Here is a 115,343-nt window from a genome sequence, read left to right as displayed (position 1 = left end):
GCGTACCCACATCGCGTCATCGGCGCCCAGGGCCGCGCGGAAGGCCGGGCGGGTTGGGGCGGGCAGCAGGTTCCAGGCAGGGATCAGGTCACAGGCCGGATCGCCGATGCCCATGCAGCCGAAGTCGATGACCGCGCTCAGCCGGCCCTGCTCGACCAGCAGGTTGCCGGGCATCAGATCGGCATGGGACCAGATGGGCGGCCCTGACCAGTCCGGGGCCTTCAGGGTGGCGTTCCAGACGCGCGTCGCCGCCTGCGTGTCGATGAATCCGTGCAGCTCGTCGATCGCGGCCCGGGTCTCGGTGTCGAGCGCCGCCAACGGACCGCCTCGGTAGGCGGGCGGGGCCCCTGCGGGATCGATCCGGCGCAGCGCGATGATGAAGGCGGCCAGGTCCTTGGCCAGCAGGTCGGGGTGGGGCAGCGCGTTGACGACGGGATTGTCGCCGGCCAGCCAGGGGCAGACGGTCCAGTTCCAGGGGTAGCCCTCGGCGGGTTCCCCGGTTTCCAGGACTGTTGGAATGGTCACGGGCAGGAGCGGCGCGAGCCTGGGCAGCCACTGGCGTTCGCTCACCGCGTCCTTGACGCCTGCCTTCACGCGGGGCAGGCGGACGGACAGGTCGTCGCCGAGCCGGTAGACCGCGTTGACCGTGCCCGAGGAGGGGAACGGCTCGATGGGCAGCTCGGCCCATTGGGGGAACTGGCCGGCGAGCAGCCGGCGGACGAGGTGGGTGTCGATGTCGGGCTCGTTCGCGTGCATCTTGCCAGTGGTCATGGGCGCCTTCCGCGGGTGTTCGAGGGTCAATACGAACGTCCGCCGACGGTGCGCGTCAACCCCGTTTGCGGCTGCCTACGGCAGAACCGCAGATATGCCCATCAGGGTCGCCTGCAGAATGATGATGCCAATGGCAGTGCGGAGCACCACCAGCTTCCAGTCCAGTGCTTGTGTTAAACGCTGCGCAGCCAATCGTTCAGGGGTTTCACGTTCGTCAAGGATTGGACTGAGGAAAGATGCCCCGGTGCTCGGTCGCCGCCAGAGTCCCGCAACCAACAGGACCGCGGCGCCTACCGCGCAAGCCTGCGAGACCAGGCTCGTCAGAGTCGACAGGAGGCTTCCTGTTGCCGTCTGGCGACTTGCCAGAAATAATGCCCCAGTTCCAATGAGCAAGATCGCGGAAACCAAATCCGCCCACAAAATCCAACGACGATTACGAGCAGCAACCGAATTTGACAGGATCGACTCCGTCACACTTGGGACCGTAGCATGCGGCCCAGACTTTGACATCGGCCCCTTTTCAGCTCTTTCCGCTCATCGCGCGTCGCGTGCCCCTTGAGCGCCAGGCGGTCACCACGGACTGGGTGAGCGTGGTGGAGACCCCGTCACTGGTATCCACCTCGTAGTCGTAGGGGCCGAACGTGTGTATGCCGTCGGTCTCTACGTGGGAGCGGCCCTCTCCGATGCGGCGGTCTCCGCGCTCGCGTTCTCTTCGGTCGATCTCCGCGAGGTCGCAATGCACTCCGACGAGGAACACGTCGAAGTCCGCCAACAGGCGAGAAAGAGATTCCCGCCAGGTCCGGAATTCGATGACGTGCTCCACGATCAGGTCGTTGCCGGCACCGGCCAGGGCGGGCAGGCATCGATGAAAGCCCTTGAAGAAGCGTGGCCGCATCTCGTTCCACCAAGAGAAAGGGCCTTCGTCGTCGCGCCGCTCGATGCTCCGTTGAGGATGATGACGCGTCCCGGACCTTTGTTCAGCGGGGTGGGTTCCATTCCCACACGATGTCAGCAGGTCGAGTTGGTCTGGGTGAGCAGGGCCAGCCTCCAGGGCAGCGAGTTGTAGTCTCCGCCGGCGTTCGGGTCCAGGCCCTGGTACAGGTAGCGGAGTTGGCACGGGCTGATGGTCAGGGTCTGGTCGTAGCCGTCGCGGATCATCTCACCGTGGCTGATGTCCCTGGTCCAGGCGGTGGAGTCGAAGGTGACGTTCGTACTGCGGGCGAACGGGTTGCTCTCGGAGGCGGCGAGTTGGCTCCACGGGCCGGTGATGGCGGTCGAGGTCCAGGAGCGGAAGTAGCGCCGGCCGTCGCTGCCGATGGCCTCCACCAGCAGCAGGTACTGGTTCGTGCCCGTGATCTTGTAGACGTTGGAGGCTTCGAAGAGGTTGTTCCTGTTGCTGTCCTGCATGGCGATGACGGTGTTGGTGAAGCCGTTGGGGAAGTTCGCCACGGTGGTCTGGGAGCGGTACAGGTGGCCGTTGTCGTCGGAGGAGAACAGGTAGCAGTTGACCGTGTCGCAGATGACCCACATGTCGACCCAGTAGCCGCTGCCGATGTTCTGGCGGATGATGTCCGGCATGCTCGAGTAGAAGTTCTGCGGCGCGCTCCACGATCTCGGGTTGCTGATGTCGGTGGTGGTCGAGTACGACGCGTTGCCGGTCTGGTAGACCAGGTACCACTTGTTCTGCGGCGCGAAGTAGAACACCTGGGGCGCCGCTCGGTAGCCGGTGCCGATCGCGCTCTGGTCGAGATACGTGTGCGTGGCGGCGCCCGCCTGTGCCCAGTCGGTGAAGTTCAGGTAGACCATGTTGTAGCCGCTCGCGTTCGCGGTGCTGGCGAAGACGTGCCAGCGGCCGTTGTAGTAGACGACCGACGGGTCCTTGACGGCGGCGATGTTGTGGCTCGCATCCGGTTTGGGGGCGATCAGCGCGGAGCCGGAGCGCCAGCGGAAGCTGCTGGGCAACGTGCCGGTGCCACCGGTGGGTGTGACTGTCGGGGTGGGTGTCGGGCTCGGGGTCGGGGTGCTGCCGGTGCAGGTGGTGCCGTTGAGTGCGAAGTCGGTCGGCGCCGGGTTGGCGGTGTTGTTCCAGGAGGCGTTGAAGCCGAACGACGTACTGGCGCCGGTGGCCAGAGAGCCGTTGTAGGCGGCGTTGGTGACGGTGACCTGGGCGGCGGACTGGGTGTAGGTGCCGTTCCAGAGCTGGCTGATGGTCTGGCCGGCGGTGAACGACCAGGTCAGCTTCCAACTGGTGAGCGGGTCGCCAAGGTTGGTAACGCTAACACTGGCGCCATAACCGTTCTGCCATTGGCTGGTCACCGTATAGGTGACGCGGCAGCCGGGGGCGGCCTGGGCGGTGGGCGTGATGAGCGCGGCGACGATCGCGGCCAAGGCCGCCGCGATGGCCCAGAACCGGGTGCGGTTGAGGTGCACTGCGTCCTCCGTGGGGGCGAGGCCGACGATGGCTGAGCGTCTCAGAAAGGTTTCAGCCCATCAAGCGAAACTTTCGAGACGCAGCCATTCCCGCACGGTAGAGCCGTTGCGACGCTGAAACTTTCACCTCGGGGTCAGGTGTCCCGTTTCGTGGAGAGTGAGGCAGATTCAAAGATCTGCGGCATGATCGTTCATACCCGACTGCCCTGGAGAAGTCGTCATGACCACGCCTGAGCACAGCGCAACCTGGCACGACGCTCGCTACGACATGCCCGTCAGTCAGCAACTGGAGCGCTACAACGACCTGGCCGCCAAGAACGCATCGGCTCGCGCCCGGATCGAGCTGGTAACCCGAGGGATCTATGACCCCGCCCGGCATGGAGCCGAGGACCGGCCTTCCCTCACCGTGGCCGAACACATCGAATTACTGGCACTGGCGGAGAGCATCGCGCGCACCGTGCGCCATCCCTCCAACATCCACCACGCGCTGCTGGCTGGGGTCACCTGGGCCGATATCGCCCACATCACCAACTCCGACGAGCTCACCGTCCGGCGGGACTACCAGCAGTGGGCTGATGACCAGTACGACCTCAACCAGCGCTTCCCCGACCGCGGCATGACCGCCGACGAGCACGCCGCCGCGACTGCCAAAGCCGCGGAAGGCGTCTAAGACACCTCGAGACGTTCGTCCGGCGGCTGGCCTAGGCCGGCTGGGCCACAGTGCGCCAGCCGAAGGTGAGGGCCCCGGTCAGGAGCACCACGCCGGACAGCACACCGCTGATGAGCGGTACCCAGGCCACGGCGGCCGTCGACGCCAGAACGAGCCCGGCGGCGCCGAGCAGGGTGAGAACCACCCCGGGTACGGCGATCCCCCAGTCCTTCCAGACCGGCGCCAACGCGATGAAGTGCACACCGACCACGAACGCCACCCAGGCCACGTTGGTCTGTTCAGGACGTTCCCAGGCGGCCAGCACCCGGATCCCGCCGAAGAGCAGGATCGCCTCGGCGGCCACGACGATCAGATAACCGCGGCCGAACATGTTCCGTCGCGGGCCCGCGACGGACCGCTCCTTCCTGGCGGTGATGATCCACATGGCGACAACACTCGCGGCCGCCAGGCAGGCGGCCACCCGCAAGAGGTTCGCGGTCACGGTGTTCAGCGGGCTCTGCGCGTTGACGACGACGAAGACCGCGCCGAAGACCGCGCCAACCAGCAATCCAGTCATTCGCTGCATGACACCATTGAAATGCGTACCGGAGTCCGTCCGCATGGGGGCTGGGGCGAGGACGAGGTAGACCTGGCCCTACTTCGCCGCGCCGCGCAGATACGCCAGCACCGCCAGCACCCGCCGGTTGTCGTCCTCCGACGCGGGTAGCTCGAGCTTGGCGAACACGCTGGCCACGTGCTTGCCGATGGCCGCCTCGCTGATCGACAGAGCGCGGGCGACGGCGCTGTTGGTACGCCCCGCGGCGATCAGAGTGAGCACCTCACGCTCGCGCGGGGTCAGCCGGAGCGCCGGCTCAGTGACCTCCCTGGCCCTGGTCCAGGTCTGCTCGAACAGGTCGATGAGGGTGGTGATCAGGCTCTGCTGCCTGATGACCAGGGCGCCCGGCGAGTAGGCGACGGGGGTGATGCGGACGAACGCCACCGTGCGGTCGAAGATGAGCAACTGCTGGATCGGCTCGTCGACGACCCGGTGGAGGTCACCGGCGGCGTGCAACTCCCTGATCCGGGCCGCCTTGCGCGGGTCGTCCAACACGCTCGTGTGGATGATCGTCCGCATCGTCATGCCGTGTTGCAGGGCGTCGAGCACGTCGCGCCTGCTCTTCTGCTCCTCGCGGCCCTTCTCCGACGAGCCCACCGGGTGCATGGCGCGCAGCTCGCCGGCCGTGCGGGCGGCCTGCGCGATCTGCTGCCGGACGAGCTCGTTGTCCTCCAGCCGCTCGACGTCGACGGGGATGCCGCGTAGCTCGCCCACCACCTCCTCCAGCCGATGGGCAAGCTGGATCAACGACACGCTCTCGTTCACACGCCTCCTTCGCCGCCCTCACACACCGCGGCGGACTCGCATCATCCGCGCCTTTCGCAGGCGGAACTCACTGAGAAAACCTTAGCCGCGCGGCCTCGCAGCGTGGGGGCGTGCCGAAAGTCTCGCGGCACGGAGCCGGCCAACGTCCGCGACGCCGTCTGCGTGGCGAGAGTTACTCGCCACGCAGACGGCGTCGGGGAGCAGCCAAGAGAACCGGGGTCAGTCACAGAGCGCGGTGTCGAGGACGGACTCGAAGCGCTTGTACGCCTCCAGCGAGGTAGGCAGCGCGGTGACGGCGATGGTGGCCGCCCTCCCGTCCTCGGTGACGGCGTTGGCGGTGGCGTAGCCGGGGGCGGAGCCGCCGTGGGACCAGGCGAAGCCGCCGCAGCTGAGCTTGACCCTGGCGATGCCGAGCCCGTACCGGGCCCCGCCCGCAGGGGTGAACTCGGGGGCGTCGACGGTGGTCTTCATCTGCCTGAGCTGCTCGGGCTTGAGCAGCTTGCCGTCCAGGAGCGCGACCATGAAGCGGTTGAGGTCGCTCGGGCTGGAGATCAGCTGTCCGGCCGCCCAAGCCATGGAGGGGTCCATCGTGGTGACGTCCGCGTACGGGTCGCCGGGCTTGGTCGCGAAGTAGCCCTTGGGGTGCGGCCCGCGGATGGACTGGTCGCCGAGCGCCGGCCAGTACGTCTTCCGCAGCCCGAGCGGCTCGATGATCCGCTTGGTGATCTCCTCGCTGATCGGCCGCCCGGTGACCTTCTGCACGATGAGCCCGGCCACCACGTAGTTGGTGTTGCTGTAGCTCCAGCCGCGCGCGGGGGAGTTCGCGCTCGTCAGCGCCGCGTCGAGCAGTTCGCGCGGCTCGTAGTAGGTGTGCTGGACCGACAGGTAGTCCTTCGCCAGGACGTCGTCGTAGTCGGCCAGGCCGCTGGTGTGCTGCAGCAGCTCGCGTACTGTGATCTCGCGCCCGTCCACGCCCTTGCCGCGGACCAGCTTGGGCACGTACTTCTCAATGGGGCGGTCCAGCTTGATCTTGCCCTCGCCGACCAGTTGCAGCACGACCGTGGCGGTGAACATCTTGGTGTTGCTGGCGATCCGCACCCGGCCGTCGACCGGCACCTCGTCCCGCGTCTTCAGGTCACCCACACCCGCGGTGTAGTCGCGGGTACGGCCGTCAGTGTCCCGCACGGCGGCCAGCGTGCCGGGGAACCCGCCCTTACCGACCAGACCGTCCAGGGCCTGCTGCACCTTGTCGGCGGAGGCGGAGGCGGAGGCGGCGGTCGCCGGCGCGGCGTTCAGGCTGAGGCCGCTCAGCGCGGCGATGGCCACCGCCGCCAGGGCCAGCCGGCCGCGACGCTTGGTGGAGGGGGACTTGACGGTGAAGTACGACATCGGGGGGCTCCCTGCTCGGTGGCTCGTTTGCGATGTCACCGGCGGGACCCCTCCATGATCGATCCCACTCACTGGAGTCCGGAGGTACAGCCAGCGCTACCGAGAACGCGGTGATCAGAGGATGGTGAGCGAGTCGCCGGCGCGTTCGCGCAGGGCGGCGATGACGCTCGCGAGCGGGCCGCCGCGAGCCGCCGCGCTCGCCGGCCAGGCGACGCCGAGCCGGAAGTGCAGGTCCGGGTCGTCCAGCGGCACGAGGACGAGCCCGGTCTCGGCGAGGATGCGGCCCGCGATCGTGCTGAGCGTGGTCAGCGACAGGGCGCGCGAGTGGGTGACGTGCGCGGCGATCTGTACGACGTCGCTGTGCGGCATCTCCCGGATCTGGGTGACCCCGCCCTCGCGCAGGTGATCGCGCAGCCCCTTCATCACCAACGGGTGCACTTTGAACGAGGTGAGCAGCAGTTGCCGGTCGGCCAGGTCGCCGAGCGTGAGCCGGGCATGGCCGGCGAGCGGATCGTCGGCGCGCATGACGATGGCGAAGCGGTATTCGGCGAGGGCCAGGCTGTCGAGGCCGGGGGTGTCCACGGGCAGGTGGACGACGGCGATGTCCAGCTTGTGCGTCGCCAGCAGGGCGAGCAGCCCGGCCGACGGCTCCAGGCTCACCGGCAGCTCGATCCCGGGGCTCACCTGCTCGAACGTCTCCAGCACCAGGTCCAGGACCTGGGTGGGGGCGAGCGGCGTGGCCCCCACCCGCACGGCTTTGCCGTCGGCGGCGGGTCCGGCCGCGAGGTCCGCCAGCGCGTCGAAGCGGGCCAGCACGTCACGGGCGGGCTCCAGGAAGGCCCGTCCGAAGGCGGTCAGCTCGACCTGGTGGTAGCCGCGGTCGAACAGGTCCTTGCCCAGCTCCTTCTCCAACTCCCGGATGCGGCGGCTGAGCGGGGAAGACGTCACGTGCAGCCGTTCGGCGGCGTGCCCGAAGTGGAGCTCCTCGGCCACGGCCACGAAGTAACGGAGCTGCTGGATGTCCATCCAGCTCAGGGTAGCGGCGGCCCCCGGCGATCAGTTCGCGGGCCGGAACACGGGGATCGCCTCACCCCCTTCTGGCCGCTCGAAGGCGACGCGCACCCGCATCCCACCGCGCACCTCCTCGGGCAGGGCGTCGGTGAGCTGGACCTGGATCCACGGCTCCTCGTCCAGCTCGACGATCGCGACCACGATGGGCGGGGCGCCCTTGGCATGCACCACGGACCAGCTCACGACCTGGCCGGTCCCGGCGGCGGGCGTCCAGGACAGGAGGGGCGAGCCGCAGTGCGGGCAGGTGCGGGCCTGCGGCGCGGCGGGGCCGCGGCACTCGTCGCAGCGTCTGATCAGCAGTTCGCCGCGCGCGGTGCCGTCGAAGAACTCGGCGGTGGCCGCGTCGCGGAGGACGGTTCCCACGGGCATCGGCATGCTCCTATCGCGCGTGCGGGCTGAGGATGAGGGTGGAGTGATGGTCGAGGACGCCGCCGTTGCCGCTGACGAGCACCATGTCGTTGCGCCGGGCCTGCCGGTCGCCGCCCTGGCCGCGGGCCTGGATGACGGCCTCCGACAGCGGGGTCATCCCCCACATGTAGTACGAGGACAGCTGCCCGCCGCCGGTGTTGACCGCGAGGCTGCCCTCCGGCCCGAGCACCCCACTGGCGACGAAGGGGCCGCCCTCGCCCTTGGCGCAGAAGCCGTAGTCCTCCAGGGAGATGAGCGCGGTGTAGGTGTAGCAGTCGTACAGCTCGGCGACGTCGATGTCGGCGATCGTGATCCCGGCCATCTTCAGCGCCGTGGGACCCGACAGGGCGGCACCGCTGACCAGCCCGAACTCGCTGTCCTTGCCCATGACGTACCCGGGGTGCGCCTGCCCCCAGCCGCGGATGTGCACGGCGGGCTGGGCGAGGTCGGCGGCCCGGTCGGCGGAGGTGACGATCACCGCGACGCCGCCGTTGCTGACCAGGCAGCAGTCGAGGAGGTGGAAGGGCTCGGCGATCCACCGGGAGCTCTGATGGTCCTCGAGGGTGATCGGGGTGCGCATCTGGGCCAGCGGGTTCCGGGCCGCCCAGGCACGTTGCGCGACGGCGATGTGCCCCAGTTGCTCGCTGGTGGTGCCGTACGTCTGCATGTGTCTGCTGGCGGCCAGCGCGTACATGGTGTTGGCGCTGTAGATGCCGGAGGCCGCGGCCATGCCCTGCCAGCCGGTCAGGGCCCCGCCCGCGCCGGCGTAGGCGGCACCGCCTCCGGTTGATTTGTCCTTCAGCGGGGCGTCGGCGAACACACAGGCCACGACGTCGGCCATGCCGGAGGAGACGGCCATGGCGGCGTACTGCACCATGGCCCCGGCCGACGAGCCGTACGCCTGCACCTCCGACAGCAGGCGCAGGTGGCGCAGCCCCAGGTCGCGCTGGAGGGACAGGCCGACGTCGCCGGTGATGCCGGTGTTGGTCAGCAGGCCGTCCACCTGGTGCGGTTCCAGCCCGGCGTCGGTGACGGCGAGGCGTACGGCGTCGGCGGCGAACTCGGGCGCGCTGCGGCCGTACACCTTGCCCATCTCGGTGATGCCGAGACCGGCGATGACGGGTGCGCGGTTCATCGTCCCTCCCACACGGGGGCGCGCTTCTCGGCGAAGGCGCGCGGTCCCTCCTTCGCGTCCGCCGACCGCATGATCGCGGCGGTCTCGGCGGCGGTCCGCTCCCAGCCGGCCCGCTCCGACGGGATCGCGCCGTCGGAGATGCCCCGCGCGATCCGCTTGCTGGCCTGCACGGACAACGGCGCGTTCGCGCTGATCGTCTCGGCCAGGGCCAGCGCGGTCGGTACGACCTGGTCCGGCGGCACCACCCGGTTGATCAGGCCGAGCCGCAGGGCGTCGGCGGCGCTCACGGGCTCACCGGTCAGCAGGATCTCCATGGCGGCCTTCGCGGGCAACTGCGCGGCCAGCCGGAACGTGCCGCCCGCGCCCGCGATGATGCCGCGCTTGACCTCGGGCAGCCCGAACGCGGCCGTCTCGGCGGCCACCACCAGGTCGGCCCACAGGGCGATCTCGGTGCCGCCGCCGAGCGCGAACCCGTTGACGGCGGCGATGACCGGCTTGGCGATGGGGTGCGTGACGCATCCGGCGAAGCCCCAGTGCGGCTTGATCCCCTCGGTGGAGAACTCGCCGCGGGCCACCTCCTTAAGGTCGGCGCCGGCGCAGAACGCCTTGTCCCCGGCTCCGGTCAGGACCACGGCGCGAACCGAGGCATCGGCGTCGGCCGCGTCCAGGGCCTCGCCTACGGCGCGGGTCAGGTCGGCGTTGACGGCGTTGCGCACCTCGGGACGGTTCAAGGTGATCAGCACGATATGGTCGCGGCGCTCGACGAGCGCGGCGGGCTCACCCACGGTCAGTTCCTCTCGTTCTGCATGGTTGTCTCCTCCAGCACGCCCGCCTCGATGAGCGTCTGTATCTCGGACTCGGCCAGGCCGAGCAGTTTGGCGGCCACCAGCCGGGTGTGCTCCCCGGCCAGTGGCGCCGGTCGGAGTTCGGGGTCGGCGACCTCCCGGAACGTGGCCGGGGCGTTCTCGGTGCGCAACGCGTGGCCGATGTTCGGCTGGCGCATCTCGCGCAGGAATCCACGGGCCGTGAGCTGGGGGTCGCCGGGGTACTCGGTGACGCGCTGCATCATCCCGGCGGGCACGCCGGCCGCCTGCAGCCGTTCCATGGCCTCGCGCGGCGGGGTGCCGGCCGTCCACGCGGTCACGGCCGCGTCCACGAGGTCGCGGTGCGCGCGTCGGCCGGCCGCGTCGGCCAGCCGGGTGTCGGCGCGCAGGTCGGCGCGGCCGATGACGGCGCACAGGCCGCGCCACTGCTCTCCGTCCTCGACGCTCACCACGCACCACTCGTCGTCGCCCGCGCACGGGTAGACGCCCTGGGGCGCGTCCCATTCGCCGCTGTTGCCGTGGGCGGTGAACGAGCCGGGCTCCAGCGACTCGCGCAGGAAGCTCGTGGACAACTGGGTGAGGATGGTCTCGGCCTGGGAGACGCTGACCGTGCCGCCCTTCCCGGTACGCCGGCGTTCGATCAGCGCGGCGGCCACGGCGACCGCGCCGACGCGGGCGGCGATGTGGTCGGGGTAGATCGTGATCGCGTCGCAGAACCCGGCCTCGACGCCGGTGTCGCGCCAGAGCCCGGTGACCCCGGTGGCGGCGCGGACGAGCGGGCCGTAGCCCATGCGCCTGCTCCACGGCCCGGTCGAGCCCAGGGCGCTGCTGTCGGCCATGATGATGCGCGGGTTCAGCTCGCTGATGACGTCGTAGCCGAGGCCCAGGGACTCCAGCGTGCCGGGCTTGAAGTTGGACAGGATGACGTCGGACTCCTGGGCGAACCGCTTGAAGAGCTCCAGGCCCTCCGGAGAGCGGAGGTTGATGCCGGCGCTGATCTTGTTGCGGTGCCCCCAGGCGAAGCTGACGCTGATGGCCTCGCCGTTCAGCGCCTGGCGGCTGCCGTCCGGGTACGCCCGGCTCTCGATCTTGATGACCTCGGCGCCCTGGTCGGCGAGCAGCCGGCCCAGCTCGGCCCCGACCACGATGACGCCGAGGTCGAGCACGCGGAGCCCGTCAAGCGGCCGCCGCGGGCCCGCAGGCTCGCTGGGCTCGGTGGTCGTCGCGCGGGGCGGCTCGGCGGACACCTCGTCGTCGTGCTCGCCCACCTCGGGCGCCCGGTGGCGGAATCCCGCGCGTACACCGTTCACCTCGACGTACCCGGACGGCACCCGCCCGGTCAGCCCGGGGGCGACCTCGGCGTCGAGCAGCCCGCCGCGGGCCAGGAAGTGCGGGCCGGCCAGCACCTCGCCCGGATCGAGCAGCGCCGCGATCGGCACCCCGCGCTCCTGGCCCCGCGCCACCAGTTCGTCCTTGGTCTGGTCCCTGAACAGCGCGCCGATCAGGGCATGCAGCCGCTCGGCGGCCCCGAACCGGGCGCCGAGCGTGTCGTACTTGGGGTCGGCGAACTCCTCGGGCTCGCCGAGCCAGCCGAACATCCCACGCCACTGCCGCCGAGCAAGCACGCAGATCCGCACGTACCCATCCGCACAGGGGAAGATCGGGTACAGCTTCCCCGCGTCCGGGCGCCCGCGAGGCAGCTCCGTGGCCGGTACGCCGCCGGTGGCCGATCCGCCGATGCCGAATCCGGGGTCCAGCACCTGGGCGGTCATCTCGTACACCGAGCAGTCGACGTGGTCGCCACGCCCGGTGTCCAGCCGGTTCAGGTACGCCAGCAGCCCCGCCCACGCGGCCTGGACCGCCGCCGACTCGTAGGCCAGCGGCCCCGGCGGCATGACCGGTCGCCGGCCCGGAATGCCCGACCGCGACAGCGCCCCGCCGAGCGCCATGTGCGTCCAGTCGGTGCCGGTCCAGTCCCGGTACGGCCCCGTCTGCCCGAAGTCGGTAATCGAGACGACGACCAGCGCCGGGTTGCGGGCGAGCAGCGTGTCCGCGCCCAGGCCGAGCCGGTCGAGGGTGCCGGGCCGTTCGGTCTCGATGAGGAAGTCCGCCCCCGCCGCAAGGTCAAGCAGCCCGTCACGGCCGGCGGGGTCGCTCAGGTCCAGGGTGATGCCGCGCTTGTTGGCGTTGTGCGTGGCGAAATAGAGGCTGACGCCGTCGTGGAGCGGTTCCCGCCGGCGGGTGGGCGCGCCGCCGGGAGGCTCGACGCGGATGACGTCGGCTCCGAGGTCGGCGAGGTACCGGCCGCACATCTCGGCCTTGCCGTCCGCCAGGTCGATGACCCGGAGGCCGTCGAGGGGAAGGCCCCTGATCGCGGGCATGGTGAATCACCCCAGTGTGTGAAGAACGTGCGCGAATGACGCCAGACGTGACCTGTCACGGACCTCGGAGGCGATCCAGACCGGCGGCTCAGGCCTGTGTGCCGGATTTGTTACCGACAGGTGTCTTATGACGGAGAATGCCACGGCGATTCCTGTCTGAAAACGTCCGAAACGGCAACGTGGCACGCGTCCTGATCGGCAACGTGCGCGCGGCGCGCGTTTCGGCCGGATTACCGGGCCCCAACCGCGATGCATGGGTTGACGTGCGGCGACGGTCCGACACAGACTCCCGCCTCATGGACGTACAGCAGCTTCGGTGCTTCCTCGCCGTCGCCGAGGAACTGCATTTCGGTCGTGCCGCTGAGCGGCTGCACCTCACTCCGTCGCCGGTCAGCCGCGCGGTGAAGGACCTGGAGCGGGAGCTGGGGGTCGAGCTGTTCGTCCGCCGCTACCACCAGGTCGAGCTGACCTCCGGCGGCACCGTCCTGGTCGCGCGGGTACGCGGCATTCTGGAGCAGGTGGACGGCCTGAAGGAGGCCGTACACCAGGCGTCGGCCACGGAGAGCCGCGTGGTGCGCGTGGGCGGCACGCACCTGTGCCCGCCCGCGGTGATGGACCGGTTCGTGGCGGTGGCCGAGCAGCGGTTCCCCGCGCACCCCGTGGACGTGACGATGGCGCCGTCCGCCGAGCTGCTGCCCGCCCTGGAGCGGGGCGAGTTGGAGGCGGTCCTGGTGCACCTCCCGCTGGACCGGCTCGAGCTCGACAGCCTGGTGGTCGCCCGGTACATGTTCGCGGCGGCGATGCGGGCCGATGACCCGCTGGCCGGTGCTCCGGAGCTGACGTTGAAGGACTTCGCGCACCGGACGCTGACCGTCGGGCCGCCCACGCCTCAGCCGGTGGCGATGAACCGGCTGCACCAGCGGCTGAAGGACGCCGGCATCACCTCGTTCCACCAGATGCCGGACAACGACTCGGTCATGCTGGCCAGCCACGTCCGCCGCAGCCACGGCCTCACCCTGACGCTCGATCCGCGCAACGGCGGCAGCGCCAGCGTCTTCGACGACCCGGCCTTCGCGGTGGTCCCGATCCGCGAGAACCTGGAATTCCTGCTCGGCGTGGCGTGGCGGCGCTCCCGGGTGGAGCGGGACCCCTTGGTGAGCGGCCTCGTCGCGGCCATGCGCGAAGAGTGGGCCGGACAGGCCCTGACCCTTTAGTCCGCAGCCATCCCCGCTCGGCACGTTGCCTGTCCGCGCACGTTGCCTGTCCGCGTACGTTGCGTTTTGGCGCATGTGCACGTGCGCCAAACCGCGATGGTCACCGCCGCCGTGACCTGCCTACCGTTCGTCGCACCGCCTCTATGTGAGCCCCGCCACAAGCCCCGCCGCTAGAGAGCGCCTCCAGCCCACGCTCCATTCGTCCCATTTCCAGGAGGCCGCGATGTCTCACATGCCCCTCGACTCGCCTGCGCCGGTGTCGGCCCGCGGCGTGGACGCCCGCATCGACGCGATGCCCAAGGTCGGGCTCAACCGGGCGGCCTGGCTCGCCCTCATGCTCTGCTTCTTCTTCGCCAACTACGACATCTCCGTCCTCGCCATCACCCTCCCGGCCATGCGCGACGAGTTCGGGCTGACCGGGGCCGCGCTGGGGTACCCGGTCACCTGGAATCTCGTCGGCTACTGCATCGGCGCCTACCTGTTCGGGCGCGTCGCCGACCGGTACGGCCGGCAGAAGGGCCTGACGCTGACCATCGCCGCGCTCGGCGTCGGCGGGTTCCTGACGGCGTTCTCGTGGGACGTGTGGTCGCTGACGTTCTTCCGGTTCCTGACCGGTTGCGGGATGGGCGCCGTGCTCGCGCTGTGCTCGGCCTACATCGGGGAACTGGCCCCGAAGAACCAGCGCGGCGGCTACCTGTCGCGCCTGTACATGGTCGGCACCGTGCTGCTCCTGGTCATCGGGTTCGCCTCGCTGCCGGTGCTGGCGGCCTCCTCCACCGGCTGGCGCTTCCTGCTGGGCTTCGGCGGCCTGGTGCTGCTGGTGCTGCCGCTGGTCAACAGGAACGCCCTGGTGGAGTCGCCGCGCTGGCTGGTCGCGATGGGCCGTGCGGAGGAGGCCGACCACATCGTCCGTCAGATGGAATCCCGCGTCGGCCTGCCGCCTGGGGGCACCGACGACCTCCCCGGTGAGGAGAGTGCCCCCGCCGCCGCCGCCGCCGTCGCCGCCGCCGAGGAGGAGGTGTCCGCACGGGCCCTGTTCAAGGCCCCGTACCTGGCCCGCATGCTCATCGTGCTGGGCTTCTGGTTCACCTTCTACGTCGCCATGTACGGCTACGCCAGCTACCTGCCGCTCATCCTCGAAGGCATCGGCATCTCGACCTCCCACGCGATCCTGGTCAGCGTGCTGGGCCGGGCGATGCCGCTGATCTCCGTCATCGCGGCCGTGCTGCTGGTGGAGCGGATGGAACGCCGCACCATGGTCGTCATCGGCACCCTGGTGTTCGCCGCGTCCCTGCTGCTCATCACCTTGGACCTCGGCGAGGCGGTCGCCACCGCCGGGGCCTTGTTCAGCTCGTTCGGCATCGCCTTCATGGCCACCCCGGCCTACACCTACACCGCCGAGATCTTCCCCACCCGCGCCCGCGGCACCGCCTCGGCCATCGCCGACGGGGTCGGCCACCTGGGCGGCGCCGTCACACCTTTCGTGGTGCTCCCCATCCTCACGAGCCTCGGCGCGCGGCCGGCGTCCTTCGTGATGGTCGGCCTCCTCGTGATCGCCGCCGCCATCATCCGCCTCGGCGTCCGAACCCGCGACCGCTCCCTGACAGACATCGCCGCCTGACCTGGGGGCTTCTGCGCGATGGATCAGGCGGTGCCTGACGCCCAAAGAGCGGATTGCGGTATCCGCGCGACCTCGATCTCCATCGCCAGCCCCCAACGCAGGTCGACGGCGTACCTCTACCGGAGGGCGACGTGCGCCATGTCAGGGAGTTGGGACAAAACGCCTAGCACCTGCGGGCAGAACATCCGGATTTTCGGTGCTCCACCACAGCTCGCCGTCGACCGTCAGGTACGGCAACCAGTAGCGCACCGCAAGACCCGCGGCGAGCGCATCGGCCACCTCGGTGAGGTAGGTGCCGAGCGTGGGCCAGGCAGCATCGAAGTCGCCGAGGCCGTCGTGCGCGGTACAGCCGACCCGCCCATACCCGGGCCCGGGCCGCAGGTCGATCACCTGCGCATCGCCGTCCTGGGCGGCAAACGGTACCCATCGCTCGTGCCACCACGGCTCGGCGCCCGGCGGGTGCGGGGTGAGCCCGTCGAAGCTCGCGGCGACATCCATGCACGCGCGCCAGTGGTCGACGATGCCGGCCGTCGACAGCGGCGGCCCTTCGGGCAGGACGTTCGCCCAGATGCGCTGGCCGTCGTGGCGGCGCAGCGACTCGACGAGCTCAGTCGGGAAGGCGAGCCCCAGCGCGGCCTCGGCGGTGGCGATGTCGGCCGGGTCGGCGGGTGGGGCCAGCACGGCCGCGCTGGCCGGGGTATGCCGCGCCAGCCACTCCTCGATCCGCGCCCACGCTTCCGTCACCACGCCCACGCACACACCCTAGCCTCGCTTGGGTGGCAAGACTTGCTGCCGAAGTCAGAGATCCCGACCAGCAGCGACAGGATCGGCAACTTCGCTGATCCACAGAGATGTACGTTCGTCGTCAGTGCCGCTCCGGCGTCCACCGGCGCGATGCCGAAGACGTGTGGAATGCATGAAGCGGCCCGACGGGGGAGTCCCCCCGCCGGGCCGCCGGTCGTGGAAATCAGCCGCCGCTCAGCGTGAATCCCTGCTCGGTGCCGAAGGCGGTGATCCGGTCCTGCCAGGATTTCAGGGCCGCGGACAGGTCGCCGCCGCCGTCCACGGCCTGTCCCACGGTGTCCTTGAAGATGCTGTTGGCGTACACCTGGAAGGGGAGGTACTGCCAGTCGGCGCGGACGGCGGCCGAGGCGTCGCCCAGGACCTGGTTGATCTTCTGTCCGCCGAAGAATTCCTGCGGTGTGTCACGGAACGCCGGGTCGTCCAGCAGCGCCTTCGTGGCGGGGAACAGCCCGGCCTCGGTGTTCAGCGACTTGACGGCTTCCGGGTCGGAGTTGAGCCACTCCGCGAAGGCGACGGCGGCCGGGATGTTCTTGCTCTGCGGGATGACCGCCACCGAGGAGCCGCCGTTCTCGGCGTTCATCGGCTTGGCCGCGTCGTACTGGGGCATCGGGGCGACCGCCCACTTGCCCTTCGTCTTGGGGATGGAGTTGATGATGCCGTTCGGGGCCCAGGCGCCGGTCAGCCAGGCCGCGTACTTGCCGGAGCCCATGCCCTTCCACCACTCGTCCGTCCAGCCGGGCTGTGGGTCGACCAGCTTCTCGCTGAGCAGGGTGTTCCAGGTGCCGACCCACTGCTTGACGCCTGGGTCGGTGGCGAGCGTGACGCTGACCGAGCTCTCGCCCGAGGTCTTGAACGGCGCGCCGCCGGCCTGCCAGATCAGGCTGTCCACACCGCCGGCGTCGCCGGGATCGATGGAAGTGAGGAAGTTGTCCGGGTTGTCGGCCTTGATCTTCTTAGCGGTGTCGATGAACTCCGCCCACGTCGTCGGCGGCTTGAGCTTGAGCTTGTCGAAGATGTCCTTCCGGTAGAACATCGCCATGGGTCCGGTGTCCTGCGGGATGCCGAAGACGCCGCCGTTGATCGCCACCTGGCCCCATGCCGCGGGGGCGAACTTGTCCTTCAGCGCGGCGGCGCCGTAGTCGGAGAGGTTGACCACCTGCTTGGCGAGCGCGAACTGGGGCAGCGCGAAGTATTCGATCTGGGCCACGTCGGGCGCGCCGGAGCCGGCCTTGATCGCGGTCTGCAGCTTGGTGTACTGGTCGGCGGACTGACCCGCGTTCACCACGTTGACCTTGATGTTCGGATATTTCGCCTGGAAGCGGGCGACGGTCTTCTCGATCCCCGTGACCCACGTCCAGAACGTCAGCTCGGCCGGCTTGGCCAACGCGTCCTGGACCGCCGCCGACGCGCTCGGGGCGGCGGACGGGGCGGTGGTGGCGCCCCCACCAGTGCCGCCGCCGCACGCGGCCAAGGCCAGTGACAGGGCTGCGGCGACCCCGCCGGTTACGACACCGCGCCGCGATGGACGTGTTTTCATGACATTTCCTCATTCACTGGGATTCACGGGGAGTTACTGCTTGACGCTTCCGGTGGCGAGGCCCGACTGCCAGAACCGCTGGAGCGCCAGGAAGGCGATGATCAACGGCACGATCGACAGCAGGCTGCCGGTCAGGATGAGTGAGTAGGTGGCGTCACCGGCGCCGGAGGTGCCGCTGTTGGCCTGGGCGTTCCACTGGTTGAGCCCGACGGTGAGCGGGAACCAGGTCGGCGTGTTCAGCACGATCAGCGGCAGGAAGTAGTTGTTCCACGTCGCGACCAGCGCGAACAGCAGGACCGTGACGAATCCCGGGGCGAGCAGCCGCAGGGCGATGGTGCGGAAGATCCTGAACTCGCTCGCTCCGTCGATGCGGGCCGACTCCAGGATCGAGTCGGGCACCGCGTCGGCGGCGTAGACCCGCATCAGATAGAGACCGAACGGGCTGCACAGCGAGGGGATGAGCACCGCCCATGGGGTGTCGACGATCCCGATGCGGCTGAACAGCAGGTACGTCGGCACCGCGAGGGCCGTGCCCGGGATGGAGATCCCGCCGAGCACCACCGCGAACAGCAGCTTGCGGCCCGGGAAGTCGTACTTCGCCAGGGCGTACCCGCCGATGGTGGCCAGCAGGGCAGCCCCGCCCGCGCCCACCACGGAGTAGAGCACGGTGTTGCCGAACCAGCGCACGAAGATGCCGTCGTTGTAGCGCAGCGTCTCGCCGATGTTGGCGAACAGGTGGAAGTCCCCGCCGAACCAGAGTCCGAAGGTCGAGAACAGGTCCCCGCCGCTCTTGCTGGCATTGGCCAGCAGCCAGAACAGCGGCAGAACGGCGTAGCCGAACATCACCAGCATGATCACGGTGAGGGTGGGGCTCCTCCGGCGCTTCGCCTTGGAGGATCGGTGCGCGGCGGGGCTCGCCCCGGCGACGGCCGTCACAGGGTCTTCTCCCTTCTCGCCGTGAGGATCTGCACCGCGTACGCCACGACGACGGTGACCAGGCCGAGCACCACGGCGACGGCCGCCGAGTAGTTGATCTGCTGGCCGTTGAACGCGAGGCTGTAGGCGTACATGTTGGGCGTGTAGCTCGTCGTGATCACCGCGGGTGCGAGCGTCTGGAGGATGTTCGGCTCGTTGAATAGCTGGAAGCTGCCGATGATCGAGAAGATCGTCGCCACGAGCAGCGCGGGGCGCAGCGCGGGCAGCTTGACGCTCCAGGCGATGCGGATGGCTCCCGCTCCGTCCATCTCGGCGGCCTCGTAGAGCTCTTCCGGTATGGCGCGCAGCGCGGCGTACAGAATGATCATGTTGTAGCCGACGAACTCCCAGGTCACCATGTTGCCGATGGACCCGAGCATCCAGGAGCGCGACATCAGGTTGGGGGCGGCGACGCCCAGGGCGTCGCCGATCTGCCCCACCAGGCCGAACTGGTCGCCGTAGATGTAACCCCACATGAGGGCCGACACCACGGCCGGCACCGCGTACGGCATGAAGATCGTGATGCGGAACAGCGACGGCCAGCGCAGCCGGCCGCTGTCGATCGCCAGCGCGCAGCCCAGGGCGATGAGCAGCATGACGGGCACCTGCACCACCAGGAAGAGCGCGACGCGCAGCAGGCCGGCTCCGAACAGCGCGTCGCTGATGGCGCGGGTGTAGTTGGCCAGGCCGGAGAAGACCGTGCCACCGATCATGCGGTCCTGGAAGAAGCTGAGGTAGATCGCGTACGCCAGCGGCGCGACCACCGCGACCAGGAAGACCACGAAGAACGGCAGGAAGAAGGCGTAGCCGGCGACACGCAGGCGCAGGAAGGGCCGGGGGAGACCCGCGCGTACGGCAGGCGCGGTCATCTCGTGCTCCTGCCGCGCGATGTTCGCGCTGCCACGATGACGAACACTGAACCCTCCTTGAAGCCGCACTCCGACCTGCGCTGCCGTGTTCCGCTCAAGGCCGGGAGGTGCGGTGATTGCGTGTTTGCGTAAACATGACGGGGACGTTCCGTAGTCTGGAACGGGCCGCGAGACGTGTCAATAGGTAACCCAAAGTTAACAACCCTGCCTGATTTATCCATATTTAGGCGCTGCGATCGCCAGGGACGGGTGCCATTGACGGATGGGTCGTGTTCACGTAAACATCATGCGAGAGTTTGCACGGACAGCAGGCCGATCGGACGACCAGAGGTGACAGTGGACGGGGCGACCCAGGAAACGGCGTCAGGGCGGCGCCCGCGCAGGCGGCCGTCCATGGCTGATGTCGCCTCGATGGCCGGGGTCTCCAGCCAGACGGTCTCCCGAGTGGTCAACAACCGCAGCAACGTCGAGGAGGAGACCCGTCAGCGTGTCCTGTCGGCCATGCGCGTCCTCGGATACCGGCCCAACACGGCCGCGCGCGCCCTGGTCACCGGGCAGTTCCGCACCTTGGGTCTGATCAGCTTCGGGCTCGGCAGCTTCGGCAACGCCCGCACCGTCGACGCCATCACGAGGGTGGCGCAGCGGGCCGGCTACACCGTGAACATGATCGCCATCGAGTCGCAGACCGAGCAGGCCGTGCACGAGGCGTTCGACCAGCTCACGATGCAGGCAGTCGACGGCATCGTGCTCATCGAGGCGCAGATCCTCGACACACCGGCGCTCCGGCTGCCACCGGGCGTGCCGGTCGTGATGGCCGACGGCGACGCCAGCCACCGTCATCCCATGGTCGACACCGACCAGGCCTTCGGCGCCAGGCTCGTCACCCGTCACCTGCTCGACCTCGGCCACGAGACGGTCTGGCACGTCGCCGGGCCCGAGGACTCCTATGCCGCGCGGCGCAGGGCCGAAGCCTGGCACGCGACGCTCAAGGAGGCGAAAGCCGTGGTTCCCCAGGTCCTGTTCGGCGACTGGAGCGCGGCCAGCGGATACGAGGCGGGCCGCGTCCTGGCCGAGCGGCCTGGCGTGACGGCCGTCTTCGCCGCCAACGACCAGATGGCACTCGGCGTGATGCGCGCGATGATCAAGGCGGGATGGCGCATCCCCGAGGACGTCAGCATCGCCGGCTTCGACGACATCGACGAGTCGGCGTACCTCTCCCCGCCGCTCACCACCGTCCGCCAGGACTTCGACGTGGTGGCGGAGCGGATCGTCTCGCTCATGATCGGCCAGATCGAGACCGGCACCGCCCCTTCCGCCACTGCTTTCATCACTCCCGAGCTGATCGTCAGGGAGAGCACCGGCGCGCCGCCGCTGAGCTGATCCGAGCCCCCGCACCACACCCATAGAAGGGAGGAGCGGCGCCCTCGCCCGCCGAGGCCGCCGCGCCGACAATGAACGCCGTACCTCGCGATGTCATGCCGGTCTCCGGGACCGCCGGCGGCCCGTCTCCGGGCGACCGGTTCTGGCGCCGGCTCGGCGGCGTGGCCTTCGGCGGTGACTACAACCCGGAGCAGTGGCCGGCTGAGACCAGGGCGGAGGACCTGCGGCTTATGGCCGAAGCCCGGGTGAACCTCATGACCGTCGGGGTGTTCGCCTGGGCGCGCGTGGAGCCTGCGCGCGGAGCGTACGATTTCTCGTTCTTCGACCAGGTTCTTGATGACCTGCACGCGCACGGCATCACCGCCGACCTCGCCACGATGACGGCGTCACCGCCGCCGTGGCTGGTCCACGAGCACCCGGAGATCCTGCCGGTCACCGCGGACGGGACCGTACTGGGACCCGGCGGGCGCCAGCACTTCTGCCCGTCCAGCCCGGTCTACCGGGAACGCGCCGCGCTGCTGGTGGAGCGGCTGGCCGCGCACTACCGCGACCATCCGGCCCTCGGGCTGTGGCACGTCGGCAACGAGTACGGCTGCCACATCGCGGCCTGCTACTGCGAGGTGTCGGCGGACGACTTCCGCCGCTGGCTGCGGGAGCGGTACGGCGACGACGTCGAGGCGTTGAACGATGCCTGGTCGACGGACTTCTGGTCGCAGCGCTACGCGTCCTTCGACCACGTCCGGCCGCCCCGCACGGCTCCTACGTACCCCAACCCGGCCCAGCAGCTCGACTACATGCGCTTCAGCAACGAGGCGTTGCGCGACTGCTTCGACCTGGAGGCCGGCATCCTGCGGCGCGTCACCCCCGAGGTGCCCATCACCACGAACTTCCTGGGCGGCCTGAAAGCCGTGGACGTCTTCGACTGGGCGCCGAGGGTGGACATCGCGGCGGTCGACTCCTACCCCGACCCCCAGGACGAGCAGCCGTATCTCGCCCCCGGCCTGGTGTACGACACGATGCGCGGCTCCAGGGGCGGGGACCCCTGGATCCTGATGGAGCAGGCGCCGAGCGCGGTCAACTGGCGGACCAGGAACCCGATCAAGCAGCCCGGCCAGATGCGCTTGTGGAGCTGGCAGGCGGTCGCGCACGGCGCCGACGCGATCCTGTACTTCCAGTGGCGGCAGTCACGAGGCGGCGCCGAGAAGTTCCACTCGGGCATGGTGCCGCACGCGGGGGCCGACAGCCGGGTCTACCGCGAGATCGTGGCGCTCGGCAGGGAACTCGCCTCGGTGCCCGACCTGGCCGGCACCCGGGTCCGCAACCAGGTGGCGATCCTGCTCGACTGGAACAGCTGGTGGGCGCTCGAGCTCGACTCCCATCCCTCGGACGGCGTACGCCAGCAGGACCGCCTGCTGGACCACTACGGCCCGCTGTTCGACCTCGGCGTAGGCGTGGACGTGGTGCCGCCCTCAGCCGACCTGACCGGCTACGCCCTCGTCGTCGTACCGAACCTGTACCTCCTGTCGAACGAGGACGCGCGGCGCGTCTCGACGTACGTCTCCGGCGGCGGCGCGCTGGTCGTCTCCTTCTTCAGCGGGATCGTGGACGAGCACGACCGGGTCCACCTGGGCGGCTATCCCGCGCCGCTCCGCGAGGTCCTCGGGGTGCGGGTGGAGGAGTTCTGCCCGGCGTTGGAGCACGAGACGTTCCCCGTCCGGGGCCGCGGGGCGCTTTCCCACCTCGAGGGAGTCGCCGACCTGTGGCGGGAGGACGTGCGACTCGTCGGCGCCGAGGCCGAGGTCGCCTTCGACTCCCACGACTGGGCCGGCCGCCCGGCCGTGACCAGGCACGACTTCGGCGAGGGGACGGCCCGCTACCTCTCGACCCGCCTCGACCCGCCCAGCATGCGGGCGATCCTCGGCCTCGCGCTCGCCGAAGCGGGAGTGACCCCCGTCGTCGAGAACCTGCCCTCCGGGACCCAGGCGAGCCTCCGCACCGGAGCCGGCCGCCGCTTCCTGATCCTGCTGAACCACACCGCCGACAAACACGACATCACCCTCACAGGCGAGTGGACCGACGCCCTCAACCCGTCGAGCGAGACCGTCGGCACCACCACACTGCCCCCCTTCGGCGTCACGGTCCTCCGCGCCGCCGGCTAGAAAGCGATCGCAGGGGGTTCTGATTGGTTAGGCTTCGGCAGTGATGGATGTGATCTTCCCCCGCAAGCTGAACGTAGGCGACGTCGTACGAGTGGTCGCGCCGTCCAGGTCTCGCGCGATGGTGATGGAACACGACCACACCGACATCATCAGGTCTCGGTTCGCCGAGCTGGGCCTGACGCTCTCGTACGGCAGCCATGTCGATGAGCGAGACGCGTTCGACTCCTCCAGCATCGCCTCGCGGGTCACCGATCTGCATGAGGCCTTCGCGGACCCGTCGGTGGCCGCGATCCTGACGGTCATCGGCGGCTACAACTGCAACGAGCTCCTGCCGTTCCTGGACTGGGAGCTGATCCGGGCCAACCCGAAGATCTTGTGCGGATACTCCGACATCACCGCCCTGCAGAACGCCATCCTCGCCCGAACCGGGCTGGTCACCTACTCCGGCCCCCACTGGTCGACGTTCGGTATGCGAGACCACTTCGAACAGACGCTGCGCTGGTTCACCTCGGTCGTGTTCGACACCGCCCCGGTCACCCTGGCCCCGGCGGCGCGCTGGAGCGATGATCTCTGGTTCCTCGACCAGGACGAACGCGACCTGACCCCCAACGACGGATGGTGGCCGATCCGGCCCGGCACCGCTGAGGGACGCATCGTCGGCGGCAACCTCTGCACCCTGAACCTGCTGCAAGGCACCCCCTCCATGCCATCCCTCGACGGCGCGCTCCTGATCCTCGAGGACGACCTCGAGTCGCACCCGGCGACCTTCGCCCGCGACCTGACTTCCCTGCTGCAGCTCCCCGACGCTCAGGGAGTACGCGGACTGGCGATCGGCCGGTTCCAGCACGCCAGCCGCATGACCCGCCCACTGCTGGAACAGATCATCGACGCCCAACCGGCACTGACCGGCGTCCCGGTCCTGGCCAACATCGACGTCGGCCACACCCACCCGCTGGCCACCTTCCCGATCGGCGGCCAAGGCCGGCTCGCCTGCACTGAGACCCAGACAAGCCTGACCCTGCTCCGCCACTGACCCGTCGCAACGTTCCGCCCCTACAGGGCTCCCTCAACCCGCAGCACCGTTCCCATTACCGTTCGAGGCGGACACCAGACCGGCGATGTAGTCGGAGACCGCGGCGACGGTCGGTTGCCGCCACAGCAGGGTCGTCGGGAGCGAGCAGCGGAACCGTTTCTCCAGCCGCCGCCGGACGACCACCGTCAGCACCGAGTCCAGCCCCTGCTCGACCAGCGGCCGGTGGGGCGACAGGTCGGCGGGGGCCAGCCGCATCTCCTGGGCGATCTGCGCACTGACCTCCTCGAGCAGGAACGCCCGCAGCTCCACCGGCCCCAGGCCGGCGATCGATTCGGCGGGCCGCACGCCATCGGCGCCGTTCTCTGAGGGGGCCGGCACGTCGATCACCGGGTACCGCAGTCCCGACAGCCAGCCGACCACGGCGCCGGCGAGGTCGGTCACCCGTACCTGCACCGTGTCGGCGCGCTCGGGGTCGAGCCACACCTCGATGTCCACCATGGCCGGTGGCTCGCCGACCGTGACCAGCCGATCGACGTTCGTCACCATGCGGAGCAGCGGGTCACCGGGGAACGCGCTCGGCGCCACCGACATCGCCGCGTCCAGCACGGGCGCCCACGTGGCGGCCGGCCCGCAGCGTACCCGGGCGCGTAGCGCGCCGTGGTCGCGCAGCAGTTCCTCGACCGTCCAGTCGAACCCGGTGCCGGGTACGCCGACGGCGGCGAGTCGCTGCATGATCAGGCCCGGGTCCGCCGGGGTGAGCGGCCGCGCCGGGGGAGTGGGCGCCTCGCCCGGTTCGGTGGGCGTCGTGGCGGTGGCGATCATCTGCCAGGCGGCGTCCGGTTCGCCTGCGGCACGGGCGGCCAGCCGCAGCCCGGTTCCCTGCCGTACGACCTGAACCTCGCGGCGGTCGGCGGTCAGCAGCGGCGCCGACATCGTCACCTCGCCGAGCACCTGACCTCCGGCGGCGGCGAAGAAGGTCGCCGCGAGCACCGCCGCCGGTACGATCTCCACGCCCTCGATGGCATGGCTGCCGGGATAGGGCCGGGTCTGGTCGTCCACGCCGGTCCGCCAGAGCCGTACGTCGGTGCCCGCGAGATCGAGGCCGTCGCCGAGCAGCGTGTGCGTGTCGGGATCGTGGCCGCGACCGGCGGTGTCCGGGGCTGACGGCGTACGCCAGTGCGTGCGGTGCTGCCAGGGGTATGAGGGGAGGACGACCGGCCCGCCGGCCGGCTGCAGCCGATGCCAGTCCACCTCGACGCCGGCGCAGTGCGCGGCGGCCACACTGGCCAGCAGGGCGGCCCGCGTGGGACGGTTCCGCCGCAATGACGCGCCGACGAAGATCTCCTCGTGCCCGCCCGCGCCCAGCGTCTCCAGCACCGAGTGGGTGACCACCGGGTGCGGGGAGAGCTCGACGAACGCGCGGTATCCGTCGGCCGCGGCCGCCGCAATCGCGTCGGCCAGGCGTACCGGCCGGCGCAGGTTGACCGCCCAGTACGCGCCGTCGAAGCCGGGGTTCGCCCGTGGATTGTCCAGCGCCGTCGAGTAGACGCGGATGCCGGGGACATCGACCTTGAGGTCGGCTGTGGCGGCGGTCAGGTCGGCCAGGAGCGGATCCATCTGCGGCCCGTGGAACGCCACGTCCGAGGCGACCCGGCGGGCCGGGATGCCCTCCTCGATCCAGCCGGTCAGTACGTCGGCCACGGCGTCCGGATCGCCGGAGACGACCGTCGAGCCGGGCGACGACGCGATCGCGGCGACCACGTCGGTACGGTCCCCCAGCAGCCGCGCCGTCTCGGCGAACGGGAGCTGCACCATGGCCATCGCGCCGCGGCCGGCCACCCGCCGAAGCAGCCGGGACCTGCGGCAGATCAACCGGGCGCCGTCCAGGCGGCTCAACGCCCCGGCCGTCACGGCGGCGGCGATCTCGCCGACCGAATGGCCGATGACCGCGTGCGGACGAACCCCGTACGCGCGCCACAGCTCGACGAGGCCGAGCTGCATCGCGAAGATCATGGTCTGGATCCGGTCCACCTCGGTCAGCTCATCATCGGTGAGCACCTCCCGTGGCGAGAAGCCGATCTCGGCGGCGAACACCGGCTCCAGCTCGTCGATCACCGCGGCGAACGCCGGCTCGGTCGCCAGCAGCTCGCGGCCCATGCCGGCCCACTGCGAGCCGTGTCCGGAGAACACGAACACCGGGCCGGGACCGGGATCGACGAGCACCCGCCCGGTGATCACCGCGTCGTGCGGGGCGCCGGTCGACAGGGCGCGCAACCGGTCGGCCAGCGCGGCCGGGTTCTCCGCCGCCACCACCGCCCGGTGCGGCAGGTGGGCTCGGCGCAGCGCGAGCGTGTGCCCGGCATCGGCCGCGGGCAGGTGGCCGACGACGCCGGCAAGATTCCCGGCGGCCTGCCGCAACGCCGCCCGCGACGCGGCGGACACCGGATACAGCCGACGCGCCGTCCCGTTGGCGGACGCCGAATGCAGCCCGCGCGCGGTCTCTTCGGCGAGTGGTGCGGTCGGTGGTGCCTGTTCGAGGACGACGTGGGCGACGGTGCCGCCGTAGCCGAAGGCGGAGACCGCGGCCCGGCGCGGATGCGCGGAGGCGGGCCACGGCGTCGGCGCGTCGACCACCCGCAGCCCGTTGCCCTTCCAGTCGATCGCCGGAGTGGGCGTGTCGAGCCGGCTCGGCGGGAGCTCACCGCGTTCCAGCGCCAGGACCGCCTTGACCAGGCCGGCGATGCCGGCGGCACCCTCGAGGTGACCGATGTTGGACTTGGCCGACCCGATCAGGCACGGCTCCTCCGCCGGCCGGTCCGCCCCGTACACGGCGCCCAGCGCACCGGCTTCGAGGGGGTCGCCGACCGCGGTGCCGGTGCCGTGCGCCTCGACGTAACCGACCGTGCCCGGCTCGACGCCCGCCTGCCGCAGTGCGCGGCGCATGACGTGCTCCTGCGCCTGGCCGCACGGCGCCATGATGCCCGCGGTGCGCCCGTCCTGGTTGACCGCGCTGCCGCGGATGGTGGCGAGGACGCGATCCCCATCCCGTACGGCGTCGGCGAGCCGCTTGAGCACCACGACCGCCGCGCCCTCGCCCCGCCCGTAGCCGTCGGCGGCGGCGTCGAACGACTTGCTCCGCCCGTCCGGTGCCAGCGTGCCCGCGGCGTCCAGGGTCAGCGTCTCGCCGGGAGACAGGATGAGGTTGACCCCGCCGGCCAGCGCCACGTCGGTCTCGCCGGAGCGCAGGGCCTGCACGGCCAGGTGGACGGCGACCAGCGACGCCGAGCACGCCGTGTCCACCGCCAGGCTCGGGCCGCGCAGGTCGAGCGCGTACGACACCCGGTTGGCGACCGCGCAGGCGGCGGCGCCGATCCCGGTCCACGCCTCGATGTCAGGCAGATCTTCCAGCAGCCGATGCCCGTAGTCGCCGGTGCAGACGCCCACGTACACGCCCGCGTCCGTGCCGGCCAGCGCGTCCGGCGACACGCCGGCGTGCTCCAGCGCCTCCCACGCGGTCTCCATCACGAGCCGCTGCTGGGGGTCCATCAGCTCCGCTTCGCGCGGCGAGAGCCCGAAGAACTCCGCGTCGAAGTCGGCCGCCCCGTCCAGGTAACTCCCGTACGGGACGGCGCGGCGTAACGCCGCCGCGTACGAAGGGCCGCGATCGGCGTAGTCACGCCAGCGGTCGGCGGGCGCCGGTCCGCTGGCGTCCCGGCCCTCGCACAGCAGGTTCCAGTAGTCGTCCGCTGAGCCGACACCGCCAGGCAGGCGGCAGCCGATCCCGATCAGCGCGATCGTCTCGACCGGTCGATCCATCACACATCGCCTCCCTGCATCCGCGCCCACACGGGCGACTCGAGAATCTCCACCACGGCGCCCGAGATGGTCACGCCTGGACCGAATCCGAACATCAGCAGGTGGTCGCCGGGTCCCAGGGCGTCACTGCGGATCAGGTGCTCCAACGCGAGGATCTGGTCACTGGCCCCGCAATGGCCGATCGTCCGGCCGAAATCCCAGACCGACCGGGACGCCGGAATGCCCAGCCGGTGCTCGCAGATCTGGTCGGCGATCTCCTGGGAGGTGTTCATGCACGCCACCCGGGTCACGTCATCCGCCTTGATCCCGGCCTCCGACAGGGCCTGGTCGATCACTTCGGCCATCCGGTCGTCCAGTGTCACCAGCACCTGGGTCCCGTCGCCTTCGACCATCGCGCGCCGCCGGAACACGTCGTTGTGCGCCGCGAAGTCCACCGTGCGACCCTCGGTGACGCCGGGCGGGAACAACGGCTCGGCGCAGCGGTGCATCTCCTCGGCCTGCGACACCGACATCGTGCACACCGAGGCCAGCCGGGCGAACCCCGGTTCGGTGTCGAGCACGAGGGCGCTGCCCGCGTCACCGGCGACGGCCCCGGGCAGCATCCGCCACCGGTCGACGAGCGGAGTGCCGTAGTTGTCGGCGGCGACCAGCAGCGCCGCCTGGCGGCCGGGCGCGCGCAGGTAGCTCACGGCCAGCTCCAGGGCGGTGAACATGCCGTTGCAGCCCTGCTTGAGCTGAGTCGACAGGACGTCGTCGCCGACCAGATGGCGCTGCACGTACGCCTGCGGAGGCCATCCTTCTGGGCCCTGATGCCAGGTCGAGACGTACAGCAGCAGGTCCAGATCGGTGGGGGAGCGCCCGCTGCGGGCCACCGCGCGCCGCGCCGCGCGCAACGCCATCTCCGGTGGCGGGATGTCACCGGCCACCGCGACCGCGGCGAGCCGGTGCAGCTCTACCTCCTCGGCGGAGTACCATCCCGCCGCCACGGCGTGCTCCACGCTCACCGTGGCGGGTAAGTACGAGCCGACTCCGCTGATGTACATGTCCGCCGTCTCCATGCCGCCTCCCGGGCTGGTCGAACTCGATCGTCGATGCGCACGCCCGCTCAGCCTGGCCCGTCGGAGACGTACTCGCTGGGGATGTCGAGGATCCGCAGGACGGCGCAGGCCATGGTGGTGCCGGCGCCCAGCCCGACGAGCAGCACGTAGTCGCCGCGGACAAGCGCCCCGTCGGCCAGCAGGTGGTCGAGGGCGACGAACTGGTCGCTGACCCCGAGGTGGCCGATGCCGGCGCCGTATTCCCAGGTGGTGTCGGCCAAGGTCAGCCCGAACCAGTTCACCCCCCGATGCTCCAGGTCGTCCCAGCGCCCGTGGGGAAAGGCGACGCGCGCCACCTCGTCGAGCGTGATCCCCGCCTCCTTGAGCGTGCGGTCGACCAGCTCCATCAGCGTTGTCTGGATCGCGAGCATGACGTCGGCTCCGTCGCCGGCGAAGAGTCGCTGGCGGAAGTCACGGTTGCGGGCGGCGAAGTCGAGCGGCCGGCCCACGGTCGCGTCCGGTGGGAACATCGGCACGCCGCCGTCGTTGACCGACTCGGCCTCCGGCAGCACGATAACGTTTACCGACCGCACCTCGGCGAACCCCGTGTCCGTGGTGATCAGCAGCGCGCATCCGGCGTCGCCCATCACGTTGCCCTCGATCATGCGCCACCGGTCGACCAGCGGGGTGCCGTGGTTGTCGGCGCCGACCAGCAGCGCGGTGCCGCCCGGCCGCAGGTAGCCGGCGGCGAGCTGCAGCGCGCTGAACAGCCCGCAACATCCGTGCCGCACCTCGATGCCCAGGACGTCGCCGCCGACCAGGTGCTGTTGCAGGTAGTACTGCGGTTGCCAGCCCTCCGGCCCCTGATGCCAGACATCGGCGTACAGCATGAGGTCCAGGTCACGCGGCGACATCCCGCCGGAGCGCTCGAAGGCGTGCCGGGCCGCGCGGAGCGCGAGCTCCGGAGCCGGTACGTCCCCGGCCACCGCAGCGCCGCCGAGGCGGAAGTACTCCATCTCGTCGGCCGGATAGCGGCCCTCGGCGACAGCCGTCTTGATGCTGACCACCGGTGGCAGATGGACGCCGATACTGCGCAGGTAAATGTCGGGGGTGCGCATCCGTCCTCCTTGCTGAAGCAGCGCGGGCGTGGTGGAACGGGAAACCTCACTGGGTGTCGGCCATCGCGGGGTTCTCCGCCCCGTCGCGGAGCAGCAGCATCGGATCGCTCAGCTCGTACAGGCCGCACATGGGAGGGCAGGCCTCGTAGCCGAGGAGCCGCTGGATGTCCTCGGGGTAGCCGCGGACCGTGTCCAGCGGCAGGGACAGGTAATGGTTCTCCTCCTGGCGGAGGTTGCCGAGGTCGTAGGCGTACGACAGGCCGGTACGAGGCGCGTCGGAGGCGTTGACGCCGGCACCGTGGTACGTGCTGCCGAGCCACAGCAACGCCGAACCGGCCCGCATCTCGGCGGGGATCGCCTCGTCATCGCTGGGGGCCCGCTCGTCGTCCCACCGGTGGCTCCCCGGAATCAGCCGGGTGGCGCCGTTGTGCGCGGTGAACTCGCTCGCGGCGACCATGACCTGCACCCGGCTCTCCGGACCCGGGTGGCTACGGAGGTGGGCCGTGTCGTCCCGGTGCAGCCCTTGGATCGGCACACCGGGCCGGATCTGGATCGCCCGCGAGATGCCGAGCTGGATCGTCGGGACCAGCTCCACGCGCTGTTCGCCGAGCCAGGCCCGTACCGGGCGCTGCAGGAAGTGCCGCGCGCTGCCCAGGAAGTGCGGCTGCCGCATGATCGTGATCGAGTGCTCGCTCCGGCGTACCAGGCCGGGCAGGATCCGGGTCTTCTTGCCGACCAGCCGCCCGTCGCCGTCCTCCTGGCGTTCCAGGGCCGGGCCCAGGTCGTCCCACAGGCCGCGGAGCGTACCGGCGTCGATGAAGTCCTCGATGATCACTGTTCCGTCACGCTCGACCACCTCGATCGCCTCGTCGACCGGGGCCGACGCGGGCAGTGTGGTCAGCTTGCGATCACTCATTCCGGCCTCCGGAGGCGCTCGGGTGGTCAGGCGGTCCGGGTGGCCCGAACCATCGGGTGAGGGCGGCCAGTAGCGACGCCTGGTCGGCGGGCGTGCTCCAGGCGACGAAGCCGTCCGGCCGGATCAGCAGGGCGTCCGCCGGGGCCTCGGCGCATTCGGCCGTGACCACGTCGACCCGGTCGGCCCAGGGTTCGGCGAGTGCGCGCAGCTCAGGGTCGGCGGCGAGGTCGAGCAGCAGCGGCCGCCCGGTGCGTTGCAGCTCCGCGACCCGTACGGTGCCGCCGGCGCACCGCAGCCGCAGGTCCGGACTGTAGCGCCCGACCAGCGGACCGGTCAGCGACGGGTCGCCCATGTCGTAGCTGATGTGCAGGTCGTCGATCAGGGCGGTGAGCTGCCGGTTCGCCTCGTCGCGAAGCAGCAGCTCGGTGAGCAGCCGGCGCAACGCGTCGACGTGCTGTCCGGGCCGCATCAACGCGATCGAGGCCCGCTGGACCTCCAGCGTCTGCTCGCCGATCGGGTGCCGCTCGGAGGTGTAGGTGTCGAGCAGATCTTCGGAGCACCAACCGCGCGCGACCGCGGCGAGCTTCCAGCCGACGTTGAGGGCGTCTCCCATCCCGAGCCGTAGTCCCGGGCCGCTCCAATGCGAGTGGACGTGCGCCGCGTCGCCGACGAGCAGCAACCGCCCACTGCGGTACGTCTCGGCCTGCCGCGCGTTGTCGGTGAACCGGGTGATCTTCTTGACCTCGGTGACCGTCACCTTGGTGCCGCTGAGCCGGCGCAGCGCCTCCTGGAACTCCTCGAGCGTGATGGCCGCGTCCCGGTTCGCCGGTGCGCCGTCGAACTCCAGCGTGATGAACCGCGGCGGTCCCTCCTCGTACACGAGGAGCCCGCCGTCCTTGCGGAACCAGCCGGGGAGGTGGAATCCGGGGTCGTCGATCTCGGCGAAGGCTCGGTATCCGGTCGTGATGCCGTCCGTTCCGGGAAAGGCGATGCCGGACAGCTTCCGGATCAGGCTCCGGCCGCCGTCGCAGCCGGCGAGCCATTCCGCCTCCATCTGGTACGGCCCGTCCGGCCCGTCGACGTCGAGACGCACCCGGTCGTCGTCCTGGGTGAAACCGATTACGGTGTGGCCGCGCCGTACCTCGATGCCGAGCTCCACCGCGCGCCGCGCCAGGTCCTCCTCCAGGAGTTGCTGCGGCACCAGCAGGTCGGGGGACTCCGGGCGGAGCAGGAACATACTGGCGAAATGCCGCGCGCCGGGGAACGCCTTGGGGAGCAGGCTGTCCGGCCGTTGCTCGCCTGCGGCGATGCGTTCCTGCTGCTCGGCCGTCGGTGGCGTGGCAGGCGCCTCGGTGACCCCGATCATGAGACCGCGACGGTCCATGATGTCGATCGCCCGCCCGGTTATGCCTTCCGCCTTCGGGCGCCATTCGATCTCGGGTAATCGTTCGAGCACCACCACCGGGACGCCGTGGAGAGCCAACTCGCACGCGAGTATGAGCCCCACGGGACCCCCGCCGACAACCGCGACCTGTGCCTCCACGTGCGCCATTAACACCTCTGCTGGGGAGAGAAAATGAGCCTGCTGGAAGAGCTGTCGGGTTGCCCATCACAGACCGGCGACGCGTACGGCGGTCTCGCAACCTGAGTGTTGACAGATGTGTCCGGGTGGTCAGCGCCGATGTTAATCGGATGATCCATATATGACTAGTGGTGTCATTTTTCGGACTAACCATGCATAATTTTCAACGCTGATGATCAACGGCGTGCCGGGTCGGTTCCTGCTTCGGTGCCCAGGTGGGAGGCTGCGGATGAGCGATGGCCGGCAGGCCCAGCCGTTGGAGACCGACCGGCCCAACCCCTTCGACCCACCGGTCGAGCTGCGGAATCGACCGCTGCTCAGCCGCCTCGCCTATCCCGACGGGCACCTCGGCTGGGTGGCGACCGGATACGCCGTCACCCGCGCCATCCTGGCGGATCCACGCTTCAGCACCCGGCGTGAGCTGCTGCACCAGCCGGTCGGCGGCGAGCGCGCGCACCAGCGGCCGACGCCCGCGGAGCCGGGCATCTTTCCGCACATGGACCCGCCTGACCACACCCGATACCGCCGCCTGCTGAGTCGCCACTTCGGCTCTCGTCGCGTCACCGAGCTGACGCCCGAGATCAGGCGGTACACCGCGCAGGTCCTCGACGCGATGGCGGACAGCGGGTCGCCCGCCGACCTCGTGACGTCGTTCGCCATGCCCATTCCGGCGCTGGTCATCTGCGAGTTGCTCGGTGTCCCCGCACAGGATCGGCATCTGATCCAGGCGGCGACCGCGGTGATGAACAACCTGGACTCCACGCCGGAACAGACCGTCGGTGCCGTGCTGTCGATCACCGAGACGGTACGCGGCCTCCTCGCGCGCCTGCGCGCCGAATCCAGTCCACCGGACGACGGGCTGCTGGCGCACGCCGTGGCGACCGGCGACCTGACCGACGACGAACTCACCAACCTCGGGATGGTGCTGCTGGCCACCGGCCATCTGCCCACGTCGAGCATGCTCGCGCTAGGGACGTTCGCGCTGCTGACCGACCCGGTCCAGCGGGCCCGGCTGGCCGCGGACCCGGAACTCACCGGACCGGCGGTCGAGGAGCTGCTGCGGTACCTGTCGATCCTCCAGTTCGACGTACGACGCACCGCGCTGACCGACGTCGAGATCGGTGGCCAGGTCATCGCGGCCGGTGAGACCGTGGTGCTGGCCCTGCCGGTCGCGAACCGGGATCCGGAACACTTCCCCGACCCGGACAAGCTGGACATGGACCGCTCGGCGACCGGGCACCTGGCGTTCGGGCACGGCATCCACCAGTGTCTCGGGCAGCAGCTCGCGCGGGCCGAGCTCCGTATCGCGCTGACCGCGCTCTTCGAGCGCTTCCCCGACCTGCGCCTGGCCGTTCCGGCGGCCGAGGTGCCGACCCGTGACCGCATGGCGGTGTACGGAGTGGACCGGCTGCCGGTCGCCTGGGGCCGTTCTAGCGGAAGGTAGCTTTGGATCATGCGTTACAGGACCTTGGGCGACTCGGGCCTCCGGGTGTCAGTGATCGGGCTGGGCTGCAACAACATCGGTGCGCGTATCGACGTGACCCGCACCAGGGAAGTGGTGGACGCGGCGATCGAGGAGGGCGTGACCCTCTTCGACACCGCCGAGGCGTACGGCGCGGTGCACGGCGCCTCCGAGGAGATCCTCGGCGAGGTGCTGGCCGGCCGGCGGCACCAGGTGGTGCTGGCCACCAAGTTCGGCAGACCCGGCAACCGCCCCGACGACGACCAGGGTGAGGCGCGCGGAACACTGGGCGGCCGGTCGTACATCCGGCGAGCGGTGGAGGGATCGCTGCGCCGCCTGCGCACCGACTACATCGACCTCTACCAGTACCACTTTCCCGACGGCACCACCCCGATCGAGGAGACGCTGGACGCCCTGACCGAGCTGGTGCGTGAGGGCAAGGTACGTTACATCGGCAGCTCCAACTTCACCGGCTGGCAGATCGCCGAGGCCGCGCACGTGTCCCGCGCGCGAGGCTGCGCGGCGTTCGTGTCGGCGCAGAACCACTGGTCGCTGCTGGACCGCGGCGCGGAGCGCGAGGTGGTGCCGGCGGCCTTGCATTACGGGGTCGGCGTGCTGCCGTACTTCCCGCTGGCCCACGGCTTGTTGACGGGGAAGGTACGACGCGGCCAGGAGCCGCCGGCCGGGACCAGGCTCGCGGAGCGTCCCCACCTCGTCACACCGGAGAAACTGGACCGGGTGGAGACGCTGAGCTCCTGGGCCGACAAGCACGACCGGTCCCTCCTGGACGTGGCCATCGGCGCGCTGGCCGCACTGCCCGGCTGCGGTTCGGTGATCGCCGGCGCGACCAGCGCGGAGCAGATCCGGGCCAACGCGGCGGCCGGCGCCTGGGAACCGACCGCCGCGGAACTGTCCGAGATCACTGAGTTGGTGCCGCTCTCCTGAAGCCCCGCCGACTCGTGGCGGCCTGACAGAAAGGGTCAGGATGCCGCAGTTTTTCGGCCGCGGAGCAGATTGAGGATGTGCGGCCAGGCGGCAGCTCCGAGCTCGGCGTCGGCGACGGCGTCACCGCCGTAAAGGAAGTGCGGTGACGCGGAAGCCGGGCCTTCCCCTGGAAGTCGCGGCCGATGGCCGGCTTCGGCCCGGCTGATCAGATGAGCTGTACGACCTGCGGCGCGGCGACGGACGACAAGTCGCTCAGCGAACGGGAGAGACGGCCACATGGCATCGTCTCCTCCCGCCACCAGCAGCACGTCGGCGTTGGTGTCCTCGACAGGGATCTCGGCGGCGAGCAGCAGGTCGGCGAACGTCCGTTCGCTGCGCTCATACCAGCCGCGAACAGCGACCGGACCGTTCACCGGTTCGGCAGCCGTCCAGTCATCGTCGTAGGGGACGAAAGGCAGCGGCTGTCCCTTCCATGTCCAGGACGACCGGTAAGGACGTTGCCGCCCGTCTCGCCCTGGGCCGACATTCCCCCACACCACCGAGGTGGGCGACATCGCCACGACGCCGTCAACACGCGGGTCATGGACGGAGGTGAGCAGGGCGGCCTCCGCCCCCTTGGACGACCCCATCAGGCAGATGCGCCGTACTCCGGTGGATTCGAGCAGATCGACGGCGGACACGAACGTCTCCAGAGGAATCTCGCAGATGCCCGGTGATTGTCCGGGACCGCCGAACCATCGCATCGACATCGCGGTCATCCCCTCCCGGGCGAGGATGCGGGCCCTGTCCCGTTCGATACGACCGCTCGACCCCGCCAGAACAAGAACGCCGGTGTGACTGACGGAGCCTGGAGTGATCAGGACGCCTTCCCACGGCTCGGTCAGTTCCTGCTCATCCATGTCCACCCTCACCTCTCAGCACCCGGCGGACCCGCACTTTACTGGGGGTCACGCGGGCCACCACCGGAGGGCAACGCCCTGGCTCTGCCCCGATGTGGCTCCGGCCGCCGCTACCAGGCGTTATTCGAGTTGCGGATGGCCGCGATTCACAGATCGTCGTTGTTGCGAGCACGGTTCCCGTGACTGAATGTGCCGTACTTGACCCTCTCGGGCAGCGTGCGCCGCCCGTTCAGGAAGGATAGGGATGGAACTAGACGCGTTCGGCGTGCTCTCGCCAGCGCTGGTGGACCTGCCGTCCGGCGACGCCGGTGCGGTGATCACGTCAGTGGAGACCTATGCGCTGGCCGTCCCTCTCAAGCAGCCGATCGCCGACTCCACGGCGTCGTTGCGGTCCTGGATCGTGCCGGTGGTCGAGATCCGTACCGCTGACGGACGTGTCGGAACGGGCATCTCCGGAGTGCATTGCGGTCCGGAGTTGCTGTGCGACGTCATCAGCCGCTACTACGCGCCCGCGTTGCTGGGAGCCGCGTCCGAGGACGTTCTCGGGACCTGGAAACGGTTGTACTGGCTGCCCACCCATTGGCTCGGCCGGGCCGGCGTGGTGCACATGGCACTGGCCATGGTCGACATCGCGCTGTGGGATCTCGCGGCGCAACGGGCCGGGGTACCGCTGTGGCGGCTGCTGGGCGGCGGCGCCGAGGCGATCGAGACCTACAACACCGACGGAGGCTGGCTGAACTATCCGGTCGACACGCTGGTGCGGGATCTCACCTCGCTGATCGATCAGGGCTGGCATCGAGTGAAGGTCAAGGTCGGCAAGTCCGACTGGCGGGAGGATGCCCGTCGGGTACGGACGGTTCGCCGAGCGATCGGTGATGACATCACCCTGATGTGCGACGCCAACCAGCGCTGGGACCTGTCGACGGCCACCCGGCTCCTGCCGGTTCTGGAAGAGGTCGGCATGGACTGGATCGAGGAACCCCTGCACGCCGACGCCCTGGACGGGCACGCCCGGCTGCAACAGGCAACGAACGTCGACATCGCCGCCGGGGAGAGCCTGTACTCCTATCACCACTTTGCCGGCTTCATCGCGGCCGACGCGATTCGCGTGGTGCAGGTGGATGTGACCCGCGTTGGCGGTGTCACCGAATGGCTTCAGGTCGCTCAGCACGCGGCCGCGCACGGGTTGCGGGTCGCCCCGCATGCCGGCGACATGATGCAGGTACATCAGCACCTCGTCGGTACGACGCTGAGCGACGTGCCACCGCTGGCCGAGTTCATCCCGTGGACGCAGGACGCGTTCGAGCAACGCAGCGTGGTGCGCGAGGGCTACCTGGAACGTCCGCAAGCTCCCGGCGCGTCGACGGCCATCCGGCGTGAGGCCCGTCGCGACTGGCAGATCCCCGGTGTCGGCCGCGTCACCGATCAGGACGAAACCGCCGCCAAGCTGGACCGGTCGCTCCGCGTCCATTTCGACCCCACGCAGTTCCCGACCCCCGGAGGCGGACAGTGATCGATCCGCAGGCGACCGTCCAGATCGGCGACACCGGGCTGCGCCTGCCGCGGATCGGCCTCGGCACCGCCTCGCTCGGCAACTTCCTGAGTCCCATCAGCGACGAAGACGCCGCGGCGGTCATCGCGCGAGCACTGGGACGCGGCATTCGTTACCTTGACACCGCCCCGCTGTACGGACACGGGCTCGCTGAACAGCGTGTCCGAGCGGCGATCGCCGGCATTCCCCGAGACGAGCTGGTGATCTCCACCAAGGTTGGCCGGCTCCTGCGCGAAGGCGCGCCCCGCGATGACAGCCAGTACTTCAACGGGGAACCCTTCTACAAGGACGTCCCATCCGCCGGCCCGGTCTGGGACTTCAGTGAGAACGGCATCCGCCAGTCGGTCGAGGAAAGCCTGCGGCGTGTCGGTGTGGACCGGTTCGACATCCTCCTCCTGCACGACCCCGACGAGCACTTCGAGCAGGCAAGCACCACCGCGTACAAAGCGCTGAGCGAGCTCCGGGCCGACGGCGAGGTGCGGGCCATCGGTGCGGGCATGAACAGCACCTCGGTCCTGACGAAACTCGTCCGCGACTGCGACCTCGACGTCATCCTCCTCGCCGGCCGATACACGTTGCTCGACCAAAGCGGGATGGATGAGCTCCTTCCTATGTGCGTCCGGCGCACGACCTCGGTCGTCGTCGGGGGAGTGTTCAACAGCGGCATCCTCATCGACCCGGAGCCGGGCACGACCTTCGACTACGTCCCGGCATCGGCCGAAGTCCTCGACCGCGCGCGCCGTATCCGCGGCATCTGCGCTCGCCACGACGTCCCCATGGCCGCCGCCGCCGTGCAGTTCCCCCTTGCCCACCCGCAAGTGTGCAGTGTGCTCCTCGGACCCAGATCACTCGACGAGCTCGACATGGACCTCGGGCTTCTGTCCGTCGACATCCCGTCGGCCCTCTGGGCCGACCTTCGCGCAGAGGGCCTGCTCCGACCCGACGCACCCTGCCCAGAGCCTCAGCTGCCCGGCAGCCGGTAGTACGTCTGTGCGTTGCGGCCGAAGACCTGTTCCGATTCGGTAGGGCTCAGGCCGCTCAGCACGGTGGAGACCGCGTCGACGACGTCGCCGTAGGCCGATGCCGCGAGCAGGCAGACGGGCCAGTCGGAGCCGAACATGACGCGGTCGACGGTGAACAGGTCGATGACGCGATCGATGAAGGGCCGCAGCGTCTCCGCGGACCAGTTGGTCCAGTCCGCTTCGGTGACCATGCCGGAGAGCTTGACGCGCACGTTGGGGAGCGCGGCGAGGTGGACGATGGCAGCCGCCCAGGGTTCGTCCCAGCCGCCGGCGATGCCGGGCTTGGCGATGTGGTCGAGCACGAAACGAAGGTCGGGCAGGGCCGCGACGGCGGCGGTGGCGGCAGGGAGTTCGCGGGTCCGCACGAGCAGGTCGTAGGCGAGTCCGCGGGCCGCCACCTGGGCGAGTCCGTGCCGGACGTCGGGACGTCCCAGCCACGCGGCGTCGTCCTCGTCGTGGACCTGGTGGCGGATGCCGACGAGAAGCGCCCCGTACTCGTCGAGCAGCTCGTCGAGGACCTCGCCGACAGTGGGCGAGGTGAGGTCCACCCACCCGACGACACCGTGGACGAACGGGGTCTCGCGGGCGATGTCCAGGAACAGGCGCGTCTCGGCGAGGTCAGCGACGGTCTGGACGAGAACGGTACCGTCGATGCCGTTGGCCGTGAGCTCGCCGGCGAGGTCGTCCGGCGTGTACGGGCGGCGCACGGGATCCAGTGCGGCGTCGTCCATCCAGGGATAGCGGAACCTGGCCGGGTCCCAGAAATGCTGGTGTGCGTCGACGCGAACGGAGTGTGTCTTCGACACGCTGGCTCCCACTTCGTTGTGCCTGTGGTGTTGGCATTGATTCAGCCATCGCCGCCCGGGGCCCGGCAACGTCGAACAGCGGATGTCGAACTTTCGGAGAAGGAATGTACCGAACGTCCGCGAGGCAAGACGAAGGCGGCCCCGGCTCGTGCCGGACGAGCCGAGGGTGGCCATCTTGCCGTCGGTCAGCGAACCGGAGCGATCCGGTACGGCCTCCCGGGCCGGACCTGGCAGAGATGTACGTCGTCCCGGTAGCGAACGCGTGTCCGCACGGGCCCAGGTGCCCGAACGGTGGCGTGGTCCAGGTGACCACCGGTCCAGCTGAGGTCGACTTCGAGGCCGCCGCGGGCCCGGAGCCCGCGCACCGATCCGCTGGGCCACGCGGATGGGAGTGCGGGCAGCAGCTCGATCTCTTCGCCGTCGGACTGGAGGAGCATCTCGGCGATGCCCGCCGTGCCGCCGGCGTTGCCGTCGAAGGAGTAGATGTTCTGGGCCGCGCCGGCGACGCCGCCGGCGGAGAAGGACAGCAGGTTCGCCTCGCTGGTGTCCGCGATGAGGCTGCGGATGTGCTGGCAGGCGGTGTCGCCGTCGAGCAGCCGGGCGAAGTAGACGGCGAGGTTGGCCTCGACCCACTCGGTCTGTTCCCATCCGGGCGCCGCCTCGCGGCGCTCGATGGTCACCCGGGCCGCGCGGGCGAGGTCGGGGGTGCCCCGTGGAGTGATCTGCCGCTCCGGGTAGAGCGCCATCAGGTGTGAGGTGTGCCGGTGGCTGGGCACTGCTTCGTCGAGGTCGATCAGCCACTCCTGCACCTGGCCGTGGCGTCCGATCTGGAACGGCGGGAGTCGCCGGCGCGCCTCGCGGACCCGTTCGCGGAGTGAGGTGTCGAGGTCCAGCCGTTCGGAGGCTTCGACGCACATCCGGAAGATCGCGTCGACGAACACGCGGTCGCAGGTCGACCCCATCGACACCGAGCATTCCTCTCCGGTGGCTGTGAGATACCAGTTCTCCGGCGAGTCGGACGGGCCGGTGACGAGCCAGCCGTGATCAGGCTCGGGGACGAGGTAGTCGAGGAAGAACTCGGCGGCCTCCTTGATCACCGGGTAGGCGCGGTCGCGGAGGAACTGCACGTTCCGGCCGTACTCCCACCGCTCCCAGTGCTGCATGGCGATCCAGGCGCCGCCGGTGACATTCAGTCCCCAACCCGTGCCCCATCCGGGCGCGGTGTAGCCCCAGGCGTTGGTGACCGTGTGGGCGACCCATCCACGTGCGCCGTAGAGCCGGCGGGCGGTGTCGCGGCCGTGCAGCCGGAGGTTCTCGACGAGGCGGAGCAGGGGTTCCTGGCATTCGCCGAGGCCGGTCGCCTCGGCAGCCCAGTAGTTCTGCTGGGTGTTCATGTCGAGGTGGAAGTCGTTCGTCCAGGGCGCGCTGCTGGCCAGGCCGTCGTTCCAGAGTCCCTGTAGCGCCAGGGGAAGTGGCGAGTCGTGCCGCGATCCGGCGATGGTGAGGTATCTGCCGTACTGGAAGTAGAGGGCGACCAGCTCCGGATCCTCTTCGCCGGCGGACAGCCGGTCGCGACGCTGGTCGGTCGGCAGCTCCCGGAGGTCTGGGCCGGTGCTGCCGAGGTCGATCGATACCCGCCGCATCAGCTCGGAGACGTCCGCGAGGTGGGCGTCCCGGAGCTCCGGCCAGCTCCGCGACGCGGCCGCGTCCAGCGGGTCGAGGGCGTCCTCGTCCGGCTGACCGTACTGCCAGCTCGTCCCGATCGCGACGAGGATGGTCGCCGAGTCGGCGCCGTCGAGCAGGAGCCGCCCACCGGTGGCGGTCTTGGTCCCGCCGTCGTGCAGGAGCCTGATCCGGATGGTGAGATCGACGCCGTCGCGGCCGTTGCTGTGCAGCGTCTCGACCGCTCGCCCGGACAGTACGAGATCCTCGTTCTCCATCCTTGTCGCCAGCGGGAAGACGCCCTCGCCGACGGACACCTGGAGGCTGACGGCGCCCGGCGTGGCGGCTTCGAGACGGTAGGCGATCAGCCGGGCGGGATGCGAGGCGAACGCTTCGGTCGTGTACCGGATGCCGCGGCGGGTGAAGGCCGACCGGACGACGCCGTCGGTGAGACTCAGGCCGCGGCGATAGTCCTGGACCGGGCCGCCGTCGTTGTGCTCGATCACGACCTCCGGCAGCGGGAGATTGGTGCCGAACGATGTGGGGCGGCCCAGCAGGTGTTCGGCCGTCAACTTCTGCGCCCGCGCGTGCTCGCCGGCGAACAGCAGCGCCCGAATGTGGTCGAGCTGGTCGAGTCCAGTAGGGCTGACATCGTTGTCGGATGGCGCGCCGGACCAGGCCGTCGACTCGGACAACTGGATCCGGTCAGCGTCGGTGCCGCCGTAGACCATCCCGCCCAGGCGGCCGTTGCCGATGGGGAGGGCCTCGAACCAGCGAGTCGCGGGCGCGCGGTACCACAGCTCGCCGGCATCGGCCGGCGCCGGCGGGCTGTCGTCGCTCAGGTGGTCGGTGCCGGCCAGAGGCATGGTCGCTCACTCTCCAGGGTCGTGCCGGTCCAGGGTCAATGCCGGTCTAGGCGGCGTCAAGCTGCAGGACGATCGCCTGCTGGGGCTGCAGCGTGGGCATGAGCAGTCCGAGCCGCGCCAGGACGTGTCCGCTCAGCGTCACGGTGCCCCGCTCCGCGGCGGCCAGCCATTCCGGGGCGTACTCGTGCAGCACCGGTGCTCCGATCTCGGTACGCAGCCGCAGCCGATAGCTGCGTCCGGGATCGAGGCCGGGCAACGGCACCCGGCCGGCCTGGATCGCCGGCGAGGTGCCGAGCCGAGCCCAGCTGAACACGGCCTCGCGTCGGTCCTGGCTGACGACGCCGTGCAGCAGTGTCTGCTCGTCGGCGACATCGGCTCGGACGACGCGTCCGCTGTGCAGCAGCGGCCGCAGTTCCTTGTAGAGATCCGCCCACGCCCGGATCGTCCCCAGCTCGTCGTCGTCGCACGCGGTCAGGCCCTGCTCGATGCCCGCGTGCCCGAACAAGGCCGTGGCCAGGCGGAACGACAGCGAGGTGACGCGGTTCGTCGTGTGGGCCTCGGCGGCTCCGAGGTGGGTTCCGATGAGCTCAGGCGGGACCAGCTGCCCGGTCCAGCGCTGGATCTGCTGCCGCTCGACCGGATCGTTGCAGTCGGATGCCCAGACGCGATCGGTGCGCTGCAGGATGCCCAGGTCGATCCGGCCGCCGCCGCTCGCGCACGACTCGATCTCCAGGCCGCGGTGCTTGGTCCGGAGTGCGTCGAGGAGCCGATAGAGCGCCTCGGTCTGCGCCCGGACGCCGGCTCGCCCACCGGCGTCCCGGCGGCCGGCCTCGTGCAGTTCGCGGTTGTGATCCCACTTGATGTAGTCGATCGCGTATTCGGACACGAGCGCGTCGATGCGGTCGAACAGGAACTGCCACGCGTCCTCGTCCGCGATGTTGAGGACATGCTGGTGCCGGAAGGCGGGGCCGGCGCCCGCGGCCGGTGCGAGTACCCAGCTCGGATGCTCCTGGGCGAGGCGTGAGCTGAGGTTGATCATCTCGGGTTCGAACCAGAGGCCGAACTGCATACCGTGGGAACGGACCCGCTCGACGAACGGCGACAGCCCCTGCGGCCAGACCTCGGGATCGACGAACCAGTCACCCAGGCCCGTCCGATCGCTGCGGCGCCCGAGGAACCAGCCGTCGTCGAGGACGATGCGTTCCACACCGACCGTCGCGGCACGGTCGACGAGGTCGATGAGGGTTTCGAGGTCGTGGTTGAAGTAAACGGCCTCCCAGGTGTTGAGCACCAGGGGCCGTGGGCCGGCCGGGTGTTGCGGCCGGGACCGGAGCATGTCGTGGAAACGGCCGGCCACGCCGTCCATCCCCTGGTCGGACCAGGCGAAGTAGAGCGTCGGGGTGCGGTAGGAGTCGCCTGCGCCGAGTGCGACCTCCCCGGGCAGCAGCAGTTCCCCGCCGCCGAGGACCGCCCGATGCGCGCCCGCTCCTTCCGGCGGCTGCTCCACGTAATAGCGCTGGTTCCCGCTCCAGCCGACGTGCAGCCCCCACACCTCCCCGGTACGGAAGCCGAAAGACCTCGTCCCGGCCAACAGCAGGTACGGGGAGTCCAACGACGGCCGCCCCCGGCGGCTCTCACGCAGGTGGGTCCCGAACGGGATGTCGGTGCGCTGCGGACTGCGTTCCCGAGACCATTTGCCCGTGAAGTCCACGAGCTCCACGGCCCGTTCGGGCAGCGGGAGAATGATCGTGAGCGCCGAGAGATCGAAGACGTCGGCGGCCTGCTGATCATCGACGTTCATGCGCGTGACATCAGCGCTGGTCGCGAGGATGCCGTGCTCGTCGAGCGCGTACCGCAGGTGGACGGTGAGGCCGAATTCGCCGGACCGCAGTGCGATCACGAGAGCCGAGCCATCCTCCTCGACGGTGTGGCCGACGAGGTCGAAGCGCGGATAGGGCATGCCCGTCGACCGGAGCCGTCCTTCGATGCCCGGGGTGCCCGACCAGGCGTCCGCTTCGGTCGGGAGAACGCTCAGCCGGCGTGGTGTGTCGGTCGAGTTGTGGGTGACGCTCGGGACGGCGGTCACGCGGACCGTGTCGAGCTCGGCGGCGGACAGCTCGCCGAGGTCCGCGCCCCAGTGCAGCACTCGCGGCACTGGCGCGGAGATCTCCACGATGAAGCTGGTTGAGCCGCCACGCAGGTGAACGATGGGCGCCGGCTGTTCTGTCGTAGACATGCTTCCTTCGTGTGCTCGTGGGCCGGCCCAAATCGGCTGCGGCCGATCTGGGCCGGCCCGGTGTCAGCCGGAGATGATCTGCGCGGTCTGCTTCTGAAGGGCTGGCCACACCTCGTCGTTCACCTGGTGCATGAAGAACGCCTCGAACTGTGGCCTGATCTTCGACTCCATCGCCGCGCCGTTGTTGTAGGCCGGCGCCGGGAAGAGCGCGCCCTTGGCCTGGTACTCGCCGAACAGGGACAGGTCGAGGCCGTTCTTGGCCGAGGAGTCGACCAGCGCCTGCATGGAGGCGGCGATGGACGGGAAGAACGAGCCGTTGAAGGTGGCGGCCGTCGTCTGGCACTCCTTCGAGCCCATGTAGGAGACCCATTTCCAGGTCTGCTGGGGGTGGGGGGTGCCGGACCAGATGTTGTTGCCGTTCATGTTGCTGATGAGCGAACGAGTGCCGTCGGGCGACTTCACCACCGGGGCGATGCCGAGCTTGAGGCCGGGCAGTTTCGCCAGCGAGGCCGCGTCCCACGAGCCGCCGGACACCATCGCCACGGAGCCCGAGCCGATCTGGTCCGCCTGGCCGGTGGTGAACTGGCCGAGCTCGGGTGCGTAACCGTCGTCGGACAGCTTGCGCATGAAGTCCATCGTGGCGATGAAGCGTTTGTCGCCGTAGTTGAACTGGCCGGGCCAGTTGGGCTTGTCGGTGAGCTGGAAGCCGGTGCTGGCGGCGAACGAGCCCCATGTCGTCTGACCGAGGTTGTCGTCCGAGGCCATGGCGCCGACCCCGTACACCGCGACGTGCTCCTTGTCGAAGCCCGGCTGGTCGCCGCGGACGCCCTTCTTGTCGACAGTGAGCCGCTTGACCACGGACAGGAAGCTGCCGCCGTCCGCAGGATTCCAGGTGAGGTTCTGCAGATCCTTGTCCGTCAGTCCGGCCTTGGTGACGAGGGCCTTGTTGTAGTACAGGGCGCTGGCCGCCCAGTCCAGCGGGAGGGCGTACTGCTTGCCATCGGTGAACTTCCACAGGTCGACCCCCGCGGCGAACACGCCGAGGTCGTAGTTCGACTGCTTGATGAGGTCGTCCATGGCGAGGAGCTGGTGCTGGTTCGCGTAGGACTGGAAGAAGGTCACGCTGTTCTGGAAGGCGTCAGGCGCGTTGTGGGCGACGAAACCACTCGTGATCTTGGTGAAGTAGTCGCTCACGTTGTACTGGGTGATCTTGACCTTGATGTTCGGGTTGGCCTTCTCGAACGCGGGGATGCATTTGGTGTAAGCGGCGGCCTGGTCGGGAGACCAGGTCCACCAGTTGACGGTGGTGCTGCCGCTTGCGGCACTGCCGCTTTCGGCGCCGCCACCGCAGGCGGTGAGGGTGAGCAGGGCAGTAACGCCGGCTGCTGCGGCAGCGATCTTTCTGGTTCTCATGAGGTGCCTCTCTTGTTGCTGCCTTGCAGGGTCACTTGATCCCGCTGAAGCCGATGGAGTTCACGATTCGCTTTCCGAAGATCACGAACAGCAGCAACATCGGCACCGCGGCCACAAGCGTCGCGGCCATCAGGCCGGCAAAGTCGGGCTGCGTCTGCGGTGATGCTTGCTGGAATACGCCGAGCGCCAGCGTGAGTGGCCTGACCTGCGGATCGTTGGCGACCAGCAGTGGCCAGAAGTAGTCGTTCCAGGTCCCGATGAACGTCAGGACGGACAGGGTGGTGAGCGGACCGGACATCATCGGAAGGGTGATCCGGAACATGAGCTTCAACGGTCCGGCACCGTCGATCAGCGCGGCCTCCTCGACCTCCCTGCTGAGCCCGAGCATGAACTGCCGGAGGAAGAAGATGTTGAAGGCGGAGAAGAGCGCGCCGGGCAGCATGAGGCCGGTGAAGGTGTTGACCAGCCCGAGGTCGTTGATCAGCACGAAGTTGGGCAGCAGCATCAAGATGCCCGGCACCATCAGGCCGGCCAGCAGGATGGAGAACACCAGGTTCCGCCCTGGCCACTGGAGCCGGGCGAACGCGTAGGCGGCGAACGTCGAGCAGGTGACGACGAGGAACGTGAGCAGCCCCGAGTAGATCACGGAGTTCCGCACGAAGAGCGGAATGTCCAGCGAGGCGCCGGATCCGCCCTGCGCGAGCGCCTCGGCCTGGCTGGTCAGGCCGAAGACCCGCTCGAAGGCGCCCAACGAGAAGCCGACCGGGAGCATCGACGCCGGGTCGGTGCTGAGCGCGAAGTTGTTGGAGAGCGCGGTGCGCACGATCCAGTAGAACGGGAAGATCGTGACCAGCAGAAAGCCTGCGATGTACACCCAGGCAACCGCCCGGCCGATGGAGAGTCGCCTTCCGCCGCCAGGCGGCGCCGCCGCGTGCGTGGCGGCCCGCCCCTCGCTAGCGATCATGGCAGTCGTGGTCATGGCTCGGCCTCAGTTCGTGTCGGATTCGTTCGCGCGCAGCAGGCGCAGCTGGATGAAGGTGATGACGATGAGCATCACGAACAAGGACAGCGACATCGTCGCCGCGTAGCCGAAGTCGAACTGGTTGAAGGCCTTGTCGTAGATGTACATCTGCAGGACGTTCGACGCGTCGGCCGGTCCGCCCTTGGTGGTCACCTGCACGATGTCGAACACCTGGAACGAGCTGATGACGGTGAGGACGACCACCATCGCCATGATCGGCCGCAGCAGCGGCACCGTCAGCCGCCGGAACATCTGGAACTCACTCGCCCCGTCCAGGCGCCCTGCCTCGTAGACCTCGCCTGGGATGGTCTGCAGTCCGGCGACGATGAGGATCGTGCTGTAGCCCATCGACTTCCAGACGCTGATCAGCGCGATCGACGGGATCGCCCACTCCTGTGACCCGAGGAACTTGATCGGCTTGCCGGTGACGCTCTCGATCAGGACGTTGACGATCCCCAACTGCGGGTCGAGCATCCACTGCCAGACGAGCGCCGCGACGACACCGGAGATGAGGAACGGGAGGATGACCAGCCCGCGGACCACTGTCGACTTGGTCAGCCGGTGCAGGACGACGGCTGTGATCAGCGAGATGAGGAGGCCGAACACCACGGACAGCACCACGAAATACAAGGTCACGCGGAGCGAGTGCCAGAACATGTCGTCGTCGAGCAGGGTGCGGATGTTGTCCAGGCCGGTCCACTTCGGCGGGCTCAGAACCTGGAAGTCGGTGAAGCTCAGGTAAACGCCCCGCACAGTCGGGTAGACCGCGAACACCGCGAAGCCCACTACGGCCGGCGCTATGAGCAGCAACGCGAGCCGCCAGTCGTTGCGATGCGATGGGTTACGCAACTTTGCCCGGCGGTACGCGCGTTCACGCCCTCCTGGCCTGGGTCTCACCATTATCGACATGGAGTCTCCCTTGACCTTTCGCCCTAGGGCGGTGCCGTCGGTCGGAATCAGAAGCCGGCGGTGGTCGGTGACGATAGGCTTCATTACATTCCAGTGTCAAGTAATGATCTGAGCTGGACGTTGGAACCCAGCGTTAACGCGCCGTTGATATAGTTTCTGGAAGAAATAAAGTTCCTTGAAGCCGTCGACCAGGCCGTCCATGGCGGCGCAGAGAGGCGCTGTGATGATCGAGCCACCTCGCACCATCGGCGACGACGTACCCGGTGTGCCTGCCGGCGGCTCGCCGAGCTCGGAGCTGGGGTCCTCACACGACTCACCCGCTGTGACGACCGTCCTGGCCGAGATCCTCAAGCACGGCCCCATCCCCCGCATCGAGGTCGCCCGCCGGACGGGGCTGTCCCAGGGGGCGGTCACGAAGGCCGTAGCGCGGCTCACTGAGCAGGGCCTGATCTCGACTCATGACAACCGCCGGTCGTCCACGCCCGGCCGCCCCGTGCAACCGATCAGCGTCCAGGAGGAGGCGCGCCTGGCCATCGGGATCACCGTCCGCGTCGACGAGATCTTCGGCGTCGCCACCACGATGCGCGCGAATGTGCTCCACTCGATCCACCGGCCCCTGGCCAGCACGGCGCCACCATCGGTCGTGGAGAGCGTGGCCGGCGTCGTCCACGAGCTTCTGGACCGCCTGGGCCCCGACGCCGAGCGAGTGGTCGGCGTCGGCGTGGCGGTCTCCGGCGACGTCGACAAGGCCACCGGCATCGTCCGCAACTCGCCGCGACTGAACTGGTCAGCGGTGCCCTTGCGCGATCTCGTCCACGAGCAGTGCCAGCTGCCGGTCGTGGTGGACAACGATGTGCTGGCGCTGTCCATCGCGGAGGAGTGGTTCGGCATCGGGGTTGATTCCGGCTCGTTCGCGATCGTGACGATCGGCGCCGGCATCGGCTGCGGCCTGTATGTCAACGGCGATGTCGTCGAAGGAGATCACGGGGTCGCCGGCGAGATCGGCCATCTCCCACTCGCACCCGGCAACCTGCTCTGCACCTGCGGGCGCCGCGGATGCGTGGAGACCGTCGCTTCGTCGAGCGCCGTCGTGCATGCCATCCGGACCGCCAAGAACGACCCGCTGATGACCATGCGGGAGGCCGTCGCGCTTGCTCGAGCCGGCGACGTCGAGGCGCGCGCGGTGTTCGAACGAGCCGGCTCCATGATCGGACTCGCCCTCGCCACCATGGCCAACCTCGTCGGCCCGGGCGTCATCCTCGTGGCCGGCGAGTCGGTCACCAACTACGACCTGTTCGAACGTCGCGTGCGCGAAGCGTTCGACGAGCACGCATTCGGTTCGGCCCGTGAATGCAAGATCATCGCGCGGCCGCACACCTTCGAGGACTGGGCGCGAGGCTCGGCCGCGTCGGTCATCCGCTCGATGCTCGACGGGACCCTGGCCGCGCACTCGTGAAGGCAGCCGGCATGCGACGATGAATGCCCTGCTCAGCGGCTCGGTCCGGGGCCGCGGCCGGATGTGGAGGACGCCATGTCTCTAGAACTCGTCTGGCTCAAGACGTGGATCGAAGTCGTCGACACCGGCAGCTTCGCCCGGGCGGCCGAGGCGATCCCGCTTTCGCAGCCCAGGGTGTCAGCCCACGTGGCCAACCTGGAGCGTGCGCTGGGTTGCACGCTGATCGAACGGCGCGTGCGCCCGCTGGCGCTGACCGAGGACGGGCGGGCTCTGCTCCCGAAAGCACGTGCCGTCCTCGCGGCCGTGGACGAGCTCGCCAGCCACCGCCACAGCAAGAACCAGCTGTCCGGGCTGCTCAAGGTGGCGAGCTTCGCCAGCGCCAGCTCGGCATTCCTGCCCGCGGTGGTGCAGGCGCTTCGCGACCGGCATCCGGCCCTCGAAATCGGCATCCTCGACGGCGATGTCCAGTCGATCGAGACCGCGCTCTACGACCGCCGGGTCACCGTCGCGCTGCGCCCCCTGCGCCCTGAGCCCGTCGACCACGCGCTCACGTACCGCCCGTTGTGGCGCGAGCCGTTCGTGGTGCTTCTCCCGGTCGGGCATCCGCTGCTGTCCGAGGAGGCCGTGGCGCTGGAACAACTCGCTTCGCACCGCGTCATCACGATCGGCAACCCCCTCCAGGACTCCCTCGGCTACGAGGCCGAAGCCGCCCTGCACGCCAGCTACGTCGAGGTGCCGATGGGAACGGTCTCGCAGCAGCCGACAACGCTCGCCGCGATGGTCCGCGCCGGACTGGGCATCGGCGTGGTCAACCTGCTCGCTGCGGCCATGGTCCGGACGGACGGGTTGGAGAGCCGTCCGATCCTCGACCTGCATCGCCATCGCGATGTCGGCGTCTGGTGGCACAGCGAGCGACCCCTCACTCGTGCCTCGAAGGCCTTCATCGACCTCGTCGTGGATTCACCCATCCCGCACGGCACCTCACCGGTTCCGCAGAACGCTTAGCAGGCCGGCGTCGTCCGGACGGCGGATGCATTTTACGAATGGGCGCCATTCGGATTCCGGATCTGGTCGGCGACTATTCGTGGGACGGATGGCGTCGTTCTGTTATTCGCGCTTCATCTGGCGTCGCCTCGGACTCTAGGGTGACGTGCGTGACAGCCTCTGAATTTGGTCTTGAACGATTTCCGGATTACCGGTTCGGCATGTTCGCGCATTGGCTGGATCTTGGATGACCGCACCGATGCCGGCCGATGTCGCTGTCCCTCTGGTTCCGCTGGAAGGCGTGGATGACGTAGGGCTCGTCCGTGAGCAGCTCAGCCGCGGGACGCTCGTACAGGTGGCCGATGGTGTCGTCGCCGCGATCGACGACATCCCGGCGGGCCACAAGGTCGCTGTGCGCGCCGTCGCCAAGGGGGCGGCCGTCCGCAAGTACGGCGAGGTCATCGGCATCGCGCTGCGGGACATCCCGCCCGGCGCCCACGTTCACCTGCACAATCTCGGGGTCGGGCCACAGAGCCTCGGCCTCGCGAAGGTCCCTTCCAAGCCATCGCTGTGGTCCGCGCCGGCCGTCCCGACGCGCGACCATTTCCTCGGCTATCGCAGACCCGACGGCCGGGCCGCGACCCGTAACTACCTCGCTGTGCTGCCAACGGTGAACTGCTCCTCGACAGTGGCGCGGATGGTGGCAAATGCCGCGAACGCCCAGGTCGGAGCACCTGGTCTGGACGGGGTCATCGCTCTCACCCACGAATTGGGCTGCGGTATGGCCGAGGGCACCGCCGGCGATGACATCCTGCGCCGCACTCTGCGTGGGTACGCCGGCCACGCGAACATCGCCGGAGTGGTGATGGTCAGTCTGGGCTGCGAGATCAACCAGCCGGAGAACGTCTTCGGAGACGGCCTGGCCGTCGAGACCCTCACCATCCAGGACCTGGGCGGTACGGCCGCCACCGTCAACGCCGCCTTGGACTCTGTCGCGGCGATGGCGTCGCAGCTCGCCGGCCTGCGGCGGGAGCCCATTCCGGTCGACGAGCTGATACTCGGGTTGCAGTGCGGCGGCAGTGACGCCTACTCGGGTCTGACGGCCAACCCGACACTGGGTGTGGCGGCTGACCTGCTGGTAGCCGCCGGCGGCCGGGTCATCCTCGGTGAGACCCCCGAGATCTACGGTGCGGAGCACATGCTGCGCGAGCGGGCCGCCGCGCCCGCGGTCGCCCACCGGATCGACGAACTGATCGCCTGGTGGCAGGCCTATACGGCGAGCAATGACGCGGAGCTGGACAACAACCCTTCCAAGGGCAACCGGGACGGTGGCATCACCACGATCTGGGAGAAGTCGCTGGGTGCGGTCCTGAAGGGCGGCACGAGCCCGCTCAACGACGTCGTCGCCTACGCCGCCCCGGTCACCGCCGCGGGGCTGACCTTCATGGACACTCCCGGTTACGACCCGGTCTCGGCCACCGGCATGGTCGCCGGCGGGGCCAACCTGCTGGCGTTCACGACCGGCCGAGGATCGGTCTTCGGGTCGCGCCCGACCCCCTGTCTCAAGATCAGCACGACGACCCGGCTGTACGAGCGCATGCGCGCCGACATGGACGTCGACGCCGGCCCGGCGATGTCGCGGGACGACCAGATCCGCCATGGAATCCTGCTGTTCGAGACCCTGGTGGACATGGCATCGGGCACACCGAGCAAGTCCGAGGCGCTCGGGTTCGGCACCGAGGAGATCGTGCCGTGGCGGCTGGGAGCCGTAGTATGACGTTCTGGCACGGCCAGGCCACGCTGGGCGAGGGACCGCTGTGGCACGTGCGGGTCTTCGCGGACACCTCGTCACTCTCTGGTATCCCCGATGGGCTTCGGGTCGACGCCGCGGGTGATGTGGGGTGGCCGCCGGCAGGGGCGGTACTGCGGCGCGACGCCGACCCCCTTCCGTTTTCACGAGAGGTCATCGCATGAGATTCAGCGAGAAGGTCGCCGTCGTCACCGGCGCCGACTCCGGCATCGGCCGGGCGACAGCGGTTCGGCTTCTGGGCGAGGGAGCCACGGTGGTAGCGGTCGATCTGCAGCACACCCAGCCGTGGCCGGACCACGAAGAGGGGCGCCTTCGCCCGCTCGAGCTGAACGTCGCGGACCTGGATGCGGCGCGGTCGCTGGAGGAGTATCTACGCGGGGAGTTCCAGCAGGTCGACGTGCTGGCCAATGTCGCCGGAATCCTGCATATCGCACCCTTTCTTCAGGTCTCAAGGGCCGATTGGGATCGCGTCATCGCGGTGAACCTGACCGGGGTCTTCTTCTTGAGCCAGGCCGTCGCCCGCATCATGGTCGATCACGGCACGCCTGGCCGCATCGTCAACGTCTCCTCGGTCCACGCCGTGGTCTCCGAGCCGAACGCCGCGCCTTACACGGCGACCAAGGGCGGGCTCGAGGCGATGACCCGTACGATGGCCTCGGAGTTGGCTCCCCACGGCATCACCGTCAACTGCGTACGCCCGGGCGCCACCCGGACCAAGATGAGCGAGCCCATCTACACCCCTGAGATCGTCAGCTCTCTGACGGCGAAGATCCCACTGGGGAAGATCGCGCCGCCCGAGTGGGTGGCCTCCGCCATCGCCTACCTCGCGTCCGAAGAGGCGTGTTACACCACAGGCGCTTGCCTGGACGTCGACGGCGGATACGCCATGGACGGTTCGCTGCCCGGAACGGCGTACTCATGAGCGCCCTCGCCGTGGTGACGGGCGCGGCTTCCGGCATCGGCCGCGCCACCGCTCTACGCCTGGCCCGCGAGGGCTACGAGATCGCGATGATGGATCTCGACATCACCGGTCTCATCGAGACGGGCACCCTGATCCAGCAGGCCGGTGGCCTGGCGCACCCCTTCACCGTCGACCTGTGCGACCCCCTGGCCGTGGGGTCGGTGACCCGGGAGATCGCTGTCACCGTCGGAGCCCCGGAAGTGCTGGTGAACGTGGCTGGGATCGGCCTGGCCGCGACCGTCCTAGAGACGAGTGACGCTGATTGGCATCGCGTCATGGCGGTGAACCTCACCGGACCGTTCCTCACCATCCGGGCGACCCTGCCGTTGATGCTCGACCGCGGCAGCGGCGTGATCATCAACATCGCCTCCGTGGGCGGTCAGGTCGGGCTGGCTCGCCGGGCGGCCTACTGCGCGTCCAAGGCCGGGCTGGTCGGCCTCACCCGAGCGGTCGCTGTCGACCACGCACGCGAAGGAATCCGCTGCGTGGCGATCTGCCCCGGAACCGTGGAGACCGAGTGGATCGGGAAGATCCTCGCGGACGCGCCGGATCCCGCAGCGGCCCGCGCGGCGATGGCGGAGCGGCAGTTGGACGGCCGCATGGGGGCACCCGACGAGATCGCGGCCATGGTCGCCTTCCTCGCGGGGCCCGAGGGCCGGTTCGTCAACGGAGCCGCGCTCGTCCTCGACGGAGGGATGACAGCGGCATGAGCCCCGGCCCCGCCGACGAGGTCGTCGACCTCGTCCCACGCGATCCGCGGGACGCCATGTCGCTGCAGACCGCCTGGTTGCGCAGTTTTCTCGCAGTGGCCGACAAAGGCGGATTCGGCGCCGCCACCCTTGTCCTGCATCTGTCGCAGTCGCGAGTCAGCGCCCACATCGCGGCCCTGGAACATGCCCTCGGAGTGACCCTCTTCGATCGCAAGGCCCGCCCCATCCGTACGACCGAGGCGGGTGAGCTGTTCCGCGGACACGCCCTGAACGCCCTCCTCGAGCTCCAACGCGGCATCGAGGCCGCCCGCAGCACGCTCGACAACTTCGTCGCGCACATCAAGATCGGCAGCTACCCGAGCGTCAGCTCGACGTACCTTCCCTCGGTGTTGCGGGAGTTGACGGCGAAACACCCGGGCCTCACGATCGAGCTCCACGAGGGAACCGCCTCGACACTGGAGGAAATGGTCGTCAGCGGGGCCGTCGACCTCGCGTTCCGGCCGCTGCTCCCGAAGATGCACGAGACCACGCTCTGCCATCGGACCATCTGGCGCGAGGACATCGTCGCCGTGCTGCGTGACCAGGACCCCCTTACCCAGAAGACCTCGGTCAGCGTCGATGACATCCTGCAGCGGCCACTGATCGGCAATCCGGCCGGCAGTGAGGACGACGGCGGCGGATTCGACCTGCGCAACACCCTCGGCGACGAGGCCGGACGAGCCGACATCGCCTACCTCACCGACCAGCCGGCGACCTTGGTGGCACTGGTCCGTTCCGCCTTCGGCATCGGCGTCATCAACCGCCTCGCTCTGGAGACCACCAGCACCGAAGGTCTCGCGATCCGCACCATCGACTCTCCCACTGCCCACCGAGAAGTCGCCCTTTTCTGGACCAGACGCCGGTCGGACACCGCAGTCGTCAAAGCCTTCCTGGACGCCCAGGAACGGGCCCAACTCCCCCCTGGCGTACAAGCCATCCCCAACTAACCGTCACCGCCTCCCTGCGCGGCGCCGCACTGTCCTTCAACGTCGGTATCCATGCCTACGCCAGGATGGCGGGGCGGCCCTGTGACGGCGAGCTGGTCATGCTCGCCGGATCGGTCGCCCGGCTCTACGACGACGGTCGGCAGAGTCATTCGACTCCGCTGGGCTGAATCGTATGATCCATTTCATGCCGATCCCCCGAGCGGTCGCCGTGGTCGTCGACGGCATCCGAGTCCTGGTCATCAAGCGGTTCCTCCGGCTCAGCCCCGGCGTCACCTGCGTCATGTGTGATGCCGCGGGCTGGCGGGGGACGGCGTGTCCCGGGCACCACTACGCGGTTCTTCCCGGAGGCCACGTGGAGGATGGCGAGTCGCCAGAGAACGCGGCAGTTCGTGAACTCTGTGAGGAGACGACTCTCACCGCGACGATCGACCGGCTGCTCTTCACCGGCTCACACAATGGCCGCCCGGCCTTCTACTTCCTCATGCGTGACGTCGACGGCGTCCCGTCACTCTCCGGCCAGGAGGCTACGGAGGACGGGCCGGACAACAGCTTTGAACTCCGGTGGGCGACGGTCGCCGAGTTCGAGCAGCTGAACCTGTACCCCGTTGACGTGCACGGGCCGCTCACGGAGCTACTTCGCGGTTGACCTTCATGCGCCGAGCTGGGCACGTTCGACAAGGATGAAAAGTCGCAGTGCTAAATGCCGCCCACTATCGAATCGTGTCCTATTGTCATGTGTTGCCCGCATATGAAATGTACAAGAATGCCGCCCGGCATTATGCCGTATCAGGTGCTCGCGCGCATCCAAACGGAGTGAGTCCGGGACGGGTCGCATCTCGCCTGGCTTCGCGCAGATACCGGTTTGAGTTGAGTGAAGACCGTGGGTGCTGTTACCTTCACACGGTGGACGACAGGCGTGCACGTGCAGAGACAATCGAGGACTTTGCGGCGACTCTGCGGGAATTGCGTAACGTAGTCGGCAACCCACCTTTCCGTGAGATGTCCGGCCGTTCAGGGGCGATTTCTCACACGACGTTGCACGAAGCCACGAAGGGTAACCGGCTCCCGAGTTGGGAGACCACTGTCGAGTTCGTTAAGGCGTGTAACGCGGACCCGGCCGCGTACCGCGAACGCTGGGAGAGAGCGAACCTGGCGGTCAGATCGGCGAGCGCCGGGGATTCCTCCATCCGCGTGGACACCTCGGTGGACCGTACGTCTGATGGACTCGCAGCCTCCGCCACAGGCGCCGTGGAACTTCGTACCGTGCACCTCGCCATCGGGTCACAAGCGCTCCGGTCGGCCGACGAGACCTCGGCATCCGTGCCCGGGCTGTCGCCCGACGAGATCGCGGGCGGTGTCCCTGCGCGGGGGAGCAGAGGGCGATTGCGGTTTATCCGCCCGGCCGCGTTCGCAACAGCGGCCGTCACCATCGGGGCCGTGGTTCTCCTAGTGACCGTCGTCAATCGCGACTCCACGCCCGACGGACACAGCCTGAACCCGACCGGTAGCCCATCCATTGCCGCGCTGTCCCCCGCTGGTTGCCCGGTGCGTTCGACCAACCCGCCTCCGGCGCTGCCGTTGCACGAGGGCGATGCGGCCGTGTTCATCGCGGACGTCACGCTGCCCGACTGCACGCGCGTCGGCGCCGGCAAGACCATGACCAAGGTATGGCGGCTCAAGAACGCCGGGACCGTGCCGTGGAAGGGATATTCGCTGCGGCGCCTCGACGTCACGCAGCGAGCCGATCAATGCCAGACCATTTCCGACGTGCCCATCAACGACACGCAACCCGGCGAGATGGTCGACATTCGGACTGACATCACCACGCCGAGGAAGCCGGGCTTGTGCTACGTGCGATTCAAGATGGTGGACGCTTCGGGAACGGTCGTCTTCCCCGGAAGCCGGCCGATCAACTTCCAGATCATCGTCGAGGAACTCTGAATCCCCGCCGCGCATGACACGGCGGGGAACCAGAGTTAGGGGGGTCAGGAGCCGATTACGATCCCCGTGTAGTAGTTCTTGAGGATTCTGGAGTAACTCCAGCCCGCATTGGCCTTATCGCGGGAGCCGTACTGCGACATCCAGTCCCCGTTGACCCAATTGCCGCACGCCGTCGTCGTGGAGCAGTATTGGGCGCGGAAGATCTTCCCATTGCGAGTCAGCCGGGTGCCCCATGTGGCGTCCACCGCGGCGTTCGTCACCGCCTTCGCGGAGCCGGGCTTGTACACCTGGCTCGACGTGTGGTCGTAGACGTCGAAGCACTGGCCGCTGGGCGTCTTGCTGGCTGAGTGCAGCGCCCAGTACCAGCCGAAGTTCTTCACGGCCATCGCCCCGGCCTTGAGGGACTCGCTCGGCCAGGTCGTCACCCACTCGTTGGGCAGGACGTTCTTGACGTAGGTCTTGAAGTCCACCCGCTCCACGCGCTTGAGGGACTCGCGGTACACGAGGATCGTCGTGGGCAGCTTGCTGTCCGTGCCGTCGGTCTTGCATTGGGTCGGCGGTAGGGAGCTACCCAGGAACTCGTGCGAGGCGTTCTGGTTCTTGAGAGTGGAGTTGAGGTTGGCCTTGGCACCTGGAGCGAAGTCCTGGTACGTGCCGGTGAGGCCGGTGTTGAAGTAGACGCGGACCTTCTTGCTGCTGCGGTTCCAGACGGAGGCGGCGGCGTTCTTGATGCACTTGCCCTTGCCCGCGCCGGGGCCCTTGAAGTCGTAGCAGCTGGGCTGCGTAGTGGAGTAGTCGGGGATCGATGTGGTGAAGTCGGAGACCGATCCCTGGTTGTTGCTGTTGAAGTAGTAGCAGAACTCGCCGGAGTCGCAGACGCCGTCGCGGCTGGCCGCCGAGGCGGGCGTCGCGGTGGCCAGCATGGTTCCGCCGAGCGCCATCGTCGCGGTGAGCCCCGAGAGCAGCCGTACAGTTCGTGAAGGCACAGGTGTCTTCCTCTTTTGTCAGCGGTCAGGGTTCGTTATCGGACGTTGTAGCCCTGGGAGTTCCAGAACGAGGTCGGGTTCGGGTTCTGCAGGTTCGGGTCGCCGACGCTCTTGGCCGCGAGCGTGACCCGTCCGGGGCGCATCTCGACGTGGGTGTGCGCGGATGCCTTGGTCGACACCCCATGCCACGACTCGGTGGCGACGACCTGGCCGCGGGTGACCTGCTGGCCCACGCGCAAGGAGGACAGCGGAGCGGAGTGCAGGTAGATCACCGTCTTGTTCACCGAGGCGATGTAGATGGCGATCGTGGAAAGTCCCGCCCTGCCGGTGGCGCCGCGTGCGACGTTGATGACCTGGCCCGTCACCAGGGAGCGAACATTCGAGCCCACGGCGCGGGCGATGTCGATGCCTTCGTGCCGGCCGGAGGTGGTGGTGTAACCGTCGAAGCCGCAGGTGATGCCGCCGCTGGCCCCGTACAGCGCGAACGACATGTTGGTGCGCGTCGATGATGACGGGCTGAACTGGTGCGAGGCGTTCTGGTTCTTGAGGGTGGCGTTCAGGTTGCCTTTGGCGCCTGCGGCGAAGTCCTGGTAGGTGCCGGTGTAGCCGGTGTTGAAGTAGACGCGGACGGGCTTGCTACTGCGGTTCCAGACGGAGGCGGCGGCGTTCTTGATGCATTTGCCCTTGCCTTCGCCGGCTCCCTTGAAGTCGTAGCAGGTGGGCTGTGCGGTGTCGTAGTCGCTGATCGATCCGGTGAAGTCGGAGACCGATCCTTGGTTGTTGCTGTTGAAGTAGTAGCAGAACTCGCCGGTGTCGCAGACGCCGTCGCGGCTCGCGGCCGAGGCGGGTGCTGCGGTGGCGAGTACGGTTCCGCCGAGCGCCATCGCGGCGGTCGTCGCGGCGAGGATCCTGGTGAGAGTTGTCATGCTGTTCTCCTTCTGTGCGTTTCGGATGGTCAGCGGAGCCTGGGTTTGGGTGGAGTCAGCGACGCTGGTACTCCTCCCAGGTGCGGATGGTCACCTTCGGGCCGTCGTCCGGGCCACGGCCGGCGAGCCCGTTCAGGCCGAGGTAGTAGTCACCGATCTGGTGCTGGGCCTGGCCGGCGAGGGCGGGGTCGCTGATGGCAGCGGCGTGGATGTGCCACGGCCAGTCGTCTTGCTGGGGGTTACGCACCCATGCCGCGAAGCCGACAAGGCGCAACGTGCGAACGACCGAGGTCCGGGTGGCGGAACTCATCCCCTCGACCGAGATGTCGACGACGCCGCCGCCGTCGTGGGTGCCGGCGGACGTGGGGTCGCCGCCGGGGTTGTACGAACCCTGATCCAGCTTGAGGTTGCGGCCGAGCAGCCGCTTCGCCTCGGCCAGCATGCTTCGAGTGCGGGTGTTGATGACGAAACCGCCGGTGGACACCCGGGCGCCCGAGTCGATGACGTTGGTGACCTTGAAGCGGCCGGTTCCGAGCTTGGTGAGCGACGTTTTGCCCGGCAGGCCGTTGGCGTCGAGACCAGTGAGGCCGAGAGACTTCTGATACTTGGCGAAGGCGGTGACCGTTGTGCTGCCGAAGTACCCGTCGACCCACTTCGCGTCGAGGAGTTGCCGGTCACGCAGCGCCTGCTCAACCAGGAGCACGCTGGCCTTGGCGCCCGGGGTCAGGGTGCTGTCGGGCCGCCGCGGGTCGATCTGGGCCGCCTTGAGGGTGGCTTCCATATTCACGCTCGGAAGGGCCCCAGCGTCGGCCGCCTGTGCCGCCGACGCCCCGTACGCTCCAATCAGCGAAGCGAACAGGACGGCCGGCATGAGGGCAGCGGCGTATGCGGGCAACTTCATCGATACTCCTGGTTCAGGGGCTGGAGGCGATTCCTGTGCGGCGGAATCCAAGGTTTCGGTTTGCTCACATGTCCGCAAGAAGATCGGTGTTGTCAGCCTGTCCGACGGGCTCCCTCGGACAGGCGTACGCGCATTTGACAGGTGATCTAGCTGCGGTGACGGGCGTTCGACGGCCGGCTTCGCGCGGGCGCCGGCCGGTCAGCTCATGGCGCCGTACAACCCAGCGAGCACAGAAGATTTGTCCTAGCCGCCAAGGCGGATGATCCCCCGCGTGGCCGCCACGGTCACGGCGGCGGTGCGGTCGTCGACGTCGAGCTTGGCGAAGATGTGCAGCAGGTGGGTCTTGACCGTGGCCTCGCTGATGCACAGATGGGCGGCAATGGCCTTGTTGCTCATCCCCTGGGCGACCGCGCCCAGGACCTCGATCTCCCGGCCGCTGAGGGCGCCGGGCGCGTCGGCGCGCGCCCACGACAACACCCGGGTCGCGATCGCCGGCGACAGGGCGCTCTCTCCTCGGGCCGCCGCCCTGATGGCGTCGAACAGCTGCTCACGACGGGTGTCCTTGAGCAGGTAGCCGATGGCTCCGGCGTCGATGGCACGGGAGATGTCGCTGTCGGTGTCATAGGTGGTCAGCACGATCACCCTGGCGCCGGGGTCGTGCTCGCGGATCCGGCTGATCGCCGTCGCGCCGTGGAGCTCGGGCATCTGCAGGTCCATCAGCGTGACATCCGGCCGCAGTTCACGCGCCAGCCGTACCGCGTCCGAGCCTGAGACCGCCTCGCCGACCACCTCCAGATCGTCCTGGGTGCCGAGCATCGCCCGGATGCCGTCACGGACCACCGGGTGGTCGTCGGCGATCAGGACCCGGATCGTGACCCGCGCGGTCATCGCGCCACCGCCGGGAGGCTGGCCACGACCGTGGTGCCCTCCCCGGACGCGCTTTCCACGAGGAGCGTGCCGCCGAGCTGCTCCATCCGCTCAAGCATGATCAGCAGGCCGTGGCCGGCGGCGGCCCGCTCGGGATCGAAGCCGTCGCCGTCGTCGTGGACATCCAGCACGACCAGGTCCTCCATGTACGACAGGGTCATGGTGACCTGCTCGGCATGGGCGTGGCGGCGGGCGTTGGCGACCGCCTCCTGCGCCACTCGCAGCAGTTCGGCCTGGATGTGCGCGTCCAGGGGCCGCAGTGCCCCGGTGATCACGGTGTGCGCGTCGATGCCGGTCTCGTCGGACAGCCGGCTCGACAACCGCCGCAGCGCCTCCGGCAGGCCGCCGTCGTCGAGCTCGCCGGGCCGCAGCGCCCACACCACGCGGCGGCTCTCCGCGAGGTTCTCCCTGGCCGCCCGTAACGCCTGGGTCAGGTGCCGGTCGTCCGGCAACCGCTCCTGCGCCGCCTCCAACAGCATCACCACGCTGGCGAACCCCTGGGTCAAGCTGTCATGGATGTCGCGAGCCAGCCGCTGCCGCTCGGCGGCCACGCCCGCCTGCCGTTCGGCCGCCGCCCGCGCCTCCTGGGCGGCCTGCAACTGGTCGATCAGCTCCTTGCGCTCGGCGCTCTGCCGGGCCACCGAATAGAAGTACCCGACCGAGGCGGCCGCGCTGATCGCGATCAGCGCGGTGATGGCGATCTCGGTCCAGGTGATCGACCCGCCCTCATGGTAGCTGTGCCACAACCAGGCCCCGGCGCACGACAGCACCGCGACCAGCCCGACGCGCAGGGCGTCCATGCAGTACGGCACGAGCACGCTCAGGCAGACCACCAGGAAAGACGAGTCGATCGCTAACAGCCCCAGCCAGAGCAACCCACCGCCGACCACGTACGGCAGGGGCACCTCACCCGCGGGAGGCGTGCGCAGCACGAACCACACCGCATACCAGGCGGCCAGCCCGGCCACGAGCGCCACCGGCAGGACCTGACCCACCTCCATCAGCGGCCCGGCCGAGGTCAGCACCAGCCACGAGGCGAAGAAAGCGTGCTGCCACCGGTGCCGTGACCGCTCCCAGGACTCCACAGCACCGACGATAATCAGCCACCCGCCGGTCTGGCATCAACCAGTCGACTGACCCGGCGATCGGTGTCCCGCTCGATGTGCGCGCAGCCGCACCGGAGCCAGACTCGACGGCGTGACAGCAATCCCCAGCCCGTCCCAAGCCGTCTGGTACCTCGGCCCGCTGCCCATCCGCGCCTACTCCCTGCTCATGGTGCTCGCCATCGCCGTCGGCATCTGGGTCACCCAGCGCCGCTGGACCGCCCGCGGCGGCGAGCGTGGCACGATCGGGGACATCGCCGCCTGGGCCGTGCCGTTCGGCATGATCGGTGCGCGGATCTACCACGTGGCCACCGACTGGCAGCAGTACTTCGGCCCCGGCAAGGACCCCCTGCGCGCCTTCGCGATCTGGCAGGGCGGGATCAGCATCTGGGGCGCCGTCGCCGGCGGCGCGCTGGGCGCGTGGCTGGCCTGCCGCCGGCGCGGCATCCCGCTGCGCGACTTCGCCGACGCCGTCGCGCCCGGGATCGCCCTCGGGCAGGCGATCGCCCGCTGGGGCAATTGGTTCAACCAGGAGTTGTACGGCAGGCCGACCACCCTGCCCTGGGCACTGGAGATCGACCCCGCCCACCGACCGCCGGGCATGGAATCCACGGCCACCTACCACCCGACCTTCCTCTACGAGTCGCTGTGGGACCTGGGTGTGGCCGGCCTCGTCCTCTGGGCCGAGCGGCGCTTCCGGCTGAACCGTGGCCGGCTGTTCGCCCTGTACGCCGCGGCTTACACCGCCGGCCGCGCCTGGATCGAGTGGCTGCGCATAGATCCCGCCCCTCTCATCCTCGGGCTGCGCTTCAACGTCTGGACCGCCCTGCTGGTCTTCGGGTCGGCGATCGCCTACCTGACCGCCACCCGCCAGACGCCGACCACTGACCCCCGGCCCGCGGTACGAGGCTGAACGAGCTCTCGGCGCCCAGGGCCCAACGTGTCGGTCGCACGTGGTGTTCGGCGGGCGACACGCTCAGCCTCGGGTGTGGCCGTCGGGGCTGGGGACTCCGGGTCGGGTGAGGCGTTCGGGGTCGACGATCCTGTCGTAGGTGTCCTCCGAGACCCCGCATTGGAGTGCGGCGTCCTTGAGCGCCAGACCCTTGTCCAGGGCATGGTGGGCGATGTGGGCGGCTTGGTCGTAGCCGATGACGGGGCTGAGCGCGGTCACCATCATGATCGAGTGGTCAATGTTGTGGTGCAGTCTGTCGGTGTTGAGCTTGGCCCCTTCAACGAGGTACTTGCGGAAGTGGTCCATCACGTCGGCCAGGATCCGCGCCGAGTGCAGGACGTTGTTGATGATGACCGGGCGGAAGGCGTTCAGCTCGAAGTTGCCCTCGGCGCCGGCCATCGAGACGGCGGTGTCATTGCCCATCACCTGGATGGCGACCATCAATGTGGCCTCGGCCTGGGTCGGGTTGACCTTGCCCGGCATGATCGACGAACCGGGCTCGTTGGACGGCAGGATCAACTCGTGCAGCCCGGTACGCGGCCCGGAGCCGAGCCAGCGCAGGTCGTTGGCGAACTTGAACAGCGGCACGGCCAGCGCGCGCAGCGCCGCCGACGCTCGCACGAGGTGGTCGCAGGAGGCCTGGGCGGCGAACTTGTTGGGCGCGCTGATGAAGGGCCGCCCGGTGAGCTCGGCGATCTGCTGGGCCATCTCCTCGCCGAACCTCGGCGGTGCGTTCAGCCCGGTGCCGACCGCGGTGCCGCCGATGGCCAGCTGGTACAGCCCGGTACGAGTACGCGCAAGATACTCGATGGCGTCGCTGAGTTGAGCGGCGTAGCCGGACCACTCCTGACCGACGGTCAGCGGGGTCGCGTCCTCCAGGTGGGTACGCCCGATCTTGACCTCGTGCGCCCACTCCCGGCTCTTGGCCTCGGCGGCCTTGCGCAGCCTGGCCGCGGCGGGCAGCACATGATCATCGATCGCCTCGACAGCGGCCATATGCATGGCGGTGACGAACGTGTCGTTGGACGACTGGCCCATGTTCACGTGGTCGTTCGGGTGGATGGGGTCCTTGCTGCCCAGCCGCCCGCCGAGGAGCTGGATCGCCCGGTTGGAGATCACCTCGTTGACGTTCATGTTGGACTGGGTGCCCGAGCCGGTTTGCCACACGTACAGGGGGAACTCGCTGTCCAGCTCGCCACGGATGACCTCGTCGGCGACCCGGCTGATCACGTCAGCCTGCCACTGGGGCAGCCGGCCGGCGCGGGCGTTGACGATCGCGGCGGCCTTCTTGATGTAGCCGTAGGCGTGGTAGACGGCCTTGGGCATGCGGTCGTCGCCGATGTCGAAGTGGATCAACGACCGCTGGGTCTGGGCGCCCCAGTAGTGCTCGGCCGGCACCTCCACCTCGCCAAGGGAGTCGCTCTCCGTCCGCGTGCCAGTGGCTTTCAGCCCGATCGGCACATCGCGGACCTGCGGCGCGCTCATTGCCCGTTCCCGTGAATCGGGCGGTACGTGGGCTGCCACATGGCATCTTGCACCTGCTGGACGGTGTCGCGCAGGGTGGTGCCGGCCAGGTGCTCCTCAGCGGCCTGGTTGGCCACGGCGACCGCCACGGTGGCGGAGACCTCTCGCAGGTTGTCCACCTGGGGCAGCAGGGACGCACCCGGCGCCGAGACGTCGACCATGTCGCCGACGGCGTCAGCCGCCGCCTGGAACATGCCGGGGCTGACCCGGCGGGCCCGCGCGACCACCACGCCCAGCCCCAGTCCGGGGTAGAGCAGGGCGTTGTTGGCCTGGGCGATGGCGTAGGTGACGCCGTTGTACGTGATCGGCTCGATCGGGAGGCCAGTGGCGATCAAGGCCCGGCCGTCGCTCCAGCGGATCAGGTCGGCGGGCATCGCCTCGATCCGCTCGGTCGGGTTGGAGATCGGGAAGATGATCGGACGGTCCACACCCGCCGCCATCGTGCGCACGATCTTCTCGGTGAACGCGCCGTGGACGGTGGAGGTGCCCAGCAGCATGGTCGGCTTGACCCGCTCGACGACCTCGGCCAGCGAGATGCCGTGCTCGTTCCGCGCCCAGTCGGCGACCTCGTCCCGCGGGCGGGCATACGGCTGCTGGAAGTCACGCAGGTCGCTCATGTCGTCGATGAGCAGGCCCTGCTTGTCGATCGGCCAGATCCGCCGGGTGGCGGTGCTGTGGTCCAGGCCGTCGCGGATCATCGCGTCGCGCAGTTGGTCGGCGATGCCGATGCCGGCGGTACCCGCGCCGAAGATGACGATCCGCTGTTCACGCATCGGCATGGCGGACACTTTGACGGCGCTGAGCATGGCGGCCAGTACGATCGCGCCGGTGCCCTGCATGTCGTCGTTGAAGGTGCAGATCCGGCCGGTGTACTTCTCCAGGATCCGCCGGGCGTTGGACGGCCCGAAGTCCTCCCAGTGCAGCAGGGCACCGGGGAACATCCGGGTGGCCGTGGTGACATAGGCGTCGATGAAGTCGTCGTAACGCTGACCCCGTACCCGCGCGTGTCGGTTGCCGACATAGGCCGGGTCGTTCAGCAGCGCCTCGTTGTCGGTGCCCACGTCCAGGGCGATCGGAATGACCCGGCCGGGGTCGATCCCCGCGGCGGCCGTGTAAACGGCCAGCTTGCCGGCCGCGATGCCGGCGCCACCGCCCACCCCCCAATCGCCGATGCCCAGGATCTCCTCGGCGTCGGAGGCCACGATCAGATCGACGTCGTCCGGGCCCAGCCCGATGTTCTTGAACGCCCGTTCGATCCCGCCGGCGTCGTCGATGGACAGGTACACGCCCCGGGGACGGCGGTACTCATGGCTGTAGGTCTTGATCGCCTCGCCGACGGTCGGGTCGTACACGATGGGCAGCATCTCGCGCAGATGATCACTCAGCAGCCGGTAGTACAGCACCTCGTTGCGGTCCCGCAGCGCCTCCAGGTAGACGTTCTTCAGCAGGTCGCTCGGCTGCGCCCGGTACTGCGCGTACATTCGCCGCACCTGCTCGTCCAGCGACTCCACCACCGGCGGCAGCAGACCGTCCAGCCCCAGCTCGGCCCGATCCTGCGGCGAGAACGCCGTGCCCTTGTTCAGCAGCGGCTCCTGCAGCACCGCCTGGCCCCGCAGGGACGTCACGTAACTCCCGTCCGGCTGCTCGGCGAACATGAAGCTCACCAGATCCGGCTTCCTCTTCCCCGGTGACATCATCGTCACCCCCCTTTCGGGCACACCGCCCAGGCACCCGGCGCCCGGTCACGGCGAAACAGCCCCTCGCAGAGGCTGCCCCGGCCCGGGAACCGGACACTGAGCCGCACCTCCCAACTGCCTCAAATCCCGACAAAGGCAATGAAGGGGCACCTGGCTGGTAGGGCTAGCCGTACCCCGTGTGGTCGTGGATCGCGCCCTGACCAGGGGGACAGCCTGATCGTTCGGCGGGCCGTGCTTGAACAGACTGATCGTCGTTCGGCACGAGCCCGGTAGCTCGCAGGTCGTCGATCTGATCGAGCCGGGGCGTTCCTCGGGGGAGCACCACATGACTGAAAAACGTGCGGCGCTGGCGCTGCTGGTGACCACCGCCCTGACCGGCGCGGTCATGGCCGGCGGGTCGTCGGCCGCATCGGCTTCGGCCACGCAGACCACACAGGCCACGGTGCGGCACACCGAGGCGGAGGTGACATCGACGGCTCACCTGACCAAGCTGGCTCAGCGGGCCGTGGATGCCGGCGCCCCCGGGGTGATCGTGCGGGTCGACGGCGGCCACGGGCCGGCGACCGAGATCGTCCGGCAGGCGCCGTGGACCAGAAGCGGACACGTGCTTCACCAGGCAGTGGACCCCCGAGGAGCTGATCGCCGCGGCGGCCGGGCACGACCCGATGTTCGCGCCCGGTAGGCAGTACTCCTACAGCAACACCAACGTCGCGCTCGGCCTCATCGCCGAGAAGGTCACGGAGCAGAGCCTCGGCGACCTGATCCAGGAGCGGATCGCCAAGCCGCTGAACCTGAAGAACACCTACCTGCCCACCGGCATCGGCCGGCCGGACAACCGCGGGCTCGCCCACGGCTACGAGCCCGACGCCGCCCACATCGCGCCCCTGTTGCCTCCCGGCACGCCCGCCGGGACGAAGTTCGCCGGTCCCGGCCGCGCCGGCAAGCTGCTGCCTCCCGCCCAGCTGAAGCAGATGCGCACCACCGTCGCCGAGGAGCCCGGCAACCCGAACCGATACGGGCTGGGCCTGGAGAAGGTCGTCACACCGTGCGGCGCCGTATGGGGCCACGTCGCCCACGACCCACTGACAGACCGACACAGATCTTGGCCGGTCAGGTGCGACTCATTCGCCGTTCGCGAGGATGACCGCATCATGCTGGCGGCCGTGTCTGGCTTTCCGCAGAGCCAAGAGGAGAGTGAGCTGCTCGACGCCCTGCGCTAGTGCACCCCAGGCCGGCCTGGCGGACGTCTGCGGGACGTTCGACGTCATCGTCTGACGGCGGCGGCAAGCAATTCGGCGACATGGTGGGCTGTCCGGTCGGTCAGCTGGTCGATCTGGGTTCGGCAGCTGAACCCGTCGGCGAGCACGACCGTTTCGGCCGAGGCACCTCGAATCCGGGGGAGCAACACCTGTTGGGCCGCGGCCACCGACACCTCGTAGTGCCCGCGTTCAAAACCGAAGTTGCCCGCCAGGCCGCAGCAGCCGGATGCCAGTTCGGTGTTGTCCACACCGGCTCGGCGCAGGAGCTCGCTGCTGGCCGCACTCCCCGAGTCGGCGTGCTGGTGGCAATGGGTCTGGCTCAGTGAAAGCGTGTCCAGTCGCGATGGTTCGTAGTCGCTGTCGACCAGAGCCTCGGCGAAAGTGGTGACACGATCTGCGGTTCGTCGTGCGGCGGCCGTGTCCAGCAAGTTGGGCAGATCCGACCGGAGCGCCACGGTGCAGCTCGGTTCGAGACCGACAATGGGCATGTCCGGGTGGCGTTCCACAGCGGCGACGGTTCGAGCCGCGACGCGGCGGGCCTGGCCGAGCTGGCCGGTGGTCAGCCAGGTCAACCCGCAGCACTGGGTTCCCTGCGGCACGCGAACCTGGAACCCGGCGGATTCGAGCACCTCGACTCCCGCACGCAGCACCTGAGGACTGAAGTGATTGTTGAACGAGTCCACCCACAGCAGCACCGGCCGCCCTGACGGCCCTTGCGGACGGCTGCGGAACCAGCGCAGAAAAGTCTGGTCGGCGAACGAAGGAATGGGGCGTTGCCGGGCGATGCCCCCCAGCCGTTTCAGCGCGGGCGCCAACGCCGAGTGGGTCACGGCGTTGGCCAGCCGAGGTGCCCGCCCCGCCAGCCGTGACAACAGAGGAAGCCAACCCATCGAGTAGTGCGACATCGGGCGTAGCCGGTGCCGATAGTGGTGATACAGGAACTCGGACTTGTAGCTCGCCACGTCCACACCGACCGGACAGTCGGAGCTGCATCCCTTGCAGGACAGGCACAGATCCAGTGCGTCCCGGACTTCGCGGGAACGCCAGCCGTCGGTGATCACCTCGCCCTGCGTCATCTCGTACAGCAGCCGGGCGCGCCCACGGGTGGAGTCACGTTCGTCGCGGGTCACCCGATAGCTGGGGCACATCACCGATCCGGTCGCGGCTGTTGTCCGGCATTTGCCGACGCCGACACAGCGGCGGGTCGCCTTGGCGAAGTCCCCACCGTCCTCGGAAAAGCCGAGCACCGTCGCCAGCTGCAACGGGACACGATGCGGCGAGACGCGCAAGTCCTGATCGGAGCGTCGCGGATGGACGACGATCCCCGGGTTGAGCCGGCCCTCGGGATCCCAGATCTGCTTGAAGCGCGCCATCAGGCCGATGGCTTGTGGGCTGTAGACCCGATCGAGAAACTCTGAGCGCGCCTGGCCGTCGCCGTGTTCGCCGGACGGCGAGCCGCCGTGCGCCGCGACGAGCCGAGCGGCCTCGGCGAGGAACGCCCGGAACCGGGTCGTTCCCGCCTCGGTGCTGAAGTCGAAGTCGATCCGGACGTGCAGACAGCCTTCGCCGAAATGCCCGTAGACGGCGCCGCGAAGCGCGTACCGGTCCAACAGGGCCACGAAATCGCGCAGGTAGGCGCCGAGATTGTCCGGTGGGACGGCCGCGTCCTCCCAGCCGGGCCATGCCTCCGATCCGTCGGGCAGCCGCGTCGCAAGGCCGGCTCCGTCCTCCCGGATGCTCCACAACGCACGTTGGTCGTCGGGGTCGACGGCCACATGCGTGCCGAGGAAGCCTCCCGTGTTCTCCGCCGCGGCCGCCAGCTCCGCCGGATCGTCCGTATCGATCTCGGCGAACAACCACGCGTCGCCTTCAGGAAGCCGGTCGAGTGCGGCGGGCCGGTCGACCATCCGGGTCAGGCTGCGGTCCAGGCCTTCCAGCGTCATCGGTGCGCACCTGATCAACGCCGGTACGGCGTCCGCCGCGGCGAACGAGTCCGCGTATCCGAGCACTACCAGGGTGCGCGTCGCCGGCCGTGCCACCAGCCGGAGGGTCGCCGAGAGCACCACCACGCACGTGCCCTCGGTGCCGACCAGCGCACGGGCAAGGTCGAACCGGTTCTCCGGCAGCAGATGCTCAAGGGAGTAACCCGATACCTGTCGCGGAAACCGGCCGAATTCGGTTCGCAGAGTGCTGAGGTCGCCCAGCACGAGGTCCCGGGCGGCCGCCAGGATGCGCCCGCGTTCGCCGCCTTCGGCGATCGCGTGATCGAGCTCCGCGCGGGTCAGCGGGCCGACGGTGAGTATCGCCCCGTCATAGGTGAGCACTTCGAGTTCGAGAACGTTGTCGCTGGTCTTTCCCCAGGCCAAGGAGTGCGAGCCGCAGGCATTGTTGCCGATCATCCCGCCGATCGTGCACCGGCCGTGGGTGGAGGGATCCGGCCCGAATACCAAGCCGTGCCCCGCGACCGCGGACTGCAGGTCGTCCAGCACAATGCCCGGTTCGACGCGGGCGGTCCGCGCGTCCGGGTCGATGGACAGGATCCGCGAGTAATGCCGGGAGAAATCCAGCACCACACCCTCGCCGACGGCCTGGCCTGAGGTGCTGGTTCCGCCGCCGCGAGAGGTGATCGACGCGCCATGACGACGGCACGCGGCCACCGCGGCGATCACATCATCGCGGTCGAGCGGAAAGACGACCGCCACGGGGATCCGGCGGTAGTTCGAGGCGTCCGCCGAGTACAGGGCGCGGGCGCCCGCGTCGGCGGCCACCTCGCCCCGGACAGCGGCACGCAGATCGGCTATCAGTTCAGTACTCATACCGGTGGCTGTCCAAGCTCTTTGCGGGCATGTTGAAGCGACTGTCGCTGTTGCGCCTCGTACAGTTCGAACGGATCCAGGACCTGCCTGCCGATCATCTCCGACAGCCGGCCTTCGTCGTAGGCAGTGGCGGCCTGAGTCGAGTCCCGAGTGCCCTCGTCGGTGAGGTTGGACTGGAAGATCCCGGCTGCGGAGCGGGGCAGGAAGTCCTCGTACACGATCGGAGTCGCGCTGATCGTGCCGTCGTCGAGAACGGCTTGATACGTGAAGTAGGCCAGCCCCTGGTCAGCGAGCCCGCGCTCGTCCGCAGGCAGGTGCGCGCGCCACACGCCCTCCGCGACGTCCTGCCGGGACCTGCCGGACTCGGCCACGAGCCGGTCGGTCTCAGCCACCATGCGGTCGTAGAGCGCCCTGCCTTCGCGCGTCAAAGCGATGCCACGGGCCTCGACCTCCCCGAAACGAACGCGAAGCGTGCCGTCGGTGTCCGAGCCGTCGGCCGCGCGGAACCTCCGGGGTTCGGCCAGCGCCCGGAACGACGTCTGTCGCAACAGGACATCCGGCCCGGCCCACCGTGGCGGCCCCTGGATCTGGTCGATCATGATGATCCCGCGTTCGCTCATCCGCCGGTACAGCTCGTCGATGTCCAGCACCCGTGGCGTCAGGTGGTTGACGTGCGTGCTGCGTACGCCGCCGATGTCGGCGGCCACGGCGGAAATGCGCTCCAGTTCGGTGTACCACGCCTGGTCAATGGGCTCCGGGGAGAGCTGGAACGCTTCGACGGCCAAGTGGAGGAACCGCTCGGCCGTGGGATCATCGAGTTCGCCGTACCGCTCGGCCCGTGCCGCCAGCTCCAGCAGCTCGGGAGCGAACAGCTCCCGGCGCTCCAGGAAGGCTTCCAGCCGGGCCCGCAGGTCCGCGTCGAAGAAGCGGCGGTCGGCAGTGGTGAGCATCGAGGTGAAGACCCGGAACGGGTTACGCGCCAGCTCATCGGCCGCGATCGGGCGGAAAGCGGTGGACACCACCGGCACCGAGCTGGCGGCGGCGTCCCGCAGGTCGTAGAAGCCGACCGGATGCATGCCCAGCGCCGCGAAGATCTGCGCTGCCTGACGCATCTCCCGCGGACTGCCCACCCGGATCGCACCGTGTCGCTCAGCGGTCACCCGGCTGATGTCGCCCAAGCGCGTGGCGTCCGCGTCACGCCGCAGCACCTCGTGGTTGATCTCGCCGGCCACGTCGAGCAGCGTCGTGTACGCCGGGACCTCGGCGCCGTACATATCGGACAGACGAGTGGCGAACGCGGCCCGCAGCTGGGAAGTCTGAAGCATCGGGTTTCCTTTCAGTGCCACCGGACGGCGGACCGTGGCGGGGGAGTCTGCTCACTGCGGCCGGACACCAGGGCCTCGCCGTCGACGAACACCGCCGCGATACCGGGAAGGTCGCCCATCGCGAACGACTCCAGCGCGTCGCCGGCGTCGGAGCCGGTGATCGGACCGAGTACGACCAGGTCGGCGGGCCGGCCGGGCGCCAGTACACCGGTGTCCAGCCGGTGGGCCGCGGCGGTCACGCCGGTGGCCGCGGCGACCGCGTCGGCGGGATCGACTCCGCAGACCGACGCCAGGAAACAGATGTTGCGGAGCATGCCTCGCGGGATCACGCCGGTCCCACCGGGCGTGTCGGTCCCCAGCGTGAGCCGGTCCAGCGCGCCTGCGGCACGGAGTTCGTCGACCACGACCTGGGTGGCGCGGTAGTTCATCGAACTGCACACCTCCAGCGCCGAGGTGGTCGTGCGGACCACCGCACGGATGTCGTCGTCGCGCATCGGGATCGGCCCGCCGGAGATGTGCGCGACGATGTCAGGGCCGACCGCCGCGACGATCTCGTGGCCGGCCACCCGGCTCGACCCGGAGCGTGAAACGCCGCCGGAGTGCATCTTGACGGTCATCCCGCGCTCGTGCGCCCAGGCGACGTACTGGACCGCTTCACCGTCGTCCAGCCGGTTCCAGTCGTAGAAGATGAACTTCAACTGGTCGACGCCCTCGGCGGCCAGCCGGTCGAAGTGCTGCTCGGTCATACCCGGTATGAGCAGCGCCGTGCCCGCTCCGACCTTGACCCCGGACGGGCGCATCCGGCCGGTGGTGTGCTTGGACACGATCGCGATGCTGACCACCAGCTCTGGGGTGAGCTGGTCGAACGCCAGCCCGGGGATGTGCAGCTCGCCCGCGGACACCATCGACGTGGTGCCACCATGGAGGTAGTTGTGGATCCAGCCGATCGCGTCCTGGGCGGGAGTCCACTCGCCGAAGGTCGGGTGCACGTGCCCATCGACGAGCCCGGGGATCACCGTGAGACCGCCCGCGTCGAGGACACGGTCAGCCCGGTGATCGCCGCCGATGGCGGCGATCACGCCGTCTTCGATGAGCACGGAGGTCTCCCGCGTCACCGGTGCGCCGGGCAGTCCGCCGGCCAGTGTGCCGATATTGTCGATCATGATCGTGGTCATGTATGGCTCCGCGAGATGAGAGGATGGTTCGTATAAACTATTAACGTGAGCAACGAGGGTGGAGCCGGCGTGGTTCGTGCCAACGGGGAGGCGTACGTCCGGCCGACCACTGCCCACCAGGCAGTTCTGGCCGAGCTGCGTAAGATGGTGATCAACGGTGAGCTGGCGCCCGGCACCGCGATCCGCCAGGACGAGATCGCCGAACGGTTCAACATGAGCCGAGTGCCGGTGCGTGAGGCGCTGAAGATGCTCGAGGGCGAAGGGCACGTCACCTATCTGCCGCACCACGGGTTCCGTGTCACGCGGCTGACCATCGCCGAGCTCATCGAGATCTACGACATGCGCGAATGGCTGGAGACAGGGCTGGTCCGCGCCAGCATCCCGCGGCTGGGCCGCGCCGAGCTCGCCGCGATGGAGGACGCGATGGCCAAGATCGCCAAGGCCGCCGCCGAGTCCGACATGACCACGGTCAACGAGCAGAACCGGCGGTTTCACTTCCAGCTGTTCGAGCCGAGCGGGCTGCACCGCGCCGTGCGCACCGTGAGCCAGCTCTGGGACAGCACCGACCCGTACCGGCAGCTCTACTTCGGCGACAGGTTCAACGCCGAGACGGTCAACGACGATCATCAGGCGATCCTCGAAGCCGCGTTCGCCCACGACGTCAGCCAGACCGTGCGCCTGCTGAACCTGCACCGCGGCGATTCGGTGGCGCACCTGCGCAGCCTGCTGGGGGACGGCAAGTGATCGTCATGGTCGCTCATGTGACGGCCTAGTTCCGCGCCGCGTGCGGGCGGATGGTCTGCTGGTCCAACGCTCGCCGGCAGGCGAACCCGAGCAGGAAGGCGCCCAACGCGGCGCCGGCTACCGGCGCCAGCACTTTGAACAGATTGCTCGCCGGTCGGTCGTGCCCGGCGCTGAACTGTTGCGGGGCTGGTGATCGGGCGCCGGTCATCGCGCCGGCGAACTGCTGTTCCAGCCGGGCCGCGAACTGCCGCACGATCCGGCCGCTGACCTTCTCGATCATGCCCGCGCCGTACTGGGCGACCTTGCCGGTGAGATCGACGTCGGTGCGGACGTCCACAGTGGTGCGTTCTCCGGCGGCGGCGGCGAGTGTCACCGTGACCACGGCGGTCAGCCCGCCTTGGCCCCGATGATCCCTGGCTGATGCCCGTATCGCCAGTGTGTGCGTGCCGGGGTCGACGCTGGTGACCTCGGCCGTGCCGGCGAACCGCAGGTTCACCGGTCCGACCCGGACGCTGACGTGGCCGCGGTAGGCGTCGCCTTCGTGGCTGTCGAGTGCGGCGCCGGGGACGCAGGACACCAACCGCTCGATGTCGGTCATCACCGGCCAGGCCGCGGCCAGAGGCGCTGGGACATCGAACGTATTGACCAGCCGCACGCTGCACTCCCTCCGCAAGCCTCGCCTCAGCGAGGAGCCTCTGCTACTTTTTTTATAAAGAATACACTTGGAGGCAGCGTGAGCAACATCAGCAAGGGTGTGGGCCTTTTCCCGACCGAACCGGTCGGCGCGATCCGGGAGTATGTCCAGCTCGCAGAGGGTCTCGGCTACGACAACGTGTGGTTCGGAGACTCACAGAACATCTGGCGGGAGTCCGGTATCACGATGGGCGCCGCGGCGGTGGGTACCGAGCGGATCGTATTCGGTACGGGCGTCACGAACGCCGTGACCAGGCACCGATCGCTGCTGGCATCCCAGTGGGCGACCCTGGCGGAATTCACCGGCGGCCGGGTCGCGCTGGGCATCGGCACCGGCGACTCGTCGTTGCGGACCATGGGCCTCAAGCCCCTCAAGCTGGCCGAACTCGAGCACGCGATCGAAGAGCTGCGCACCCTTTTCCGGGGCGAGAGCGTCAAGGAAGCCTCCAGCGGCGCGGACTTCCACCTGAACTACCTGACCGAGCCGACCCCGATCCCGATCTACATCGCCGCGTCCGCGCCGAAGATCCTCGAGATGTCCGGGCGCGTGGCCGACGGCGTGATCGTGCTGGTGGGCACCGCCCCGCAGTTCATCGAAGGCGCGCTGAAGCAGATCGAAAAGGGCGCGAAGGCGAGCGGTCGCACCCTGGCCGACCTGCGGATCGTCCTGTGGACACCGACCGCTATCCAAGAAGACCCGAAGGAAGCGCGTGACCTGGTGCGGGCGCATGTGTCGCGCGTGGTGATCCGGCCGCTGCCCGCGGAGATCGACCCGGAGTTGCAGGACGCGGTCGACCGCATCCGGCAGAGCTACGACTACTACCACCACATGGACACGGAGGCCGACCACGCCGACCTGGTCCCGGACACCCTGGTGGACCTGTTCGCGCTGGCCGGCACGCCCGCCGAGTGCCGCGAGCGGGTCAAGCAGATCCACGCCATGGGCGTGGACCAGATCTCGATCGTGCCGTTCGTCCGGCCAGGCCAGAGCAAGACCGAGACGATCACCCAGTTCGCTGAGATCTGTGCGTCGCTGGGATGAAACCCCAGGACAGCGGTATGTTCCCAGCGCCGGGCAGCTCGGCTCCCGGCGCCCCGCCGGCACTGCGCTCAGCCCGTTCGACGCCGGTGGCTCCGGGCCGGACACCGCCCCCGGCGCCTCCGCGGCCCTTGGTGGCCGACCACACTTCCGCTGAGGCGGCGGGCTGGGAGCGGGTGCTCGTCAGCCCTGGCCTTCTGACGGGGGTCGTCTGCGCTGCCGCCGCACTTGGCGTGATTCTCGCAGGCAGGAAACGTCCCGTTACATGCTCGTTACATGCAGTATGTCGCATTCAGAAGTAGGAACGTCTACTTTATTAAATCTACCCCCGCCTAGGAGGTCCTCATGCGCCACCGCCGATTTGTTCCTCTAGCAGCCGGACTGGCCGCTGCCGCGTTGCTGCTCGTCGGCTGCGGGAGTAGCGACTCCGGAACGAGCGGCACCACCACCAAGTTGAGCATTTCCGCGACCGGCACCGACAGCCTGCCGTTCATGGCGATTCTCCAGGTGGGCATCGACAAGGGCTGGTTCAAGGAAGCCGGCCTGGACGTCGACCTCTACAACGGCGGTGGCGGCGGCAACACGGTGCGCGTGGTGACCACCGGCGACGCGGACATGGCCATCGCGGGCAACACCTCGGTGCTGCTGGCCGCCCGGCAGGCCGGGTCGAACCTGAAGATCGTCGCGCCGTGGTTCCAGGTCAACGACTTCTACTGGATCGCGCCGTCGGGCCGCAAGGTCACCGGCGCGAAACTCGGGTTCTCCTCGGCCGGTTCGTCCACCGAGTTGCTGGTCAAGGGCTTGGAGAAGAAGCTCGGCACGACGTCGCAGGCTGTGGGCACCATGGGTGACAACTGGACGGCGGCCAAGGCCGGCCAGGTCACCGCGGGCTGGGCGATGCACCCGTTCGTCACCGACAAGCAGGTCAAGGAAGGCGCCCAGGTCCTGGTCACCGCCCGCGACCAGCTGGGTGACACGCCCGCCGACCTGGTGGCGGTGAACACCGACTACGCGGCGGACAACCCGGACAACATCAAGGCCTTCTTCACGGTGGCCGAACGCCTCAACAAGTGGGTCGTGGACAACACCGACGAGGCGGCCAAGGCGCTGGCCCCGCTGGTGAAGGTGTCGCCGGAGGTCATGGCGAAGGCCCTGAAGGACACGCCGGAGCTGGCCAAGGCCTATTCGCTGAAAGTCGACGCCCAGGCGCTGGACAACCTGTCCAAGCTGATGGTCGCCGCCGGTCAGCTCACCGAACCGGTCGACTGGGCCAAGACGCTGGACCAGCAGTACCTGCCGGAGAACGTCCGCGCCACCCTCTGACGAGACGACAAGGGGTCCCATGGAAGGCATCCACCTCAATGACGTGCACGTCCAGTTCGACCATCCCAGTGGGATCACCATCGCGGTCGACGGCGTCACCCAGCAGGTGCCGCCCCGCAGCTTCGTGTCCATCGTCGGTCCCAGCGGCTGCGGGAAGTCCACCCTGCTCGCGGTGATCGCCGGCCTGCAGCCGGCCACCTCCGGCAGCGTGGACATCAACGGGCGGCGCGTTACCGGGCCGGACCGTGACATCGGCGTGGTGTTCCAAGAGGACTCCACGCTGCCGTGGCGAAACGTCCGCGAGAACGTCGAGTTCGCCATGCAGATGGCGGGCGTGTCCAAGGGTGAGCGGGCGGCCAAGGCCGCCGCGGCCATCGAACTCGTGGGACTGAAAGGGTTCGAGAACTCCTACCCGGCGACGTTGTCCGGCGGCATGCGCCAGCGCGTGGCGCTCGCCCGCACCCTCGCGCTGCAGCCCGGGGTGGTGCTGATGGACGAGCCGTTCGCCGCGCTGGACCAGCAGACCCGGATCTTCCTGGGTGCCGAGGTGCGCCGGATCTGGGAGCAGACACATCAGACGGTCCTGTTCGTCACCCACGACATCTCCGAGGCGATCCTGCTCAGCCAGCAGATCTGGGTGATGTCCTATCGGCCGGGCCACGTCATCGACGTGATCGACATCGACCTGCCGGACGAGCGCGACGCCTCGATCGTGTCCTCCCCGCGGTTCAACGAACTGCACAACCGGGTCTGGACCTCGCTGCAGAAGGAATCCATGCGCGGGTTCCAGGACGTGGAGACGGCGTGATGGCGGTGGGGATCGAGCCAAGTCAGCAGGCGCCCCCCAAGCGCCTGCCTCCACCGCGGGGTGCCCGGTGGCGGGCCGCCCAGCGTGTTCCCCAAGGCGTTCGCAGCGCGGCGGCGAGTGCGGTGCTGCTCGCCGTGCTGTTCGTCCTTGTCCAAATCGGTGTCGCGAGCGGCGCGCTGAGGCAGACCGGTCTGCCGTTGCCCACCGAGGTGGTCGGCAGCACCCTGGGGTTGCTGGGCACCGGCGGGTTCTGGAGCGACTTCGGCCGGACCTGCCTGGAGATCGGGGCGTCCATTGTGGCCGGCTGCGCACTCGGCCTCGGCGCGGGCATCGTGTTCTGGAAACTTCCGCTGCTGGGCCGGGTGTTCGAGCCGTATCTGGTGTCGTTCTACGCCGTGCCGCTGGTGTTGTTCTACCCGATGATGATCGTTCTGGTCGGCATCAACGCCGGGTCGATCATCATCCTGTCGTCGATCATGGCGGCCATTCCGCTGGCGCTCAACACCCGTACCGGCCTGCAGGGCATCCGGCCGGTACACCTCAAACTGGCCAGGACGCTGCAGTGCAACGCCAGGCAGACGCTGTTCGGCATCGCCATCCCGGCGGCGGCGCCGATGATCGTGGCGGGGCTGCGACTGGCTGTCGTATACGCCTTGATCGGGTCGATCGCGATGGAGTTCACCACCGCGCAGAACGGCCTGGGCTACCGCATCCGTTACCTGTACGAGACCTTCGACAACAAGACCATGTTCGCCTACATCTTCGTGGTGTTGATCCTTTCGGTCCTGCTGACCGTCCTGATGGCGATGGCCGAGCGAGTGCTGCTGAGGGGGCGTCGATGACCACGCTCACCAAGCTTCGTCAGTCGCAGTTCGTCGGCGCGGTGGTTCTGGCCTTGCTGGCGTCGGCGATCTGGCAGATCTCCTCGGGCCTCAGCTTCGTCATCCCGTCACCCGCGGCCACGGCGGAGGCGTTCGTGCAGAACTTCGCCGACCCGAGGTACCTGCGTGACGTGGGGGAGACGGCGCAGGCAGTGGCGCAGGCGTTCATCATCGGAATCTTGCTCGGTGGAGCGATCGGGTTGCTGCTCGGATTGTCGGCCGCGGCCCGCACCTGGCTGGAGCCACTGCTGATCGCCTTCAACGGCGTGCCGAAGATCGTGCTGTACCCAGTGCTGCTGCCCGTTTTCAGCCTGAGCGGCTCCAAGATCGTGATGGGTGTGCTCTTCGCGCTGTTCCCGGTGCTGATCAACGTCGCGGTGGGCGTGCGTGGCATCCCGCCGGTGTACTGGAAGCTCGGCCGGACCGTGCAGGCCGGCAAATGGCAACTGTTCGTGCACATCCTGCTGCCGGCGATCCGGCTCCCGCTACTGACCGGTGTCCGGCTCGCGATCAGCTTGGCGGTGGTGGGCGTGGTCCTCGCGGAGTTCTTCGCCACCCGCTTCGGGCTGGGCCGGGTGGTGCTGCAGGCATACAGCCACGGTGAATACGCGCAGATGGTCAGTACGATCTTGCTGCTGATCCTGGCCGCCTTCACGGTGTCCGTGCTGCTGTGGCGGCTGGAACGGCGCGTCCGATGACGCTCATCGGCACGTCCGTACCGCGCAGAGAGGACGAACGTCTCCTTGCCGGCAAGGGGTCGTTCCTGGCCGACCAGGCGCAGGGCGCGTATCACGTGGTCTTCGTCCGTTCGGACATCGCCCACGGCGACCTCCGGCAGATCGACGTCTCCGCCGCGCAGGAGGCGCCGGGTGTCGTCGGCGTGTTCACCGCCGGCCAACTCGGCTTGCGCGACAATTACATCGCGCTGTTGCACGAGCCCGATCCGGAGTTCGTCGCGGCCACCGCTTTCACCATGGTCGATCAACGGCTGGCGGTCATGGCCGACCGGCGTGTGCACTATGTCGGGCAGATTGTGGCGGCCGTCGTCGCCTCGGACCGGTATCTCGCTGAGGACGCGGCGGAGCTGGTGAACGTCGGTTACGCGGCATTGCCGGTCGTCGTCGAGATGGAAGACGCGCTCGACGCCGAGGCGCCCGTGCTGCACGAACATCTCTCCAGCAACGAAGCAGCTTCGCTGTCCTTCTCCTTCGGCGACCCGGATTCGGCTCGCGCCCAGGCCGCGGTGACCGTGGCCGAGACGTACCGGATCGGCCGGCATGGCGCTGTGCCGTTGGAATGCCGCGGGGTGCTCACCCGGCTCGGGCATCGCACGGGCGAAGTAGACGTGTGGACCTCCACCCAGGTCCCGCACATGGTCCGGCGCGGGATCTGCGCCGCCACCGGATGGACGACGGACGAGGTACGGGTGCACGTCCCCGACGTCGGCGGCGGCTTCGGCACCAAGGCCAACGTGTACCCGGAGGAAATCCTGGTGCCGCTGCTGGCCCGGCTGACCGGACGGGACCTGGTGTGGGTCGAGGACCGCCAGGAACACCTGACCGCCGCCGCCCAAGGCCGGGACCAGGTCCACCACTGCGTGTTGTCGGTGGACGCCGAAGGCCGAATCCTCGCGCTGGAGGACGACTTTCTGGTCAACATCGGCGCGGGCAGTTTGTGGGTCGCGGGGATCGTCGCGAACACCGCGATTCACCTCCTCGGGCCGTACCGTGTGCCCGCCGCGCGGGTCGGCGGGAGAGGGATCTTCACCAACAAGGCTGTCGTCGCTCAGTACCGGGGTGCCGGCCGACCCGAGGCGTCGTTCGTGCTGGAACGCAGCCTGGACGCCGCGGCGCGCCGGCTGGGGCTCACGAACGTCGAGATCCGGCGGCGGAACCTGTTGACCGCGCAGGACCTGCCGTATCCGCGGCCATTGCCGTACCGGGACGGGGTGCCGATCGTCTACGACGGCGGCGACTACCGGGCGTGCCTGGACGCCGCCCTGGATCTGTTGCCGGTCGGCGTGGTGGCGCAGGAACAAGCCGCGCATCCGGAGCTGCTCATCGGCCACGGCGTCGGCTGCTACTTGGAGGCCACCGGGCGCGGCCCTTATGAGAGCGCGCAGCTCACTGTTACGCCGCAGGGCCGGATCGAGGTGATGACGGGCGCGGCATCGGCCGGGCAAGGCCACGAGACCAGCTTCGCGCAGGTCGCCGCGGAAAGCCTTGCCCTGCCCATGGAAGCGGTCCGGGTGTTGCCCACCGACACCGGATCACTCGCGCACGGAATCGGGACCTTCGCCAGCCGATCCGCCGTACTGGCGGGCAATGCGGTCGCTCAGACCGCCGCGCAGCTCGTGGACGCCGGCAGGCGTCGGTACGCGCGAGCGACCGGCGCGGATCCGGCCGAGGTCGGCTACCGCGAAGGGGTCTTCCAGGCGCCTGACCGTGACCCGGCCGGCTGGCGTGAACTCGCGCGGCTCGGCGGGCCGGGAGAAGCGCTGGAAGGCGAACCACCGCTGCGCGCGGCGAGCATGTACCGCTGCCGCACGGTGACGTGGACCATGGGCGTCCACGCCACTGTCGTCGGTGTGCATCCGGGGACGGGGATCGCGCGGGTGCTGCGTTATGCGGTGGCCCACGAAGGGGGAGTCGAGATCAACCCGCTTGTCGTGGAAGGCCAAGTGCTCGGCGGTGTGGCACAGGGACTCGGAGGGACGTTGTACGAGGAGTTCCGCTATGGGGCCGATGGCGGCCCGCGCTCGACGACGTTCGCCGAATACGGCCTGCCGGGCGCAAGCGAGGTTCCGGAGGTGCAGATCCGGCATCTCGGTGTACCCACCGACAATCCGCTCGGGGTGCGCGGTGCGGGGGAAAGCGGGACCATCGCGGTCGCCGCGGCTGTGGCCGCCGCGATCGACGCGGCGACCGGCTGCACGCACGTCACCGCGACCCCCATCGCCCCTCGGATGGTCAAGAGCGCCCTTGATGCCGCGTGAAGCCCGCAGCGGTCGACTACGTCCGCGCGGAGTCCGTCGCGCAGGTTCTGGACCTGCTCGCGGACGCCGAGGACGCCCGGGTGATCGCCGGTGGGCAGAGCCTGATCACGATGATGAACCTGCGCCTGGCCAGGCCACGCCTGCTGGTGGACATCACGGGCCTGGCCGAGCTCGCGCGCACGTTCGACGACGGCGACTCGATGATCCTCGGCGCGCTCGTCCGGCAGCGCTCGCTGGAGACGGATCCGTTGCTCACGCATCGCCTCCCGCTCGCCGCCGACGCCGTACGGCACACCGGGCACGTGGCCATCCGCAACAGAGGGACGCTCGGCGGAACCCTCGCCCACGCCGACCCGTCGGGAGAGTTGCCGCTCGTCGCACTGGTCTGTGACGCGACCATTTATCTGGAATCCCGTGACCGCGGCCGCCGCGAGGTGCGTGCCGAGGACTTCTTCGTGTCCTACTACACAGCCGACGTCGCAGCCGACGAGCTGCTCACCTGGGTACGTATGCCGGTCCAACCCCCCGGTCAGGGCTGGGGATTCACCGAACATGCCCAGCGGCACGGGGAATACGGCATCGCTGGGGCCGGTGCGTTGATCACCACCGACGAGCAGGGCAGAGTCACCGGTGTCCGCGCGGGTCTTCTGCACGCGGCGGACCGCCCCCTGCTGGTCAGTGTGGAAGCGGATGTCGTCGGCGAGTCTCCCTCGCCCGAGGCGTGGTCCCGGATCGCTCGCTCCTGGGTGAGCGCGGCAGAACCGGTCGAGGACCCCGACTACGTACGCGCCGTCGCCGGGGACGCGCTCAGCACCAGCCTCACTCTGGCCCACGGCCGTGCTCGGGAGGAACGACAATGACCGACCATGTCATCCGCTTGGCTGTCAACGACGAGCAGATCGAGGCGACCGTGCCCGCCCGCCTGACGCTGGCGGACTTCCTGCGCGATCGCCTCGGCCTGACCGGCACCCACCTCGGTTGCGAACACGGCGTGTGCGGGGCCTGCACAGTCCTGGTGGACGAACGTAGCGTGCGCGCCTGCATAACACTGGCCGTGCAGGTCGACGGCTGTTCGATCACGACGGTCGAAGGACTGACCGGGCCGCTCGCCGACCGGCTACGTGCCGCGTTCAGCCGCCGTCACGGCCTGCAATGCGGCTTCTGCACGCCGGGTTTCCTCGTCACGGCAACGGAGATGATCGAGAACGACTCCCGCCCGAAGCCGTTGACCGCCGACCACGTCCGGGAAACCCTGTCGGGCAACACCTGCCGGTGCACCGGATACCAAGGCATCGTCCAGGCAGTGCTGGACGCCGAGGCGCCCGATCACATCACCGGTTGAACCAGCCACCCGGACACCGGGGGCCCGCTGCGGTGTTCTTCTCGGGAGCGCAGGTGGATGAATGGTCCGTCAGGGCCGGATGCCGAAGGGGCCGAGGATTCCGGTGTCGATGCGCAGAGATTCCAGAAGGGTCCACGCGTTGTCCACGGTGAAGACATCCGCGGCGGCGAGGAGGCCGGCGTACTTGGCGGTCACGGGAGCCGCCGCAGTCTGGGCGACGGCGTCGAGGAAGGTTTTGAAGATCGCCCAGGCGTTGCCCTGGGCGCCGTACTTGGCGAAGAACGGCGTTGGATCGACGGAGGTGATCGCGGCCCGGGTACTCGCGTCCAGGTCGTTCATGTACTGGATTTGCAGCTCGCCGTCAGCGCGGGTCCCGAGGCGCCCGAGGTGCCCGCCGACGAGTGTCTGCCACGGGTAGTCCATGGCGATGCTCTGTGCTTTGACCCAGTCGGGGATGTCCTGAGAGACGGCCAGGTTCTTGAACGGCACCCAGCCCGGGAACAGGACGTCGACCACCATGAGCGTGGTGTAGTCCGGGGCGTAGATGAAGATGTTGCCTGGGGCATGGTTGGGGCCGTGGTAGTCCAGCCGTAGGGTTTCATCGCCTCGGCCCGGCGCGCACGTCCCCGGCGTCGTTGGTGACGATGACGTTGACCGAGGGAACCAGGCTGTTGGGCGGAGTCGTCGTAGAAGTCGATCCGGCGAGACATCGTCAGCTCTCCTCGGCCTCCTCGGCCTGGCGCTCAGTGCCAGTGTTGAAGAACGCGCTCAGGTAGTCCTCTGGTGCGAGGTCGCTGTCACGCAGCAGGGAGAAGACCTCCGCGCCGGACTGGATCGCCTCATCACCCAGGTGGTAGGCCTGCGCCAGGTTCAGGTAGTCGAACGGGCCGGCCTCGCAGTACTCGGCGGCCTCCTGTTCGGCCAGCTCGATGGCCTCCTCCAGGGAAGTGGCCCGCCAGACGGTGATGCGCTCCTCGTAGCTGTCGTACGGCTCCCGCCAGCGGAAGATACACCGCACCGCGTACCAATCGGCCTTGCTCTTCTTCGGCTTCTTGCCCCGTTTGCGCATTTCAGGAGCCTATCGGGGTGGCGTCGGCCCAGGCTCGAAAGAGGTGGAGATCTTGGTGTTGATCAGCCCAGATGGACGGCCCTAACCGCGCGGACGGATGGCGTTGGGACACGGAGCGGTCCGCGCCGTGATCGGGGCGCACTCGGACGCGCCGCAACGATGCGCCCCGGTCGGCGGGGCTGCAGAGGCGGCCTCCGCCGGATGTGACGTACGGGCCGGTCACGAACGCGGATGCCCAGCAGTCAGTAGCGGCTGAAAGGGCCCCACTGCTTGACGGCGTAGGCGCCGGCGTGACGCTCGATCTCCAGGGCTGACCGGCCGCTGAAGTGGGCAGGCAGCACCAAGGCGGCGGTGTCGGCGGCCCAGTCGAGCAGGCGGCGCCGGGTGTCGCGGGCCTGGGCCGGGTTCTCGCAGAAGCAGCTGTCGTGGCCGTGGTGGTGCAGTTGCAGCGGGGTGTGGATGATGTCGCCGGCGAACATGGCCCGGTCGCCGCCAGACTCCAGTTTGATCACGGCGTGGCCGGGCGTGTGCCCGGGGGCGGCCTCCAGGCGCAGGTTCCTGTCGATGGTGTACGTGCCCTCCCACAGGAGCGCCTGTCCGGCGGCATGCACCGGGGCGATGCTGTCCTCGAAGGCGTACTCGTTGACACTGCCGGGGATGCCCGCATTGTTCACCGGGTTCCAGTGGTGGAAGTCGACGGCCGGCATCAGGTAGCCGGCGTTCGGAAAGGTCGGCACCCACTCGCCGCCGACCAGGCGGGTGTTCCAGCCGACGTGGTCAAGGTGCAGGTGCGTGTTGACGACCAGGTCGACGTCCTCCGGCTGGACTCCGGCCGCGGCGAGCCGGCCGAGGTAGTCCAGCTGCTGCCGGTGCCAGGGTTCGACGGCGGGGCGGTTCTTGTCGTTGCCGATGCCGGTGTCGATCAGGATGGTGCGGCCCTCGCTGCGCAGCAGCCAGGTTTGCATGGCGACGTGAACCATGTCGTCGTCGGCGCCGAGGTGGTCCGGAACGAGCAGGTCGCGATGCTCCTGCCAGGCTTCGTCCGGCATGGTGGGGAAGAACGCCCCGGTGGGCATGATCGGGCCGTGCGTCTCCTCGACGCGGGTGACGGTGACGTCGCCGAGCTTGATCTCGTGCATGATGTGGGTGTCTCCAGGGGTATGGGTCAACGGCGCGGCAGGGTGGCCAGCACCAGGTTGGGATCGGTGGCGGTGGTGTAGGCGGCGCTGAGCACGTAGACGGTGCGGCCGCGGACGGCCACCGAGGTCGGGTTCTGCAGTCCGGCGGCGGCCGTCAGGAGTGTCTTCGCGTGGCCGTCCGCATCGAGGAGGACGACCTTGTTCGGCCCATTGAGTGCAGCGATGACCTGGTCGTCGCCGGATCCGGCGAAGGCGATGTCGTCGATGCCGGCGAGGTCGGCGGCTTCGACCCGGACGGGTCCGGGGCGACCTCTCTTGATCGGGATCCGGAGCAGGGTGCCCTGGTCGAGGTTGGTGGCCCAGATCGCGCCGTGCCGCACCTTGATGCCGTTGGCGCCGAGGAATCCGGTCGCGGCGAGTTCCGGCGCCGACGACCAGACCTCTGCGTGGCCGCCATCCAAGGGCACGGCGTTGATGGTGCCGAGCACCGAGTCGGTGAGGTAGAAGGTCTTCGCCGACTCGTCATACGCCAGGCCGTTGGGCAGTCCGGCGGCCGGTAGCGCGGCGATGCGCCTCGGCTCCTGCCCGGGACGCAGCCGGTAGAGGCCGGTGGTCGCGGCGTCGCCGCTGGCGTACAGGAAGTACAGCGTGCCGTCGCCGGTGCGGACGATACCGGTGGTGAGAGCGAACCCGAGCGCCGGGGTGCCGGCGCCGCCGTCGGCGGGCGCGGGGAGGGTAGCCAGGATCCGTATGGAGCCGGACGGGCTGATCGCGGCAACCTGGCGGGCGGCCGCGAAGGTGACGTAGGCCGTACCGTCGGGGCCGAGCGTGACGTTCTCCGGCATCTGGCCCTTCGCCAGGTCGAAGTGCACCGTGATCCGTGACGTCGCCGCCGGCGCGGTGGCGGCGGTGGTCGTTGTCGCCGCGTTCGTCGGAGGTACGGTCATCAGTCCCATCCCGGCGACAGCAGCGGCGACCGCGAGGATGAGCATTCTCTTGCGCATTCCTGGTTCCTTTGACTGATTCCGCGAACGGGGGTTCGCGGGCGTGCGACATCGGGCGCTCCATCCGGAGCGCCTGGGAACGTGAGAGAAGGAGTCAGCCGGTCCGCGTCGGCGCGTCGTGCCGACGGTCTTGCGCGGCGGAGGCACGCCCGGTGACCGCGCTGTGTATGAGCAGGGTCATCGCCGAGTGTGAGGGCGAACCAGGTTCGGTGGTGCTGGCGACCACCGCCTGTTCGTCGGCGGTCTGCAGCGTTTGCTGGGTCACCTGCATGGTGCCCACCAACGGGTGGCGCATTTCGTAGACCGCGTCGCCGCCGAACTTGACTCTGTGGTCGGCCCACATCGTGGCGAACACCGGGCTCTTTACCGTCAGCTCCCCGAGCAGCGCGGCCAGCAGCGGGTCCTCCGGGTGGTGCCCGGAGGCCATCCGCAGGGTCGCCACCACGGCACGTGCCTTGGCGGCCCAGTCGGCGTACAGGTCACGGGTGTGTGCGTCCAGGAACACCAGGCGCGCCATGTTGGGCCGCTGCCGCGGTATGTCCGGACTGTCCATGGCCAGATGACCGGCGTACAAAGCGTGTCCCGGCGTGTTCCAGGCCAGCACGTCGCCGCGCCGGCCGAGCACCACTACCGGCACGTCGCTCAGCGTCGCGATCAGCTGACGCGTCGCAGGGCTGACCCGTTCGGGCGCGGGTCGTCGGCCGACGACCCTGCGACGGGTGCCGGTGGCCAATTCGTGCAGGTGCCGGCGTTCCGCATCGTCCAGGCGCAGTGCCCGGGCCAGCGCGTCCAGCACCTCGGGCGAGGCGTTGGACGCCTGGCCCTGTTCCAGCCGCGAGTAGTACGACGCGCTCACCCCGGCCAACAGGGCCAACTCCTCCCGGCGCAGCCCGGGGACCCGGCGCCGGCCACCGTAGGTGGCGACGTCCACGTCCTCGGGCCGCAGCTGAGAGCGCCTGGTCTGCAGGAACTCGCCGAGCTGTCGTTTCGCGTCCATGGCTCACAGTATTCGTCGCCGGTCCGCAACCCAGCCACACCCTGCCAGGGATAGGCATGCCAGGACTTCTGTGCCCTGTAGCTGCCCGAAACTCGGCCGTTGGGGTCCGTGCACGTCGTTGAAGATCATAAGCACGAACCGAGCCGGGCTGGCAGTGCGGTCGTGTTGGGGCCATGCCCGCTTGACTCTCGGGTAGCCCGAGACCGGATGCTGTCTGAGTGAGTAGCGACAATCTCTTGGCCATTGGTGCCTTCGCCCTGGTTTGCGGCCTGTCGATCCATGCCTTACGGCACTACGACGAACTCGGCTTGCTGCGGCCGGCGGTCGTCGATCCGGTCACTGGATATCGTCGCTACCGCCCTGAGCAGATCCGGCAAGCCAGGCTGATCTGTGCGCTGCGGCGCGTCGATGTGCCGATCGACGCTGTCCGCGTCGTCATGGACGACCCGGACGACGAGTCGCTGCGCACCGTGCTGCATCAGCACCGAGAGCGGCTGGTGGATCGCGCCGAGGTTCTGTCCCGCATGGTCCGCGTTGTGGACCACTACATCGAACACGGAGTGGCTATGCCTGACCTGAAGACCCCGCGCATCGTCCAGGTGACGATCAACGTCGCAGACTTGGCCGAGTCGATTGCCTTCTACCGGGCCGCGTTCGACGCGGTGTTCAACGAGGAGATCTCCTCGTTCCAGTTCGGTGCCTGGCCGAGCGAGGAGTTCTTCCTGCTGACCGTCGCGCATGAGGCCAACGAGCATGGCAAGCACGACGGTCCGGCCGGGGTGTCCCGGTTTGGTCTGCTCGTTGACGACGTGGACGCTGCGCACCGCCGCGCCGTTGACGCCGGGGCCATCGAGGTCTACCCGCCGGTGGACAAGCCGTGGAAGCCGCTGTCTTCGTGCGTGGCAGATCCCAACGGGAACCGCATCGATCTCTATCAGGGCTGACGGAAGACCCTCGTATTCGCTGTGGTCAGCCGGTGCGGCGGGAGCGGGCCAGCGCCAGCCCGCTGAGGACCATGCCGATCAGCCCCACCACCAGGGCCACGTAGCCCCCGACTATTCCGTAGCCTGTGCCGGGACCACCTTCGGCGGCGGCCACGACCAGTCCGCCGATGACCGCGCCAGCCAGCCCCGCCGCCAGGGCCACGATGGCCCCCCTTCTCCCTGAGCCGGTGCCGGTACGACCGGCCGAGCGGGCCAGGGCCAGCCCGCCGATGACCACGCCGGCCACCCCCAGCAGCGCACCCACCAAGGACCAGAGACGCCCGGCGGTCAGGGCGTAGGTACTGACGGGGTCCGGCTGGGCCAAGACGTGCGCGGCCGCCGGTGTGGCAAGCCCGAAACCTCCGAGCAGGGCGGCTGCGGCCACGGCAAGCACGAATCGGACTGACATGAGATGCTCCTTCTCCTCGGCGACTGGACGTGGCCTGATCATGTCCGCCGGACCCACCACCGGTCGTCCAGCAGAGGCAGGCAATTCGCGCTGCCGCCGATGCCGCAGCCGGCCACCGCGGACGCCGCAGGAATCGCGAAAGTACCGCGTGTGCGGTAGTCGGCCGGTCATCCGTTCGCAGGAGTCGCCCGCGCGAGCATCGGGCTATGGTGCGCGCATGAGTACAGGACGGTTCGGCGTCCGAGCCGCTGTCAGAGACTGGGCGATCGCCGCCTGCGTGGCGGCGGCGCTGCTGGTCACCGGTCTGTCCGGGCAGAGCTCCGCCACGAACCTCGACCTGTTCGGCTACGCGCTGCTGGTGGCAGGCGGCCTGGTGCTGGCCGCGCGCCGCCGAGCTCCGGTTGTCGTCCTGGCCGTCACCGGGCTGTGTGCGGTGGGTTACCAGGCTGCCGGTTTCGACGTGCCTGCCGTCGCGTACCTGTTCGCGGTGTATGCCGCCGTACGGGCGGGACACCGCGTCATCACGGTGGCGGCGAGCGTGGTCATGCTGGCCGCTCTGCCTCTCGCGGCCCTGGCATCGGGCCTGCATGACACGGGCCAGGCGTTCGCACAGGCCCGAGGCGCCCTCGAGCTGGCCTGGCTGATCGCGGCCGGCGCCGCGGGTGAAGCGCTGCGGCAGGCCGAGCGGCGGGCGGAGGAAGCCGAGCGGACCCGGGAGGAGACCGCGCGGCACCGCGCCGACGAGGAGCGGCTGCACATCGCGCGGGAGCTGCATGATTCGCTCACCCACCAGATCTCGATCATCAAGGTGCAGGCCGAAGTCGCCGTCCACGTGGCCCGCAGGCGTGGCGAACAGGTGCCAGAGGCCCTGCTGGCGATCCGGGAGGCCGGACGTGAGGCGGCGCGGGAGTTGCGCGCGACCCTGGAGGCGCTGCGCGACGACGACACGAGTCCGCCGCATGGGCTCGACGACGTCCCGGCACTGGTGGAACGGGCCCGTACCATCGGCTTGGACGCGACGCTGACGATCGAAGGGCAACGACACGACGTGCCGGCCGCGGTGAGCCGGACCGTCTACCGGATCGTTCAGGAGTCGCTCACCAACGTCGCCCGGCATGCCGCCGCCGCCACCGCGTCGGTCCGGATCGACTGCCGTCCGGACGCCCTCGCGATACGCATCGATGACGACGGCAAGGCGACGCCGGACACCGCCCCGGTACCCGGCGTCGGGCTGCTCGGGATGCGCGAACGAGTCACCGCCCTCGGCGGTCACCTGCGCGCGGAGCCGCGCAGCGAGGGAGGCTTCACCGTCCAGGCCGAACTCCCTGTGGACCGGATGCCGTGATCCGTGTCCTGCTGGTCGACGACCAGCCGCTGCTGCGTAGCGGATTCCGCGCGCTCCTCGACCTAGAGGGCGACATCGAGGTGGTGGCCGAGGCCGGCGACGGGATGGAGGGCCTGGCCCTGGTCAGGGAACACCGGCCCGACGTCGCTCTCATCGACATCCGGATGCCGATCGTCGACGGCATCGAGGCGACCCGGCGCATCGCCGCGGACCCGGCCCTGGCCGGGGTGCACGTCGTCATCCTGACCAATTACGGCTTTGACGAATACGTCTTCAACGCGCTGCGCGCCGGCGCAGCCGGATTCCTCGTCAAAGACATCCTGCCCGAAGACTTCCTGCACGCTGTACGCGTCGCCGCGCGCGGCGACGCGCTGCTCGCCCCCTCGATCACCCGCAAACTCATCGACCGGTACGTCACACAGCCGCTCAACACCGGCACCGGCACAGGGCTGGAAGAACTGACCAACCGCGAACGCGAGGCCGTCGCCTTGGTCGCGCAGGGCCTGTCCAACGACCAGATCGCGGACCGCATGGCGATCAGCCCGATGACCGCGAAAACTCACATCAACCGGGCCATGGCCAAGCTCCACGCCCGCGACCGCGCTCAGCTCGTGGTCCTCGCCTACGAATCCGGCCTGGTAGTCCCGCGCAGCTCCTCTGACCTGCGATGATGTGTCGCATCATGCGACCTGGGCGTATTCGTGTTGGAGGCCGCCGAGCCGGTCTCGTTAGGAGATCTTGATGTCGGCGCCGACCGGATCGGGTAGCGCCCGCAGCGGGGCCGCGACCCGGTAGCCGTTGCGCGAGTCGGTCCGCTCGCTGCTGCGCTGCCCGTAGCCGGCCCCGCACAAGCTGTCGGCCTCGGCCGACATCAACGCTTCGGCCATGGTCTTGACATGGATCGCAACATGTCCGGGTCATCGGCCTCGATCTGCCTCACCGGGCGTCACACTGTTGTCTGCGGCCATCGCCTTGTTCTCCTTCGATCTTGAACTGCGCACTCGAAGGATCACGCGATGGCCGTCCCCCTTTCCCGACGCCACACCTGTCACCAGGCCAAACTCATACACCACACCCGTGGACGCAACCCAAGACGCGTCGCCCCTACTTGCCGGGGTCGCGGGATCAAGCTGCGCAACTCGCGCCGTGCGCTCCTCATCGGCGGCGACGACGGAGATCAGAGCACAGGTGGGGAGCGGGAGTGTCTCGACCGCCTCGGAAGCGACCGGGCCGAAAGGAGCGGGAGATGAACCCGATCATGGTCCTCTGCAGCCCTACTCCGGCGCACACCCTTGCAAGATGTACGCGATCACGTCGTCCAGTCCATGCTCGATCGTCTCCAGTGGCAGCATGCCGCTAACCGCCATGCTGGCATAGCCGTGCAGGGTCACGAAGACCGGCAGACCGACGCGTTCCATCGGCCCCTCGCGCACCTGGCCCTGGCGCTGGCCCTCGCCGATCAGTTCGACGATCTGCTCGGACCAGCGCTGGGCGGCCGCGTCCAACGCCTCCGACGCCTCCGGATCGTGCTTGATCGAGTACATCAGGTCGAGCAGCTCCGCGTTGGCCGTGGCGAAGCCCACATAGGCGTGAGCCATGACGGCCAGCCGCTCGGCGAACGACTCGTCAGCCCGTTCCCGGGATGCCTTGAGGGTCTCGTCGAGCCGCTCGAAGCCGGTCAGCGCCAGCGCGTCCAGCAGGGCCTGCTTGTCCTTGAAGTGGCGGCTCGGCGCGGCATGGCTGACGCCCAGGTCGCGGGCGAGCTCACGCAGCGACAGCGCGGCCGGCCCCTTCTCCCGGAGCGTTTCCTCGGCGCGGTTGAGCAGCGCGGCGCGGAGGTCTCCGTGGTGGTAACGGCCAGGACGGATGTGCATGACCGTCAGTCTAGCCGAATGTGGCTGCCGTCTACATTGTTGTCGTTGACAGCATTGTTGTCATCGCCTACATTGAAGTCCATGTGGAACATCATCGACATACCCGACCAGGCCGGCCGGATCGCCATCGTGACCGGCGCCAACAGCGGCCTCGGCATCGCCACCGTCGAAGCGCTGGCCGGCGCGGGCGCTCATGTGGTGCTCGCCGTACGAAACACCAAGCGCGGCCAGGCCGCCGCCGCAACCGTGCGGGGGAGCGTGGAGGTACGCCGGCTCGACCTGGCCGACCTCGCCTCCGTCCGAGAGTTCGCCGCCGGCTGGCACGATGATCTGGCCCTGCTCATCAACAACGCCGGTGTCATGAACATCCCGCAGGCCAGCACCAAAGACGGCTTCGAGCTGCAGTTCGGCACCAATCACCTGGGCCACTTCGCCCTGACCAACCTGCTGCTGCCGCACATCACCGACCGCGTGGTGACCGTGTCGTCCGGCGCGCATCGGATGCCGGGCAACCCCCGCATCCACTTCGACGACCTCAACCTGACCGGTGAGTACGCCCCCATGAAGGCCTACAGTCAGTCGAAGCTGGCCAACCTGCTGTTCACGCTCGAACTCCAGCGGCGGCTCACCGAGGCGGGCTCGCCCGTACGCGCCCTGGCCGCCCATCCCGGCTGGGCCGCGACCAACCTCCAAGGGCACGACGCCAACGTCCTCCGGCGCACCCTCTTCCGCCTGGGCAACAGCTTCATGGCCCAGGACAACAAGGCCGGGGCGCTACCGACCCTTTATGCCGCCGTCCAGGACCTGCCCGGCGCAAGCTATGTCGGCCCCGACGGCTTCGCCGAGATGCGCGGCGCCCCCACCCTGGTCGGCCGCTCCACGGCGGCCAGCGACTCCGTATCCGCCCGTCGCCTGTGGACCGTCTCCGAGAAACTGACCGGCATCACCTTCCCCGAACCGGCCGTACCGGCGAGGACCTGAAAGCACGGCCCGCGCGGCGGCAGAGCTCACCATCACCACGTTGAGTGCCGCCGCTCACGCCACCGACTGAGCGCGGGCGGCATGGGATGCGGCCACCTCGACGAGGCGCGGTGCGAGAGCCGCCGCCTGTGCGCGAATCTCCGGCACGGCGGTCGTCTCGTACAGAGTCCCTCGCAGCAGCGGACCCAGGGTGAAGAGGCGGTCGCTCGGCCGCCCGGCCGCGTCCAGCACCGCGCCGTCCGGACCGGCGTCGAGGCCGAGCCGGAGCGGGTCGGGCCGGGCCATCCCGGCGGTGATGAGGCTCGCGAGGAAGGGATCGGTGGTGACGTCGGCGCTGGGCCCCGTGGCGTTGACCAGCCAGCCGACATCGAGGTCGGTCATGGTGCCGTCCAGATCGGCACGGACGCGCAGGCCACCGGCGGCGGGCTTGGTTTCGATCAGGCTGCCACGCAGCAGCCGCAGCCGTCCGCGGGCGCGCAGATCGGCGATGGCGGCCGCGGAGGCGGGCGGGATGCGATGCCGGTGAATCTCCCAGTAGCGCGCCACCCGCCGCAGGAACAGCCGCCGCTCACCCGGGCCGAGCCGCCGCCACAGCGCCTGGGCGTGCGGGCGCAGGCCCTCCATGACGCCGTGCCAGTCGCCGCCGCTCTCGCGTACCGCCCGCCGCGTGGTGGCCAGCAGGTCCGCGACCCGCAACGGCTCGTCGGGAACGGTCACGGGGACGGGCGAGGCCGGCTGGGGTAGGTGCGGGCGGGGGAGGAGGGCGTGCCGCGACAGCGCGTACACCACCGTGCCCGGGTGCGCCCGCGTCACGGTGAGGGCCACGTCCACCATGGTCAGCCCGGTGCCGAGCACCAGCACGGGTGCGCCATCGCCGATGCCGGTCAGCGCGCCGCCCGCCCACGGGTCGGCGACGTACCGAGGATGCGCGATCAGGCCTGGCACGGGTGCTGGGCTCCGGTTGCCGAGGGCCAGGACGACCGCGTCCGCGTCGATGCGCCGGCCGTTCGCCAGCCGTACCGCGTGATCGCCGTCCAAGGCGACGGCTGTGGCGGTGACGCGGTGGAGCGGCCGGTTGGGCGGATCTTCCGCGACGGTCAGCACATCGCGCAGGTAGCGGCCGTAGATGGTTCGTGGCAGGTAGCTGGAGCCGTTCACGTCCAAGCCCGCGATGCGCGCCCAGGTCAGCAGGTGGTCCGGCTCGTCGTGGAGGGCGCTCATCCTGTCGGCACGGGTGTTGAGCAGGTGGTGCGGGTCGGTGGTGGCGTATGCCTGGCCGAGGGCGTGCCGACCGTGCTGGTCGAGCAGGGTGACGGCCACGGGCGTCCAGGAGGTGCGGGCGAGTCGCAGGAGGTGGATCGCGGTCAGGGCGCCGCTCGCGCCGCCGCCGACGACCGCGACCGATGGTGTACGCATAAACCGACTATACCTGTGGGATATATAGGTTATATAGCCTCTATGAGGGTCAGCCGGACGGCTCTGTACTGATGGTGTCAGTGGCATCGGCCCAGGTGAGCACGGTGACCCCAGCTGGGGTTCCCTCGAACCAGGCGCAGGACGAGAGCGCGGATGGAGCGGACCGTGGGCGGGCTCCCACGCCGCTTCGGCCGGCAGGCGCGGCGTTCCGCGTCTCACTTCAGCTCACTTGACGGCACGCGCACCGAATGGCCAGGCTTGTACCGCCGCTTGATCGCCAGTCCCTTGCCTGTGAGGGTGACCGTGTTGCGTGTCACGAGCAGGTCGAGCTGGTGTCCGCGCCAGCGGAGGTGACGTACGCCGGCATTGGCCAGTTTCGACGGCAGGTTCGGGGTGATGACCAGAGCATCCGGCTCGGCTTCGACCCCGATGAAGGCGTACAGGAAACTGGCCGGCGCCAGTCCGCTCTCCGGGAACGGGATATCGGTTCCGACCGAGCTTCCGCCCGGGCTGCCGACCGTGCTCTCGCCGCGGAACAGGGGAGCGCCGCCGCAGATGTGGTCGGGTTCGCTCCACCGATCGAGGATCGTCGTCATCCGCGCCCAGGCATCATCGGCGGATCGATAGCGGGCGCGCGCCATCACGTCGAATCCCGAGGTGTAGAGGATGGCTCCGCCATCTTGCACTTCGTCTCCCCAGGGATTCGTGAGGTGGGTCAGGAAGAACCAGTAGCTGTTGCGACGCGTCGTCGACCTCGGGGCGAACACCCACTTCGAGTAGATGTCGGCGGGTCCCTCGACGTAGTCGCCGAGTGCTGCGACGAACCTGGTCGAGGCATCCGGTGCGGGACTCCCGTCGGAATACGCCGCCGCCCCCGGCACGGCCGTCGCCGACGACCACCACGCGAGCGTGCCCGTGACCTGTGAGACCTCCAGGTAGTACACGCCGGGTGGCTGCTTCGGCAGATCGATGTGCGCTACCTGGCCGTCGCTCCAGTCGGTGAACCGCTGTTCCGCGATCTTGACCGACGTCTCGCCCGGCAGCCCCTGGTAGAACGACATCGTGAACGCGGCACCGCGCTTGCCGTAGGTGGGGAATCGCGCGGCGACGCTCGTGAACTCGGCGTTCGCCGTGAAGCTCTGCCCCAGCGAGTGGCCCGCTCCGATCGTCGGTGCCAGGCCGCCGCTCTCGATCAGTACGACCGCTTCCTGCAGCTCGGTGTGGCCGTTGTCGAGCCAGTCGAAGATGCGCGCGGCCTGCTTCTTGGTGGGGAGGCCGAACGAGGCCGCTTCGAGGTTGACGTAGGTCGAGCCGTAGTCGTGAGCGACGCCGTCGGCGTCGATGGTCTGGACGTACCTGCCCGCCGCATCGTTCCAGAACACCTGGTTGTAGCGCTTCTGGGCTTGCCGGCGCACGGACCTCAGCTCGTCCGCTCTCCTCGTGTTTCCGACGTGCTCCTCGAGCTGAGCCATCGCCTCGAGGGCCCCGTAGAAGTAGGCGTTGAGATAGGCGTCTTGATAGCCGAACGACGTGATGTCCCAGTAGTTGGAGGCCAGCGATCCGTCCCGTCCGCTGTGGTCGGGCGACGTGATCGTGACGATCCCACTCTTTCCGCCGAGTGAGTCGAGATAGAAGCTCATCGCACGCCGCACTCGCGGCAGCATCGTGGCGAGGAATTCGGAGTCTCCCGTCCACGAGTAGTAACGCCAGGCGCCGAGGATGTACATGGCATTGGACGTGAAGTGTCTAGCGTCGAAGAGAGTCGGGTCGGGGAAGGGCCACGCCGGCGAATCCGACCATGACCAGACGTACCCGTCCTCTTCCAGTTGCGTGCTCAACAGGGAATCGGCCTGTGCCCTGGAGCCCGCCGTGGCGGTCCAGTCCAGGATGCGCCCCTCCCAGTCGGCCCAGTCCATGGCGTGCCCGCTGAATCGGAAACTGAGCGCACGCTCCCAGTAGAAGGTGGACAGCTGCGCCGCCCTGTGCTGATCGGATGCCACGAAGACCGGAAAGACCTCCGGCAGCGCGTCGGAATGCGGCTGGACTCCCACCGCGAGCGATCGCGAGATGGCCCGCTCCGCGTCCGCGCTGCCGGAGTTGAGCGTCATCGCCATCGACTTGGCGGTCATCGTGCCGTCGAGGACCGGTTCGGTTCCCGTGATCCGGAGGTCGTACGGGCCGCTGCCGCTCGCTGTGACCGCCTTCGATCCCGACACCGGGTTCGTCCAGGCGTCTCGACGCTTCAGTTGTTCGGCGGGCATGTAGTCGCCGCGGTCTCCGTAGAAGCGGTTGAACAGGACGCCGTCCGCTGCGGCGACGGAGTATCCGTCGCGGAGCCACGACGTGTTGAGCGTCAGGCCGGGGTCGGACCGTGGCTCGTTCTGCCACTGAATGTCGTACGTCATCGTCAGGTTCCGGCCGGAGAGCTTGAGATCCCACGACGCGATGCCGTCGACGTTGAAACCCGCGACCTCGATCGTCATCGTGCGATCCGCCTGCACCTGACGATTGTTGTATGCCGACCCGCCCACGTCGGCCGTGGTGCCGCCGAGCCGGCTCCACCAGCCGGGGGTTCCCGAACGGTGCGATATCTCCAGGTAGTAGGCCCCGGCCGGCTGATCCGGCACATCGAGGTAGGCCCATCCGTTGTCCTGCACCGGGTTCACCTCGCGACTGGCGATCTCGGTGAGACCGGTCTGGGGAGTTCCCGCGTAGAGCGTCATCGTCAACGCCGAGTTCTGGCTGTTCCAGGTGGGGAACTGGCCGCCGACTCGGGAGAAGCGGTACATCGTCGCGGTGAACGACTGGCCGAGCGTCTGCCCGGCGCTGAGCGGGACGGGGGAGTTGAGCTGCCGCTGTTGAAGGTTCATCGCCGACGGCAGTTGGATACCCGCCAGGCTCAGCGCTGTGTCGCTCGCCGTGCAGGTGACGCCGTTGTTGAAACCGGCGTCGAAGAAGTCGGTCGCGCCGAGAAACACCGAGCCGAACACCGTGGGTTCGTACTTGCCGGAGCCCGTCGGATCGCACGCGAATCGGGTGAGTTTTCCGTACGCGCCGGAGAGACTGATGAACTTGTTTTCGAGCTGGTACGTCGCGGCCTCTGCCGCGGCGGCCTGGGGGGTGCGCCACAGGCCGCTCGCGGCAAGGAGCAGGCCACTGCCCGCTCCCTGGAGGAAGATGCGCCGACTCATGCGGAATCGCGTGCTGTCCGTGGCCACGGAGGTCTCCAGTCGCTCGATCGTGGTAGTGGTGTTCGCGGCTCGAAGCACGCAATGACGTCGTCGGAGCGAGCGCCGGAACGGCAGCTGGCAGTCGACTTGAAAGCTTTCAAGTAGGGTCACAGACGAGCCGATCACTGTCAACCATGTGACGAATGTGGCCATTTCTCGTAGCCGACCGGCGAGCGGGCGGCAACGCGGATCGGGCGGTGCTCAGTGCGCCGGCGCGTCTGCTGTCTCAGCCTGTCGCCGGCGGTTGTTCGTGACGCCGGGCACGCTGTCCTCCTCAGCGCGCAGACATTGACGTGAAGACTTCGGGCTGCTTACGGTGCGCAGTGCTTGAAATGTTTCAATTTCTCTTGAAGGAGCCCGCTTCATGCATCTAGCCGTGACTGATATGCGCGTGGAAGGACTGGCCGAACCCCTGGGTCTTGACGCGAGTGCGCCGGAGTTCTCCTGGCGGATCACTGGGGCCGGCCGCGGGCGGGCACAGAGCGCGTACCGGCTGATCGTGGGACGAGAGTGCGATCCGGCCGCCGAGGGAGCCGAGGTGGTCTGGGACAGCGGCATCGTGACCTCGGCCGCGACTTACGACCTCCCGTACGGCGGTGCTGAGCTCCGGCCCCGTACGCGCTACCAGTGGCGGGTCAAGGTGGCCGACGAGAGTGGCACGTGGACGGGCTGGAGCCCGGCGTACTGGTTCGAGACCGGTCTCGGCGATGCCACCGGGTGGACGGCGGGCTGGATCGGTACGCCCGTGGTGCCCGGGTCGCAGCGGTTGCCGTCGCTGGAGAACGTGCCGCGTATCTGGGTCGCTGACCGGCTCGGGCCGTCCGGCTCGGAGACGGGGGCGTTCAGGACGCGGTTCGTGGTGCCGGGCGGGGCCAGGCCGCTGTCGGCATGGCTGGTGATCGGCGGCGCCGCCGAGGTCGAGGCGTACGTCAACGGCGTGCCGCTCGCGGGGGAGAGGCGGGAAGGGGCGTTCGTGGCCGACGCGGGTGACCTGGTGGCCTCGGGCGAGAACGTGCTCGCGATCAGGGCCGCAGGCTCGGGGCTGTGCGTGCGGCTGGAGGTCGTGGCCGAGGGGCGGCCGGTGCTGCCGCAACTCGTGCCGGTGGCCGGGGAGAGCGCCGTGACCGTCACGTCCGGTGGCCGGTGGCGGGCCAGTGACCGGCCCGGCGACGGGTTCGAGCAGCCCGGGTTCGACGACGCGGCGTGGCCGCCGGCCGAGGAGGTGGGGCTGCATGGCGACCCACCGCTGGGTCGCGAGCCGATCGGCGACCGGCCCAGCCCCTACCTGCGGCGCGAGTTCGGCGTGCCGTCACCGGTGCGCCGGGCCAGGCTGTACGCCACCGCGCTCGGCGTCTACGAGATCCACCTGAACGGCACCAGGGTGAGCGACGACCACCTGGCCCCCGGCTGGACCGACTATCGCCACCGTGTCACGTACCAGACCTACGACGTCACGGAACTGGTGTCGGAGGGGCACAACGCGCTCGGCGCGATTCTCGCCGACGGGTGGTACGCGGGCAACATCAGCTGGTTCGGCCCCTTCCGCTACGGCCGGCGCCTGGCCCTCCGCGCCGAGCTGGAGATCCTGCACGACGACGGCGGCGTCACCCGGCTGCGCACCGACTCGGAATGGCGGGCCGCCTCGGGCTCGATCCGCTACGCCGACCTGCAGAACGGCGAGCGGCAGGATCTGGCGGCCGAGCCGCTCGGCTGGACGGCGGCCGGGTTCGACGACTCCGGCTGGGTGCCCGCGGTGCCCGTCAGCCCGCCCGCCGGCCGGTTGACCGCCGCCGTCGCGCCGCCGATCCGGGTGCACGAGGAGCTGGAGCCGGTGGCGGTGTGGGAGCGGCGGCCCGGCGTGTGGATCGCCGACTTCGGGCAGAACCTGGTCGGCTGGGTCCGGCTCACCGGCCGCGCCGGCCGCGACCGCCCGGTGGTGCTGCGGCACGCCGAGGTCCTCGACCATGAGGGCGCGCTGCACCTGGCCAACCTGCGCTCGGCCCGCGCGACGGACGAGTTCCTGCCGCGTGGCGAGGAGATGGAGACGTTCGAGCCGAGGTTCACCTTCCACGGGTTCCGCTACGTGGAGGTGTCGGGGCTGCGCGCGGCGCCGGAGGCGATCACGGCCAGGGTGGCACACGCCGCGATGGAGCCGGTGGGGGAGTTCACCTGCTCCGACGAACGGCTCGACCGGTTGCAGCGCAACATCGTGTGGGGGCAGCGGGGCAACTTCCTGGCCGTCCCCACCGACTGTCCGCAGCGTGACGAGCGGCTGGGCTGGACGGGTGACATCTGGGCGTTCGCGCCCACCGCGCTGTTCAACTACGACGCCGCCGCCTTCCTGCGGAGCTGGCTGGCCGACGTGGTCGACGCGCAGGGCGACGACGGCGCGGTCACGCACGTGGTGCCCGACGTATTGTCGGGCCGCGGCTCGTCGCCCAACGCCAAGGAGGCGGGCTCGCCCGGCTGGGGCGACGCGCTGGTGATGCTGCCGTGGGCTCTGCACCGGCTGCGCGGCGACACCAGGGTGGTGGCGGCCTGCTTCGAGCCGATGCTGCGCTGGCTGGCGTACCTGGACAAACGCTCCGACGGTGGGATCTTCCCCGAGGAGGGGTTCGGCGACTGGCTGTCGATCGGCGCCGAGACCCCCAAACGGCTCGTCGGCACGGCGATCTTCGCTCTGTCCGCCCGGCAACTCGCCGAACTCGCCGCCGCACTCGGCCGCGACGCGGACGAGCGGGCCTGTCTGGAGCTGTACGGGCACGTACGGCGGGCGTTCCGCGCGGCCTTCATCGAGGGGCCCGGCGTGCTGGTGAGCAGGACGCAGACCGCGTACGTGCTGGCCATCATGGCCGGGCTGCTGGAGGAGGACGAGCTGCCCAGGGCCGTGGCCCGGCTGACCGGCGACATCGAGGCACGCGGCGATCACCTGTCGACCGGTTTCCTCGGCACGCCGTACCTGCTGGACGCGCTCACCTCGACCGGACGGCTGGACGTGGCCTACCGGCTGCTGACGCAGGACACCTTCCCTTCGTGGCTCTACCCGGTCGTGCACGGCGACGCGACGACCATGTGGGAGCGCTGGGACTCATGGAGCCACCACCGTGGGCTGCAGGACCCGGGCATGAACTCCTTCAACCACTACGCCTATGGGGCCGTCGGCGACTGGATGTACCGGACGGTCGGCGGGCTGGCCCCGGGGTCGCCGGGGTACGCCGACATCGTTGTGCACCCCCGCCCCGGCGGCGGGATCGGCTGGGCGAGAACCGCGCACCACACCAGGCACGGCAGGGTGGAGATCTCCTGGCGGCTGGAGGGCGACGGCTTCGCCCTGGACGTCGTCGTGCCGCCCAATACCCGCGCCGAGGTACACGTGCCCGCGCCGCCGGAGCGGGTGACCGAGGGCGGCGTGCCGGCCATCGAGGCCGAGTGCGTGGCCTTCGACCGGCTCGACGGCGGAGCCGCGGTCTACCGGATCGGTTCGGGCTCGTACGCGTTCCGCACCGGGATCAAGAGGCCTGCCCTGAGGTAGGCGGGGGCGCGGTGGATGCGCGGATGATGAGCTCGGGCTGGAAGACGATCTCCTGGTGCCAGTGGTTGTCGTCCGCGCGGAAGTCGGTGACCAGGAGCTCGGCGGCGGCCTGACCGAGTTGCTGCTTCGGCATGCGGATCGAGGTCAGCGCCGGTGACAGCAGGGCGGCGAACTCGACGTCGTCGTACCCCACCACGCTCATCTCGCCGGGTGCGGCGATCCCGCGCTTTTCCAGGTCGCGCAGGACGCCGACGGCGACCATGTCGTTGATGCAGAAGATCGCTGACGGCCTGCGTTCGTCGTCGAGCAGCTGGGCCAGCCCTGTCTCGCCCCCTTGGGCGTTGAGCACGGACAGAGTGATCTCGCTGATCGCCTCGTCGGGGTCGAGCCCCGCCCGGCGCGCCGCGCGGTGCAGCCCTTCCCTGCGGTCGGCGCACTGCCGGACCGTGGAGGGCCCGTTGAGGAAGCCGATGCGGCGGTGGCCGAGTGAGAAGAGGTGGTCACCGGCCAGGTCACCTCCCTGGACGTTGTTCACGGCCACCGCGCAGAGCTGGGAGCCGACACCGAGCCGGTCCAGGAGCACGACCCCCACTCCGCGCTGCCGGAGTGCGATGAGGTGCTCGATGTCGTCGCCTGCCGGCGAGATGAGGATGCCGGCGACCCGATGCTCCTCAAGGGTCTTCAGGTAGTAGGCCTCCTTGTCGGGAGAGTCGTCGGAGCTGCAGACCATCAGCAGGAACTGCTCCTTGGCCAGCTTGCTCTCTAGGCCCGGCAGTATCTCGCTGAAGTAGGGACTGCCTATCTCGCGCACCACCACCCCCACCGTGCGGCTTCGGCCTCCGCGCAGCTGCCGCGCCGGCGCGTTGGGCACGAACCCCAGGGCGGCGATGGAGGAGCGGACCCGTCGCTGGGTCCGCTCCGCCACCAGCTCGGGGCGGTTGAGCACATTGGAGACGGTGCCGAGCGACACTCCGGCGTGCGCGGCCACGTCGACCATGCTGAGGCGCGTCCGGGCGCGCTCTCCGTCGGAGCCGCTCGTCGAGGTCTTGCTCGGTCTGTCGATATCGGACACCCCGTGGATAACCCTTTCAGCTCACAGCTTGTTGGACCAGTGTATCAAATTGAAAGGTTTCACTCCCTCACCTGTGCAGACGTCGATCCGGTGCGCGAACCTGTTGACCTCACCGAGGTCGCCATCTACTGTGCGGGTGTTGAAATGTTTCAATTCCCCTCGGCGTCGATGTGGAGGTTCCGTGCCACCCCCGCCCCCCGAACCGCATGACGCGGCATGCCCCGCCCCGATCCGACTCCGCGTGGAGGATCACCCCGCGGGGCCCCCGCGCACGGGCAGGGCGTTGCCGGTGGTGCTGACGGCTCACCCCCGCCTGTCGTGGGTGGTTCCGCTGGTGCGGCAGGGGCAGCGGCAGACCGCTTACCAGGTCGTGGCGTCGTCAGCGGATGGCACGGTGTGGGATTCCGGCCGGATCGAGTCCGGCAGGAACGCGCACGTGCGGTGGGGCGGCCCGCCCGTCGCGCCGCACTCGGCCCTGCGCTGGACCGTGAGGGTCTGGGACGAGCACGCGAGGCTCTCGCCATGGGCGCATGCGACGGACCTGATCGCCGGGCCGCTGACCGCGGACGACTGGACGGCACGCTGGATCGAGATTCCGGCGACCCACGCGGCAGGCGAGGAGTTCTCCTGGGATCCGGCGTGCCGGGCCTGGCGAGCGCGCCTGCACCTGGCCGGCCAGGGCCTGTTACGGGTGCTGGTCGACGGGCAGGCGGTCAACCCCGATGCGAGCGACCCCTCGCGCACGGCGTTATCCCGGGCGGCGAGCCGCAGTTATGACGTCACCGGACTGCTGCGGGACGGCAACCGACACACTCTGGCGGTCGTGGCCGGCATCGGCCACTACGGGCAGGTGCTCGCCGAGCCACGCGCCCTGGTCGAGCTGCGGGTGGAGCTCGACAACGGCAGCGTCGTACGGGTGGGCACCGGCCCGCACTGGCGGCATGGCCCCTCCTCGATCATCCGCGAGGACCCCTTCTACCTTGAAGAGCACGACGCCCGCAGGACATTCACCGGCACTGCCGGGACAGGCGTCGCAGGGGAGCCGGCGCGCGCGGTCGAGCGGCCGGTCGCCACCCTCGCACCCGACGCCGGACCGCCGCTCGCCGTGGTGGAGGAGATCGCGGCGATCCCATGCGGCGACGCGGGTGGAGTCCTCGTCTTCGACGCCGGCCATAACGTGGCCGGGCGCAGCCGGGTCGTCGTACGCGGCGCCGCCCCCGGTACAAGGATCGAGATCGTTCACGGAGAGAAGCTCGACGACGCCGGCCGCGTCGGGACGCTCAACATCCGGCTGCCCGACGACCGGGACCGGGAGCGGCAGGTGCTGGTCTGGACCTGCGCCGGCGGCGTCGACGTCGCGGAGGCGTGGTTCGCGTTCTACGGCTTTCGCTATGTCGAGGTGCGTGGTGTCCCGGCCGGCGCCGCCGTCGAGGTGACTGCCAGGGTGCTGCACTCCGACGTCGCGCTCACCGGCATTTTCGCGAGCGACGAGCCGCTGCTGGACCGTCTCGTGGCGATGGCGGTACGGACTCAGCGCAACAACTCTCACTCCCATCCGGAGGACTGCCCCACCCGCGAGCAGGGCGGCTGGACCGGTGACGCGTCGGTGTCGGCGGAGGCCGCCTTCTCCCACCTCGACATGGCCGGCCTCTATCGGCACTGGCTCGACGACGTGGTGGCCGACCAGCACCCCGACGGCGGCGTCCTCGGATTGACCCCGCACCTGCTGGGAGCGCGTCACGTCCAGCCCGCCGACCCGGTGTGGGGCTCGGCGATGACCGAGATCCCGCTCCAGCACTGGCGGCACACCGGCGACGACACGCTCATCATCCGGCTGTTGCCGGCCATGCGCCGCTGGTGCGACTGGCAACTCGGCACGCTGTCGGGCGGCGTCGTCAGGGGCGCTGACATCAGCTACGGCGCGGACTGGCTCGCCCCCGAGCGCACCTCGCCGGTGATGCTGCAGACCGCGGCCGTCATCCGCTCCCTGCGCGCGCTGGCCGAACTGGAGGCCGTCGCAGGCGACGGCTGCGAGGCCGCGCGGCGCGAGCGCGAGGCCGATGCGCTGGCGAGCACGGCCAGAGCCGTGCTGCACGATCCGCTCACCCATGAGTGGGCCGACTCGGGCCAGGGTTCCGCTGCCGTCGCGCTGGCGTCCGGGCTGGCCTCGGACGAGGCGGAGCGGCGCGCTCTGGCCGACCAGATCCGCGTGGACATGCGCGTACGCGGCGACAGGGTCTCGACCGGGTTCGCGGCCACCCAGTTACTCGTGCGAGCCATGGCGGAGGCCGACGGCGGCACGGCGCTGATCGCGGCGGTGCGCCAGCCGGAGCAGCCCGGCATCGGCGCGATGCTCACCACGGGGCCAGGTACGTTCTGGGAAACCTGGTGGATCGACGACGAGAACGCCGGTGTCGCCTCGCTTGACCACATCGGTCTCGCCGCGCCGTTCGCCGCCTGGGCATGGACGCACGTGGCGGGCATCCGGCCGCTGGCAGAGGGGTATCGCCGCTTCGCCGTCGCGCCGTGCCTGCTCGGGCCGGTGACCAGGATCGATGTCACGGTCGAGACGGTCCGCGGCACGATCGCACTCGGCTGGAGGCTCGACGGCGACACGCTGACGCTGGAGCTGACCGTCCCGGTGGGCAGCACGGCCCTGGTCGACCTGCCGGGCCACCCCGCGCGGGAGTACGAATCCGGCCGGCACCGCATCGTGGCGACCGGCATACCCCTCGCTCAGGAGCGGCCGGCCATTGGCAGGACACCGCCCGTGCCGCCTGGCCAGGCGGTCACCGCGGCGGTGCTCAGAGGCGGCGCGGTGAGCGCGGACGCCGACGCGGGCTGGAAGGCCCGCCTCGATGGGCACGAACTGCGGATCGAGGCGCCACCCGGCGCGCCGATCGGGTCCTGCGCCGAAGTCGTCCTCCGCGGCGCCGCCGGCGAGCCGCTCGCCCGCCGGGTGGTCCGCGCTGGACGATCCGCTCGCTGGCTGTCTCGCGGCGTCAGGGCGCCCGGCTGGACGGCCGGCTCTGGCGTCCGGCTCGACGTCCTCCACGGCACGTTCGTCTGTACGCCGGTCTTCCACGGAACGTTCCCTGGGCCGACCTTCGAAGTCAGCGGGCCGCCCCTTCCACCAGGGCAGACCCGATGGGTACGGCTGCCGCTCCCCGGCGGGGACGACCTCGGTGACGCGGCCTTCGCCTTCGCGGAGGTGGATCTGTGCTTCCCGGTGCTGCCCGGCCGCACGATCGTGCCGATACTCCGGTTGACCGGAGCCGACGGCAGCAGCGTTCAGGACACCGTCCGCCCGCTTCCCGTCTGCTGGAACAGGATCAGCGTCGACCTGTCGCGATGGCCTGGCAGGGAGAGGGTGGTCGAAGTGGCCGTCGGGGTCGCCTGGCTGGACCGGCCCGATTCGGCCAGAGGGCCGGCGCTCCCGCTCGACCTGCGGGAGGGCCGCTCCAGCCTGCCGTTCCGGGTGGGCGATGTGGGGTGGACCAGCGCGCCACGCACCTGTTGAGCGGGCTCGCAACCCGCTGCGGGCCCTGACTGCCTTGCCGCTCGCCGAGTTCCTGTCAGAAGGAGATTGAAGATGATCAGTCGCATCGCACCATGGAGGGCCCGCGGCCTGGCCGCCGCCCTCGTCCCGATGCTCACCCTGGCCGCCGCATGCAGCGGTGGCGAAGAGGGCGAAAGGGCCGTCGACGGCGGCAGCAGCATCACCCTCTCGATGCAGGCCGGTCTGGTCCCGCAGTTCGAGAAGTACGCCGCGGCCTACGAGCAGGCCTTCCCGAAGCGGAAGGTGACGGTCGAGTCGTTGCCGGACGACGGCACCCAGTACATCCAGCAACTCGTCACCGCCCGCCTCGGCGACAAGCTCCCCGACGTCCTGATGAACGTCGACTACGCGGCCAACCGGCTGGCAGCGGGCAACGTCACCATGGACCTGGCCCCGTGGCTCGGGGAAGGCAAAGACGGCCTGAAAGGCAGCGAGTTCCTCCCGCAGTTCGTCGGACAGTATCGGCCGATCACCAAGCCGGATCAGATCACCGGTCTGCCGGTGAGCGCCGACTCGGTCACGCTGTTCTTCAACCGGACCGCCTTCAAGCGGGCAGGCGTGACCGAGCTGCCGAAGCCCACCTGGACGTGGGATGACATGTACCGGGTCGCGGCGGAGATCCAGAGCAAGTCAGGAGGAGACGTCGTCGGCCTGGCGCCTCCGCTCGGCACCGGCGGCCAGCCCGCCATCTATACGCCCGTGATCCACGCTTACGGCGGCTACGTCTACGACGCGACGACCAAGAAGTCGGGAATCGGCCAGCCGGAGGCGGTCAAGGCCTGGACGCAACTCATCAAGGCCTACGGCACCGCGTCGCCGGCGTACTCCGCCAACGCGGCCTCGCAGCCCAAGTTCGATCGCGGGCAGGTGGCGATGTCCTTCAGTGTCCGCGCCGGGGTGCCCACACTCAAGAGCCAGCTGAAGGACGACTGGGACGCCGAGGTCATGCCGACCATCAACGGCAAGACCACCGTCGGTGGCGGCTCCTACGGCCTGTCCATCGCGCAGACCAGCAAGAACAAGGACGCCGCGTGGGCGTTCCTCGCGTGGTTCTACCGCAACGACGGCGGGATGAAGATCGCGCAGGAGACCGGCCAGGTCGTCCCGCCGACCCTGGACGGCCTGGAGAACGGCATCTGGAAGGACCTGAAGGCGCCGCCGTCCAACAACGCCGTCTTCGCCGACGCCGCCAAGAACGCCCAACTGGCGACGCAACTGCCCGGCAAGGCCCAGGGCGTGCTCGACGAGCAGGTGCTCAAGGCGGTGCAGGAGGTCGTACTGAAGAAGCGGCCGGTGGCCGAGGCCTTCGCCGACGCGGAGAAGGCCGTCAACGAGGCGCTCGCGACGACCGGCGGGTGACGTCGACGCGGGCACGGCCAAGGCCAAGGAGGAAGATCGATGGTGGCGACAGTGACGAGTACAGCCGACGGCAGAGCGGTCGGCACGAGCCCTCCCGCACCTGGCCAGGATGGCAACAGACGCCGGCGACGGCGAGACGCGTGGGCCGCGACGGCGTTCGTGACGCCGAGCATGCTCGCCTTCGGCGTGTTCGTCATCGTGCCCGCGCTCGCCGGGCTGGGCCTGAGCTTCTTCAGCTGGGACCTGTTCACCCCACCTGAATGGGTGGGCCTGGACAATCTCGCCCGCCTGTTGGGCGACGGCCGGATGTGGGGCTCGCTGTGGGTGACGCTGCTGTTCGTGCTCCTGGGAGTGGTTCCGACGATCGTGGTCGGCTTCGTGCTCGCCGTGCTGCTCAACACCAGGCTGCCGGGCGTCGAGGCGCTCCGGGTGCTGTATCTGGCCCCGATGGTGGCGTCCTCGGCGGTCGCGGCGGTGCTGTGGGCGTACCTGTACGACGGACGGACCGGTATCGCCAACTCGATACTGCGCTGGGTGGGCATCGACGGCCCTGCCTGGCTGTCCGACACCACCTGGGCGCTGCCCGCGCTGTCCCTCATGATGATCTGGCTGGCCCTGCCGCTGGTGATGCTGTTGTACCTGGCCGGGCTGCAACGCATTCCCGACGACATCTACGCCGCGGCGGCGCTGGACGGCGCCGGCTTGTGGCGGCGGTTGTGGAGCATCACCTGGCCCAACGTGATGCAGACGACGGTGCTGGTGACCGTCCTGCAAGTGATCAACTTCGTCAGCGGCTCGTTCGAGACGGCGCTCATCATGACCGGCGGCGGCCCTCTCGACAGCACCCAGACCCTGGCCTTGTACGCCTACCGCACGGCGTTCGAGAAGGGCGAGATGGGCTACGCCAGCGCGCTCGCGCTCTTCCAACTCGTGCTCATCGGCGTCGCCGTGGGTCTGGTACGGCTCGCCGCCAAGCTCAGGAGTGCCACATGACCCTCCGGACCCTCGTCCGATACGCGACGCTGCTGCTGTGCGGGCTGCTCATGGCGGCGCCGCTGTTCTACCTGCTCTCGGCGTCTTTGATGTCGGCGCAGGACGCGCGTGCCTTCCCACCCCACCTGCTGCCGCCGAACGTCGTATGGCACAACTATGCAGAGGCCTACGAGTTCCTCTCCGCACGGGCCATCGTCAACTCGTTCGTCTTCAGCATCGGCATCGTCGCCGCGCAACTGGTGATCTCCATCCCGGCGGGCTTCGCTCTGGCGACGATCCCGTTTCGGTGGACGGGCCTGCTCCTCGGCGTGATCCTGGTGCCGATGTTCGTGCCCGCCAACATGACGCTGATCCCCCTCTACATCATCACCTATCAGCTCGGCCTGGTCGGAACCTACGCCGGCATGATCCTGCCAGTAGCGGGCCAGACGGCGTTCGCGATGCTGCTGTTCCGGCAGTTCTTCGCCGGGCTGCCGCCGGGCCTCATCGAGGCGGCCCGGCTGGACGGCGCGGGCTGGCCACGCGTCCTGACCCTGATCGCGCTGCCCCTGGCCAGGCCGGCGCTGGCCGCCTATTGCTCGATCAGCTTCCTGACCGCGTGGAACACCTACATCTGGCCGCAGGTCGTCGCGCCGGACCGCGAGCACCAGGTGATGACGGTCGCGCTCGCGCCCCTTGCCCAGGGGCAATACACCCTGATGTCACCCAGCGTCGGCCTGGCCGCGGCAGTGATCAGCATGACGCCGGTGCTGATCATCTTCCTCGCGTTCCAGAAGTGGTACATCAAAGGCGTCGTCGGGACCGGGCTGGAGTAGTAGCGGACAAATGGCGGCAACGTGACAACCAGATCCGCCGGGGTTCGCAGTGCCGGCCGGCCTGGTCACATCACTTCGAGGCCAAGTCGGCGACGCCGCATAACCGCAGCTCAGTCCACGTCAACCTACGGATTAAAGAAGACGCTTCGATCAAGGCGTATAGCTCTGACCTGCGCGTTTAGTTCGTGGCTGTACGGCCAGGAGGCCGGTCATGAGTGACCGTTCAACACCAAGTTCGCCGAGCGTCTGGAGACGGAGCGGGCGGAAAAGGGCGGCAAGAAGATCAGCGCCGTGCGGGTATGGGAGACCCTCGAACTGCGACCATCGCCCGTGATGGTCTGGATGCCGGTCCAACTTGGCGCATTCCTCGTCACAGGAGCAGGCCGAACAGCCGGGTCATGCGCTGCCAGTGCTCGCTGGAGGGGTTCTTGAGGTCGGGTTCGACGATCTTGAGCGCACGGGCGAACACCATGGACAGCCCGCCGGCCACGGCCGGCAGCCGGGCCTCGGCGTCTACGCTGAGCGACAGGTCGAGCGGTGGCAGCGCGGTGAGCTGCTCCAGGATCGGCGACAGCTCCAGTTCCTCGTCCAGGTCGCGGAAGTCGTGCATGTTCTCCTGCAGGCCCTTGGTGATGGGCAGGTCCCATGGCTGGATGATGTCGCGCCTGTTCTCCTTGGCCGCGGCCTCGGCGACGACGAGCATGTCGTACAGCTTCTGGTTGACGAAGTCGTTGAAGCGCTTGAGGTCGTTCTTGTCCACGTCGAGTCCCGCGGCGGCGCGGAAGAAGCGCTCGAACCTGGAGTGTGCCATAACCGGCATGTCGATCACCGTCTTCTCTGTCGATTTCCTGTGGTGGTGAACCTCTCGTGCACCAGGCGCACGGCCATGGCGCCCTCCCCCACCGCGGAGGCGACCCGCTTGACCGATCCGCTGCGGACGTCGCCCACAGCGAAGACGCCCAGGTGGTCGGTCTCCAGGGGAAGCAGTGCATTCCAGGTGGTGGATTGTCCCGTGATGATGAAGCCGCGGTCGTCGAGCGGCACGGCGCCCTCCAGCCACTTGGTGTGCGGGTCGGCGCCGATGAAGACGAACATGGCCCTGGTCGCGATCTCCAGGGACTTCCCCGTGCGCTTGTTGCGGACGCGGATACCTTTCAGTGTGCCGTCGCCGATGAGCTCGCATACCTCGGTGTCGGGCATGATCTCGATGCCGGGCGTGCGGTCGAGCTCGTCGGCTAGGTAGTGGGACATGCCGGCGCGTATGTCGTCACCGCGTACGATCATGTGCACCGACGACGCGTTCCTGGCCAGGTAGAGGGCCGCCTGACCGGCGGAGTTGCCGCCGCCGACGATGACCACCGGCGAGTGGCTGCACATGCGCAGCTCGAATGGGGTGGCCGCGTAGTAGACGCCCGATCCCTCGTACTTCTCCAGCTCGGGGACCTCCAGCCGCCGGTAGCGGGCGCCGGTGGCGATGATCACGGCGTGGCCCTTGACGGTGCTGCCGTCCTCGACGACGACGCCGTAGAAGCCGTCGTCCGGCTGCAGGCCGGTCGCCTCGGCCGGGACGGTCAGCACCGCGCCGAACTTCCGCGCCTGGATGATGGCGCGCTCGGCCAGCTCGGCGCCCGAGATGCCGGAGGGGAAACCGAGGTAGTTCTCGATGCGGGAGGAGGTGCCGGCTTGGCCGCCGGCGGCCACGGCGTCGAGCACGATGGTCGTCAGCCCTTCCGAGGCCCCGTACACGGCGGCGGCCAGGCCCGCGGGGCCCGCGCCCACGACGACCAGGTCGCTGACCCCGTCGCCGGGCACCGGGGCGGGCAGGCCGATCGCCTTCGCCAGCTCGGCGACGGTCGGGTTGCGCAGGACCTTGTCGCCGCGCCAGATCACGACCGGGGTGTCCTCAGGCGGGATGCGCAGCTCGCGCAGCAGGGCGTCCGCCTCCTCGTCCTCCTCCAGGTCGATCCACCGGTGCGGCACCCTGTTGCGGGCGGCGAACTCGCGCAGCCGCCGGCAGTCCGCCGAATAGCGGGAGCCGATGATGCGGAAGCCGATGCCCAGCCCGATCAGCAGGGACCGCCGGGCCAGGTAGGCCCGCAGGATGAGGTCGCCGAGCGCCTGGTCCCGCGCCACCAGCGCGCGCACCTCGTCGGCCGGCACGGCCAGCACCTCGCCCGGCTCCTGGACGACGGCGGTCAGGAATCCCGCCTGGCCGGTGAGCAGGCTGAGCTCGCCGAGGAACCGGCCCGGGCCGTGGACGGCGATCGTCCGCTCGTCCGGGCCGCGCCCCTCGACCATGGCTACCTTGCCGGTCAGCACGACGATGAACTCCGCGGTGGGCTCCCCCTCACGGAACAGGACGTCGCCTCCCGACACGGCCCGGCGCTCGCCACGGGGGGAGAGCTCGGCGAGCTGCGCCTCGTTCAGCCGGGGATAGGCGCCGTACAAGTCCGGCGTCTCGGGTACCGGCGTCATGTGCGCGCCTTGATCGCGTCCTCGACCCATCTGCGCAGCTCGTGGGCGGGCGCGCCGCCCGCCCGCTGGGCGACGACCTCGCCGCGGACCATCATCATGAGCGTCGGGATGTGCTTGATCGCGAAGCGCTCGGACAGGCGTGGCGAGCGGTCCACGTCGACTTTGACGAGTTTGACGCGGCCGGCCATGTCCTGGGAGAGCTGTTCGAGCGCGGGCGTGACCATCCGGCACGGCCCGCACCAGTCCGCCCAGAAGTCGACGATGACCGGTAGCGCCGATCGCTCGGCGACTTCGGCGAACGTGTCGTCGCCCGCCTCGGCGATCCAAGGCAGCGGCTGATGGCAGTTCCCGCACTGGGGGATGCCGTCGGCCGCGGCCGGCACCCTGTTCCGTTTGCCGCAGTTCGGGCAGGCGACGGTGGTCGAGATCATGTCAGCTCCCCGGTCCGGTGAAGGTGACGCTCAGCTCGCCGTGGTCGACGTCCACCGTCACGGTCGAGCCGTCGGGAGCGTCGCCGCCCAGCAGCGCCCGCCCGATCCTGGTCTCGACCTCGCGGGCGATGAACCGGCGCAGCGGCCGGGCCCCGTACACGGGGTCATAGCCCTGGTTGGCGATGAGCTTGAGCGCCTGGTCGGTGACCCGCAGCGTGAGCCGCCGGTCGGCCAGCCGCTGCCTGACGTCGTTGAACATCAGGTCCACGATCCGCTCGATCTGGGCCTCGGTCAGAGGCTTGAACAGCACGATGTCGTCGACCCTGTTGAGGAACTCCGGCCGGAAGTGCGTGCGCAGCTCGTTCATGACCCGGTCGCGGGCTTCCGGCTTGATCTCGCCGTCGGAGGTGACCCCGTCGAGCAGGTACTGCGAGCCGATGTTCGAGGTCATGATGATCACGGCGTTGCGGAAGTCGACCGTACGGCCCTGCGCGTCGGTCAGCCGCCCGTCGTCCAGGACCTGCAGGAACGTGTTGAACACGTCCGCGTGCGCCTTCTCCACCTCGTCAAAGAGGACCACCGAGTACGGCTTGCGCCGCACTGCCTCGGTTAGCTGGCCGCCCTCCTCGTACCCGATGTAGCCGGGAGGGGCGCCGACCAGGCGGCTGACCGTGTGGCGCTCCTGGTACTCGCTCATGTCGATGCGGACCATGTTGTCCTCGGTGTCGAACAGCGCGGCCGCGAGCGTCCTGGCCAGCTCGGTCTTGCCGACACCGGTCGGCCCGAGGAACAGGAACGACCCGACGGGCCGCCGCGGATCCTTGATGCCGGAGCGGGCGCGGATGACCGCGTCGGCCACCAGCCGCACGGCCTCCTCCTGGCCGATGACCCGCTCGTGCAGGATCTCGTCCAGGCGCAGCAGCTTCTCACGCTCGCCCTCCTTCAGGCGGGTGACCGGGATGCCGGTCCAGCGGGAGACGATGTCGGCGATCTCGTCCTCGGTGACGACCTCGCGCAGCAGCCTGCGGCCGCTCTGGCGCAGGGCCAGCTGCTCCTCCTCCGCCTGCAGGCGGCGTTCCAGCTCGGGGAGCTTGCCGTGGCGCAGCTCGGCGGCGCGGTTGAGGTCGTAGTCGCGTTCGGCCTGCTCGGCCTCCCGGCGCACGGTCTCCAGTTCCTGGCGCAGGGCCTGGACCTTGCGCAGGGCGTGCCGCTCGGACTCCCACTGCGCCCGCATGGCGTCGGCCTCGGCGCGCAGGTCGGCCAGCTCCTTGCGCAGGTCGGCGAGGCGGGCCTTGCTGGCGGGGTCGTCCTCCTTGGCGAGCGCGGCCTCCTCGATCTCCAGCCGCATCACCCGCCGGGTGAGTTCGTCGAGCTCGGCCGGCATGGAGTCGATCTCCGTACGGATCATCGCGCAGGCCTCGTCGACCAGGTCGATGGCCTTGTCCGGGAGGAACCGGTCGGAGATGTAGCGGTGGCTCAGCGTCACCGCGGCGACGATGGAGCTGTCCTGGATCTTCACACCGTGGAAGATCTCCAGCCGCTCGCGCAGCCCCCGCAGGATCGATATCGCGTCATCTTCGGACGGCTCGTCCACCAGGACGGGCTGGAACCTGCGCTCCAGGGCCGCGTCCTTCTCGATGTGCAGGCGGTACTCCTGGACCGTGGTCGCGCCGATCATGTGCAGTTCGCCGCGGGCGAGCATCGGCTTGAGCATGTTGCCCGCGTCCATGGCGCCCTCGGTCGCCCCGGCTCCGACCACGGTGTGCAGCTCGTCCACGAACAGCAGGATCTGTCCCTGGGCAGCCGTGACTTCGTTCAGCACGGCCTTCAGGCGTTCCTCGAACTCGCCGCGGTACTTGGCGCCGGCCACGAGCGCGCCCATGTCCAGGCTGAAGACGGTCTTGTCGCGCAGCCCCTCGGGGACGTCCGCGTTCGTGATCCGCTGGGCGAGCCCTTCCACGATGGCGGTCTTGCCGACGCCGGGGTCGCCGATCAGCACTGGGTTGTTCTTGGTCTTGCGGGACAGGATCTGGATCACCCGGCGGATCTCCGTGTCGCGGCCGATCACCGGGTCCAGCTTGCCCGCCTGGGCCTCGCTCACCAGGTCGCGGCCGTACTTCTCCAGCGCCTCGTAGGCGACCTCCGGCATGGCCGAGGTGACGCGCTGGTTACCCCGGATGGCGGTCAGCGCTTCCAGGAACCGGTCCCTGGTGAGCCCCTGCTCGTGCAGCAGCCGTCCGGAGGGTGTGCCGGCGCCCTCCTCGATCAGGGCCAGCAGCAGGTGCTCGACCGAGACGTAGTCGTCCTTGAGCCGTTTCGCCTCCCGCTCGGCGGTGTCCAGCAGCCGCGACAGCCGCTGCGTGACGTAGACCTGTCCGGGTTGCGCGCCCGGGCCGCTGACCTTGGGACGGCGTTCCAGATCGTGCTCCAGGTCCCTGCGCAGGGCCTCCGGGTCGGCTCCGGCGTGCTGCACGAGCCGGGGGGCCAGCCCGTCCGGCTGTTCGAGCAGGGCCAGCAGCAGGTGCTCGGCGTCGACCTCGGTGTGCCCGTAGCGCAGCGCCTTCGTCTGGGCGCCGTGCAGGGCCTCCTGCGACTTCTGCGTCATAATGTTCGGGTCCACTTCAGTCCCCCTAGTGTCGTGAGGCGTGCGTACGCAGGGAGCTCTCCAGCGCCTCGATCCGGTCGAGCAGGTCGGTCACCAGCCCGATCGCGGCATAGTTGATCGACAGGCCCTCGTGCAGCCGCCGGATGCGGGCGGCCGCGGCGACCTGGGAGAGCGGGAAGCAGAGCTCTCCCCTGGCGTCCCTGACCGGTTCCAGCAAGCCGAGCACCACCAGGCGGCGGATGGTCTCCGGGTGCAGCCCGGTGACCCGCGCATAGGAGTCCAGGCCCAGCCGTGTCGGGCGGACGATCGCGTACGTCGTCATGAGCCCCTCCTCGGGTCGAACCGGGACGTGGCGGCGAGCTGTTCGAACAGGCGCCGCTCCTCCTCGGTGAGCTTGGGCGGCACCACGATCCGCACCTCGGCGAACAGGTCGCCGGGCTTGCCGCGGGGGTTGGGCATGCCGCGCCCGCGCAGCCGCAGGCGGCGCCCGGTCGAGGTGCCCGGCGGCACCTTCAGCTTGGCCTCGCCGCCCGGCGTGTCGATGGCGACCGTGGCGCCCAGCGCGGCCTCCCAAGGGGCCAGCGGCAGGTAGGTGTGCAGGTCGCGGCCCTCGACGCGGTAGCGGGGATGCTCGGCGATCCGGACGATAAGGTAGAGGTCGCCCGGCTGGGCGCCTTGGCTCCCCTGGCCTCCCTGGCCGGCCAGCCTGATGCGCTGGCCGTCCGTCACCCCGGGCGGGATCGTGACGTCCAGCCGCCGTCCTCCGCCCAGCGTGATCGTCCGGCGCCCGCCGTGGTAGGCCTCCTCGACCGGGAGTGTCAGCTCGGCTTCCTGGTCCGCGCCCTGCACGGGCCCCCAGGAGCGCCTGCCCCGGCCGTCGAACATGCCGCCGAGCAGGTCCTCGAAGTCGATACCTCCGGCGCCGGTCCCGAAGTCGTCGCTCGTGCGCCATTGGCCACCTCCGCCACGTGCTCCGGCTCCGGAGCGGGCACGAGCACGGGAACGGCCCCTGGCGTACTGCTCGGGATCGACGTCGGGCGGCACCTGGCGGAAGTCGTGCCCGAACGCGTCGTACTTGCGGCGCATTTCGGGATCCGAGAGCACGGAGTACGCCTCCGAGATCTCCTTGAAGGTGTCCTCCGCCCCCGGATCCTTGTTGACGTCGGGATGGTATTTGCGGACGAGCTTGCGGTAGGCCCGCTGGATCTCGTCCTGGTCGGCGTTACGGCCGACTCCGAGCACTTCGTAGAAGTCGCGTCGATCGGCCATCACTCCGCCTTCTTGGCTACCACCACCACCGCCGGGCGCAGTTGCCGCTGGTCGTCGCCGTAGCCGGGCTGCAGCACCTCCACGACGGTGCCGGGTGCGACGTCGTCGCGTTCGACGGTCGAGACCGCCTCGTGGTGCTGGGGATCGAACGGCACGCCGGTCTGGTCCTGGCGGCGGTAGCCGAGGCGGTTCAGCGTGGCGACCGCCTGGTCTCGCACCGCACGCACCCCCTGGATGACCGGATTGGCGTCGCCGTCCCCATCGGCAGCGCTCAGCGCGCGCTCCAGGTTGTCCAGGACGGGCAGCCACTGGGAGACCACCTTGTCCCGCTCCTCGACCCGGAGCCGCTCGGTGTCCCGGGCGATGCGCTTGCGGACGTTGTCCAGCTCGGCGACCGCACGCAGCCACCGGTCCTCCAGCTCCGCCAGCTTCGCCTCCGATTCCGGGACCGGATCGGCCTCGTCGGTGCCGACCTGAACCGCCCGCGCACCATCCTGGTCCGTACGCTCTTCGTGGCCGTTCATGTCACTCCGTGTCAGAGGTGGTGAACTCGGCGTCGATCACGTCGTCGTCGGCCGGGCCGCCCGAAGCGCTCTCCGTCCTGCCCTGCGGTGGCACGTTGGCCGACTGGCTGGTCTGCAGCGCCTGGTTGACCTGCTGGAGCTCGCCGCTGAGCGTGCGCAGCCGGTCGATCGGCGCCTCCTGCTTGATCGCCTCGCGGGCGTCGTGGACGAGCTGTTCGGCACGCGCCTTCTCATGTACGGGGACGGTGTCGCCGAGCTCCTTCAGGCGGCGTTCCACCTGGTAGGCGACCGAATCCAGCTCGTTGCGGACCTCGATCATCTGCCGCAGCCGGAGGTCCTCGTCGCGGTGCTGCTCGGCGTCCTGGATCATCCGCTCGATCTCCTGCTTGTCCAGCGTGGAGGTCTCGCTGATGGTGACCTTCTGCTCGGCGCCGGTGTCCTTGTCACGCGCGGTGACGTTGAGTATGCCGTTGGCGTCGATGTCGAAGGTGACCTCGATCTGCGGCTCTCCCCGGAGCGCGGGTCGGATGTTCTCCAGCCGGAAGCGCCCGAGCACCCGGTTGTCGGCCGCCCGCTCGCGCTCTCCCTGCAGGATCACGATGTCGACGGCGCCCTGGTTGTCGTCGGCCGTGCTGAAGGTCTCGGTCCGGCGGGCCGGGATCGTCGTGTTGCGTTCGATGACCTTGGTCATGATGCCGCCGAGCG

Annotated in this window: 96 protein-coding genes and 1 pseudogene (1 of these 97 running past the window's edge); 39 read left to right on the top strand and 58 right to left on the bottom strand. The window is 69.2% G+C overall.

The features are described 5' to 3' along the window. From KLK06_RS39575 to KLK06_RS39560, 4 genes are all read right to left on the bottom strand, one after another. On the bottom strand, positions 1-771 hold the 5' portion of the coding sequence (locus KLK06_RS39575) for an aminoglycoside phosphotransferase family protein (RefSeq protein WP_214640801.1). It extends 141 nt beyond the left edge of the window; 771 of the gene's 912 nt are visible here — the first part of the coding sequence; its start codon is at positions 769-771; its stop codon lies beyond the left edge, outside the window. A gap of 75 nt (positions 772-846) precedes the next feature. Next, a complete protein-coding gene (locus tag KLK06_RS39570) occupies positions 847-1,245 on the bottom strand; it encodes a hypothetical protein (protein WP_214640800.1) in 399 nt (132 codons plus the stop codon). Between the two features lie 46 nt (positions 1,246-1,291). Continuing rightward, positions 1,292-1,888: a hypothetical protein gene (locus tag KLK06_RS39565; protein ID WP_308168661.1), complete on the bottom strand. Its 597-nt coding sequence runs from the start codon at positions 1,886-1,888 to the stop codon at positions 1,292-1,294. Beyond that, positions 1,780-3,201, bottom strand: a complete 1,422-nt coding sequence (locus KLK06_RS39560) for a non-reducing end alpha-L-arabinofuranosidase family hydrolase (RefSeq protein WP_214640798.1) — start codon at positions 3,199-3,201, stop codon at positions 1,780-1,782. The genes KLK06_RS39565 and KLK06_RS39560 overlap by 109 nt, the downstream gene beginning before the upstream one ends. A 220-nt stretch (positions 3,202-3,421) precedes the next feature. Here KLK06_RS39560 and KLK06_RS39555 point away from each other — a divergent pair, with 220 nt between their 5' ends. Further along, a complete protein-coding gene (locus KLK06_RS39555; protein ID WP_214640797.1) occupies positions 3,422-3,871 on the top strand; it encodes a hypothetical protein in 450 nt (149 codons plus the stop codon). A gap of 31 nt (positions 3,872-3,902) precedes the next feature. Here the strand turns inward: KLK06_RS39555 and KLK06_RS39550 are convergent, their stop codons facing one another. The 8 genes from KLK06_RS39550 to KLK06_RS39515 form a co-directional block, all read right to left on the bottom strand. After that, on the bottom strand, positions 3,903-4,427 hold the full coding sequence (locus KLK06_RS39550; RefSeq protein ID WP_214640796.1) for a hypothetical protein: 525 nt from the start codon (positions 4,425-4,427) through the stop codon (positions 3,903-3,905). 78 nt (positions 4,428-4,505) lie between these two features. Then, positions 4,506-5,231 carry a helix-turn-helix transcriptional regulator gene (locus KLK06_RS39545; protein WP_308168660.1) on the bottom strand — a complete coding sequence of 242 codons (726 nt, stop codon included), beginning with the start codon at positions 5,229-5,231 and terminating at the stop codon, positions 4,506-4,508. Positions 5,232-5,450: 219 nt separating this feature from the next. Further along, positions 5,451-6,620, bottom strand: a complete 1,170-nt coding sequence (locus tag KLK06_RS39540) for a serine hydrolase (protein ID WP_214640795.1) — start codon at positions 6,618-6,620, stop codon at positions 5,451-5,453. A 114-nt stretch (positions 6,621-6,734) separates the two neighbouring features. After that, positions 6,735-7,646: a LysR family transcriptional regulator gene (locus KLK06_RS39535; protein ID WP_214640794.1), complete on the bottom strand. Its 912-nt coding sequence runs from the start codon at positions 7,644-7,646 to the stop codon at positions 6,735-6,737. A gap of 30 nt (positions 7,647-7,676) precedes the next feature. Further along, positions 7,677-8,060, bottom strand: a complete 384-nt coding sequence (locus tag KLK06_RS39530) for a Zn-ribbon domain-containing OB-fold protein (protein ID WP_214640793.1) — start codon at positions 8,058-8,060, stop codon at positions 7,677-7,679. A 10-nt stretch (positions 8,061-8,070) separates the two neighbouring features. After that, positions 8,071-9,234, bottom strand: coding sequence for a thiolase family protein (locus KLK06_RS39525; protein WP_214640792.1), 1,164 nt, complete (start codon positions 9,232-9,234; stop codon positions 8,071-8,073). Further along, entirely contained in the window at positions 9,231-10,019 is a 789-nt protein-coding gene (locus KLK06_RS39520; protein WP_214640791.1) for a crotonase/enoyl-CoA hydratase family protein, read from the bottom strand. The genes KLK06_RS39525 and KLK06_RS39520 overlap by 4 nt, the downstream gene beginning before the upstream one ends. A gap of 2 nt (positions 10,020-10,021) precedes the next feature. Further along, on the bottom strand, positions 10,022-12,439 hold the full coding sequence (locus KLK06_RS39515) for a CaiB/BaiF CoA-transferase family protein (RefSeq protein WP_214640790.1): 2,418 nt from the start codon (positions 12,437-12,439) through the stop codon (positions 10,022-10,024). A gap of 296 nt (positions 12,440-12,735) precedes the next feature. On the opposite strand from KLK06_RS39515, the gene KLK06_RS39510 reads away from it, so the two are divergent. Then, complete coding sequence (locus KLK06_RS39510) at positions 12,736-13,653, top strand: LysR family transcriptional regulator (protein WP_214640789.1); 918 nt, start codon at positions 12,736-12,738, stop codon at positions 13,651-13,653. A gap of 223 nt (positions 13,654-13,876) precedes the next feature. Next, positions 13,877-15,274, top strand: a complete 1,398-nt coding sequence (locus tag KLK06_RS39505; protein ID WP_214640788.1) for an MFS transporter — start codon at positions 13,877-13,879, stop codon at positions 15,272-15,274. A 141-nt stretch (positions 15,275-15,415) separates the two neighbouring features. Here KLK06_RS39505 and KLK06_RS39500 read toward each other — a convergent pair whose 3' ends face one another. The 4 genes from KLK06_RS39500 to KLK06_RS39485 all read right to left on the bottom strand — a co-directional run bounded on the left by KLK06_RS39500 (position 15,416) and on the right by KLK06_RS39485 (position 19,459). Further along, positions 15,416-16,027 carry an SMI1/KNR4 family protein gene (locus KLK06_RS39500; RefSeq protein WP_214640787.1) on the bottom strand — a complete coding sequence of 204 codons (612 nt, stop codon included), beginning with the start codon at positions 16,025-16,027 and terminating at the stop codon, positions 15,416-15,418. Positions 16,028-16,241: 214 nt separating this feature from the next. Next, positions 16,242-17,615, bottom strand: a complete 1,374-nt coding sequence (locus KLK06_RS39495) for an ABC transporter substrate-binding protein (RefSeq protein ID WP_214640786.1) — start codon at positions 17,613-17,615, stop codon at positions 16,242-16,244. Between the two features lie 33 nt (positions 17,616-17,648). Then, entirely contained in the window at positions 17,649-18,551 is a 903-nt protein-coding gene (locus KLK06_RS39490; protein WP_308168659.1) for a carbohydrate ABC transporter permease, read from the bottom strand. Then, on the bottom strand, positions 18,548-19,459 hold the full coding sequence (locus KLK06_RS39485; protein WP_214640785.1) for a carbohydrate ABC transporter permease: 912 nt from the start codon (positions 19,457-19,459) through the stop codon (positions 18,548-18,550). The genes KLK06_RS39490 and KLK06_RS39485 overlap by 4 nt, the downstream gene beginning before the upstream one ends. A gap of 393 nt (positions 19,460-19,852) precedes the next feature. Between KLK06_RS39485 and KLK06_RS39480 the strand changes: the two genes are divergently transcribed. The 3 genes from KLK06_RS39480 (at position 19,853) to KLK06_RS39470 (ending at position 24,031) form a co-directional block, all read left to right on the top strand. After that, on the top strand, positions 19,853-20,839 hold the full coding sequence (locus KLK06_RS39480; RefSeq protein ID WP_214640784.1) for a LacI family DNA-binding transcriptional regulator: 987 nt from the start codon (positions 19,853-19,855) through the stop codon (positions 20,837-20,839). Positions 20,840-20,934: 95 nt separating this feature from the next. Beyond that, on the top strand, positions 20,935-22,998 hold the full coding sequence (locus tag KLK06_RS39475; RefSeq protein ID WP_214640783.1) for a beta-galactosidase: 2,064 nt from the start codon (positions 20,935-20,937) through the stop codon (positions 22,996-22,998). A gap of 43 nt (positions 22,999-23,041) precedes the next feature. Next, positions 23,042-24,031 carry a S66 peptidase family protein gene (locus tag KLK06_RS39470; protein WP_250906735.1) on the top strand — a complete coding sequence of 330 codons (990 nt, stop codon included), beginning with the start codon at positions 23,042-23,044 and terminating at the stop codon, positions 24,029-24,031. A gap of 33 nt (positions 24,032-24,064) precedes the next feature. On the opposite strand, the gene KLK06_RS39465 is transcribed toward KLK06_RS39470, so the two are convergent. From KLK06_RS39465 to KLK06_RS39445, 5 genes are read right to left on the bottom strand one after another with little or no spacing between them, the layout of a single operon-like run. After that, positions 24,065-27,847 carry a type I polyketide synthase gene (locus KLK06_RS39465; protein ID WP_250906734.1) on the bottom strand — a complete coding sequence of 1,261 codons (3,783 nt, stop codon included), beginning with the start codon at positions 27,845-27,847 and terminating at the stop codon, positions 24,065-24,067. Next, the gene (locus KLK06_RS39460; RefSeq protein WP_214640780.1) at positions 27,847-28,905 is read right to left on the bottom strand and encodes a ketoacyl-ACP synthase III family protein; all 1,059 of its coding nucleotides are present in this window, start codon (positions 28,903-28,905) and stop codon (positions 27,847-27,849) included. The genes KLK06_RS39465 and KLK06_RS39460 overlap by 1 nt, the downstream gene beginning before the upstream one ends. A 47-nt stretch (positions 28,906-28,952) precedes the next feature. After that, positions 28,953-30,002 carry a ketoacyl-ACP synthase III family protein gene (locus tag KLK06_RS39455; RefSeq protein WP_214640779.1) on the bottom strand — a complete coding sequence of 350 codons (1,050 nt, stop codon included), beginning with the start codon at positions 30,000-30,002 and terminating at the stop codon, positions 28,953-28,955. A gap of 46 nt (positions 30,003-30,048) precedes the next feature. Continuing rightward, on the bottom strand, positions 30,049-30,918 hold the full coding sequence (locus KLK06_RS39450) for a phytanoyl-CoA dioxygenase family protein (protein ID WP_214640778.1): 870 nt from the start codon (positions 30,916-30,918) through the stop codon (positions 30,049-30,051). Beyond that, positions 30,911-32,470: an FAD-dependent monooxygenase gene (locus KLK06_RS39445; protein WP_214640777.1), complete on the bottom strand. Its 1,560-nt coding sequence runs from the start codon at positions 32,468-32,470 to the stop codon at positions 30,911-30,913. The genes KLK06_RS39450 and KLK06_RS39445 overlap by 8 nt, the downstream gene beginning before the upstream one ends. Before the next feature lie 259 nt (positions 32,471-32,729). On the opposite strand from KLK06_RS39445, the gene KLK06_RS39440 reads away from it, so the two are divergent. Both KLK06_RS39440 and KLK06_RS39435 read left to right on the top strand, forming a co-directional pair. After that, positions 32,730-33,944, top strand: a complete 1,215-nt coding sequence (locus KLK06_RS39440) for a cytochrome P450 (protein ID WP_214640776.1) — start codon at positions 32,730-32,732, stop codon at positions 33,942-33,944. 9 nt (positions 33,945-33,953) lie between these two features. After that, the gene (locus KLK06_RS39435) at positions 33,954-34,907 is read left to right on the top strand and encodes an aldo/keto reductase (RefSeq protein WP_214640775.1); all 954 of its coding nucleotides are present in this window, start codon (positions 33,954-33,956) and stop codon (positions 34,905-34,907) included. Between the two features lie 35 nt (positions 34,908-34,942). Here the strand turns inward: KLK06_RS39435 and KLK06_RS39430 are convergent, their stop codons facing one another. Continuing rightward, positions 34,943-35,806: an acyl-CoA thioester hydrolase/BAAT C-terminal domain-containing protein gene (locus KLK06_RS39430; protein WP_214640774.1), complete on the bottom strand. Its 864-nt coding sequence runs from the start codon at positions 35,804-35,806 to the stop codon at positions 34,943-34,945. Between the two features lie 244 nt (positions 35,807-36,050). Between KLK06_RS39430 and KLK06_RS39425 the strand changes: the two genes are divergently transcribed. Together KLK06_RS39425 and KLK06_RS39420 are read left to right on the top strand one after the other, a co-directional pair. Beyond that, positions 36,051-37,319: a mandelate racemase/muconate lactonizing enzyme family protein gene (locus KLK06_RS39425; protein ID WP_214640773.1), complete on the top strand. Its 1,269-nt coding sequence runs from the start codon at positions 36,051-36,053 to the stop codon at positions 37,317-37,319. Beyond that, on the top strand, positions 37,316-38,341 hold the full coding sequence (locus tag KLK06_RS39420) for an aldo/keto reductase (RefSeq protein ID WP_214640772.1): 1,026 nt from the start codon (positions 37,316-37,318) through the stop codon (positions 38,339-38,341). The genes KLK06_RS39425 and KLK06_RS39420 overlap by 4 nt, the downstream gene beginning before the upstream one ends. Here the strand turns inward: KLK06_RS39420 and KLK06_RS39415 are convergent. From KLK06_RS39415 to KLK06_RS39390, 6 genes are all read right to left on the bottom strand, one after another. Next, complete coding sequence (locus tag KLK06_RS39415) at positions 38,320-39,186, bottom strand: amidohydrolase family protein (RefSeq protein WP_308168658.1); 867 nt, start codon at positions 39,184-39,186, stop codon at positions 38,320-38,322. The two genes, KLK06_RS39420 and KLK06_RS39415, sit on opposite strands and share 22 nt — an antisense overlap. A gap of 185 nt (positions 39,187-39,371) precedes the next feature. Beyond that, positions 39,372-41,714 carry a glycoside hydrolase N-terminal domain-containing protein gene (locus tag KLK06_RS39410; RefSeq protein WP_214640770.1) on the bottom strand — a complete coding sequence of 781 codons (2,343 nt, stop codon included), beginning with the start codon at positions 41,712-41,714 and terminating at the stop codon, positions 39,372-39,374. A 46-nt stretch (positions 41,715-41,760) separates the two neighbouring features. Then, positions 41,761-43,950 (bottom strand): alpha-galactosidase, encoded by a 2,190-nt coding sequence (locus KLK06_RS39405; RefSeq protein WP_214640769.1) that lies wholly within the window; start codon positions 43,948-43,950, stop codon positions 41,761-41,763. Positions 43,951-44,013: 63 nt separating this feature from the next. Continuing rightward, a complete protein-coding gene (locus KLK06_RS39400) occupies positions 44,014-45,363 on the bottom strand; it encodes a sugar ABC transporter substrate-binding protein (RefSeq protein WP_214640768.1) in 1,350 nt (449 codons plus the stop codon). A 31-nt stretch (positions 45,364-45,394) separates the two neighbouring features. After that, positions 45,395-46,342: a carbohydrate ABC transporter permease gene (locus tag KLK06_RS39395; RefSeq protein ID WP_214640767.1), complete on the bottom strand. Its 948-nt coding sequence runs from the start codon at positions 46,340-46,342 to the stop codon at positions 45,395-45,397. Positions 46,343-46,351: 9 nt separating this feature from the next. Next, the gene (locus KLK06_RS39390; protein WP_214640766.1) at positions 46,352-47,233 is read right to left on the bottom strand and encodes a carbohydrate ABC transporter permease; all 882 of its coding nucleotides are present in this window, start codon (positions 47,231-47,233) and stop codon (positions 46,352-46,354) included. 283 nt (positions 47,234-47,516) lie between these two features. On the opposite strand from KLK06_RS39390, the gene KLK06_RS39385 reads away from it, so the two are divergent. From KLK06_RS39385 to KLK06_RS61895, 8 genes are all read left to right on the top strand, one after another. Further along, positions 47,517-48,749: an ROK family transcriptional regulator gene (locus tag KLK06_RS39385; protein WP_214640765.1), complete on the top strand. Its 1,233-nt coding sequence runs from the start codon at positions 47,517-47,519 to the stop codon at positions 48,747-48,749. Positions 48,750-48,824: 75 nt separating this feature from the next. Further along, positions 48,825-49,754: a LysR family transcriptional regulator gene (locus KLK06_RS39380; protein ID WP_214640764.1), complete on the top strand. Its 930-nt coding sequence runs from the start codon at positions 48,825-48,827 to the stop codon at positions 49,752-49,754. A gap of 280 nt (positions 49,755-50,034) precedes the next feature. After that, positions 50,035-51,510 carry a UxaA family hydrolase gene (locus KLK06_RS39375; RefSeq protein ID WP_214640763.1) on the top strand — a complete coding sequence of 492 codons (1,476 nt, stop codon included), beginning with the start codon at positions 50,035-50,037 and terminating at the stop codon, positions 51,508-51,510. Between the two features lie 193 nt (positions 51,511-51,703). Further along, a complete protein-coding gene (locus KLK06_RS39370) occupies positions 51,704-52,465 on the top strand; it encodes an SDR family NAD(P)-dependent oxidoreductase (protein WP_214640762.1) in 762 nt (253 codons plus the stop codon). After that, on the top strand, positions 52,462-53,214 hold the full coding sequence (locus tag KLK06_RS39365) for an SDR family NAD(P)-dependent oxidoreductase (protein ID WP_214640761.1): 753 nt from the start codon (positions 52,462-52,464) through the stop codon (positions 53,212-53,214). Before KLK06_RS39370 ends, KLK06_RS39365 begins: the two co-directional genes overlap by 4 nt. Next, complete coding sequence (locus KLK06_RS39360; RefSeq protein WP_214640760.1) at positions 53,211-54,200, top strand: LysR family transcriptional regulator; 990 nt, start codon at positions 53,211-53,213, stop codon at positions 54,198-54,200. The genes KLK06_RS39365 and KLK06_RS39360 overlap by 4 nt, the downstream gene beginning before the upstream one ends. Before the next feature lie 184 nt (positions 54,201-54,384). After that, a complete protein-coding gene (locus tag KLK06_RS39355; RefSeq protein ID WP_250906713.1) occupies positions 54,385-54,846 on the top strand; it encodes an NUDIX domain-containing protein in 462 nt (153 codons plus the stop codon). Positions 54,847-55,463: 617 nt separating this feature from the next. Next, complete coding sequence (locus KLK06_RS61895; protein WP_214640758.1) at positions 55,464-56,141, top strand: NBR1-Ig-like domain-containing protein; 678 nt, start codon at positions 55,464-55,466, stop codon at positions 56,139-56,141. Positions 56,142-56,185: 44 nt separating this feature from the next. Here KLK06_RS61895 and KLK06_RS39345 read toward each other — a convergent pair whose 3' ends face one another. The 5 genes from KLK06_RS39345 to KLK06_RS39325 all read right to left on the bottom strand — a co-directional run bounded on the left by KLK06_RS39345 (position 56,186) and on the right by KLK06_RS39325 (position 60,966). Beyond that, entirely contained in the window at positions 56,186-57,127 is a 942-nt protein-coding gene (locus tag KLK06_RS39345) for a SpoIID/LytB domain-containing protein (protein ID WP_214640757.1), read from the bottom strand. Positions 57,128-57,162: 35 nt separating this feature from the next. After that, entirely contained in the window at positions 57,163-58,053 is an 891-nt protein-coding gene (locus KLK06_RS39340) for a peptidase inhibitor family I36 protein (protein ID WP_214640756.1), read from the bottom strand. A gap of 55 nt (positions 58,054-58,108) precedes the next feature. After that, positions 58,109-58,954 carry a peptidoglycan-binding protein gene (locus KLK06_RS39335; protein ID WP_214640755.1) on the bottom strand — a complete coding sequence of 282 codons (846 nt, stop codon included), beginning with the start codon at positions 58,952-58,954 and terminating at the stop codon, positions 58,109-58,111. 243 nt (positions 58,955-59,197) lie between these two features. Continuing rightward, positions 59,198-59,842: a response regulator transcription factor gene (locus KLK06_RS39330; protein WP_214640754.1), complete on the bottom strand. Its 645-nt coding sequence runs from the start codon at positions 59,840-59,842 to the stop codon at positions 59,198-59,200. Continuing rightward, positions 59,839-60,966 carry a sensor histidine kinase gene (locus KLK06_RS39325; protein WP_214640753.1) on the bottom strand — a complete coding sequence of 376 codons (1,128 nt, stop codon included), beginning with the start codon at positions 60,964-60,966 and terminating at the stop codon, positions 59,839-59,841. Before KLK06_RS39325 ends, KLK06_RS39330 begins: the two co-directional genes overlap by 4 nt. Positions 60,967-61,078: 112 nt before the next feature. Here KLK06_RS39325 and lgt point away from each other — a divergent pair, with 112 nt between their 5' ends. After that, entirely contained in the window at positions 61,079-61,897 is an 819-nt protein-coding gene (gene lgt / locus KLK06_RS39320) for a prolipoprotein diacylglyceryl transferase (protein WP_214640752.1), read from the top strand. A gap of 63 nt (positions 61,898-61,960) precedes the next feature. Here lgt and fumC read toward each other — a convergent pair whose 3' ends face one another. Together fumC and KLK06_RS39310 are read right to left on the bottom strand one after the other, a co-directional pair. Continuing rightward, positions 61,961-63,421: a class II fumarate hydratase gene (gene fumC / locus KLK06_RS39315; protein WP_214640751.1), complete on the bottom strand. Its 1,461-nt coding sequence runs from the start codon at positions 63,419-63,421 to the stop codon at positions 61,961-61,963. Then, positions 63,418-65,115 (bottom strand): NAD-dependent malic enzyme, encoded by a 1,698-nt coding sequence (locus KLK06_RS39310; RefSeq protein ID WP_284735261.1) that lies wholly within the window; start codon positions 65,113-65,115, stop codon positions 63,418-63,420. Before KLK06_RS39310 ends, fumC begins: the two co-directional genes overlap by 4 nt. Positions 65,116-65,482: 367 nt before the next feature. Between KLK06_RS39310 and KLK06_RS39305 the strand changes: the two genes are divergently transcribed. Beyond that, positions 65,483-65,839 carry a hypothetical protein gene (locus KLK06_RS39305; protein WP_214640750.1) on the top strand — a complete coding sequence of 119 codons (357 nt, stop codon included), beginning with the start codon at positions 65,483-65,485 and terminating at the stop codon, positions 65,837-65,839. Further along, positions 65,793-66,377: a serine hydrolase domain-containing protein gene (locus tag KLK06_RS39300; protein WP_214640942.1), complete on the top strand. Its 585-nt coding sequence runs from the start codon at positions 65,793-65,795 to the stop codon at positions 66,375-66,377. The genes KLK06_RS39305 and KLK06_RS39300 overlap by 47 nt, the downstream gene beginning before the upstream one ends. A 44-nt stretch (positions 66,378-66,421) precedes the next feature. Here the strand turns inward: KLK06_RS39300 and KLK06_RS39295 are convergent, their stop codons facing one another. From KLK06_RS39295 to KLK06_RS39285, 3 genes are read right to left on the bottom strand one after another with little or no spacing between them, the layout of a single operon-like run. Then, complete coding sequence (locus KLK06_RS39295; RefSeq protein ID WP_214640749.1) at positions 66,422-69,232, bottom strand: FAD-binding and (Fe-S)-binding domain-containing protein; 2,811 nt, start codon at positions 69,230-69,232, stop codon at positions 66,422-66,424. Continuing rightward, complete coding sequence (locus tag KLK06_RS39290; protein ID WP_214640748.1) at positions 69,229-70,557, bottom strand: VOC family protein; 1,329 nt, start codon at positions 70,555-70,557, stop codon at positions 69,229-69,231. Before KLK06_RS39290 ends, KLK06_RS39295 begins: the two co-directional genes overlap by 4 nt. A gap of 11 nt (positions 70,558-70,568) precedes the next feature. Beyond that, on the bottom strand, positions 70,569-71,732 hold the full coding sequence (locus KLK06_RS39285) for an amidohydrolase family protein (RefSeq protein ID WP_214640747.1): 1,164 nt from the start codon (positions 71,730-71,732) through the stop codon (positions 70,569-70,571). A 45-nt stretch (positions 71,733-71,777) separates the two neighbouring features. Here KLK06_RS39285 and KLK06_RS39280 point away from each other — a divergent pair, with 45 nt between their 5' ends. Further along, positions 71,778-72,476, top strand: a complete 699-nt coding sequence (locus KLK06_RS39280) for a GntR family transcriptional regulator (RefSeq protein WP_214640746.1) — start codon at positions 71,778-71,780, stop codon at positions 72,474-72,476. 25 nt (positions 72,477-72,501) lie between these two features. On the opposite strand, the gene KLK06_RS39275 is transcribed toward KLK06_RS39280, so the two are convergent. Beyond that, entirely contained in the window at positions 72,502-73,131 is a 630-nt protein-coding gene (locus tag KLK06_RS39275; protein ID WP_214640745.1) for an SRPBCC family protein, read from the bottom strand. 78 nt (positions 73,132-73,209) lie between these two features. Between KLK06_RS39275 and KLK06_RS39270 the strand changes: the two genes are divergently transcribed. The 8 genes from KLK06_RS39270 to KLK06_RS39235 all read left to right on the top strand — a co-directional run bounded on the left by KLK06_RS39270 (position 73,210) and on the right by KLK06_RS39235 (position 81,557). Further along, the gene (locus KLK06_RS39270; protein WP_214640744.1) at positions 73,210-74,211 is read left to right on the top strand and encodes an LLM class flavin-dependent oxidoreductase; all 1,002 of its coding nucleotides are present in this window, start codon (positions 73,210-73,212) and stop codon (positions 74,209-74,211) included. A gap of 342 nt (positions 74,212-74,553) precedes the next feature. After that, positions 74,554-75,531: an ABC transporter substrate-binding protein gene (locus tag KLK06_RS39265; protein ID WP_214640743.1), complete on the top strand. Its 978-nt coding sequence runs from the start codon at positions 74,554-74,556 to the stop codon at positions 75,529-75,531. 19 nt (positions 75,532-75,550) lie between these two features. Next, on the top strand, positions 75,551-76,339 hold the full coding sequence (locus KLK06_RS39260; protein ID WP_214640742.1) for an ABC transporter ATP-binding protein: 789 nt from the start codon (positions 75,551-75,553) through the stop codon (positions 76,337-76,339). Next, positions 76,339-77,181, top strand: a complete 843-nt coding sequence (locus KLK06_RS39255) for an ABC transporter permease (RefSeq protein WP_214640741.1) — start codon at positions 76,339-76,341, stop codon at positions 77,179-77,181. The genes KLK06_RS39260 and KLK06_RS39255 overlap by 1 nt, the downstream gene beginning before the upstream one ends. Then, a complete protein-coding gene (locus KLK06_RS39250; protein ID WP_214640740.1) occupies positions 77,178-77,918 on the top strand; it encodes an ABC transporter permease in 741 nt (246 codons plus the stop codon). The genes KLK06_RS39255 and KLK06_RS39250 overlap by 4 nt, the downstream gene beginning before the upstream one ends. After that, a complete protein-coding gene (locus KLK06_RS39245) occupies positions 77,915-80,215 on the top strand; it encodes a xanthine dehydrogenase family protein molybdopterin-binding subunit (RefSeq protein ID WP_214640739.1) in 2,301 nt (766 codons plus the stop codon). The genes KLK06_RS39250 and KLK06_RS39245 overlap by 4 nt, the downstream gene beginning before the upstream one ends. Continuing rightward, complete coding sequence (locus KLK06_RS39240; protein ID WP_214640738.1) at positions 80,212-81,075, top strand: xanthine dehydrogenase family protein subunit M; 864 nt, start codon at positions 80,212-80,214, stop codon at positions 81,073-81,075. The genes KLK06_RS39245 and KLK06_RS39240 overlap by 4 nt, the downstream gene beginning before the upstream one ends. After that, entirely contained in the window at positions 81,072-81,557 is a 486-nt protein-coding gene (locus KLK06_RS39235; protein ID WP_214640737.1) for a (2Fe-2S)-binding protein, read from the top strand. The genes KLK06_RS39240 and KLK06_RS39235 overlap by 4 nt, the downstream gene beginning before the upstream one ends. Before the next feature lie 69 nt (positions 81,558-81,626). Here the strand turns inward: KLK06_RS39235 and KLK06_RS39230 are convergent, their stop codons facing one another. The 5 genes from KLK06_RS39230 to KLK06_RS39210 all read right to left on the bottom strand — a co-directional run bounded on the left by KLK06_RS39230 (position 81,627) and on the right by KLK06_RS39210 (position 85,766). Next, positions 81,627-82,076: a hypothetical protein gene (locus KLK06_RS39230; RefSeq protein ID WP_214640736.1), complete on the bottom strand. Its 450-nt coding sequence runs from the start codon at positions 82,074-82,076 to the stop codon at positions 81,627-81,629. Positions 82,077-82,269: 193 nt separating this feature from the next. Beyond that, on the bottom strand, positions 82,270-82,626 hold the full coding sequence (locus tag KLK06_RS39225) for a hypothetical protein (protein ID WP_214640735.1): 357 nt from the start codon (positions 82,624-82,626) through the stop codon (positions 82,270-82,272). 242 nt (positions 82,627-82,868) lie between these two features. Beyond that, complete coding sequence (locus tag KLK06_RS39220) at positions 82,869-83,765, bottom strand: MBL fold metallo-hydrolase (protein WP_214640734.1); 897 nt, start codon at positions 83,763-83,765, stop codon at positions 82,869-82,871. A 26-nt stretch (positions 83,766-83,791) separates the two neighbouring features. Next, on the bottom strand, positions 83,792-84,769 hold the full coding sequence (locus tag KLK06_RS39215; protein WP_214640733.1) for a hypothetical protein: 978 nt from the start codon (positions 84,767-84,769) through the stop codon (positions 83,792-83,794). Between the two features lie 94 nt (positions 84,770-84,863). Next, positions 84,864-85,766, bottom strand: coding sequence for a helix-turn-helix transcriptional regulator (locus KLK06_RS39210; protein ID WP_214640732.1), 903 nt, complete (start codon positions 85,764-85,766; stop codon positions 84,864-84,866). 218 nt (positions 85,767-85,984) lie between these two features. Between KLK06_RS39210 and KLK06_RS39205 the strand changes: the two genes are divergently transcribed. Continuing rightward, positions 85,985-86,710 carry a VOC family protein gene (locus KLK06_RS39205; RefSeq protein ID WP_214640731.1) on the top strand — a complete coding sequence of 242 codons (726 nt, stop codon included), beginning with the start codon at positions 85,985-85,987 and terminating at the stop codon, positions 86,708-86,710. A 25-nt stretch (positions 86,711-86,735) separates the two neighbouring features. Here KLK06_RS39205 and KLK06_RS39200 read toward each other — a convergent pair whose 3' ends face one another. Continuing rightward, positions 86,736-87,158, bottom strand: a complete 423-nt coding sequence (locus tag KLK06_RS39200) for a DUF6223 family protein (RefSeq protein ID WP_250906711.1) — start codon at positions 87,156-87,158, stop codon at positions 86,736-86,738. Between the two features lie 217 nt (positions 87,159-87,375). Between KLK06_RS39200 and KLK06_RS39195 the strand changes: the two genes are divergently transcribed. Together KLK06_RS39195 and KLK06_RS39190 are read left to right on the top strand one after the other, a co-directional pair. Then, complete coding sequence (locus KLK06_RS39195) at positions 87,376-88,503, top strand: sensor histidine kinase (RefSeq protein WP_214640730.1); 1,128 nt, start codon at positions 87,376-87,378, stop codon at positions 88,501-88,503. Beyond that, positions 88,500-89,174, top strand: a complete 675-nt coding sequence (locus tag KLK06_RS39190) for a response regulator transcription factor (RefSeq protein WP_214640729.1) — start codon at positions 88,500-88,502, stop codon at positions 89,172-89,174. Before KLK06_RS39195 ends, KLK06_RS39190 begins: the two co-directional genes overlap by 4 nt. A gap of 117 nt (positions 89,175-89,291) precedes the next feature. On the opposite strand, the pseudogene KLK06_RS62635 reads toward KLK06_RS39190, so the two are convergent. After that, positions 89,292-89,434: pseudogene (locus KLK06_RS62635) on the bottom strand (transposase); the annotation flags it as partial. A gap of 343 nt (positions 89,435-89,777) precedes the next feature. After that, positions 89,778-90,377: a TetR/AcrR family transcriptional regulator gene (locus tag KLK06_RS39180; protein WP_214640728.1), complete on the bottom strand. Its 600-nt coding sequence runs from the start codon at positions 90,375-90,377 to the stop codon at positions 89,778-89,780. Between the two features lie 81 nt (positions 90,378-90,458). Between KLK06_RS39180 and KLK06_RS39175 the strand changes: the two genes are divergently transcribed. Then, entirely contained in the window at positions 90,459-91,358 is a 900-nt protein-coding gene (locus KLK06_RS39175; RefSeq protein ID WP_214640727.1) for an oxidoreductase, read from the top strand. A gap of 54 nt (positions 91,359-91,412) precedes the next feature. Here KLK06_RS39175 and KLK06_RS39170 read toward each other — a convergent pair whose 3' ends face one another. Together KLK06_RS39170 and KLK06_RS39165 are read right to left on the bottom strand one after the other, a co-directional pair. Continuing rightward, entirely contained in the window at positions 91,413-92,774 is a 1,362-nt protein-coding gene (locus tag KLK06_RS39170) for an FAD/NAD(P)-binding protein (RefSeq protein ID WP_214640726.1), read from the bottom strand. A 215-nt stretch (positions 92,775-92,989) separates the two neighbouring features. After that, positions 92,990-95,965, bottom strand: coding sequence for a GH116 family glycosyl hydrolase (locus tag KLK06_RS39165; protein WP_214640725.1), 2,976 nt, complete (start codon positions 95,963-95,965; stop codon positions 92,990-92,992). Positions 95,966-96,368: 403 nt separating this feature from the next. Between KLK06_RS39165 and KLK06_RS39160 the strand changes: the two genes are divergently transcribed. Next, positions 96,369-99,536, top strand: a complete 3,168-nt coding sequence (locus KLK06_RS39160; RefSeq protein ID WP_214640724.1) for a glycoside hydrolase family 78 protein — start codon at positions 96,369-96,371, stop codon at positions 99,534-99,536. On the opposite strand, the gene KLK06_RS39155 is transcribed toward KLK06_RS39160, so the two are convergent. Then, positions 99,514-100,608 (bottom strand): LacI family DNA-binding transcriptional regulator, encoded by a 1,095-nt coding sequence (locus KLK06_RS39155; protein WP_308168657.1) that lies wholly within the window; start codon positions 100,606-100,608, stop codon positions 99,514-99,516. The two genes, KLK06_RS39160 and KLK06_RS39155, sit on opposite strands and share 23 nt — an antisense overlap. 241 nt (positions 100,609-100,849) lie before the next feature. On the opposite strand from KLK06_RS39155, the gene KLK06_RS39150 reads away from it, so the two are divergent. From KLK06_RS39150 to KLK06_RS39135, 4 genes are all read left to right on the top strand, one after another. Then, positions 100,850-104,128, top strand: a complete 3,279-nt coding sequence (locus KLK06_RS39150) for an alpha-L-rhamnosidase (protein WP_214640723.1) — start codon at positions 100,850-100,852, stop codon at positions 104,126-104,128. A 72-nt stretch (positions 104,129-104,200) separates the two neighbouring features. Next, a complete protein-coding gene (locus KLK06_RS39145; protein WP_214640722.1) occupies positions 104,201-105,526 on the top strand; it encodes an extracellular solute-binding protein in 1,326 nt (441 codons plus the stop codon). A gap of 51 nt (positions 105,527-105,577) precedes the next feature. Beyond that, positions 105,578-106,519 carry a carbohydrate ABC transporter permease gene (locus tag KLK06_RS39140; RefSeq protein ID WP_214640721.1) on the top strand — a complete coding sequence of 314 codons (942 nt, stop codon included), beginning with the start codon at positions 105,578-105,580 and terminating at the stop codon, positions 106,517-106,519. Then, a complete protein-coding gene (locus KLK06_RS39135) occupies positions 106,516-107,334 on the top strand; it encodes a carbohydrate ABC transporter permease (RefSeq protein ID WP_214640720.1) in 819 nt (272 codons plus the stop codon). The genes KLK06_RS39140 and KLK06_RS39135 overlap by 4 nt, the downstream gene beginning before the upstream one ends. A gap of 370 nt (positions 107,335-107,704) precedes the next feature. Here KLK06_RS39135 and KLK06_RS39130 read toward each other — a convergent pair whose 3' ends face one another. The 8 genes from KLK06_RS39130 to KLK06_RS39095 form a co-directional block, all read right to left on the bottom strand. Then, on the bottom strand, positions 107,705-108,154 hold the full coding sequence (locus KLK06_RS39130; RefSeq protein WP_214640719.1) for a DUF1931 family protein: 450 nt from the start codon (positions 108,152-108,154) through the stop codon (positions 107,705-107,707). A gap of 5 nt (positions 108,155-108,159) precedes the next feature. Continuing rightward, positions 108,160-109,809, bottom strand: a complete 1,650-nt coding sequence (locus tag KLK06_RS39125; RefSeq protein WP_214640718.1) for an FAD-dependent oxidoreductase — start codon at positions 109,807-109,809, stop codon at positions 108,160-108,162. Beyond that, positions 109,806-110,240, bottom strand: coding sequence for a thioredoxin (gene trxA, locus KLK06_RS39120; RefSeq protein WP_214640717.1), 435 nt, complete (start codon positions 110,238-110,240; stop codon positions 109,806-109,808). Before trxA ends, KLK06_RS39125 begins: the two co-directional genes overlap by 4 nt. A gap of 1 nt (position 110,241) precedes the next feature. Then, positions 110,242-112,845 (bottom strand): ATP-dependent chaperone ClpB, encoded by a 2,604-nt coding sequence (gene clpB, locus KLK06_RS39115; RefSeq protein WP_214640939.1) that lies wholly within the window; start codon positions 112,843-112,845, stop codon positions 110,242-110,244. Positions 112,846-112,870: 25 nt separating this feature from the next. Then, a complete protein-coding gene (locus KLK06_RS39110) occupies positions 112,871-113,167 on the bottom strand; it encodes a chaperone modulator CbpM (protein ID WP_214640716.1) in 297 nt (98 codons plus the stop codon). Beyond that, on the bottom strand, positions 113,164-114,114 hold the full coding sequence (locus tag KLK06_RS39105; RefSeq protein WP_214640715.1) for a DnaJ C-terminal domain-containing protein: 951 nt from the start codon (positions 114,112-114,114) through the stop codon (positions 113,164-113,166). The genes KLK06_RS39110 and KLK06_RS39105 overlap by 4 nt, the downstream gene beginning before the upstream one ends. Then, positions 114,114-114,638, bottom strand: coding sequence for a nucleotide exchange factor GrpE (locus tag KLK06_RS39100; RefSeq protein ID WP_214640714.1), 525 nt, complete (start codon positions 114,636-114,638; stop codon positions 114,114-114,116). Before KLK06_RS39100 ends, KLK06_RS39105 begins: the two co-directional genes overlap by 1 nt. Before the next feature lies 1 nt (position 114,639). Next, the coding region (locus tag KLK06_RS39095; protein WP_214640713.1) for an Hsp70 family protein at positions 114,640-115,343 on the bottom strand (704 nt) is incomplete at its 5' end.

The sequence above is a fragment of the Nonomuraea sp. NEAU-A123 genome (genome assembly GCF_018603905.1).
Lineage (GTDB): Bacteria > Actinomycetota > Actinomycetes > Streptosporangiales > Streptosporangiaceae > Nonomuraea.
The sequence above is the reverse complement of the archived record's forward strand: the minus strand, read 5'-3'. Positions and strand labels throughout refer to the sequence as shown.

Bases quoted from the DNA above. Each gene is read 5' to 3' on its own strand.
- KLK06_RS39555 (WP_214640797.1), top strand. From the start codon at position 3,422: ATGACCACGCCTGAGCACAGCGCAACCTGGCACGACGCTCGCTACGAC.
- KLK06_RS39550 (WP_214640796.1), bottom strand. From the start codon at position 4,427: ATGACTGGATTGCTGGTTGGCGCGGTCTTCGGCGCGGTCTTCGTCGTC.
- KLK06_RS39540 (WP_214640795.1), bottom strand. From the start codon at position 6,620: ATGTCGTACTTCACCGTCAAGTCCCCCTCCACCAAGCGTCGCGGCCGG.
- KLK06_RS39535 (WP_214640794.1), bottom strand. From the start codon at position 7,646: ATGGACATCCAGCAGCTCCGTTACTTCGTGGCCGTGGCCGAGGAGCTC.
- KLK06_RS39530 (WP_214640793.1), bottom strand. From the start codon at position 8,060: ATGCCCGTGGGAACCGTCCTCCGCGACGCGGCCACCGCCGAGTTCTTC.
- KLK06_RS39525 (WP_214640792.1), bottom strand. From the start codon at position 9,234: ATGAACCGCGCACCCGTCATCGCCGGTCTCGGCATCACCGAGATGGGC.
- KLK06_RS39515 (WP_214640790.1), bottom strand. From the start codon at position 12,439: ATGCCCGCGATCAGGGGCCTTCCCCTCGACGGCCTCCGGGTCATCGAC.
- KLK06_RS39510 (WP_214640789.1), top strand. From the start codon at position 12,736: ATGGACGTACAGCAGCTTCGGTGCTTCCTCGCCGTCGCCGAGGAACTG.
- KLK06_RS39505 (WP_214640788.1), top strand. From the start codon at position 13,877: ATGTCTCACATGCCCCTCGACTCGCCTGCGCCGGTGTCGGCCCGCGGC.
- KLK06_RS39495 (WP_214640786.1), bottom strand. From the start codon at position 17,615: ATGAAAACACGTCCATCGCGGCGCGGTGTCGTAACCGGCGGGGTCGCC.
- KLK06_RS39485 (WP_214640785.1), bottom strand. From the start codon at position 19,459: ATGACCGCGCCTGCCGTACGCGCGGGTCTCCCCCGGCCCTTCCTGCGC.
- KLK06_RS39480 (WP_214640784.1), top strand. From the start codon at position 19,853: ATGGCTGATGTCGCCTCGATGGCCGGGGTCTCCAGCCAGACGGTCTCC.
- KLK06_RS39475 (WP_214640783.1), top strand. From the start codon at position 20,935: ATGCCGGTCTCCGGGACCGCCGGCGGCCCGTCTCCGGGCGACCGGTTC.
- KLK06_RS39470 (WP_250906735.1), top strand. From the start codon at position 23,042: ATGGATGTGATCTTCCCCCGCAAGCTGAACGTAGGCGACGTCGTACGA.
- KLK06_RS39465 (WP_250906734.1), bottom strand. From the start codon at position 27,847: ATGGATCGACCGGTCGAGACGATCGCGCTGATCGGGATCGGCTGCCGC.
- KLK06_RS39460 (WP_214640780.1), bottom strand. From the start codon at position 28,905: ATGGAGACGGCGGACATGTACATCAGCGGAGTCGGCTCGTACTTACCC.
- KLK06_RS39455 (WP_214640779.1), bottom strand. From the start codon at position 30,002: ATGCGCACCCCCGACATTTACCTGCGCAGTATCGGCGTCCATCTGCCA.
- KLK06_RS39450 (WP_214640778.1), bottom strand. From the start codon at position 30,918: ATGAGTGATCGCAAGCTGACCACACTGCCCGCGTCGGCCCCGGTCGAC.
- KLK06_RS39445 (WP_214640777.1), bottom strand. From the start codon at position 32,470: ATGGCGCACGTGGAGGCACAGGTCGCGGTTGTCGGCGGGGGTCCCGTG.
- KLK06_RS39440 (WP_214640776.1), top strand. From the start codon at position 32,730: ATGAGCGATGGCCGGCAGGCCCAGCCGTTGGAGACCGACCGGCCCAAC.
- KLK06_RS39435 (WP_214640775.1), top strand. From the start codon at position 33,954: ATGCGTTACAGGACCTTGGGCGACTCGGGCCTCCGGGTGTCAGTGATC.
- KLK06_RS39430 (WP_214640774.1), bottom strand. From the start codon at position 35,806: ATGGATGAGCAGGAACTGACCGAGCCGTGGGAAGGCGTCCTGATCACT.
- KLK06_RS39425 (WP_214640773.1), top strand. From the start codon at position 36,051: ATGGAACTAGACGCGTTCGGCGTGCTCTCGCCAGCGCTGGTGGACCTG.
- KLK06_RS39410 (WP_214640770.1), bottom strand. From the start codon at position 41,714: ATGCCTCTGGCCGGCACCGACCACCTGAGCGACGACAGCCCGCCGGCG.
- KLK06_RS39405 (WP_214640769.1), bottom strand. From the start codon at position 43,950: ATGTCTACGACAGAACAGCCGGCGCCCATCGTTCACCTGCGTGGCGGC.
- KLK06_RS39400 (WP_214640768.1), bottom strand. From the start codon at position 45,363: ATGAGAACCAGAAAGATCGCTGCCGCAGCAGCCGGCGTTACTGCCCTG.
- KLK06_RS39395 (WP_214640767.1), bottom strand. From the start codon at position 46,342: ATGACCACGACTGCCATGATCGCTAGCGAGGGGCGGGCCGCCACGCAC.
- KLK06_RS39385 (WP_214640765.1), top strand. From the start codon at position 47,517: ATGATCGAGCCACCTCGCACCATCGGCGACGACGTACCCGGTGTGCCT.
- KLK06_RS39380 (WP_214640764.1), top strand. From the start codon at position 48,825: ATGTCTCTAGAACTCGTCTGGCTCAAGACGTGGATCGAAGTCGTCGAC.
- KLK06_RS39370 (WP_214640762.1), top strand. From the start codon at position 51,704: ATGAGATTCAGCGAGAAGGTCGCCGTCGTCACCGGCGCCGACTCCGGC.
- KLK06_RS39365 (WP_214640761.1), top strand. From the start codon at position 52,462: ATGAGCGCCCTCGCCGTGGTGACGGGCGCGGCTTCCGGCATCGGCCGC.
- KLK06_RS39360 (WP_214640760.1), top strand. From the start codon at position 53,211: ATGAGCCCCGGCCCCGCCGACGAGGTCGTCGACCTCGTCCCACGCGAT.
- KLK06_RS39355 (WP_250906713.1), top strand. From the start codon at position 54,385: ATGCCGATCCCCCGAGCGGTCGCCGTGGTCGTCGACGGCATCCGAGTC.
- KLK06_RS39340 (WP_214640756.1), bottom strand. From the start codon at position 58,053: ATGACAACTCTCACCAGGATCCTCGCCGCGACGACCGCCGCGATGGCG.
- KLK06_RS39335 (WP_214640755.1), bottom strand. From the start codon at position 58,954: ATGAAGTTGCCCGCATACGCCGCTGCCCTCATGCCGGCCGTCCTGTTC.
- KLK06_RS39330 (WP_214640754.1), bottom strand. From the start codon at position 59,842: ATGACCGCGCGGGTCACGATCCGGGTCCTGATCGCCGACGACCACCCG.
- fumC (WP_214640751.1), bottom strand. From the start codon at position 63,421: ATGAGCGCGCCGCAGGTCCGCGATGTGCCGATCGGGCTGAAAGCCACT.
- KLK06_RS39310 (WP_284735261.1), bottom strand. From the start codon at position 65,115: ATGTTCGCCGAGCAGCCGGACGGGAGTTACGTGACGTCCCTGCGGGGC.
- KLK06_RS39305 (WP_214640750.1), top strand. From the start codon at position 65,483: ATGACTGAAAAACGTGCGGCGCTGGCGCTGCTGGTGACCACCGCCCTG.
- KLK06_RS39295 (WP_214640749.1), bottom strand. From the start codon at position 69,232: ATGAGTACTGAACTGATAGCCGATCTGCGTGCCGCTGTCCGGGGCGAG.
- KLK06_RS39290 (WP_214640748.1), bottom strand. From the start codon at position 70,557: ATGCTTCAGACTTCCCAGCTGCGGGCCGCGTTCGCCACTCGTCTGTCC.
- KLK06_RS39285 (WP_214640747.1), bottom strand. From the start codon at position 71,732: ATGACCACGATCATGATCGACAATATCGGCACACTGGCCGGCGGACTG.
- KLK06_RS39265 (WP_214640743.1), top strand. From the start codon at position 74,554: ATGCGCCACCGCCGATTTGTTCCTCTAGCAGCCGGACTGGCCGCTGCC.
- KLK06_RS39260 (WP_214640742.1), top strand. From the start codon at position 75,551: ATGGAAGGCATCCACCTCAATGACGTGCACGTCCAGTTCGACCATCCC.
- KLK06_RS39255 (WP_214640741.1), top strand. From the start codon at position 76,339: ATGGCGGTGGGGATCGAGCCAAGTCAGCAGGCGCCCCCCAAGCGCCTG.
- KLK06_RS39250 (WP_214640740.1), top strand. From the start codon at position 77,178: ATGACCACGCTCACCAAGCTTCGTCAGTCGCAGTTCGTCGGCGCGGTG.
- KLK06_RS39245 (WP_214640739.1), top strand. From the start codon at position 77,915: ATGACGCTCATCGGCACGTCCGTACCGCGCAGAGAGGACGAACGTCTC.
- KLK06_RS39235 (WP_214640737.1), top strand. From the start codon at position 81,072: ATGACCGACCATGTCATCCGCTTGGCTGTCAACGACGAGCAGATCGAG.
- KLK06_RS39230 (WP_214640736.1), bottom strand. From the start codon at position 82,076: ATGGTGGTCGACGTCCTGTTCCCGGGCTGGGTGCCGTTCAAGAACCTG.
- KLK06_RS39225 (WP_214640735.1), bottom strand. From the start codon at position 82,626: ATGCGCAAACGGGGCAAGAAGCCGAAGAAGAGCAAGGCCGATTGGTAC.
- KLK06_RS39220 (WP_214640734.1), bottom strand. From the start codon at position 83,765: ATGCACGAGATCAAGCTCGGCGACGTCACCGTCACCCGCGTCGAGGAG.
- KLK06_RS39215 (WP_214640733.1), bottom strand. From the start codon at position 84,769: ATGCGCAAGAGAATGCTCATCCTCGCGGTCGCCGCTGCTGTCGCCGGG.
- KLK06_RS39210 (WP_214640732.1), bottom strand. From the start codon at position 85,766: ATGGACGCGAAACGACAGCTCGGCGAGTTCCTGCAGACCAGGCGCTCT.
- KLK06_RS39200 (WP_250906711.1), bottom strand. From the start codon at position 87,158: ATGTCAGTCCGATTCGTGCTTGCCGTGGCCGCAGCCGCCCTGCTCGGA.
- KLK06_RS39195 (WP_214640730.1), top strand. From the start codon at position 87,376: ATGAGTACAGGACGGTTCGGCGTCCGAGCCGCTGTCAGAGACTGGGCG.
- KLK06_RS39180 (WP_214640728.1), bottom strand. From the start codon at position 90,377: ATGCACATCCGTCCTGGCCGTTACCACCACGGAGACCTCCGCGCCGCG.
- KLK06_RS39175 (WP_214640727.1), top strand. From the start codon at position 90,459: ATGTGGAACATCATCGACATACCCGACCAGGCCGGCCGGATCGCCATC.
- KLK06_RS39170 (WP_214640726.1), bottom strand. From the start codon at position 92,774: ATGCGTACACCATCGGTCGCGGTCGTCGGCGGCGGCGCGAGCGGCGCC.
- KLK06_RS39165 (WP_214640725.1), bottom strand. From the start codon at position 95,965: ATGAGTCGGCGCATCTTCCTCCAGGGAGCGGGCAGTGGCCTGCTCCTT.
- KLK06_RS39160 (WP_214640724.1), top strand. From the start codon at position 96,369: ATGCATCTAGCCGTGACTGATATGCGCGTGGAAGGACTGGCCGAACCC.
- KLK06_RS39145 (WP_214640722.1), top strand. From the start codon at position 104,201: ATGATCAGTCGCATCGCACCATGGAGGGCCCGCGGCCTGGCCGCCGCC.
- KLK06_RS39135 (WP_214640720.1), top strand. From the start codon at position 106,516: ATGACCCTCCGGACCCTCGTCCGATACGCGACGCTGCTGCTGTGCGGG.
- KLK06_RS39130 (WP_214640719.1), bottom strand. From the start codon at position 108,154: ATGCCGGTTATGGCACACTCCAGGTTCGAGCGCTTCTTCCGCGCCGCC.
- KLK06_RS39125 (WP_214640718.1), bottom strand. From the start codon at position 109,809: ATGACGCCGGTACCCGAGACGCCGGACTTGTACGGCGCCTATCCCCGG.
- trxA (WP_214640717.1), bottom strand. From the start codon at position 110,240: ATGATCTCGACCACCGTCGCCTGCCCGAACTGCGGCAAACGGAACAGG.
- clpB (WP_214640939.1), bottom strand. From the start codon at position 112,845: ATGACGCAGAAGTCGCAGGAGGCCCTGCACGGCGCCCAGACGAAGGCG.
- KLK06_RS39110 (WP_214640716.1), bottom strand. From the start codon at position 113,167: ATGACGACGTACGCGATCGTCCGCCCGACACGGCTGGGCCTGGACTCC.
- KLK06_RS39105 (WP_214640715.1), bottom strand. From the start codon at position 114,114: ATGGCCGATCGACGCGACTTCTACGAAGTGCTCGGAGTCGGCCGTAAC.
- KLK06_RS39100 (WP_214640714.1), bottom strand. From the start codon at position 114,638: ATGAACGGCCACGAAGAGCGTACGGACCAGGATGGTGCGCGGGCGGTT.